This window comes from Saccharopolyspora galaxeae, assembly GCF_016526145.1.
Taxonomy (GTDB): domain Bacteria; phylum Actinomycetota; class Actinomycetes; order Mycobacteriales; family Pseudonocardiaceae; genus Saccharopolyspora_C; species Saccharopolyspora_C galaxeae.
In genome coordinates this window covers 55,914-170,139 of sequence record NZ_JADDUE010000011.1, presented here as the reverse complement: position 1 = coordinate 170,139, position 114,226 = coordinate 55,914, and the positions used below count along the sequence as shown (strand labels likewise).

Sequence of the window (114,226 nt, the reverse complement as noted above, 5' to 3'; positions counted from 1 at the left end):
CACTTGCGCTTCGGACTCCGGCAGCGTGATCGAGTCCGGACTGAGCGTCCCGTCCAGTACCGAGCCCAGCAGCACCCGGTTGTACGCAGGACGCGGCTCCTGACCCAGCACGGTGATCGGCCCGTGGTGCCCGTGGTGGCGCAGCCGCTCCACCAGTCGGTGCGCGGCCGGGCCGTTCCCGATGACCAGCACGTGGCTCACGCGGGCACCTCCTCGGCAGCCGTGGTTCCAGGCGGGTGCGGGCCGATCCGCACCGCGGCGACCTTGAACTCCGGCATCCGGCTGCGCGGGTCCAGCGCCGGGTTGGTGAGCAGGTTCGCGCGGCCATCGCCCGGGAAGTGGAACGGCAGGAACACGGTGTCGGTGCGCATCGACGCGACCAGCCGCACGCGCGCAACCACTTCGCCGCGCGCGGAGGTCACCACCGCCAGAGCGCCCGCGCGCAGCCCGGCGCGTTCTGCGGTGTCCGGATGGACCTCGACGAACGCCTCCGGTGCCGCTGCGTCGAGTTCGGCGACCCGGCGGGTTTGCGCACCGGATTGGTACTGCGCCAGCTCGCGGCCGGTGGTGGCGAGCAGCGGGAACTCCGCGCGCACGGACTCGGCCGCGGCGCGGTGCTCGACCGCTGCGAACCGCGCCCGCCCGTCCGGGTGGGCGAAGCCGTGCAGGAACAGCCGCGGAGTGCCGGGATGAGCGGTCCCGTCCGGGCCTTCCGCCGGGCACGGCCAGTGCAGCGCCTCGGCGTCGAGGCGTTCGTAGTCGATGCCGGAGTAGTCGGCCTTGCCGCCTGCGGAGGCGCGCCGCAGCTCCTCGAACACTTCGCGCGGTGCAGTGGGGTAGCGCTGCGCCGGTTCGCCCAGCCGCCGCGCCAGCCCGTGCAGCACTTCGAGGTCGGAGCGGACGTGCCCGGGCGGGTTCTGCAACCGGCGGCGGCGCAACACGCGGCCTTCGAGGTTGGTCATGGTGCCGTCCTCCTCGGCCCACTGCGTCACCGGCAGCACCACGTCGGCCATCCGCGCGGTCTCCGACGGCACGAAGTCCGCCACCACCAAGAAGTCCAAACTGGACAGACGTGCGGTGATGTGCGCGGCGTGCGGCGCGGAAACGGCCGGGTTCGAGCCGAAAACCAGCATCGCGCGGGGGCCGTGCGGGGTGCCGAGCCCGTTCAGCAGCTCGTAGGCGCTGCTGCCCGGTCCCGGCAGGGTCTCCGGCGGCACGCCCCAGATCCGGGAGACGTGTTCGCGAGCGGCCTCGTCGGTGATCATCCGGTAGCCGGGCAGCTGATCGGCCTTCTGCCCGTGTTCCCGGCCGCCCTGCCCGTTGCCCTGTCCGGTCAGGCAGCCGTAGCCGCTGCCTTCGCGGCCCGGCAGGCCCAGCGCCAGCGACAGGTTGATGAACGCGGCGACGGTGTCGGTGCCCTTGCTGTGCTGCTCGGCGCCGCGGCCGGTGAGCACGTAAGCCCGCTCGGCCTGCGCCAGCATCCGCACCGCCGCGCGTTGCGCGCCCACCGGCACCCCGGTGACCCGTTCGACCCGCTCCGGCCACCACGTCATCGCCCGTTGCCGAGCCGCGTCGAAACCGCTGGTGCGCTCGCGTACGTAGCCGTCGTCGTACCAGCCGTCGACGACCGCGACGTGCAGCAGACCCAGCGCCAGCGCGAGATCCGTGCCCGGTGCGGGTTGCAGGTGCAGCGCCGCGCGCTCGGCTGTGGCGGTGCGCCGCGGGTCGATCACGACCAGGTCCGGCCGGGCGAGGTGCTGCATCAGCGGCGGCATCGTCTCCGCCGGGTTCGCACCGGCCAGCAGCACCACGTCCGCCGCGCCCAGGTCGGTCACCGGGAACGGCAGCCCGCGGTCCAGCCCGAACGCGGCGTTGCCCGCAGCCGCGGCCGAGGACATGCAGAACCGCCCGTTGTAGTCGATCCGGCTGGTGCCCAGCGCCAGCCTGGCGAACTTCCCGAGCAGGTAAGCCTTCTCGTTGGTCAGCCCGCCGCCGCCGAACACGGCAACCGCGTCCGGGCCGTGTTCGGCGCGCAATCCCCGCAGCCGATCGGCGACGGTTCCCAGCGCTGTGTCCCAGTCCGCGGCCACGAGTTCCCCGCCGCGGCGGACCATCGGATGCACCAAGCGGTCCGGAACGTCCAACAGGGACGTCGCGGTCCAGCCCTTCTGGCACAACCCGCCCCGGTTCACCGGGAAGTCCGTCGGAACCACGGTCACGCCCGCGCGTTCGCAGGTGAGTCGGGTTCCGCACTGCAAGGCGCAATAGGGGCAGTGGGTGGCGACGGTGCGCGGCTCAGGCACTGGTGACCCCTTCGGCGACCGGTTCCCGGCGCGTCGCCACCCGGCCGGGCGCCGGGCGCAGGTACACCGCCCAGGTCACGACCAGGCACAGCACGTAGAACGCGAGGAACGTCAGCAGCGCGGCGTTCCCGTTCGCCGCGGACCCGCCGAACGAGGCGCGGAAGGTCAGGTTGATGAACACCCCGCCCAGCGCACCGACCGCACCGGCCACCCCCATCAACGCGCCCGAAAGCCGCCTGGCCTGCGCGAACGCGTCCGGGGTGGCGGACAGCGCCGCCCGCGCGGTGAAGATCCCCGGGATCATCTTGTACACCGATCCGTTGCCGACCCCGGTCAGCACGAACAGCGCGATGAACGCGGTCAGGTACAGCGGGAACGAACCCGACCCGGAAGCCACCAGCAGCACCCCGGTCGCGACCGCCATGGCCAGGAAGTTCCAGAACGTCACCAGCGCTCCACCGAAGCGGTCCGACATCCGCCCGCCCAGCGGTCGCGCCAGCGAACCCAGCAGCGGTCCCAGGAACGTCCAGGTCGCCGCCTGCAGCGGGCTGGAACCGAACTCGTTCTGCAGCACCAGCCCGAACGCGAAGCCGTAGCCGATGAACGACCCGAAGGTGCCGACGTACAGCAGCGAGATCCACCAGGCGTGCCGGTCTCGCACCACTTCCAGCTGCGCGCCGGGCGCGGCCACGACCGCGTCGATGTTGTCCATCCGCACTGCCGCCAGCAGCGCGGCCAGCACGATCAGCGGCAGGTACACCCCGGCCACCAGCGCGGGGGAGGTGTTCCCGGCCAGCGCGACCACCAGCAGCCCGACCAGTTGGACGACGGCGACGCCGATGTTGCCGCCGCCCGCGTTCAACCCCAGCGCCCAGCCCTGCGCGCGCTGCGGGAAGAACGCGGTGATGTTGGTCATCGACGAGGCGAAGTTCCCGCCGCCCACGCCGGTCAGCGCGCCCAGCACCAGGAACACCCACAGCTCGGTGCCCGGCTGCTGCACGAAGTAGGCCGTCGACGCCGTCGGCACCAGCAGCGCGGCGGTCGAGACGACCGTCCAATTGCGACCGCCGAACCGCGTCACCGCGTAGCTGTAGGGCAGCCGCAGCAGCGCTCCCACCAGCGTCGGCACCGTGGTCAGCAGGAACTTCTCGGAGGCGGTGAATCCCAGTCCGATGGCCGGCGACATGAACAGCACCATGACCGACCAGATGCTCCACACCGAGAATCCGATGTGCTCGGACAGGATCGACAGCCGCAGGTTCCGGCGCGCCACGCGCCTGCCGGTGCGCTCCCAGAAGACCGCGTCCTCGGGATCCCAGCCGTCGATCCACCGGCCGGGTCGGGTGTGCGGGGCGGCGGGCACATCGGCTCCTCTCGTCGGGCTGGCCAGACGTTAGGAAGCCGGTGTTTCACCGCTGCTCTTCGCGGGTTACCACCGGGAAAACGACTTTCGCAGGCCCGCGCGGCCGCAGTGCGCTGCGAATCCGCCCGGCATACGGGTGAGCTGGGACACGTGGCACGGTGGGGATGTGCCAGCACGCGGAAGTTCCGAAGCCCTCGAGCGCGCCCGCGCCCTGTTCGCCGGGGCGCGGCGGATCACCGCGTTGACCGGGGCCGGGCTTTCCACCGCCTCCGGCATCCCGGACTTCCGCGGTCCGAACGGGGTGTGGACGCGGGACCCGGAGGCGCAGCGGCTCAGCGACATCAACTGCTACGTCGCCGATCCCGAGGTGCGCAGGAAGGCGTGGCGCAGCCGCGCCGAGCATCCGGCGTGGAGCGCGGAGCCGAACGCCGCGCACCGCGCGTTCACCGACCTCGCCGCCCAGCAGCGGTTGCGCACGGTGCTGACCCAGAACATCGACGGGCTGCACCAGAGCGCCGGGCTGGACTCCGGTTCGGTGCTGGAACTGCACGGTTCGGTTTTCGGCGTGGTGTGCCTGGATTGCGGCTCGACCGGCACGATGCGCGCCGCGCTGCAACGGGTCGCCGCGGGCGAGCCGGACCCGCCGTGCAACTCCTGCGGCGGCATCCTGAAGTCCAGCACGATCTCCTTCGGGCAAGCCCTGGACGCGGACGTGATCCGGTCCGCGCAGCGGGCGGCGCTGGACTGCGACCTGTTCCTGACCGCGGGCACCTCGCTGACCGTGCAGCCCGCCGCTGGGCTCGCCGAACTGGCCGTGCGGGCCGGGGCGGACTTGGTGGTCTGCAACGCAGAGCCCACTCCCTATGACGAGCTGGCCGCGGCCGTGCTGCGCGAGCCGCTGGTCGAGGTGCTGCCGGAACTGGTCGCCGTCCCCGCCACCGGCTCCGACGAGCCGCTGAGCACTTGGGGCGACCCCGGCACCTGGAGCTGAGCCCGCTCCGCTGCCCGCCCGGGCGGCTCGCCCGCGAAATTTTTGTTGGCAAGTCACGTGCCGACGATCCGCGCTGCGCACAAGATCATTACCACCGCCGTGGTGTGCATGTTGTGCCGCAAGAGGTGCAAGTTACGAATTGCGAGCTTTGAGGTCGCATCGCAGAGTTGCTTCCGTCCTGTGCGCCGAATGGCGCAATGCCTGCAAGGCCGAACGGTCCAACGAGCCGTCGGCGACAGGAGGTGACGGCTCGTGCGGCGATCCCGACAGCTTTCCGGCGGGCTCCTGCTGGCTGCGCTGGTGGCGGTGAGCTGCCCGCCGGTCGCGGGCAGCACGCCGCCGCCACCGCGACCGGACGAAGGCGACCTGCAGGCGCAGCGCGAGCTCGCCGGGGACCGGGCCGGCCAGGTGGGTGCGCTGACCCAGCGGCTCGCCGAAGCCGAGACCCGCCTCGACGAACTCGGGGCCGGCGTCGAAGTCGCGATGGAAGAGGCCAACAAGGCCCGCGTCGACATGACCCGCGCCGAACGCGCGCACAGCCGCGCCGAGCAGCTGGCGCACGGCGCCGGGGATCAAGCCACCGCCGCTGCCACCGAGGTCGAGCGCCAGCGGGAGCGGCTCGACCGGTTCGCCGCGGGCAGCTACCGGCAGGGCAGCCGCATCGGCTCGCTGACCGCCTTCGCGGGCGCGCGCGGTCCGGAAGAGCTGCTCAACCGCGCCGAACTGCTGGACATCGTCAGCCGCGATCAGCTCGACGTCCTCGACGACCTCGAACGCGCCCGCATCGAGCGGGTCAACAAGGACTCGCTGGCCCGCCAGGCGTTGCAGGACGCCGCGGCCAAGCGCGCTGCGGCCGACGCCGCGCGCGGCCGGGCCGAAGCCGCGCAGAGCGCCGCCATCGCCGCGCGCGCTGGGCAGGCCGGTAGCGCACAACGGCTCGCAGCCGAACGCGACGGCGCGCAGGCCGAACTGCGGCAGGCCCGCTCCACGGTGCAGGGCATGGAGGGCCAGAAGGACCGCTACCAGGAATGGCTCGACGCCCGCGAGGCCGAGCAGCAGGCGCAGGCGCAAGCCGCACAGGCCGCGCAGGCGGCGTCCCGGCCGGCGCCCACCGGGGACTCCGGTGGCTCGGATGATTCCGACGACTCCGACGACGCGGCGCCAGCCGGGGTCGAGACCGTCGTGCAGCGGGCGATGTCCCAGCTCGGGATGCCGTACGCATGGGGCGGCGGCGACGAGGACGGACCGACGCAAGGCATCCGGGACGGGGGAGTGGCCGACTCCTACGGCGACTACCGCAAGACCGGCTTCGACTGCTCGGGCCTGATGGTCTACGCATTCGCCGCGGCCGGTGTGGAGCTCGACCACTACAGCGGCTACCAGTACAAGGCGGGCGAGCAGGTTCCGCTGTCGTCGATGCAGCGCGGCGACATGCTGTTCTGGCGCAGCAGCGGCAGCGTCCACCACGTGGCGCTGTACCTGGGCAACGGCAAGATGGTGGAAGCGCCGTACTCCGGCTCGCAGGTGCGTGTCGCGCCCGTGCGCTACGACGGGATCGCGCCTTACGCGGTGCGCATGTTCTGAATCCGGCCCGGCCCGGCGGCGGTGGAACCGGTGCGATAAGGATCGCTGCGTGACGAACGGATTCGCTGCGGTGGTGCTCGCGGGCGGCGAGGCCAAGCGGCTCGGCGGCGTGGACAAACTCGCTCTGCGGGTCGGCGGCCGCACGTTGCTGGATCGCACGCTGGCGGCGGTGGGCGGAGCCGAGCCGATCGTCATCGTCGGACCGGAACGGCCGGTGGCGGTGCCGGTCCGATGGGCTCGGGAGGACCCTCCGCGCAGCGGACCGCTGGCCGGTTTGCACGCGGGTCTGCGGGAAGTCCCGCGCGAGGTCGGGCTGGTGGCCGTCGTGGCCGCCGACCACCCCGGCCTGACCGCCTCGACGATCGACCGGCTGCGCGCGGCCGTGCGCGATGCGGGCGCGGTACTGATCGACTCGGACGATCGTCCACAGTGGCTGCTGGGGGTGTGGCGGGCCGAGGCGCTGCGCGAGCACATGCCGGCGGAAGTGGTGAACCGCCCGGTCCGCGACCTGCTGGCCCAGCTCGAACCGGCCCGCGTGCCCGCCACCGGCACCGAAGCATCCGATGTGGACACCCCGGACGACTACCGCCGCCTCACCTAGACCACCGGTGCGCAAGACCCACAGCGACGGCGGCCTGGCCGACTGCGATTCCTCGCAGAGGGGCCGTTCAACGTTGCTCGGCTCCGCGTCACGCGCGGGCAGTCGCGTCGACGACCGAGCAGGAGACGTTGTCCGGCGCCCCCGCCGAACGCACCAGCTCGACCAATCGGTCCGCGGCTTGCTGGGAAGTGCCGTTGCTGCCGAGTGCGCGGGAGATCTCCTGCTCGTCGAGCACGCTGGTGAGCCCGTCCGAGCAGAGCAGGTAGCGATCGCCCGCCCAGGCTTCGCGCAGGTGCATGTCCGGTTCCGCCGTGCCTTCGTGCTCCAACGCGCGCAGCAACATCGCACGTTGCGGATGTGCCGCGGCCTCTTCCACGGTCAGCTTCCCCTCGTCGACAAGCGACTGCACGAAGCTGTGGTCGTGGGTGAGCCGGGTCAGCTCCGCACCCCGCAGCAGGTACGCCCGCGAGTCCCCGACGTGCGCCAGCGCGAAGCGCACGCCTGACCACAGCATCGCCGTCAAGGTCGTACCCGCGCCCTGCGCGGCGATGTCGGACTTGGTGAACTCGCGCACCGCAGCGCGCGCATTGCGCACCGCGTCGCTGAGCGCGCCCAGAGGATCCTCGGCAGGGCCTTGCCGCTCGAGCCGTTCGAGTGCGTCGAGCGCGGCCGAGCTCGCGGCACGGCCCAAGCCCTGCGCGCCGAAACCATCGGCCACCGCGAACAGGCGGTCGCCCGCGAGCACCGCGTCCTGGTTGCTGTCGCGCACCAGTCCGATGTCGGTGCTCGCGGAGCCGCGCACCTCGAGTTCCCGCACTGCGTCCGTCATGGTCGCGTCCTTCCTGGACAGTTGGTCGATGAGGGATGCGGCTGCTTCGCGGCGGGCCGCAGTGTCGGCTTCGACCTGCCGCCAGTACGAAGCGACCTCCGCCGCGGCGGCTTCCGACGGCAGGGCCAGCACCACCCGGATCCGTTCCAGCGGCATCCCCAGCACGCGCAATCGGACGATGAGCTTCGCCGTGGCGAGCTGGCAGCGGTCGTAGGAGCGGTAGCCGGTCCGCGGATCGACGTCGGCCGGGGCCAGCAGGCCCAGGTCGTCGTAGAGCCGCAGCGCTTTCGGGCTCAAACCCGATTCCTGCGCGAACGCACCGATGCTCAACCTGCGCACGATTCCCCTCCGCATCGCGGGCGATCTGCCCGATGACCTCGACGGTGCTCCCTGCCCCGAGGTCAAGGTCAAACCCCTTTCCGGAGCCGCGCGCAGCATTTCGATGACTTTGTAACTTCAGTGCCGAGTGAAATTATGTCGAGCCGACGAAACCGCAACGACGCACCGAGCGCGGAGCGCTTCACAACGCTCACACCGGCTGCGAGGTTGACTGGTCGCCGGTGCGGCGCCCCCTCGCGCGGACGTGGCGGGCGCGTGCCAAGATCGGCCGGCGGGCGACGCGGAAACCGGGCTCCCGGTGCCGGTTGGGGAACCGGTGCGCTGCGCGGCCGGTGCGAGGACAAGCGCGAACGGAAGGTGCCGAAGTGACCGAGGCCGGCGAGGGCGGCGCAACCGAGGCAGGGACGCCCGCGGAGCAGGTGAACACCCCGGCCCGGGACGCGCAGCTGCTGGAACGCACCGTCTTCGAGGTCAAGCGGATCATCGTCGGGCAGGACCGGCTCGTGGAGCGGGTGCTGGTCGGCCTGCTCGCCAAGGGCCACATCCTGCTCGAAGGCGTGCCCGGTGTGGCCAAGACGCTCGCGGTGGAGACCTTCGCCAACGTCGTCGGCGGCTCGTTCTCCCGGTTGCAGTTCACCCCCGATCTGGTGCCCGCCGACATCCTCGGCACCCGGATCTACCGGCAGGGCAGCGAGCGGTTCGACGTCGAACTCGGCCCGGTGCTGGCCAACTTCGTGCTCGCCGACGAGATCAACCGCGCGCCCGCGAAGGTGCAGTCGGCGCTGCTGGAGGTCATGGCGGAGCGGCACGTCTCGATCGGTGGGCAGAGCTTCCCGATGCCGCAGCCGTTCCTGGTGCTGGCCACCCAGAACCCGATCGAGAACGAGGGCGTCTACCCGCTGCCGGAGGCGCAGCGCGACCGGTTCCTGTTCAAGCTCCAGGTCGAGTACCCGACCGCGGAGGAGGAACGCGAGATCGTCTACCGGATGGGCGTCGCTTCTCCGGAGCCGAACCCGGTGCTGGACCCGGCCGCGCTGACCCGGTTGCAGGAGGTCGCCGCGCAGGTGTTCGTGCACCACGCGCTGGTGGACTACGTGGTGCGGCTGGTGCTGGCCACGCGGCAGCCGAACGATCACGGGCTGTCCGACATCGCGGGCTGGGTGTCCTACGGAGCTTCGCCGCGCGCCAGCCTCGGCGTGGTGTCGGCGTCGCGGGCGTTGGCGCTGGTGCGCGGGCGGGATTACGTGCTGCCGCAGGATGTGGTGGACGTGGTACCGGACGTGTTCCGGCACCGGCTGGTGCTGTCCTACGACGCGCTGGCCGACGGCGTGCCGGTCGACCACATCATCAACCGGGTGCTGCAGACGGTGCCGCTGCCGCAAGTCTCGGCCCGTTCGCAGGCAGGCCAGCCGCAGCCGCAGGCGGGCGGCTACGGGCACGCCGCCGCCGGTTCGCCGCAGTACCCGTGACGGGGCAGGACCCGATGACCGAGCAGCCCGGCGGGCCGCAAGGCGAGCGCCCTTCGTGGGCTCCGCCCGCGCTGGACGGGCCGCGGATGCAATCCGCGCTGCGTTCGCTGGAGCTGACCGTGCGCGGCCGCCTGGACGGTCTGCTGCAGGGCAACCACCTCGGCCTGGTGCCCGGTCCGGGAACCGAGCCGGGCGAGGCCCGGACCTACCAGCCCGGCGACGACGTGCGGCGGATGGACTGGGCGGTGACCGCGCGGATGGCCGAGCCGCACATCCGCCAGACCGAGGCCGACCGCGAGCTGGAGACCTGGGTGGCACTGGACCTCTCGGCCAGCTTGGACTTCGGCTCCGCGGCTTGCGACAAGCGGGAGCTCGCGATCGCGGCGCTGGCCGCGGTCACCCATCTGACCAGCGGTGGCGGCAACCGGATCGGCACCGTGCTGGACAACGGTTCCGGGCACGTCCGGCTGCCCGCGCGCGGAGGTCTCGCGCATTCGCGGGCGATGCTGAAGAAGGTCGCCGAGACGCCGCGCGCGCAGGCGGGCACGCGTGGGGATCTGAACGCGTTGCTCGAGTCGTTGCGGCGGCCGCCGCGCAGGCGCGGGCTCGCCGTGGTGATCTCGGATTTCGTCGGTGGCCTCGATTGGCAGCGCGCGCTGCGCGGGTTGAGCGCGCGGCATTCGCTGCTGGCGATCGAGGTGCTGGATCCGCGCGACATCGAGTTGCCGGACGTGGGCACGGTGGTGCTGTCGGACCCGGAGACCGGCAAGCAGCGCGAGGTGCGTACGACTCCGGTGCTGCGCAAGGAATTCGCCGCGGCGGCCGCGGCGCATCGCGAGGAGGTGGCCGCGGCGCTGCGGCGCGCGGGTTGCGCGCACCTGGTGCTGCGGACGGATTCGGATTGGATCGCTGACATCGTTCGGTTCGTGATGGCCCGCAAACGCGGCTGGTCCGGGGGAGCGGCCTGATGAGCTTGTGGGGTTTCGCTTCGCCCTGGTGGTTCTTGCTGCTGCTGGTGCTGGCCGCACTGGTCGCCGGGTACGTGTGGGTGCAGCGGCGTGCGCGCAAGGAGACGTTGCGGTTCAGCAACCTGGAGCTGTTGGACCGGGTGGCGCCGAAGCGGCAGGGCTGGTTCAAGCACGCGCCGCCCGCGTTGCTGGGCGTGGCGGTGCTGGTGCTGACGATCGCGCTGGCGGGGCCGACTTCGGAGCAGCGCATTCCGCGCAATCGCGCGACGGTGATGCTGACCGTGGACGTGTCGCTGTCGATGATGGCCAAGGACGTCGAGCCGAGCCGCTTGGAGGCGGCGAAGATCGCGGCCAAGGAGTTCGCGGACAAGCTCACCCCCGGCATCAACCTGGGCTTGGTGTCGTTCGCGGGCACCGCGACGGTGATGACGATGCCCACGACCGACCGGACCAGCGTGAAGCAGGCGATCGACAACCTGACGCTGTCCGAGGCCACGGCCACCGGCGACGGGATCAACGCCTCGATGTCGGCGATCGACTCGTTCGGCAAGATGGTCGGCGGCCCGGAGGGTGCGCCGCCTGCGCGGATCGTGCTGATGGCCGATGGCGGGCAGACGATCCCGCGGGACCTGGACGCGCCGCGCGGGGCTTACACCAAGGCGGGCGAGGCGAAGAAGGCGAACATCCCGATCACCACGATCTCGTTCGGCACCCGGCACGGCACCATCGACATCGAGGGCCAGCCGCAGCCGGTGGACGTCGACGACGAGGCGATGGAGGAGATCGCGGGCCTGTCCGGCGGGGAGTTCCACAAGGCCGCCAGCGCCGAGCAGTTGCGCCGGGTCTACGCGACGCTGGGCGAGCAGATCGGCTACGAGATCAAGCACACAGACGCCAGCAAGCCGTGGTTGGTGCTGGGTACGCTCACCGCGATCGTCGCGGCCGCGTTGGCGCTGCTGTTCGGCAGGCGGTTGCCGTGAGCCGCGGCGTGCTCCGCAGGTTCGAGCACGGGAGTGGACGTGAGCGTTGCCGCAGGCGCGGGGGAGTTCCTGCGTGAGTTCGTGAAGTCTCCGACCACCACGGCCGCGGTGGGTCCGAGTTCGCGGTACCTGACCCGCGACATGGTTGCGCCGGTGCCTGCGTCGGGTGATCCGGTGGTGGTGGAGCTCGGGCCGGGCACGGGTGCGTTCACCGAGGCGATCCAGCAGCGGTTGGGCGGCCGGGGCAGGCACCTGGCGGTGGAGCTCAACCAGCGGTGGGCGGACTCGCTGGATGCCCGATTCGGCGATGTGGAGGTTGTGCGCGGGGACGCGCGACAGCTTCCGGAGTTGCTCTCGGAGCGGGGACTGCGGGCGGATGTGGTGGTCAGCGGCCTGCCGTGGGTGGCGCACACGCCGAAGGACGGGGTTCCGCTGATCCGGCTCGTGGCGGATTCGCTGACCGAGCAGGGCGCGTTCACGCAGTTCGCCTACACGTGGACGCAGTGGGCGGCACCGGCACGGCGCCAGCATGCGGATCTGCGGGCGGTGTTCGAGGAGACCGTGGTCAGCCGGACGGTGTGGCGCAACGTGCCGCCCGCGCTGGTGTACTTGGCGCGGCGGCCGAGGTGAGGTCGCGTGGTGTCGAGTTGAGTCGGTCGATTCGGGGTGTGTCGCGGTAGTCCGCTGTCGTCCCGAATGTCGCTGGGGTCTCGAGCACCACTGCGCTCTCAGCACTCGCTCCTCTCCCGGTCGCGGCCGTCTGCGCGGAAGTGCGCTGAGAACGGCATAACCGCTGGTAGTCGATCTCACCAGTGCCGGGACGGTCCACTGTGCGCTACGTTCGCGGGGTGGCGGACGAGGTGATCACGGGCTTGCGGGAGCTGCCGCTGCTGGTCGAGCTGGGCTCCGCGCTGGTGCTGTCCAGTTTGGTCGGACTCGAACGCGAGCTGCGCGCGAAAAGCGCCGGGCTGCGCACGCACACCCTGGTCGGGGTGGGGGCGGCGCTGTTCATGCTGGTGTCGAAGTACGGCTTCGGGGACGTGCTGGAGTTCGACAAGGTCTCGTTCGACCCGTCCCGGGTGGCCGCGCAGATCGTCTCCGGCATCGGGTTCATCGGTGCCGGTTTGATCTTCGTGCGCCGCGACGTGGTGCGCGGGCTGACCACGGCGGCGACGGTGTGGCTGGTCGCCGCGATCGGCACGGCCTGCGGCAGCGGGTTGCTGCTGCTGGGGACCGCGACGACGGCGGTGCATTTCCTGGTCGCGGTGGGCTATCCGCGGGTGTTGCGACTGATGCGCAGCGCGTTGCGCGAGCCCCAAGTGGTGCGCATCGGCTACCTGGACGGATACGGGGTGCTGCGCAACGTGCTGACGTTGTGCACCAGTCGCGGCTGGAAGGTGCTGGACCTGCAGGTGGAGCGGGAGGACACCGACGCCGACGAGCAGCGAACGGCGGTCGTGGCGGTGCACCTGCAGGGCAAGCAGCCGGTGGCGGACCTGGTCAACGACCTCACCGAACTGGACGGCGTGCTGCACGCCTCGGCCGCGGATTCGGCGGACAGCGGGATCTAGGCGTCGGTCGCGGCCGGAGGCCAGTCGCGGATGGGTGCGGAGATCAGCCGACGTTTTCGCCGTCGGAGGCGACGATCCGGCTCGGGTGGCGCTGGAACGGCCACCCGAGCCGCGAGATCCCGGGTCAGTCGAGCGCTCGGCGGACCAGGGTCGCCAGGTGGACCGGTTCGGTTTCGGTGGCTTGGCGGATCTGCAGGCGGCAGCTGAACCCGTCGGCGACGACCTCGGTCCCCGGTTCGGCCTGCCGCACGGCGGGCAGCAGTGCTTGTTCGGCGCAAGCCATCGACACGTCGTAGTGCCCGCGCTCGAAGCCGAAGTTGCCCGCGAGCCCGCAGCAGCCGGCGTCGAGCACCTGCGCATCGGTGCCGGTGGCGGCCAGCGCCGAGCGGTCGGCGTCGAAGCCGAGTTCGGAGTACTGGTGGCAGTGCTGCTGCACCAGTGCTTTGCCGTCACCGGAACGTTCCCACCGCGACCGCGTGGGTTCGACGTGCTCGGCGAAGGTTTCGGTGGCTTCCGCCAGCGCCCGCACGTCCGGATCCTCTGGTGCGAGTTCGAGCGCGTCGTTGCGCAGGAATGCGGTGCAGCTGGGTTCGAGGCCGACGACCGGCAGGCCGGAGCGGACCTGCGGGCGCAGCAGCCGCGCGGTGCGGCGCACCACGCGGCGGGCGATGTCGAGCTGGCCGGTGGATGCCCACGTCAGTCCACAGCAGACTTGCGAGCGCGGGATTTCCACGGACGATCCGAGTTTTTCCAGCGCCAGCACCGCATCCCGGCCGATGTGCGGGTCGAAGTGGTTGGTGAAGGTGTCGGGGAACAGCACGACCCGGTCACCGCCCGCGGGCCGGTGTTCGCGTTGCCGCCACCACGAGCGCAGGGTGCGCCCGGCCAGTGCGGGCATGTCGCGTTCGGCCGCGATGCCGCCGATCCGCTTGATCAGCGACGCGATCGGTCCACTGAGGACGCGGTTGGCCGCGCCGGGCGCGTACTGGCCGAGCGCGAGCCACAGCGGCAGGAAACCCATCGAGTAGTGCGCGGCCGGGCGCACGCGCCCGCGGTAGTGCTGGTGCAGGAACTCGGCCTTGTAGGTGGCCATGTCGACGCCGACGGGGCAGTCGGTCTTGCAGCCCTTGCAGGACAGGCACAGGTCGAGTGCGTCGTGCACTTCTTCGGAGCGCCAGCCGCCTTTGATCAGCGAGCCGTTGAGCATCTCGAACAGCAGGTGCGCGCGCCCGCGGGTGGAGTGCTTCTCCTCCTTGGTGGCCCGGTAGCTCGGGCACATCACCCCACCTGTGGTGTTGAGGCATTTGCCCATGCCGACGCAGCGCCGCGACGCCGGGGCGAGGTCGCCGTCGTCGGCGTGCAGCGCCAGCGTGGTGCGGGTGGGGATGTTCGGCGGCGCGACCAGCAGCCGCAGGTCGGAGTCCAGCGGCCGGGGCCGCACGATTTGGCCCGGGTTGAGCAGGTCGTCGGGGTCGAAGGCGAACTTGAACCGCTCGAACGCGCTGATCACCTCCGCCGGGTACATCCGCGCCAGCAACTCGGAGCGGGCCTGCCCGTCGCCGTGTTCGCCGGAGACCGAGCCGCCGTGGGAGACGACGAGGTCAGCGGCGGCCTCCATGAACTCCCGGTAGTTCTGCGCACCGCCGCCGGTGAGCAGATCGAAGTCGATGCGCACGTGGATGCAGCCGTCGCCGTAGTGGCCGTAGGTCACGCCCTTGCGCCCGTGGCGCTCCAGCAGCTGGTCGAACTCGCGCAGGTAGCTGCCGAGGTGTTCGGGCGGCACGGCGGCGTCCTCCCAGCCCGACCAGCGTTCGGACCCGTCGGACATGCGGGTGGAATAGCCCGAGCCCTCCTCGCGGATCTTCCACAGCGCGCCCATCCGGGCCGGGTCGGTGTGCACGACCGACTCGGCCCGCGAGCCCATGGCGCTGCGCACCTTCTCGGCGGCGGCTTCGGCTTCGCCGGGCTCGGCGCCGCCGACTTCGACCAGCAGCCAGCTTCGCCCGCCCGGCAGCAGCCGCAGCGCGGGGGATTCCGGGTTGCGGGCGCGGACCACGTCGACCAGCTCGGCGCTGAGCCCTTCGATCGCCAGCGCGCCCAGCCCGCGCAGCCGGGTCACCTGGTCGGCCGCGGCGTAGCTGTCGTCGAACCCGAGCACGATCATCGTGCGCACCGCGGGAGTTTCGGCGAGGTCGACGGTCGCGCCGAGCACCGTGGCGCAGGAGCCTTCGGTGCCGACCAGCGCGCGGGCGAGGTGGAAACCGTTCTCCGGCAGCAGCTGGTCCAGGTTGTAACCGGAGACCCGGCGGGTCAGGTCCGGGAACGAGCCGCGCACCAGCTCACCGGTTTCGTCGCGCAGGTTCCGCAGCTGCTGGTAGAGCCGCCCGACGCGGTCGCCGCGAGCGCAGAGCGCGTCCAGTTCGGCCGGTGCGGTAGGGCCGACTTGCAGCCGCGTCCCGTCGGAGAGCAGCACGTCCAGCGACCGCACGTTGTCGACGGTCTTGCCCCAGGCGACCGAGTGCGTGCCGCAGGAGTTGTTGCCGATCATCCCGCCGAGCGTGCAGCGGCTGTGCGTCGACGGGTCCGGGCCGAACGCCAGCCCGTGCGGTTTCGCCGCAGCCTGCAGGGTGTCGAGCACGACGCCGGGTTCGACCGTGGCGGTGCGGGCCTGCGGGTCGATCTCGGAGATCCGGTTCATGTGCCGGGCGAAGTCCAGCACCAGGCCGGAGCCGCAGGCGTTGCCCGCGATGCTGGTGCCCGCACCGCGGCCGGTGATCGGCACGCCGTGCTCGCGGGCGAGCGCGACCGTGGCGGCGACGTCGTCGGCGTGGCGCGGGTAGACCACGCCGACCGGCACGCGCCGGTAGTTGGAGGCGTCGGTGGAGTACAGCGCGCGGGTTCCGGGGTCGAACCGTGCCTGCCCGTCGAGCGCGCCGCGCAGTTCGGCGGCGAAGTCCTGCGGAAGGTGAGTGGTGGTGGGCTGGGCGGTCGCCCTGTCCGGGGTGGCGGTCATCGCGGGTGCTCCTGGCCGGCTCGGTGGGAACGCGGGTTCGGGATGTCTCCCACGCACCGTAGGTGTTCGCTGCGGCGTGCAGTGTCCGCTGGGCCGCGCGGCGCGCGGTGGCTATGGGCAGCGTCCCGCGCGGTGTCCGTCCGGCAGCGCTGCGCGCGGTGTCATCGGCGGCGCTGCGCGCGGTGTCCATTGTCGGCGCGGCACGAGGAGACGTTCCGTCTTCTGTGCGGAGTGGATGGAGGGGCGCCGGTGGTGAACCGATAATGTCGCGGCCGTTGAGGCGGGCCGCGGCGCCCGCCGGGCGAGGCTTTTCGGGAGGAGATCCACAGTGGGACGGTCCGTACTGGTGACCGGAGGCAACCGCGGCATCGGGCTGGCGATCGCCCGTGCGTTCCAGGCCGCGGGTGACGAGGTGGCGGTCACCCACCGCGGATCGGGTGCGCCGGAGGGGCTGCGCGGGGTGCAGTGCGACGTCACCGACGCCGAGCAGGTCGCGGCGGCCTTCGACGAGGTCGAGCAGGCCCAGGGCAAGGTCGAGGTGCTGGTTTCCAACGCCGGGATCACCGACGACGGGCTGCTGCTGCGGATGGGCGAGGACCAGTTCGGGCGGGTGCTCGACGCGAACCTCGCCGGCTCGTACCGGGTGGCCAAGCGGGCGGCGAGCAGCATGTTGCGGCTGCGCCGCGGCCGGATGATCTTCGTGTCCTCGGTGGTGGGCCTGTCCGGTGGCGCCGGGCAGGCGAACTACGCGGCGAGCAAAGCGGGCCTGGTGGGCCTGGCGCGGTCGGTGGCGCGCGAGCTCGGTTCGCGCTCGATCACCGCGAACGTGGTCGCTCCCGGGTTCGTGACCACCGACATGACCGACGAGCTCTCCGAGGAGCGCAAGAAGGAGATCTTCGCCCAGATCCCGCTGGCCCGGTTCGCCGCCCCGGAGGAGGTCGCCGGTGCGGTGACCTGGCTGGCTTCGGAGTCCGCGGCCTACGTGACCGGCGCGGTCATCCCGGTCGACGGCGGTGCCGGGATGGGGCACTGACCAACGGCGGATTCTTGCCGCCGCGCCCGGGGCTCGGCGGCCGGTTCCCACCCCGCGCCAGCGGGCCACAACCTTCACCGCCCGCGCCAGCGGGCCACAATCATCGCGGAGGAAGCACGTGAGCGGATTGCTCGAAGGCAAGCGGATCCTGATCACCGGCGTGATCACCGACGCGTCGATCGCGTTCCACGCCGCCAAGACCGCCCAGGAACAGGGCGCCGAGGTGGTGCTGACCGGTTTCGGCCGGTTGAGCCTGGTCGAGCGCATCGCGGGCAGGCTGCCGAAGCCCGCCCCGGTGCTGGAGCTCGACGTCACCAACGCCGAACACCTCGACACCCTGGCCGAGCGGGTGCGCGAGCACCTGCCCGCGTTGGACGGGGTGCTGCACTCGATCGCCTACGCGCCGCCGTCCTGCCTGGGCGGGGATTTCCTGGAGGCGCCGTGGGAGGACGTCGCCACCGGTGTGCAGATCTCGGCGTACTCGCTGAAGTCGCTGACCACCGCGACGCTGCCGCTGCTGACCGCGGGCTCCGGGATCGTGGGCATGGACTTCGACGCGCGCGTGGCGTGGCCCGGCTACGACTGGATGGGCGTGGCCAAGGCGGCGCTGGAGTCGACCAACCGCTACCTGGCCCGCGAGGTCGGTCCGCGCGGGGTGCGGGTGAACCTGGTTTCGGCCGGGCCGGTGCGCACGATGGCGGCCAAGTCCATTCCGGACTTCGCCACGCTGGAGGACAAGTGGGGCGAGCGCGCTCCGCTGGGCTGGGACATGACGGACCCGGAGCCGGTCGCGCGCACGATCTGCGCGGCGCTGTCGGACTGGCTGCCGACCACCACCGGCTCGATGATCATGGCCGACGGTGGTTACCACGCTCTCGGCGGCTGAGCCGGTGCCACGCGCGCGCACGCCCCACCCGCGTGCGCGCGCGTTCCGGCGCCGCGCCATCATGGTCGGGTGAGCTTTGATGCGCTGCTGTTCCTGTCGTTCGGCGGGCCGGAGGGCCCGGAAGAGGTCCGCCCGTTCCTCGAGAACGTCACCAGAGGCAGGGGAGTGCCGCCGGAACGGCTCGACGAGGTCGCCGAGCACTACCACCACTTCGGCGGGGTCTCGCCGATCAACCGGCTCAACCGCGAGATGATGGCCGCGCTGCAGGACGAGCTGCGCGCCGAGGGCCGGGACGTGCCGATCTACTGGGGCAACCGCAACTGGCATCCGATGATCGAGGACACCGTCGCGCAGCTGGCCGACGACGGAGTGCGCAGAGCGCTGGTGTTCGCGACCTCGGCGTGGGGCGGGTACTCGGGCTGCAAGCAGTACCACGAGGACATCGCGCGGGCCCGCGAGTCGGTCGGCCAGCGCGCACCCGATCTGGTCAAGATTCGGCAGTTCTTCGACCACCCGCTGTTCATCGAGGCCAACGCCGACGCGGTCCGCCGGGCGCTGGCCGAGCTGGCCGACCCGGACGCGCGGCTGGTGTTCACCGCGCACTCGATCCCGCTGCGCGCCGATCACGCGCCCGGCCCGGACGGGCGCCCGGAGTGGTACTCGCGGCAGGTGCACGAGGCCGCCCGGCTGGTCGCCGAGGCCGCGGAGGTGGACGCCTACGACGTGGTGTGGCAGTCGCGGTCGGGGCCGCCGCAGGTGCCGTGGCTGGAGCCGGACGTGGTCGATCACATCGAGGAGTTGCACGGCAAGGGCGTCGGCTCGGTGGTGCTCAGCCCCATCGGATTCGTCTCCGACCACCTCGAAGTGGTCTGGGATCTCGACAACGAGGCCGCGGAGAAGGCTGCCGAGCTGGGCATGGGTTTCCGCCGCGCTGCTACGGCCGGCGACGATCCGCGGTTCGCGAAGATGATCGTGGAGCTGCTGGCCGAGCACACCGACGAGGTGCGCCCGCGCAAGCTGTCGCTGATGCCCGCCGCGGGTTGCGGTGTCAACGGCGAAACGTGCGCGCCGGGCTGCTGCGTGCCGGAGTCGGCCTGAGCGTTCACGGCTGCTGGGAGCGCGTTCCCAGGGCGAGGAAGATCTCCGTGCAGTGCTCGACGAGTTCCTCGCGGCTCATCGCCAGGGTGCCGTCCAGCCACGTCGTCAGCGTCTGCGCTAGTCCGCCGACGACGAACTGCGTGGACAGTTCCAGGTCGGGGCTGTCGGCCAGCCCGTAGAAGTCCTTCGCCTGCCCGCCGAGCAGGCCGGCGAACAGCGCGGTGGAGTTCTTGCGCCGCTGGGCGAGCGTGGTGCTGGTCGTGGTGTCGAACAGCAGCCTGCCGCGGCGGGGGTCGTCGGCGATGGTGCGCACGATGGTGCTCAACCCGGCGTGCGTTTTGGCCCGCGCGTCCACCGGTGCCGCTGCGACGGCTTCCAGCGCGCTGTCCGCCAGGTCGCGGATGACCTGGTCGTAGACGGCCTCGGCCAGCGCGTCGCGGTCGCTGAAGCTCTCGTAGAAGTAGCGCGCGGCCAGTCCGGCTTGCTTGCACACGCCGCGCACGGTCAGCGCGCCCTCGGCTCCTGGCGTGCCGAGCAGCTCCAGGCCGGCGGCCATGATCTGCCCGCGGCGCTCGGCCTTGCGGTGGTCGCCTTCGACGCCGCCGTAGACCCGCAGGGGAGAGGGGTTCATGCCCGCCATCTTGGCATCGCGGGCGCAGCGGCGGCGCAACCCTTGACAGCGCGGCGGGAGATCGCTTCCATATCTGCTAACGGGCGTTAGCAGAGTTTGCCGCCCGGTCGTCAAGGAGGGACCGATGACAGCTCCCGTCGAATCCCGGGCGCGCGAGGACGAACTGATCCTCGGCGCCGGGCTGCTCGCAGGCGGCGCGAACGTGATCATGCAGCTCGCCCGTCCCGGTGTCGGCTACGGCGTGGTGGAGAGCAAGGTCGAAAGCGGCAACATCTTCAAGCACCCGGTCAAGCGCACCCGCACCACGCTGACCTACCTCGCCGTCGCCACCATGGGCACCGACGAGGAACGCAAGCAGTTCCGCCGCGCGACGAACCGCTCGCACGCGCAGGTGCGCTCCGGCCCGGACAGCCCGGTGAGCTACAACGCCTTCGACAAGAACCTGCAGCTGTGGGTCGCGGCCTGCCTGTACCGGGGCGTGGAGGACACCTACAACCTGCTCATCGGCGAGCTCGCCGACGACGAGATCGACGAGCTCTACCGGCGCGCCATCACGCTGGGCACCACGCTGCAAGTCACCGAGGACATGTGGCCGCCGAACCGGAAGGCGTTCGAGGAGTACTGGAACGACGCCTTGGACCAGGTGCACGTCGACGACACCGTGCGCGCGTACCTGCACCAGATCGCGGTGCTCGGGTTCATGCCGCGCTGGGTGAGCCTGCCGCTGGGCGGGTTCAACAAGTTCATCACCACCGGTTTCCTGCCGCCGCGGTTCCGGGAGGAGATGCGGCTGCCGTGGACCGACCGCGATCAGCGCCGCTTCGAGCGGATGATGCGCCGCCTCGGCGCGGTGGTGCGCAGGCTGCCGCCGGTGCTGCGGAAGTTCCCGTTCAACTACTACCTGTGGGACGTGCGTCGGCGGATCAAGGCCGGAAAACCCCTGGTGTGATCCGGGGAGGTGGTCTCAGTGCTTGTCCGCGCTCTCGGCCACGACCCGCACCATCTCGGCCACCGACGCGCGGCGCGCAGCCCGCACCGAATCGAACAGCGGCTTGAGCGCCTCGGTCCGGGCGCGCGTCGCCGATGCCGACAACGCTCCGCCGGGCGCGTCGTCGGTGGCCACCCACAGGATCGCCTCGACCTCGGACGCCCGCTGCAGGATCCGCAGCGGGCGTTGCGGGACGGTCTGCGGCCAGGGCGGGCTCGGGCGGTCGGCTACGGTCTCGGCGATCTCCTCGCGCACGCCGGGACGGTGCTTGGCGATGTCCAGGTCGACCAGCGTGCTGGCGGCCTCGCGCATCGCCGAGGACATGCCGTGCTCGGCCTCGCCGATCGGCAGGTGCTCGGCCGGGGGCAGCTCGCCGGTCGAGTGCACGCTCCAGCGCAGAATTCCTTCCGCGATCGTCTCCGGGACCAGCCCGAGCCCGACGTCCGGCAGCACCGCGGCTTCCCCGCGCCGTAACGCCTGCTTCGCGAACGCGCTCGCCCCGCCCAGGCCGCGCACGTCACCGGAGACCGGCAGCGCCAGTTCGCCGCCTGCCGCGCCCGCTCTGCGCAACGCCGCGAGCAGCATCGCCGGGCCTGCCGGGACGTCCTGCGGGCCGGGCAGTTCCAGCTGCGCGGCCAGCTCGTCGTCGGCGGCGCGCACTTCCTGCGACTCGCCCCAGATCTGCAAGGCGTCGAGCACGTCGTCCGAGGCGGCCGCACCGTGCAGCCAGGCGGAAGTCCAGACGACCATCGTTGCGCTTGGGCATGGCACGGTATTCAAGATACGAGACCGCGCGGGTTCTCGTGCGGCCCGGGGGAGGCGAATGTGGGCCGCGTCGCCGACATTCCCGGGCGAGTCCGCAGCACCTCGCAGGACCCGATCAGTACGGTGATCGTCGTGCGTTCGGTCAATTACGGCAAGGATGTGCTCGCCGGCGGGCGGAAGCGGCGCGAAGTCCCGCAGATTCCCGCCGAACCCGGCCTCGTGGTCGAGGACCCGGCCAGCGGGTTCTGCGGCGCGGTCATCCGGGCCGACAAGCGCGAGGTGCTGCTGGAGGACCGGCACGGCGCTCGCCGGGTCTTCCCGATGCGCCCGGCCGCTTTCCTGCACGAAGGCAAACCCGCCACGCTCGTACCGGCCCCTTCCGGGCCCGCCGAGGCCGCACCGGCTCGCTCGGCCTCCGGGTCCAGGCGGGTCGAAGGCCTGCGCGCCCGGCAGGCCCGCGGCAGCCGGATCTGGGTGGAAGGGCTGCACGACGCGGAGCTGGTCGAACGGGTATGGGGCCACGACCTGCGAGTCGAGGGCGTGGTGGTCGAACCGCTGCACGGCGTCGACGATCTGCCCGGGCTGCTGGCCGAGTTCGAGCCCGCCGCGGGCAGGCGGGTCGGGGTGCTGGTGGACCACCTGGTCCCGGGCAGCAAGGAATCCCGCCTCGTCGAAGGCATCACCGACCCGAACGTGCTGATCACCGGCCATCCGTACGTGGACGTGTGGGAGGCGGTGCAGCCCGCCGCGCTCGGCATCGCGCAGTGGCCGCAGGTGCCGCGCGGGCAGGACTGGAAGCAGGGCGTGTGCGACGCGCTCGGCTGGGGCGAACCCGCCGAAGGCTGGCGCCGGGTGCTCTCCGGTGTCTCCGGATTCCGGGACCTGCAGGCGCCGCTGCTGGGCGCGGTGGAACGGCTGATCGACTTCGTCACCACCGACTGAGGGCCGCGACGCGGCGGATCACGCGTTGATCACTTCGGAGTAATCCTGCCACCAGGGCGGTCCGGTTCTGCCACCATGAACGCATGGTCCCGGTGCTGTGGCTGATCGTCGGATTTCTGCTGATCGCCGCGGAAGTGCTGTCCGGGGACTTCGTCCTGGCGATGCTGGGCGCGGCCGCGCTGGGGACGGCGGGCGCCGCGGCGCTGGGAGCTCCGCTGTGGGTCGACGCGCTGGTGTTCGCCGCGCTGTCGGCCGGACTGGTCGCCGGTGTGCGACCGGCGCTGAAGCGCCGCTTCCAGGTCGAGCAGGAGCTGAAGACGAACGTCGAGGCATTGGTCGGCAAACGCGCCACCGTGCTCGAACCGGTCGATCACCAGGGCGGCCGGGTGCGCATCGACGGCGCCGTGTGGTCGGCCCGCACGGCCGAAGACGAGCAGGTGCTGCAGACCGGCGCGACGGTGCTGGTCGTGGAGATCTCCGGGGCCACCGCGGTGGTTTCGGCACAACCTTGAGCTGGAGGATTCAGGTGGGTCCTGGATTGATCGTGCTGGTGGTCGTCGTACTGCTGGTCATCGTGGTGCTGGTGAAGTCGGTGCTGGTGGTGCCGCAGGCGCAGGCGTCGGTGGTCGAGCGGCTCGGCCGGTTCCGGACCGTGGCCGCGCCGGGGCTGAACTTCCTGATGCCGTTCCTGGACCGGGTGCGGGCCCGGATCGATCTGCGCGAGCAGGTGGTGTCGTTCCCGCCGCAGCCGGTGATCACCCAGGACAACCTGACGGTGTCCATCGACACCGTCGTCTACTTCCAGGTCACCGATTCGCGCGCGGCGGTCTACGAGATCTCCAACTACATCGTCGGCGTGGAGCAGCTGACCACCACGACGCTGCGCAACGTCGTCGGCGGGATGAGCCTGGAGGAGACGCTGACCTCCCGCGACCAGATCAACACCCAGCTGCGCGGGGTGCTCGACGAGGAGACCGGGCGCTGGGGCATCCGGGTCGCGCGGGTGGAGCTCAAGGCGATCGACCCGCCGCCGTCGATCAAGGACTCGATGGAGAAGCAGATGCGCGCCGACCGGGAGAAGCGCGCGATGATCCTCAACGCCGAAGGCGAGCGGGAGTCGGCGATCAAGACCGCCGAAGGCCAGAAGCAGTCCCAGATCCTGGCCGCCGAGGGCGCCAAGCAGGCGTCCATCCTCGATGCCGAGGGGGAGCGGCAGTCCAGCATCCTGCGTGCGCAGGGCGATCGGGCGGGTCGCTACCTGCAGGCCCAGGGCCAGGCGAAGTCGATCGAGAAGGTCTTCGCCGCGGTCAAGCGCGGCAAGCCCACTCCGGAACTGCTGGCTTACCAGTACCTGCAGACCCTGCCGCAGATGGCGCAGGGCGACGCGAACAAGGTGTGGGTGGTGCCCAGCGACTTCAACAAGTCGCTGGAGGGCTTCGCGCGGATGCTCGGCGCGCCCGGCGAGGACGGTACCTTCCGCTACGAGCCGCCGGCCGAGGAACCGCCCGCAGGCGCTCCGGAGGACGAGGAGGAGTCGGTGGCCGGCTGGTTCGACACCTCCACGAATCCGGAGGTCGCCGAAGCGGTCCGGGCGGCCGAGGAAGTGGCCCGCAAGGAGGTGCCCAGCGCCTCGGCGCCGGGCAACACCGGGCAGGGCGGCGCGTTGTCCGGTCCGGAGGCCGCGCGGGCGCTGGGCAGGCCCGGTGGTCTCGACGAGCCGCCCGCGGGCGGCAATCCACCCGCCTGACCGGCGTCTCCGGGCTCGGTGCGCATCGGTGATCGAGGTGCGGTGAGCGGCTGAGCAGATCTCGTGGGGGCGGTGCTCGTTCGCGCACCGCCCCCACGCTTTGCACTTTCCAAGTCGAAACATATAGACGTTTCAGTGTACGCCGAAATTAACGCCAACAATCAGCTCACCTCGGCCACCTGGTCCAGACAAACCGCTGCAGACCAACGCGACCTGCTGGAGTCCGCCTAAAGGCCCTCGGGAAGGGGCGGAGGTGGGCCGATCAGTGCTGTCGGGTCACTGCGGCGGTTCGAGCATGGGTCCGCCCGCCACGCCGAGGACGCGCACGACGTCCAGCAGGTGCTCGCGCAGCCGGGTCTTCGCGGTCTCGGCGTCGCCGTCCCTGATCGCCTCGGCGACCCCGCTGTGCTGGTGCGTGATCAGCGGACGCCGGTCCTGGGTGCGGGCGGTGGCGGTGATCCGCAGCTGCCGGTCGCGCAGCGCGTTGTAGAGGTCGTCGACCACCGGGTTCGCCGCAGCGGCGACCAGCAGGGCGTGGAAGTCGCGGTCCGCCTCGTGCATCTCGGCATCGCTGAGCCCGCGGGCGTCGCAGGCCGGGTGCGTGGTGAGTTCGCGGCCGACCGTGGCCATCGCGTCGAGACCCTGTGCGGCGAGCTTGTCGATCGCGAAGGTCTCCATGGCCAGCCGGGCTTCCAGGAGTGCACGTGCTTCGGTCGGGGTCACCGGCACCACCAGCGCGCCGCGCTTCGGATACAACCGCAGGAACCCCTCGGTCTGCAAGCGCAGGAACGCCTCGCGCACGGGTGTGCGCGACATCGTCAGCGCGGTGGCCACTTCGCCTTCGGACAGCAGATGCCCGTCCGGATAGGAGCCGTCGAGCAGACCGGCTTTGACGTGCTGGTAGGCGCGATCGGCGGCCGGTGTTTCCGCGGCGCCCGCTGCGGCCTGGGTGGTATGGGGCACGGGCTCCTGTGGTGTTGCGCTCGACACGAGGACATCGTACTGATCCCAACTTGTATCTAACATGCATACGAGATTTGGGGAGGTGCGTTACCAGTGACGGCCGAGGTGGTCGAAGACCGAACCGAGCGCTCAGCCGCACCAGCCACGGCGCCGCGTGGCGCATGGCTGGTGTGGGGCGTGGGCGCTGCGTGCTACTTCGTGGCGTTGTTCCACCGGGCGAGCCTGGGGGTGGCCGCACCGGACGCGCTGGTGCGCTTCTCCGCGGGTCCTGCGGTGCTGGCACTGTTCACCGCGCTGCAGCTCGGGGTGTACCTGGTGCTGCAGGTGCCGTCGGGTCTGCTTGCCGACCGTCTCGGGCCGCGTCGAGTGATCACCGGCGGGGTGGTCGCGCTCGCGGTCGGGTCCGCCGTCTTCGCGATCAGCGGCTCGATCGTCGGCGGGATCGCCGGCCGGGTGCTCATCGGCATCGGCGACGCGTTCATGTTCACCAACGTGCTGCGGTTGGCCGCGCAGTGGTTCCCGGCCAACCGCTACGGGCGGATCGCGGCGCTGACCGGGTTGATCGGCGGGCTCGGCCAGGTGGTCTCCACAGTCCCGCTGACTTCGGCGTTGCACGGGCTGGGTTGGCTGACGACGTTCCTCGGTGCTGCGGGTTTGACCGCGGTGCTGGCGGTGGTGGCGGTCGCGGTTATCCGGGATCGGCCGCGTGGCCTGGTCGAGGAGGACGCCGCCAGGCACGAGCGGATCGCAGGCACGTTGCGCGCGGTCGTGGCCCAGCGCGGCACGCGGAACTCGTTCTTCGCGCACTTCGTGCTCATGGGCCAGTTCTTGACGGTGACCACGTTGTGGGGTGCGCCGTGGCTGACCTCGGCGCAGGGCTTTTCCGGCGGTGCGGCCGGACGTCTGCTGTTGCTGTGTGCGGTCGGGTTCATCGTCGGCTCGCTGGTGGCAGGGCAGTGGGTGGCCGGTCGTGATCAGCGCCGTGAGCGGTACACGCTGGCGGTGTCGCTGTTGGTGGCAGTCGCCTGGGCGCTGGTGATCGGGTGGCCCGGTGCGCTGCCGCTGCCGGTGTTGGTGTGCGTGCTGGCCGTGATGGGCTTCTGCGGTGGTGGGGCGATGCTCGCCTTCGACGGCGCGGGATCGGCCAACGCCGCGCATCGTTCGGGCGCTGCCTCCGGCGTGGTGAACATGGGCGGTTTCCTGGCCGCGGTGCTGACCCAGCTGGTGGTCGGCTGGGTGCTGGAGGCGGTCGGATCGCCTGCTGCGACGGCGTACCGCTGGGCGTTCGTGCCGGTGCTGGTGTTGTTGCTGTTGGGCGCTGCCGGGCAGTGGGTGTACCGCGGGCGGTTCGGCGCGATCTCCGGGCGTTGAACGCGCTGTCTCTGAGCTCGTTCTGCGTAGGCGGCCGCTCGCCGGGTTGCGGCGGAAGCGGCTGACACCGCTTGCAAAGCCGGCACCAGAGCCGTTCGTAGGTCCCGAGGCGGGCACTGACACCCCTGGGGCCGCCGGTGCCGGATAGGGTCGCTGGATCGGCCGGCATCGTCGCCCAGGGGGAGGTTTCGTGACCACGACGCTGGAACTGCAGAACTTCGTCGGCGGGGAGCGCGTCGGCACGGTTTCGGGTGCGACGTTGCCGCTGGTCGATCCGAGCTCGGGGGAGGAGTACGGCACTTCCCCGTTGACCCGCTGGACCGACGTCGACGAGGTGATGCGCACCGCTGGCGCGGCCGCGCGGAGCTGGACGCAGACCACGCCCGGGCAGCGGCAGCGGATGTTGCTGCGGATCGCGGAGGCCCTCGAGGAGCGGTCCGAGGAACTGGTGGTGGCCGAGTGCCGCAACACCGGCAAACCGTGGGCGGTGGTCCGCGAGCAGGAGTTGCCGCAGGCGATCGACCTGCTGCGGTTCTACGCGGCGGCCGCGCGGGTTCAGGAGGCCGGTGCGGCCGGGGAGTACGAGCCCGGGCACACCTCGTTCGCCAGGCGCGAGCCGATCGGGGTGTGCGCGCAGGTCACGTCGTGGACGCACCCGTTGCTGCTGGCGGTGGCGCGGATCGCTCCCGCGCTTGCTGCGGGTAACACGGTGGTGCTCAAGCCCGCCGAGACCACGCCGGTCAGCGCGTCGCTGCTGGCCGGGATTGCCGGGGAGGTGCTGCCGCCCGGCGTGTTGAACCTGATCTGCGGCGACCGCGACAGCGGCCGGGCGATGGTGGCCCACGAGGCGCCGGGGATGTTCTCGATCACCGGCACGGTCCGCTCCGGCATGGAGGTCGCGGCCTCCGCGGCCGCCGATCTCAAGCGCGCGCACCTGCAGCTGGGCGGCAAGGCCCCGGCGGTGGTGTTCGACGATGCCGATGTCGAGCGCGCGGCGCGGGGCATTGCGCGGGCCGCGTTCGGCGACGCGGGGCAGAGCTGCACCGCTGCGAGCCGGGTGCTGGCCGGGCCTGGTGTGCACGACGAGCTGGTGGCCGCGCTCGCGGAGCAGGCGGCCGCGTTGCGCCCGGGGCCGCCGCAGGACCTCGATGCCGCGTTCGGCCCGCTGAACAGTTCCGGACAGCTGGACCTGGTCGCCGAGCACGTCGAGCGGTTGCCGGAGCACGCCCGGGTGGTCGCAGGCGGCAGGCGCAAGGGCGGTCGCGGCTACTTCCACGAGGCCACCGTCGTGGCCGGGATGCAGCAGGAGGACGAGCTGGTGCAGCACGAGGTGCTGGGCCCGCTGCTGACGGTGCAGCGCTTCACCGATGAGGCCGAGGCGGTGGCGTTGGCCAACGGAGTGCGCTACGGGCTGGTCGCCAGCGTCTGGACGCGGGAGCACGCGCGGGCGATGCGGATGTCGCAGGCGTTGCAGGCGGGCACGGTGTGGATCAACGCGCACCGGCCGCTGGTCGCCGAGATGCCGCACAGCGGGTTCAAGCATTCCGCGTCGGCGCGCGATTTCGGCCGTTTCGGTCTGGAGGAGTACACCCGCATCAAGCACGTGATGTCCCAAGTGGACGAGTGAGGTCCGGGTCGCGGGCATTCCCCGTTCTGTCCGTGCCGCACCGACGCCGACACGTGGAAGTGCATTGCGGATGGTTCTGCTGGCGTCGCGGAATGGGCGCGGCGGGCTGTCGTGCGAGGCTTGCGGGCGGGTCGCGCGATGCGTGGTGGTGGCGATCGTTGCGGGCATGACTCCACCATGCCGCCGTCGAACGCGAGTTCGCATCACTGGATCGAGTGGATCTCGGTGCTCGTCAGCTCCGGTGCAGCGCGACCGACAGCAGGGCCGCCGCGGGGCCGGTGAGCCGCCGCCCGGCCTGCCAGACCGCGTGCAGCGGCCGCGTCAGATCCAGCCCGGTGACCGGTGCTTCCACGACCAGACCCGCGTCGAGGTCGGTGCCCACCGCCATCATGCTGAGCACGGCAGGCCCGGCTCCGGCCACCACGCTGTTGCGGACCGCGGTGGTCGAGTGCAGTTCCAGCAGCGGCTCGGCGGGTGTGACCGAGGCCGTCGCCAGTGCGCGGTCGAGCGTTTCGCGGGTGCCCGAGCCGGTCTCCCGGACGATCAGCGGCGTGCCCGCGAGCTCCGCGGCGTCCAGTGGCCGCCGCAGCCGCGCCCACGGGTGCGACGTCGGAACCACCACGGCCAGCCGGTCCTGGCTGAGGTAGCGCACCGAAACACCCTCGGGCACTTCGGGTGATTCGAGGAAACCGAGGTCGGCGCGCCCGTGCCGGACGGCGTCGGTGACCGCTGCGGAGTTGGCGCTGTCGAGTTCCATGCGCAGTCCGGTGAAGGCGTTGCGCAGTTCGCCGACCCAGCGCGGTGCGAGGTAGTCGGCGATGGTCATGCTCGCGGCGACCCGAAGCCGTTGCTCGTGCTTCGCGTGCAGGGTCCGCACGCCGGTCAGCAGCGCGTCGACGTCGGTGAGCACGTGCCGGGCCCATCCGGCGACGGTGGCTCCGGCGTGGGTGAGGGTGGCACCTCGTTTGGTGCGTTCCAGCAGGTGCAGGCCGAGGCCGCGTTCCAGGCCGCTGAGCCGTTTGCTCGCGGAAGGCTGGCTGATCCGCAATTCGGTGGCGGCGGCGCCGATGCTGCCGAGCTCGTCGACGAGCACCAGCAGCCGCAAGGACGGCAGGTCGGGTTCGGTCATGGTGCCTTCCTGGGTAGCACGGCGCCGAGTTCGCCTCGGTCATGCATTGCGGCTATGACGACCTCTCCTGCTCACGGCTACAGCTGGGGCGCCGCGGGCGCAAGGCTCGTGCCCATGCAGCTTGCGCGAGAAGATCGAACCGGCCGGCCCTGGCAGCAGTTGCTGCCGGGGCTGGCGTTGACCGCCGCGGCGACCGCGCTGTCCTGGATGCTGGCCTCGGCGGTGTCCTGGGTGAGTCCGCTGACCGCGGCGGTGGTGCTCGGTGTTCTGGTGGGGAACGTTCCGGTGCCTGCGTCGGTGCGTCCCGGTCTGCGCTGGGCTACGCGGGTTCTGCTGCGGGTGGGTGTGGTCCTGCTGGGCGTGCAGCTCGCGGTCGGTCAAGTGCTGCACCTGGGGGCGGCGACCTTGGTCGTTGTGGTGGTGGCCGTGGTCGTCACCTACGTGGGAACGGTGGCGTTCGGTCGGCTGCTCGGGGTCTCGCGCGGATTGTCGGTGCTGGTGGCGACCGGGTTTTCGATCTGCGGCGCTTCGGCGATCATGGCTGTGGAAGGAGTCGTGGACCGCGACGACGAGGACGTTGCCACCAGCGTCGCGATGGTGACCGTGTTCGGTGCGGCCGCGATGGCGCTGTTGCCGTCACTGGCGGCGATGCTCGGGTGGGCCCCGGCCGAGTACGGCCGGATCGCCGGCGGCAGCGTGCACGAGGTCGCGCAGGTCGTGGCCGCGGCGTCGCCGGTGGGCACGGCTGCGGTCGCGGTGGCGGTGGTGGTCAAGCTCAGCCGGGTGGTGCTGCTGGCGCCGCTGGTGGCGTTGCTGAGCCAGACCCGGCGAATCCGCGCCCGATCGGGCGAGCGCCCGCCGGTGCTGCCGTGGTTCGTGACCGGATTCCTGCTCGCGATGCTGGTGCGCAGCACCGGCCTGCTGCCCGCCGCTGCGCTCGCGGGAGCGCAGCAGGTCACGACCGTGTTGATGGCCGGTTCGCTGTTCGCGCTCGGCACTTCGATGCGGCTGGCCGCGCTGGCGCGCACCGGCCCGAAGGCGCTGGTGCTGGGCGCGGCCTCGACCGCACTGATCACCGGCGTGACCATCGCCGGGGTGTTGGTGACGGCCTGAGCTCAGCGTCGCGGGCGGCTCCACGGCCGGGCCTGCTCGAACGCCCGCGACGCGCGCAGCACGCGGGCGTCGCCGTGCCGCGGGCCGACGATCTGCAGCCCGATCGGCAGCCCGTGCGAGGTGAACCCGCACGGCACGCTCGAAGCCGGTTGCTGGGTCATGTTGAACGGGTAGGTGAACGGCGTCCACCCGGTCCAGCGCGGCGAGTCCGAACCTGCCGGTGCCTCCAGCCCGGCCTCGAACGGCGGGATTCCGACCGTGGGGGTCAGCAGCAGGTCGTAGGTCTCGTGGAAGGCGCCCATGCGCTGGCCGAGGGCCATGCGCGTGTTGGTGGCTTCCAGGTAGTCCTGGGCGGAGTAGGTGAGCCCTTGTTCGACGATCTCCCGCAGTCCGGGGTCGAGCAGCTGCCGCTGCCGCTCGTCGAGGTGCTCGACGGACTTGGCCGCACCGGCGAACCACAGCACGTGGAAGTCGGCGACCGGGTCGCTGAAGCCGGGGTCGGCACGTTCGACGGTGGCGCCGAGTTCGGTGAACACCTCGGCGGCCCGCGCGACCGCTTCGGCCACCTCCGGGTCGGCGTGGGCGAACCCCAGATCGGGGCTGAAAGCGATCCGCAGTCCCCGCACGCCGTCGTCGAGCCCGTCGAGGAACGACCCGGCCGGCTGCGCCAGCGCGGACCAGTCGCGGCTGTCCGGCCCGGTCAGCACGTCGAGCATCAGCGCGGTCTCGGTGACGGTGGTGGTCATCGGCCCGGCGTGCGCCAGGGTTCCGAACGGGCTGGCCGGGTAGTGCGGGATGAGCCCGTAGGTGGGTTTGATCGTGAAGATGCCGCAGAACGCCGCCGGGATGCGCACCGAGCCGCCGCCGTCGGTGCCGATCGCCAGCGGCGCCATGCCCAGCGCGACCGCCGCGGCCGCGCCGCCGCTGGAACCTCCCGGCGTGCGCGCGGTGTTCCACGGATTGCGGGTGATGCCGCTCAAGGTGTTGTCGGTGACGCCTTTCCAGGCCAGTTCGGGCGTGGTGGTCTTGCCGACGAACACCGCGTTGTGCTCGCGCAGCCGCGCGACGGTGGGCGCGTCGACGGTCCAGCTCTGCGCGGGCTCGACGGTGCGGGAGCCGCGCAGCGTGGGCCAGTCCTTGGTCAGGAAGATGTCCTTGATCGAGGTGGGCACGCCGTCGAGTGCGCCGTCGGGTTCGCCGCGTGCCCAGCGGGCTTCGGAGGCGCGGGCCTGCTGCAGCGCGCGCTCGCGGTCGACGAGGCAGAAGGCGTTGACGGCCTGGTCGGCTTCGGCGATGCGGGCCAGGGTGGCTTCGGTCGCTTCGACGGGGGACAGCTCGCCGGTGTGGAAGCGGGCGAGTAGCTCGGTGGCGGTCAGATCGGCCGCGGAAACCGGGGTGGCGGTTGTCGCTGCTGCCGCTGCTTCGGGGGTCGAGGTCATCGATCGCGCTCCGTTCCGCTGGTCTGGCCGCCGGCATCGCCGGGGCCGCTGACATAACCGCGTTGCTTGTCCACCACGTTGCGCAGCGGGCCACCTGCGGCGTAGCTGCGCAGGTTCTCCCGGAACAGCTGCACGAGTTCCTCGGTCCAGCCGGCGGTGTCACCGGACATGTGCGGTGAGACCAGCACGTTCGGCATCTCCCACAGCGGCGAGTCCTGCGGCAGCGGTTCGGTGTCGAACACGTCGAGCGCGGCGCCACCGAGTCGGCCTGCTTCGAGCGCTTCGACGAGGTCGGGTTGCACGACGAGTTCGCCGCGGCCGACGTTGATCAGCCGCGCGGTGGGTTTGCACCGGGCGAGGGCGTCGGCGTCGATGAGCCCGTGGGTCTGCTCGGTCAGCGGCGCGGCCAGCACCAGGTAGTCGACGTCGCCGAGGGCGAGGTCGGCGGAGGCTTGCACGGTGCCGAAGTCGGGGTCGTCGTCGCGGGCCACGCGGCCCGCTCCGGACACGCGCAGCCCCGCGGCGGAGAGCTGGGTGGCGATGGCGCGGCCGATCGGCCCGGTGCCCACGATCAGCGCGTGCTTGCCCGCGATGCGTTCGGTTTCGCGGTGCCGCCATTGCTTGCGGTCTTGCAGCCGGACGCTGGTGTGCAGGTCTTTGGCGAACGACAGCACGGCGGCCAGCACGTATTCGGCCATCGGCTGGTCGAACACGCCGCGGGAGTTGGTCACCGCGACCCCGGACTCCAGCAGCTGCGGGAACAGCAGCCGGTCCACTCCGGCACTGGCGGCGTGCACCCAGCGCAGCGCGTCGGCGCGGGCGAAGGATTCGGCGACCGCGTCGGAGCGGAAGTCCCACACGAACAGCACATCGGCACCCGGCAGGGCGGCGGGCAGTTCGGGTTCGGTGGCGTAGCGGACCGCGGCGATCTGTTCGATCCGGTCCATCACCGGGGGCGGGGTGCCCCCGTGCAGTACGACGACGGTCGGCGGGTGCTGGGTCATGAGCTGCCTTCGGAGTGGGCGGGGAGTGGGCGGCGCGTCGTCGCAGGCCGGGCCGTGCGGTACCGGGGATTGACACGCTAGAAAGCACTCGTAGGATTGTCAACAATCCGCAGGTACCCCGCCGGGCGGCGCCCGGCTGCGGTGGCACGTCTCCGGCCCGATGCAGGGCACGGCGTGGTCCCCATCGGCGGTGAGCCGAGTCAGGTGGGCGCGAGCCGAGACATGCGGAGACCCATGCACTCGCACCCTCACCGAAACGGAATTTCACCGATGCCCAGGTACCTGTCGATCACGCTGGAAAAGCGTGGCGTGTCCTGCGTCGCGGAGCTGCTGGACAAGGACGCACCCCGCACCTGCGAGGCCGTGTGGCAGGCGTTGCCGCAGGCCGGGCCGGTGCACCACGCGAAGTACGCGCGCAACGAGATCTACACGATGGTCCCGCGCTTCGCCGAGCGGGAGCCGGGCCAGGAGAACCCGACGGTCACGCCGATCCCTGGTGACCTGGTGTACTTCTCCTTCGACAGCGGGATGCTCGACCGCGAGTTCAAGCAGGAGAAGGACATCGACGAGCTGCCCGGCGTGATCGACCTGGCGATCTTCTACGGCCGCAACAACCTGCTGCTCAACGGCGATGTCGGCTGGGTGCCGGGCAACGTCTACGGCGCCATCGTGGAGAACCTGGGGCCGTTCGCGGAGGCGTGCAACGACGTGTGGCGTTCGGGCAGCGTCGGCGAGCGCCTGCGCTACGAACGCCACTCGGGCTGAGGCGGGCCGCCGCATGCCGGACGACTTCCTCGGGGCGGTGTCCGGTCCGGCGCCGCAGCGCGGTGTGGGCGTGGTCGCCCCGTTCGACCTGGCGATGGACCGCGAGCTGTGGCGATGGGTGCCGGACGAGGTCACGTTGTACCTGACCCGCACGGCGTTCGTGCCGGTGCCGATGACGGTGGAGATGGCCTCGCTGATCTCCGACGAGGCCGCGGTTCACTCGGCCACCCGCGACCTGCTCTCACCGGAGCCGGAGGTGGTGGCCTACGCGTGCGCTTCGGGCAGTTTCGTCGACGGCGCGGCCGGCGAGCGCAACCTGGTCACGGTGATGCGCGAGGCCGGTGCGCCCGCCGCGGTGACCACCTCCGGTGCGCTGGTGCAGGCGCTGCACGCGCTGGGCACGCGGCGCATCGCGATCGCCACGCCGTACGTGGAGAACGTGACCGAGCGGCTGGTGGGCTTCCTCGGCGAGCACGACATCGAAGTGGTCACCAGCGTGGGCCTGGGGTTGCTCGGTCAGATCTGGAAGGTCAACTACCGCCAGGTGGTCGACATCGTGCGCTCGGCGGATCGCCCGGAGGCCGATGCGATGTTCATCAGCTGCACGAACCTGCCGACCTACGACATCATCGGGCCGCTGGAGCAGGAACTGGGCAAGCCGGTGCTCACGGCCAACCAGGTCACGATGTGGGGCGCGTTGCACGCGATCGGGATGCCCGCGGTCGCGCCGCAGCAGCGCCTGGTGCAGGCCCTGGACGAGTCCGCGGCCTGAAACCGGTTACGAAAGCATTTCCGCTATTGGGAGCGGCATCGGACCGTGCGGTAACATTGTCGACAATCGACCGCAGGTCCGGTGCCGTTTCGGTGGGGACGGTGCTCGCCATCCCCACCGGACGAATCAAGGAGGGAGCTGCCGGTGCCGATCACCGCAGGGATTCTCTACCCCGGATACAGCGCCGAAGACGACTACCCCGCACTGGAGCGGATCTTCGGTGACCAGGTCCGGTTGCCGCTGGTGCACACGCTGATGCGGGAGGACGCTCACCGGGTGGACGCGCTGCTGGACGTCGGTTCGTCCGAGGTGCTCGCCGACGGAGCCCGGGAGCTGCTGGCGCACGGGGTGGACGCGGTCATCTGGGCCTGCACCAGCGGCAGTTTCGTCTTCGGCTGGGACGGTGCGCGCGACCAGGTCGAGAAGCTGCAGGCCGTGACCGGCTTGCCGACCTCCAGCACCTCGTTCGCGTTCGTGCACGCCGCGGCGCGGCTCGGGCTCGGCAGGGTGGCGGTCGCGGCGACCTACCCGTCGGAGGTGGCCGACCGGTTCGCCGACTTCCTGGCGCACGGCGGCGTCGAGGTGACCCGGCTGTCCAGCCGCGGCATCGTCACCGCCGCCGAGGTGGGCACGCTGGGCCGCGAGCAGGTGCTGGAGTTCGCCGCGGCCAACGACGACCCGACGGCGCAGGCGCTGCTGATGCCGGACACCGCGCTGCACACCGCGGCGTGGCTGGACGAGCTCGAGCAGCGCATCGGCAAACCGGTGCTGACCGCCAACCAGGTCAGCGCGTGGGAGGTCTTGCGGTTGGCCGGGGACAAGGGACCACACGAGGGCCTGGGCACCCTGTTCCGGCAGTCCGGGACGACGGCGCAGCAGTGGGGAGCCGGCCCGGTTTCGAGCTGATGCGAGGAGATGATGTGAGGTGCTCGGTGTCGACGAGCAGAACCAGCACGGCGAGTTAGAGCCGGTGCAGCGCAAATCCACTGCCGCGATCGTGGCCGACCAGCTGCGCTCGGCGATCATGTACGGCTCGCTGCCGCCGGGCACGCAGATGGGCGAAGCGGAGCTGTCCTCGCGGCTGGGCGTGAGCCGCGGCCCGCTGCGCGAGGCGATGCAGCGCTTGGTGCAGGAAGGTCTGCTGCACAGCGAGCCGCACCGGGGATTGTTCGTCACGACGTTGGACGCCGACGACGTGGCCGACATCTACCTGGGGCGGCTGGCCGTGGAGCGGGCGGCCTGCGAGCGGATCATCCGCAAGCACCGGGTGGAGGCGGTCGCGGAGCTGACCGCGGCGCAGGCGCGGATCGTCTCGGCCGCCGGGCGCGGCGACGCGATCGAGCTCAGCGACGCCGACCAGGAGTTCCACGAGACGCTGGTGCGCGTGTCCGGCAGCCCGCGGCTGCAGCGGATGGCGCAGACGCTGCTGGTGGAAAAGCGGATGTGCCTGACCGCGCTGCAGGACAAGTACACCGCCGACGCCCAGACCCTGGTCGACGAGCACAAGGGGCTCGTCGACGCGATCGAGGACGGGGACGAGGTGCTGCTGCTGCAGCGGCTGGAGGCGCACATGAACGACGCGCTGGAACGCCTCAACGCCTACACCCCGCACCTGTCCGACGCCGCGCACTGATCCCGCGCGGCCAGGGCCCGACGAGCGGTCGCCGCCCGTCGGCGACCGCTGGCCGCGCGCGGTCGGTCAGTGCTGGTGCGCGACCGGCTCGGGCAGTCCCTTGTCGGCGCGCACGGCGCGGCCGGTGACCTCGACGGCCTTGAGCGCGTCCACGACCTCGGTGACGGTGACCGGGAACGGCAGGTTGTGGATCGTCTCGGCCGGGTCGGTGGCGGCTTCCGCGACGGTGCGCAGCACCGAGTCCTCCGCACCCGCCAGGCCGACCTCGGTCAGCGTCGTCGGCAGGCCCACCCGGGTGGTGAACTCGACGAAGTCGTTGATCTCCGCGGTCGGGCGGCCTTCCAGGATCAGCTGGGTGATCGAGCCGATGTTGACCTTCTGGCCGTGCGCGAGGCCGTGGGTGTGCTCGACGGCGGTGAGCCCGTCGTGCACCGCGTGCGCCGCGGCCAGCCCGCCGGATTCGAACCCGAGCCCGGACAGCAGCGTGTTGGCTTCCACGACCGCCTCCACGGCCGGGGTGACGAGGTTGCTCTGCACCGCGTGCACCGCGGGCAGCGCCGATTCCCACAAGATGTCCCAGGACAGCTTCGCCAGTGCCCGCCCGGCGCCGGTGGCCTGCCCACCGGCCATCGTCGCGGCGTTGGACTGCTCGACCGCGCGCGCCTCGATCCAGGTGGCCAGCGCGTCGCCGATGCCTGCGACGAGGAACCGCGCTGGGGCGTTCGCGGCCAGCTGGGTGTCGACCAGCACCAGCGCGGGGTTGCGGTCGTAGAAGCGGTAGGCCTCGAATGCGCCCTCGGCGGTGTAGACGACCGACAGCGCCGAGCACGGAGCGTCGGTGGAGGCGACCGTGGGCACGCTGACCGTGGGCAGGCCGGTGTCGTCGCCCGCGGCCTTGGCGGTGTCGATCGGTGCGCCGCCGCCGACCCCGACGATCACGTCGGCGCCCTGCTCGTGCAGCACCTCGGCAACGCGGCGGCTCTCCGCGGCGGTGGGCACACCGTTGAAGCGCTCGAAGACCACCGGCAGCCCGGCCTCGCCGAAGGACTTGGTGATCGTGGTCTCGGTCAGCTCGCGGACGATGTCATCGGCCAGCACCACGGGCCGCTTGCCGAGCTTGGCCACGTTGGCTCCCAGCGATTGCAGTGCGCCGCGGCCTTGCACGTAGCGGCCGGGGGAGATCATCGTGCGCAGCGCCGCCGGTGTCTCGGTCATCGGATCGTCCCTCCTGCGTGGACGCCCCGGGCGGGACCGCGGGGTCCATCGCGGGGCGGGTGCGCGCCGGGCGGCGGACGAGCCGTCGCGGCCGGGCGCACCTGTATCGGTTGACCCGTCAATTTTGATCGCGCACGCCCATTCGGAGCAATCAGGACTCCACATGCTGACAACGACGGTTGCGCGCACCGCCGTTCGGCCCACACGACGGTGCCCCGCACGTCGCAACGTGCGGGGCACCGGTTTCTGCGCGGAAAGCGGCGGTCACAGACCGCCGATGGCGATGTATTTGGTCTCCAGGAACTCGTCGATGCCGACCTTGCCGCCTTCGCGGCCCAGCCCGGACGCCTTGACCCCGCCGAACGGCGCCGCCGGGTTGCTGACCATGCCCTGGTTGAGCCCGACCATGCCGGTCTCCAGCTGCTCCGACACGCGCAGCGCGCGCTGGATGTCGCGGGTGTAGAGGTAGGCGACCAGGCCGTACTCGGTGTTGTTGGCCTCGCGCAGCGCGGTCTGCTCGTCGGTGAAGGTGCTGATCGGCGCGACCGGGCCGAAGATCTCCTCGGAGGTCATCCGCGCCTGCAACGGCACGTTCTTGAGCACCGTGGGCTGGTAGAAGTAGCCCTCGCCGTCGCCGCGGGAGGCGCCGAGCTCGACCTGCGCACCGCGGCCGACCGCGTCGCTGACCAGCTCGTCGACCTTGTCCAGCTGGGCGGAGTCGATCAGCGGGCCGACCTCGACGTCGTCGGTGACCCCGCGCCCGATCCGCAGCGCGGCCATCCGGTCGGTGAGCTTGCGGGCGAACTCGTCGGCGACGTCGGCGTGCACGTAGAACCGGTTGGCCGCGGTGCACGCCTCGCCGATGTTGCGCATCTTCGCCAGCATCGCCCCGTCGACCGCCGCGTCGATGTCGGCGTCGTCGAACACCAGGAACGGGGCGTTGCCGCCGAGTTCCATGGACACCTTCAGCACCTGCTCGGCGGACTGCTCGATGAGCTTGCGGCCCACCGAGGTGGAGCCGGTGAACGAGAGCTTGCGGGCGCGGCCGTCGCGGATCATCGGCTCCATCACCGAGCCGGCGCCGCGGGCGGTGACCACGTTGAGCACGCCCTCGGGCAGCCCGGCCTCGTTGAGGATGTCGGCCAGCGCCAGCATCGACAGCGGCGTCTGGTGCGCGGGTTTGATCACCGAGGTGCAGCCGGCCGCGATCGCCGGGCCGATCTTGCGGGTGCCCATCGCCATCGGGAAGTTCCACGGGGTGATCAGCAGCGCCGGGCCGACCGGCTGGCGGGTGACCAGGAACCGGCCCTTGCCGTTCGGGGCCACCGCGTAGTCGCCGTCGATGCGCACGGCCTCTTCGGCGAACCAGCGGAAGAACTCCGCGGCGTAGGTGATCTCGGCGCGGGACTCGATCAGCGGCTTGCCCATCTCCAGGGTCATCAGCAGCGAGAGGTCCTCGTGCCGCTCGGTGATCAGTTCCCACGCGCGGCGCAGGATCTCGCCGCGTTCGCGCGGCGGGTGGGCGGCCCAGCCGGACTGGGCGTCGTGCGCGGCCGCGAGCGCGGCCAGCCCGTCCTCGGGGGTGGCGTCGGCGACCGAGCACAGCGCCCGGCCGGTGGAGGGATCTTCGACCTCGTAGCTGCGGTCACCGCTGGCCCCGCGCCACTTGCCGCCGATGAGCAGCTGTTTCGGAGCGGCCTCGACGACGCGGGCCTCTCGGGTCTCGGTGCTGGCAGGCGTGCTGCTGGTGGTGCTCATCGCTTCAGCGGACCTTCCATTTCGGCGGGTGGACAGGACGCAGCCGTGATGGTTGCATGTCGAGCTAGATTGTCAACAATCCTACAGTCGGGACATCACAGCCGACACGACAGCTTTGGAGTCGATCATGGCTGAGCTCTCGCCGGTGTTGCAGCAGGCGACACCCGTGCTGGCCGCCCGCGGGGAGGGCGTCTACCTCTACGACGAGGACGACCGCCGCTACCTCGACTTCACCGCGGGGATCGGGGTGACCAGCACCGGGCACTGCCACCCGCGCGTGGTGGAAGCTGCGCAGCGCCAGGTGGGAACCCTGATCCACGGCCAGTACACGACAGTCATGCATCGGCCGCTACTCCAGCTGACCGAGCGGCTCGGCGAGGTGCTGCCCGCCGGGCTGGACCGGATGTTCTACCTCAACTCCGGCAGCGAGGCCGTCGAAGCCTCGGTGCGGCTGGCCCGGCAGGCCACCGGGCGGCAGAACATCATCGCCTTCGAAGGCGGCTTCCACGGCCGCACCATGGGCGCGGGCTCGCTGACCAGCTCCGGGGTGAAGGTGCGCGCCGGGATCGGCCCGATGATGCCGGGCGTGGCGTTCACCCCGTTCCCGGAGACCTACCGGCACGGCTGGTCCGAGTCGGAGGCGGTGGCCTTCGCGCTGCGCGAGCTGGACCAGCTGCTGGTCACCGTGACCTCCCCGAAGGACACCGCCGCGATCATCATCGAGCCGGTGCTCGGCGAAGGCGGTTACATCCCGGCGCCCGCGGAATTCCTCGAAGGGCTGCGCGAACGCGCCGACCGGCACGGGATCCTGCTGATCGCCGACGAGGTGCAGACCGGGGTGGGCCGCACCGGGAAGTTCTGGGGACACCAGCACTCCACCATCGAACCCGACATCCTGATCACCGCCAAGGGGTTGGCCAGCGGCTTCCCGCTGTCGGGCATCGCGGCCTCCGCGGAGCTGATGAGCAAGGCGTGGCCGGGTTCGCAGGGCGGCACCTACGGCGGCAACGCGGTGGCCGCGGCCGCGGCGATCGCCACCCTCGACGTGGTGCGCGAGAACGACCTCGTCGGCAACGCCGCCGAGCAGGGCGCCCGGTTGCAGGAAGGGCTGCGCAAGGTCGCCGCCGAGCACCCGGTGATCGGCGAGGTGCGCGGGCGCGGGCTCATGGTCGGCAACGAGTTCACCACCTCCGACGGGGCCCCGGACACCGCGACCGCCACGCGGGCGCACGCCGCCGCGGCCGAGCGCGGGCTGCTGTTGCTGACCTGCGGCCCGCGCGGCAACGTCGTGCGGATGATCCCGCCGCTGATCGTCAACTCCGAACAGGTCGACGAGGCGGTGCGACTGTGGTCGGAGGCGGTCTCGGCGGCGGTTTCCGGCTGAACGGACCGGTTGCGAACGGGGTGCGGCAGTCTCGCCGCACCCCGTTTTCGCGTCCCGGTGCCGCTGTTGGAGCGGGAAAACCCGACCATCGGCTCGCCGCCGTGCGTGTCGGCTCGGTAACTGCGCCGGTGCGCAGCAGAGTGGTTTCCATACCGTTCCGATAGCGGTGTGCCACGCCCGTGCGGGCTTCTGGGATGCTGCACGGCGAAGGTCGGCACCGAGCGTGCCGGTGAGTCGACTCCGCAGGTGTGAAGGTCATGAGTGATTGGTCGGCGAATCCAGGCCGGCGGCCGCAGCAAGGCGGTTACGACTACTACCGGGGTGCCCGCAACCGGCAGGGCGGTGCCGCGCCTCCGCAGCCGCCGCGGCCTCCCGAAGGCGGGCGTCCGGCCGGTCCGCCACCGCCGCGGCGCAAACGGGCGAACTGGCCCCGGCGCATCGGCATCACGCTGCTGGTGCTGGTGCTGATCGTGGTCGGCTTCGGCATCTACGTCGACAGCGTGCTGCAGCGCACGCCCGCGCTGGACTATCCGAACCGGATCGCCGACACGCCCGGCACGAACTGGCTGCTGGTGGGCTCGGACAGCCGCGAAGGGCTCGACGAATCGCAGCGCGAGGAACTCTCGGCCGGTGACGCGGCCGGGCGCCGCACCGACTCGATGATGCTGGTGCACATCCCCTCCGGCGGCGGCAAACCGGCGCTGATCAGCCTGCCCCGCGACTCCTACGTGTCGATCCCCGGGCACGGCAAGGACAAGCTCAACGCCGCGTTCTCCGAGGGCGGGCCGAAGCTGCTGGCCCAGACCGTGGAGACGGCCACCGACGTGCACATCGACCACTACGCCGAGATCGGTTTCGGCGGGTTCTCCGAGCTGGTCGACGCCGTCGGCGGGGTCGACATGAACCTGGAAAAGCCGATGGACGACGAGAAGGCCAACGCGCACCTTCCCGCCGGGCCGCAGGAACTCAACGGTGCGCAGGCGCTGGCGTTCGTGCGGGCCCGCTACTCGCTGTCCGGTGGTGACCTGGAACGCGCGGAGAACCAGCGCAAGCTGCTCGGCGCGCTGGTGGACAAGGCGATGGGGCCGGGCACGCTGCTCAACCCGTTCCGGTTGGTGCCGCTGGCCAACGCCGCGGGCACCACGTTCCTGCTCGACGAGGGCGGCCACGTCTGGCACCTGTTCTGGCTGACCAAGGCACTCGGCGACGTCAGCAGCGGTGAGGGCATCACCACGAGCGTGCCCTTCGGTGACTTCGGCAGGTCCTCCAGCGGCCAGTCGGTGATCAAGTGGGACTCCGAGGACGCCTCGCGGATGTTCGAGGCCATCGCCAAGAGCGAACCGATCCCGCCGGACCTCATCGAGAAGTGAGCCGAACATGCGACGGGGGGACCGGTTTTCCGGTCCCCCCGTTCGTCGTTGCGCTGCTGTCAGAGGGTGAAGCGCTCCAGCTGGGCCGCGTCACCGTTGAACGAGTTCTGATCGCCGGGGAAGATCCCGGAGTTGGCGAACTGCCAGATCGCCTGGAAGTCCCAACCGGCCGGCAGCGGTCCCATCTCCGGGGCGAACCGCGCGAGCCACAGCGGGTTGTTCGCGCCGAAGTCCGGGTTCGCGCCGGTGCAGCGGTCCCACCAGCGGGTCGTGGTGTAGATCGCGGGATAGCGCCCGGTCCGCAGCTCGTAGGTGTTGCTGAACTCCGCGATCCAGTCCGACATCTGCTGCGGCGCCATGCCGTAGCACATCTCGCCGTAGGGGTTGTCCTCGATGTCCAGCGCCCCGGGCAGGGTGCGCCCGTCGGGCAGCCACCCGCCGCCGTGGTCGATGAAGTAGTTCGCCTGCGCCGCGCCGCTGGCGCGGTCGGGCAGCGCGAAGTGGTAGGCGCCGCGGTCCATGCCGACCGAGGCCGCCCCGTCGTACTGCTGACCGAAGGAGTCGCTGATGAACCCGGTTCCTTCGGTCGCTTTGACGTAGCTGAACCGGGCGCCGTCGGCCCACGCCTTCGCCCAGTCCACCGCGCCCTGGTGCCCGCTGACGTCCATCCCGGCCACGCCTCCGGCACGGGGCGCTGCGCTGCGCGGCACGCCTTCGGTGGCCGAGCGGCCGATGCTGTAGCCGGCCCACGCGCCTTCGCGGCCGGGGTCGGGGTGGTTCGCCGGGCGAGCCGCGGCGGTTCCGGGGACAGTGGTCAACACGGCTGCGCTGAGCAGAGTCACCAGGCCGTGGGAGAGCAGTGCCGTGGTTCGGGGCCGGCGGCTGCGGGGGACTGGCACGACGGTTCGCCTCCTTGACACTGGCGGCTTTGCACCTTCGGTGGTCGTGTGCACATAGCGTGCGAGATCATGCGCGCAGGGAGAATAACCGCGTGATCGGTTGCATGCCCGAGCGCGATTGCACATCGATATGCACGGCTCGCATCGCGGCCCCGAGTTGGATAATCCCGATGCCTTCGGGTACGTCTCGGGACATGGCACAACGAACGAGCGGACCGGGCGGGCCGCGGCGCCGCCCCGATCAAGCCCCGGGCAGGAGGGGCGAGCAAGGCCCGAAACGCGGCGGTCCCGCTGGGCACAAGGGACCGCGCGATGCCGGTGGGCTCCGCTCGGCGTTGCGGGACATGCACGGCGCCAGCTACGGGCGGTACAAGTCGCTGTCCGGGCAGTGGCGCTTCGACGGGTTCACCTTGGAGATCCAGAAGGTCCAGCCGGACCCGTACGCGCCGGCCAGCCGCTGCGAAGTGCGAGTGGACGCCGAGACCGCGGAGCTTCCCAAGGAGCTGTGGCGCACGCCGGTGCGCGCCCGCGCGCTGGCCGGTTTCCTGGTGCGCGCGGCGCACCGCAGGCTGCGCGACAGCGGCCTGCGCGTCGACGCCGGTCGCCAGCAGGTCCTCGATCGCAGCTCCTGCCAGGTCGTCGACGGTGCGGTGCGGCTGCGCCTGGGCATCGACCTGCCCGGCAAGGGCCGCAGCATCGACGGCCGCGCCGCGGAGAAGTCGCTGTGCGAGGACCTGCCGGACATGGTCGAGCACGCGCTGCGCCATGCCACCGCCGATCGGGCGCGGATGACCGAGTTCGTCGAGTCGGTCGAGGACACCGACGCGCTGCGGGAAGCACTGTCCGCGCGCGGACTGGTCGCCTTCGTCGCCGACGGCGCGATCCTGCCGCGGCGCAGCGGCGTCGACGAGCGCCCGCTGTCGGATGCCGTGGCCTTCGAGTCACCGGCGTCGATGCGGGTCGACATCGAGGTCCCCAACCGCGGTGTCGTGTCCGGCATGGGCATCCCGGACGGGATCACGCTTATCGTCGGCGGCGGGTTCCACGGCAAGTCGACGCTGTTGCGGGCGCTGGAGAACGGCATCTACGACCACGTGCCCGGTGACGGTCGCGAGCTCGTGGTCTGCCGGGAGGACACGGTCAAGGTCCGCGCCGAGGACGGTCGCCGGGTGCACCGGGTGGATGTGAGCCCGTTCGTCAGCCACCTGCCCACCGGCGCCGACACCACGGACTTCTCCACCGACAACGCCTCGGGATCGACCTCGCAGGCGGCGTCGATCGTGGAATCGGTGGAGGCCGGTGCCGGGGTGCTGCTGCTGGACGAGGACACGGCGGCGACGAACCTGATGATCCGCGATGCGCGGATGCAGGCGCTGGTGGCCAAGGAGTCCGAGCCGCTGACGCCGTTCCTGGATTTGATCCGGCCGCTCTCGCGCGAGCGGGGTGTGTCGACGGTGCTGGTCATGGGCGGTTCCGGGGACTACATGGACGTCGCCGACCAGGTGTTGATGATGGACGCCTACCGGGCTCGGGAGGTCACCGGCCAGGCCAAGGCGCTGGCGGCGAATCCGACCGGCCGCAACCGGGAGGCCGAGGGGTTCCCGGCGGTGCGCCGGCGCGTGCCGGATCCGCGGTCGATCCCGGTGGACCGGCCGAAGGTGCGCTCCCGCGGCACCGATGCGCTCACGCTGGGCGATTCCACTGTGGAGCTGCGCGCGGTGGAGCAGATCGTCGACCCCGCGCAGGTCACCGGGATCGGGTTGGCGCTGGTGACCTGCGCGCGTTCCGGATTGCTGGACGGCTCGCGCACGGTGGCCGAGGTGCTCGACGGTTACAGCGCCGAGGTCGTCGAGCGGGGCGTGGCCGCCGTCGACGAGCGCTACGTCGGCGACTTCGCGGTGCCGCGGCGCTTCGAACTCGCCGCGGCGTTGAACCGGCTGCGCGCGCTGCGGGTGGGCGCGTTCCGCGACTGATCCGCCAGGTTTGTCCCGGCCCGGCTCGGGGGCACCTTGTGGGTGAGCGGAGTCTCGTCGCGAGGAGGCCCACGATGCCGGGCATCGGCGCGCGGACCGAGAGCTACCGGGACCGCAGGCACGCCGGCCGGGTGCTGGCCGGGAAGGTGACCGAGCGGAACCTGGCCGATCCGGTGGTGCTGGGGCTGGCCCGCGGCGGCGTACCGGTCGCCGCTGAAGTGGCGCGTGCGCTGGCGGCACCGCTGCGGGTCACCGTGGCCCGCAAGATCGGCGCGCCGGGCCAGCCGGAGCTGGCGCTGGGCGCGGTGACCGCGCACGGCCCGGCCACCTACGACGAGCGGTTGCTGCGCACCTTCCACCTGGAGCAGGCCGAGCTGGCGCAGGACCGCGAGCGGGAGCGCGCCGAGGCCCGAAGCCGCGAGGAACGGTTCGGCCAAGGTGCGCCACCGCGGCTGACCGGCCGGGACGTGGTGCTGGTCGACGACGGTCTGGCCACCGGCGCGACCGCCCGTGCGGCGCTGCGCATGATCCGGGAGTCGGACCCGCGCAGCATCCTGCTGGCCGTGCCGGTCGGCGCCCCGGACGCGGTCAAGGCGTTGCGCCAGGAGGCCGACGAGGTGCTGTGCGTGCTGCAGCCGGTGGATTTCGCCGCGGTGGGGCAGTGGTACGGCACTTTCCGGGAGACCACTGACGAGGAGATCCTGCGGATCCTCGGCGAGGTGGATGCCGGGCGGGGAACGTCCGGCGGCTAGGCCGCTGAAGAACCCGAGGGACAAGTTCGTCGACTCGCGTTTCTAACTGTTAATTGCCTCGCTGATTTCAGTGTTGCCCGAAATCAAGCCTCCGGCATCACGCCCGACTTCGAACCTCACGAGAAAAAGCAACGAAGTGAGAGTGCGCAATGCGCAACGGGGTGGGGAGGTTGTGCGGGAATCGGGTGTTCTTGACCACCGCTCGGCGATCTTCTACCTCGATCGTGTGGCCCACACCGCCCGAGTCGGGTTGGCTGAGCGGTTATGAGCCGCTCCGATGACGCCGCTGCGCAGTCCGCTCCACCGCGGCCTTCCACGGCCGATCGATCACGCGGCACCGATGGCGGTGCCTACACCGCGGAGGTGGCCGAGCAAGTGGGGCAAGCGGCGCTGCAACTCGGCGCGCGGCTGCGCGATCCGGGCGTACCGCACTCCGTCGCCGAGATCGAACAGGTCACCCGCGGCTTCGCCACCACCGTCGACGGGATGGCCGAAGGACTGGCGGGCGTCAACGACTGGCTGCGAGCGGCCGGGCACGCGGGTGCGCTGACCGGGCACGCCGGCGCGGTCGGCGACCGCCTGGCGCACGTCGGCCGGGAACTGGCTCGGCTGGCCGAAGCGGTCGCCGCCGCTGAGCGGTGAGCCGGCGAAAAATCGATCGCGGCGCAGCGGCGGGTGCACTACACAGTGCCCGGTGCGCGAACCGTATCCGCTGCGCCCGGTGACCGAGGCCGAATTCGCCCCGTGGGCGCGCATGATCGCCGACACCTACGGCGCCGACCGCTGCGAGCAGGAGATCACCGGCCAGCGCGCCGCCACCGAACTGGACCGCACGCTGGCCGCGTTCGACTCCGGGACGCCGATCGCGGGTGCCTCGATCTACCGGCGCGCGCTGACCGGGCCCGGTGCGGTGCTGCCGGTGGCCGGGATCGCCTCGGTCGGTGTGGCACCCACTCATCGTCGTCGGGGCATTCTGACCTCGATCATGCGGAGGCAGTTCACTGAACTGCACGAGCAGCGGCGGGAGCCGGTCGCCGTGCTGCGGCCGTCCGAAGCCGGCATCTACGGGCGCTACGGCTACGGGCCCGCGACGCGCGGCGATCAGATCCGTTGCCTGCGGCGTTCGATGGTGTTCCGGGACGGGGTGGATTCCGGGTGCGGTCAGGTCCGGTTGTGCCATCGCGAGCAGGCCCGAGCCCGGATCGAAGAGGTCTACGAGCGGGCGAGCGCCGCTACGGTCGGCTGGCCGCGAAGGACCGGGGCGCATTGGGACGTCCGGCTCTTCGACCAGCCGCAGGCCCGCGCCGCTGCGAGCACCCTTCGGTTCGCGCTGCATCACGAGCCGGACGGCGAGGTCAGCGGATATGTCCTCTACCGGCACGCCGTTGATCCGGACGCATCCGCGGTGGTGCAGGTGGTGGAGCTCGCGGCGGTCTCGCGGCAGGCGCACGCCGCGTTGTGGCGATTCCTCGCCGGGATCGATCTGGTGCGCTGGATCGACTGCGAGGTCGCGGTGGACGACCCGCTGCCGCACCTGCTGGTGGATCCGCGGGCCGTGGTTTCCGCGCCGGTCGATCGGTTGTGGGTCCGGCTCGTCGACGTCGATCGCGCGCTCGGCGCGCGCCGGTATGCGGTGCCGCTGGATGTGGTGCTGGAGGTGACCGACCGGTTCTGCCCGTGGAACGAGGGGCGGTACCGGCTGCGGGCCGGGACGGACGGGGTCGCGTGCACGCGCACCGAAGATCCGGCCGACCTGCGGATGAGCAGCGCCGAGCTGGCCGCGGCGTTCCTTGGTGGCACCAGACTGGTTTCGCTCGGTGCCGCCGGACTGGTCGAAGAGTGCAGCCCTGGTGCGTTGCGGCTCACCTCGGCCGCTTTCGCCTGGGACCGGGAGCCGTTCTATCCGGGCGGTTGGGCCTTCCCGCTGTACTGAGGCCGTCTGCTGCGATCTCGTTCCGGAAAGGCACCGGGATCGCGCCCACCCGCGTGGATGGGCGGGCGCGATCCCGGCTCTCTCAGCCCGGTTCGTCGCCGGGTTCGGGTGGTTCGGGGCGCAGCGACTCCGGATCGTCGTCGGCGGGCGGTTCGGCGTCGAGCGCCTCTTCGGCACGAGTGGGGTGATCCCCCTGCAGCAGGCCCTGCATCTCCTTCTCCAAGGCGTCGTCCTGCCCGGGCCCGTGCTTGTCGCTGCCGCGTTGCATCGGTCCTCCTTTCCGGGGGTGTGCCCGGCCCCTACCCGCACGAGGCCGCGTTGAATCACGGGCGGCCGTGGTCCGCGATCCCGAGCGATTTTGAAGTTAGCGAATCTAACGAACTAGGCTGAGCGGATGTGACCTCCGTCCGCAGCTCCACCACCCAGCGCCTGCCCCGGGCGTTCGTGTTCACCATCGCGTTCGGTTCGGTGCTGCAGGCGCTCAATGCTTCCACGATGGCCGTGGCGATGGTCGACATCCGCGACGACTTCGACGCCGGAGCGGCGGCTTCCTGGCTGATCTCCGGGTTGTACCTGGCCACCGCGGTCGGCTCGCCCACGGCGGGCCGGCTGGCCGACCGGGCCGGGCCGCGGCGGGTTTTCCTGGTGTCGCTGGCGATCACCGTGCTCACCTCGCTGCTGGCGCCGCTGGCGCCGGACCTGGGCTGGCTGATCGCGTTCCGGATGCTGCTGGGGCTGGGCACGTGCGCGGCGTTCCCGTCCGGGGTGGCGATGCTGCGGGCCGAGGCGGATCGCCGCGGCATGGCGCTGCCCGCCGATGCGCTCAGCGCGCTGGCCATCGCCGGGCAGGTGATGATCGCGTTCGGACCGGTGTTCGGCGGGGTGCTGGTGTCGTGGTGGGGCTGGCAGGCGATCTTCCTGGTGAACGTGCCGCTGGGGCTCGCGGTGGCCGTGCTGGCGTGGATTCACCTGCCCGCCGACCCGCCGCGGCAGGCCACCGCGGAATCTCCGCGCGCGGTGCTGCGCAGCCTGGACCTGCCGGGGGCGGGGCTGTTCATCGGCTGCATCGCGGTGCTGATGGTGTTCTTGCTGTCGCTGGCCGGCAGTCCCACCTGGTGGTTGCTGGGAGTGCTGGCGGTGCTGACGACCGGGTTCGCGGTACTGGAATCGCGCGTGGCGCGGCCGTTCGTGGACGTGCGGATGCTGGCGCGGAATCGCCCGCTGACCCGCACCTATCTGCGCACGGCGCTGACCTATGTCGCGTTCTACGTGGTCTTCTACGGCTATCCGATGTGGTTGCAGGGCGCGCGGGGGTTCAGCGCGGATCAGGCCGGGCTGGTGGTGCTGCCGATCGCGCTGGTGGCGATGGCCTCGGTCGCACTGGCCGGACGGATGATCGGCGGCTCCGGCTATCGGCCGGTGCTGGTGATCGGTTCGGTGGCGCTGGCGGCAGGCGGGGCGGGCCTGGCCGTGACGCAGTCGAGCAGCGGTCTGGTGCTGCTGCTGGCGGTCGCGGCGGTGCTGGGGGTGCCGAACGGGTTCAACAACATCGGCAACCAGGCCGCGATGTACCGCCAGGCCGAGGCCGGGGACGCGGGCATGGCCTCCGGGCTGTATCGCACGTCGCAGTACGTGGGGGCGAACATCGCCGCGGCCGTGATCGAACTCGGCTTCGCCGGGCCTGCGGCTGATGCCGGGCTGCACCGGCTGGGTACGGTCGTGGTCGTGATCAGCGCGGCGCTGCTGGTGGGCGCGCTGCTGGAATGGGCGGCCGGTCGTCGCCGCGGCGGGCGCATGCCGCATGCTGGAGAGTGTTGATCACAATGACGGTGTGACGCGGGCACGGCCGATGCCCGCCGGTGTGGAGGTGAGCCGGTGGACCGGGGCAGTGTCGGTGATTCCTCCGCCGCCTTCGATTCGCTGCTCAACAGCCTGGTCGAGGGCGGTGGGGCGCAGCGGCAGGCCGGTGCGGGCTCGCCGGGGCTGGGCCTGTCGAACCTGCTGGATCCCGAGGCGCACGACGTGGTCTCGAAGGCGATCCGGGCGACGGTGGACTGGGGCAGCCGCGAGCTCGACAGCACGCACCTGCTGTGGGCGGTCACGCAGGTGCGCCCGACCGCGGAGATGCTGGCGGATTCGGGCGTGCGGGTCGAGGACCTGGCGACCGGGGTGCGCACGGTGGCGGGCACCGTCGACGCCGTCGCCGGCGGGTCGCGCCGGTCGCCGGTGCTGTCGTCGTCGGCGCGGCGGGCGCTGCTGGGGGCGCACCAGGCCGCGCTGGGGGAGGGCGTGGAGGTCGTCGGTGCCCGGCACGTGCTGCTGGGGCTGGCGAAGGAACCGGAGTCGGTGGCCGGGCGCGCGCTGGCGCGGGCGATGGAGCAGGGCGAGCGGCCGCGGGGCCGCGCGCCGGTGCTGGGCGCGACGCCGAAGCTCGACGAGTTCGGGCTGGACATGACCGAACTGGCCCGCGACGGCAGGCTCGACCCGGTCATCGGCCGCGGCGAGGAGATCGACCAGGCCGTGGAGGTGCTGGGGCGGCGCTCGAAGAACAATCCGGTGTTCGTCGGCGACCCGGGCGTGGGCAAGACGGCGCTGGTGGAGGGCCTGGCGCAGCGCATCGTGGATCGGCAAGTTCCGTGGCCGCTGGCGGGCAAGCGGCTGGTGTCGCTGGATCTGGCGGGCATGGTCGCGGGCGCGAAGTTCCGCGGGGAGTTCGAGCAGCGGTTCCGGGACGTGCTCACCGAGCTGCGCACGCACCGCGACGAGGTCGTGGTGTTCATCGACGAGCTGCACAGCATCGTCGGCGCCGGTGCCGGTGAGGGTTCGATGGACGCGGGCACCATGCTCAAGCCCGCGCTGGCCCGCGGTGAGCTGCACCTGATCGGTGCGACCACGGTGGAGGAGTACCGCAAGCACGTGGACAAGGACCCGGCGCTGGAGCGCCGGTTCCAGCCGATCGCGGTGCCGGAGCCGTCGGTGCCGGAGACGGTCGCGGTGCTGCGCGGTGTCTCGCGCAAGTACCAGCACCATCACCGGGTGCGGGTCGCCGAGGAGGCGCTGGAGGCGGCCGCGCAGCTTTCGGACCGCTACCTGACCGAGCGGTTCCTGCCGGACAAGGCGGTGGATCTGCTGGATCAGGCGTGCTCGCGGGTGCGGATGCAGCGTGGCACGCACAAGGGGGCGGACTCGCACAAAGGGGCGGGCGCAGGCAAGGCGACGGGCTGGTCGCCGGAGCCGCTGGTGGCTGCCGCCGACGTGGCCGAGGTGGTCGCGCGGCGCACCGGCATCCCGGTCGCGGACGTGTCGGTGGCCGACCGGCGCAGGCTGCTGGATCTGGAGCAGCGGCTGCGGGAGCGGGTCGTCGGCCAGGACGCGGCGGTGCGGTCGGTGGCCGAGGCGGTGCGCCGCGCCCGCGCGGGACTGGCCGACCCGGAGCGGCCGATCGGGAGCTTCCTGTTCCTGGGCCCGACCGGGGTGGGCAAGACCGAGTTGGCGCGGGCGCTGGCGCGGGCGTTGTTCGGCGATGCCGAGCGGATGGTGCGGTTCGACATGGGGGAGTTCCAGGACAAGCACACCGTCTCGCGGCTGATCGGCGCGCCGCCCGGTTATGTCGGCTACGGCGAGGCGGGGCAGTTGACCGAGCGGGTGCGGCGCCAGCCGTATTCGGTGGTGCTGCTCGACGAGGTGGAAAAGGCCCATCCGGACGTGTTCAACACGTTGCTGCAGGTGCTGGATGCGGGCCGGTTGACCGATTCGCAGGGCCGCGCGGTGGATTTCCGGCACACCGTGCTCATCATGACCTCGAACCTGGGTTCCGAGCGGGTGCTCGACGCGGGCGGGGACGCCGCGGAGGTCGCTGCTGCGTTGCAGGAGGAGTTGCGCGGGTTCTTCCGCCCGGAGTTCCTCAACCGGGTCGACGAGGTGACGGTGTTCCGCGGGCTGGGCGAGGCGGAGTTGTCCGAGATCGCCTCGTTGCTGCTGGAGCGCACTTCGGCGCAGCTGGCCGCGCAAGGGGTGCGGCTGGAGGTGAGCCCGTCGGCGGTGTCGTGGCTGTGCGAGCGCGGTTCGGCGCGGGAGTTCGGGGCGCGGCCGCTGCGGCGGGTGATCCAGCGCGAACTCGACACCCGGCTGGCCTCGCTGCTGCTGGAGGGCTCGCTCTCGGAGGGCAGCGAGGTGCTGGTGGAGGTCCTCGGCGGCGAGTTGTCGCTGCACGTGTCCTCGGCGCGGGACGGCGCGGCCGGCGGCCGCCACGCCGCACCTGCGCAGCGCACCCCGGGGTGACCGCCTGAACGGGTGAGAGGGGTGCTGCAACCCCTTGCAACCCTTCCTTCGCGACCGCCCGCGGCCGGACAGTGGTTCGCGTCACGCCGTGCGGTTCGAGGAGGAACGCGGTGGCCGACGCGGTCGCAGGCATCGTCGCCAACCCGCTGTCCGGGCGGGATGTTCGCCGGTTGGTGGCGCGCGCGTCGGTGTTCCCGACCGCGGAGAAGGCGAACATGGTGCAGCGCTTGCTCTCGGCGTTGCATTCGGCCGGGGTGGATCGTGCGCTGGTTTCGACCGATCTCGGCGGTATTTCCGCGGAGGTGCTGCGCGCGGGGCGCCGGTTGCGGCCGGGCCGGGACGCGCCGTGGCCGGATGTGCGGTTCTGCGAGCAGGATCGGCTCACCGAGACCGCCGCGGACACCGTCACCGCCGTGCGGGCGATGGTCGAGGCCGGTGCCGGGGTCGTGATCTGCCTGGGCGGGGACGGTACGGCGCGGGTCGCCGCCGGGGCGTGCGGGCAGGTTCCGCTGCTGGCGTTGTCGACCGGCACCAACAACGTGTTCCCGCAGTTGCGCGAGGCGACGGTCGCGGGCTTGGCGGCGGGACTGGTCGCCACCGGCGCGGTCGATGCCGAGGCGGTGACCCGACGGGCGAGTGTGCTGCGGGTGCGGGCCGGGAACCGTTGTGAGCCCGCGCTGGTGGATGTGGCGGTCTCGCAGGCCGGGCGGGTGGGGGCTCGTGCGGTGTGGGATCCCGCGGAGCTCTCGGAGTTGTTCTGCACCTTCGCCGAACCGGACGCGGTGGGTCTGTCCAGTGTGGCCGGGTTGCTGGCGCCGAGCGCCCGCTCGGATCCGGACGGGGTGGCGTTGCGGCTGGATCCCGCGGCCGAGTGCGTGGTGCGGGCGCCGCTGGCGCCGGGCCTGGTGCGCGAGGTCGGCGTGGCCTCCTGCCGTCGGCTGGCCGAGGGCGAGACGGTGCCGATCACCGCCTCGCGCGGGGTGATCGCGGTGGACGGGGAACGGGAAGTGGAGTTCGGCCCGCGCACCGCGCCGACGGTGACGTTGAGCGCGGACGGGCCGCGGTGCGTGGACGTGCGCGCGGTGCTGGCGCGCGCGTCGGCCGAGGGGTTGCTGCGCGGTGGCGCGGCCAAGGATTCCGGGACGCGCCCGGTCGCGGGCGCGCACGAGTTGTGAAGGAGATGCGGCGATGACCGACACCATGGCCGAACCCGCTCCGGACGCGTTGGACGAAGCGGGGCTGCTGCGGGCGTATCGCACGATGCGCACCATCCGCGCGTTCGAGGATCGGGTGCACGACGAGTTCGCGACCGGCGACATCCCGGGTTTCGTGCACCTCTACGCCGGTGAGGAGGCTTCGGCGACCGGGGTGTGCAGCCACCTCGACGACCGGGACTCGATCGCCAGCACGCACCGCGGGCACGGGCACTGCATCGCCAAGGGCGTGGACCCGAAGTCGATGATGGCCGAGATCTTCGGCCGCTCCACCGGCACGTGCAACGGCAAGGGCGGCTCGATGCACATCGCGGACCTGAGCAAGGGAATGCTCGGGGCCAACGGCATCGTCGGCGGCGGCCCGCCGCTGATCTGCGGCACCGCGCTGGCGGGCAAGCTGGCCGGCAACGGCGCGGTCAGCGTCGCGTTCTTCGGTGACGGCGCCAGCAACCAGGGCACCACGCTGGAGGCGATGAACCTCGCGTCGGTGTGGAACCTGCCCGCGCTGTTCGTGGCCGAGAACAACGGCTACGCCGAGGCGACCGCCAGCGGCTGGTCGGTGTCCTCGGACAACATCGCCGATCGCGCCGCCGGGTTCGGGATGCCCGGGGTGATCGTGGACGGGTTCGACTTCTTCGCGGTGCACGAGGCCGCCGCCGAGGCCGTGGCGCGGGCGCGCGAGGGCGGCGGGCCGACGCTGCTGGAAGTGAAGTTCACCCGCTACTACGGGCACTTCGAAGGCGACGGGCAGGCGTACCGGGCCGATGAGGTCGCCGAGGCGAAGAAGCACTCCGACTGCCTGCTGCGGTTCCGCGAGCACGTGCTCGGCCAGGCCCTGCTGGCCGGATCGGAACTTGACGCGGTGGATTCCGAGGTGGCGGCCCTGATCGAGGACTCGGTCACCGCGGCCCGCTCGGCGCCGAAACCGACCGCGGCGGAGCTGACCACCGACGTCTACGTCTCGTACTGAAGGAGGCCCGGGCATGGCACGCACGATCAACTACCGCGAAGCGATCAGCGAGGCGTTGCTGCAGGAGATGCGCCGCGACGAGCGGGTCGTGGTGATGGGCGAGGACAACGCAGGTGGCGCGGGCGCGCCGGGCGCCGACGACGCCTGGGGCGGAGTGATGGGGGTGACCAAGGGGCTGTTCGACCAGTTCCCCGGCCGGGTGCTGGACACCCCGATCACCGAGTCGGCGTTCGTCGGTGCCGCGATCGGCGCGGCCACCCGCGGGCTGCGGCCGGTGGCGGAGCTGATGTTCATCGACTTCCTGGGCGTGTGCTTCGACCAGATCTACAACCAGGCGGCGAAGTTCCGCTACATGTTCGGCGGCAAGGCGGTCACGCCGGTGACCATCCGCACCATGTACGGCGCCGGGCTGCGCGCGGCGGCGCAGCACTCCCAGGCGCTGTACTCGATCTTCACCCACATCCCGGGGTTGAAGGTGGCGGTGCCGTCCTCGCCGTACGACGCCAAGGGGTTGATGACCGCGGCGATCCGCGACGACGACCCGGTGATCTTCTGCGAGCACAAGGCCATGTACGAGGTCTCCGGTGAGGTGCCGGAGGACAGCTACGCGCTGCCGTTCGGCGAAGCGAACGTCGTGCGCGAGGGCGAGGACGTCACGGTGGTGGCGATCGGGCGGATGGTGCAGGTCGCCGAGCAGGCCGCCGACCAGCTCGCGGGCGACGGCATCTCCTGCGACGTGCTGGATCCGCGCACGATCAGCCCGCTGGACACCGACACGATCTTGGAGAGCGTGGAGTCCACCGGCCGGCTGGTGGTGGTCGACGAGGCCACGCCGCGCTGCAGCGTGGCCGCCGACATCTCCGCGACGGTGGCCAAGGAGGCGTTCGGGGCGTTGCGGGCGCCGATCGAGATGGTCACCGCCCCGCACACGCCGGTGCCGTTCAGCGACGCGCTGGAAGACCTCTACGTCCCGGACGCGCAACGGGTCGCCAACGCCGTCAAAACCACCGCGAGCTACGAGGGGAGCCGTGCATGAGCGAGATCCAGCGGGTGGTCATGCCCAAGTGGGGCCTGTCGATGAGCCAGGGCAAGATCACCGAGTGGCTGGTGGCCGAGGGCGATTCGGTCCGCGACGGCATGGACCTCGCCGAGATCGAAACCGACAAGATCGCAGGCACTCTGGAGTCTACTCAGGACGGTGTGCTGCGCGCGATCGTGGCCGAGGCCGGCCAGGACGTGCCGGTCAGCGGCACGATCGCGATCGTGGCCCCGGCCGAGGTCGGCGCCGAGGAGATCGACGCGGCGGTCACCGAGGCGCGCGAGCAGCTGGCGTCCGGGGAGGTCGCCGAGGAGACCGGGCCGCGCATCGACACCGTCGAGGTCGGCGGCCGCAAGATCGCCGCGGCCGTGCTCGGGGACGCACCCGAGCCGGTGGTGCTGGTGCACGGCTACGGCGGCGACAAGAACTCGTGGCTGTTCGTGCAGGAGCCGCTCTCGGCGCGGGCCACGGTGCACGCGATCGACCTGCCCGGGCACGGCGAGTCGGTCAAGGACGTCGGCGACGCCGGGCTGTCCACGCTGGCCGATGTGGTGCTGGGCTACCTGGACGCGCGCGGCATCGGCAGCGCGCACGTGGTCGGGCATTCGCTCGGCGGGGCGGTGGCCGCGCAGCTCGCGGCCACCGCGGGGCAGCGGGTCAGTTCGCTGACACTGGTCGCCCCGGCCGGGTTCACCGCCGGCATCGACGCGGAGTTCCTGCGCTCGTTCGCAGCGGCCAACTCGCGGCGCGAGCTCAAACCGCAGGTGGCGAAGCTGTTCGCGGACCCGGAGCAGGTCACCCGGCGGCTGGTCGACGACCTGCTGAAGTACAAGCGCCTCGACGGGGTCACCGCGGCGCTGGAGGCGCTGCAGGCCACGCTGCTCGACGGTGACAGCCAGGCCATCGACACCGCCGGGCTGCTGGCTTCGGTGCAGGCACCGGTCACGGTGCTGTGGGGCCGCGACGACGCGATCCTGCCGGTGCCGCAACAGGATTCGGTGCGGGTGGTCGACGCGGCCGGGCACATGCTGCACATGGAAAACCCGGGCGAAGTCCGCGACGCCGTGCTGGCGCACCTGCCGGGCTGAGCAATACGCACTCGGGGCCCGGCCGCTTCGCTGCGGCCGGGCCCCGCTGCTGCGCGGCCGGGCACGCGTCGACAACGCGAAACACCCGCCGACGCGCTCGAGGCCACGCCCACCGGCTGGTTCGGTGCGTAGCCGGGCGACCGGGCACCGAAGTGAAAGCCCGCGCACGGTTTACCGCCGCGGTGTGGCGCAGCACACTGGGGCGAATGCGTGAGGAGCGAACCCGTGCGCACTGACGAGAGCACCGACGCCTTGGAAACCGCCGTCCCGGCAGGTGCCGACCCCCGGGGCTATGCCCGCGAACTAGCTCGGATGCACGCCGACGCGTTCTCCGGCAGCCGCCCGCGACGCCGCCCCCGCCGGGTGATCGGCAATTCCTGGAAGCGGCTGCTGGGCGCGGGCATGGACCCCGACCGTGCGCGGCAGGTGCGGCTGCTCGACGAAGGCGAGCTGACCCTGCGCCGCGAACGGTTCCGGCTGCCGGAGCTGCTGGAAACGCTGCGGGCGAGTCTGGCCGCGATCGCCGAGCAGTCGGCCACGATCATGGTGCTGGCCGACGGCGACGGGCGGGTGCTGTGGCGCGAGGGCAGCCCGCAGGTGCGCAAGCAGGCCGACCGGCTCGGCTTCGTGCCCGGCTCGGACTGGGCCGAGCGCACCGTGGGCACCAACGCGATCGGCACCGCGCTGGTGGTGCGCCACCCGGTGCAGGTGTATTCGGCCGAGCACTTCCTGCGCAGCCACCACCCGTGGACGTGTGCGGCCGCGCCGGTGCGCGATCCGCGCGACGGCGGTGTGCTGGGGGTGGTGGACCTGAGCGGCCCGATCCGCACGGTGCACCCGAGCACGCTGGCGCTGGCCACGACGGCGGCGAAGCTGGCCGAGTCCGAACTCGGCCGGGCCCACCGCGCCGAGCTGGAGCGGTTGCGCGCGGTGGCGGTGCCCGCGCTGGCCGGGGCGGGCGGTAAAGCTCTGGTCACCGACCCGCACGGGTGGGTCGCGGCCGCCGGCGGCGTCGCCCCGGTGGAGCGGGTGCTGCTGCCGAACGACCCGGGGCAGCGCACCTGGCTGCCCGCGTTCGGCGCGTGCGCGTGCGAACCGGTGCCCGGTGGCTGGCTGATCCGCCTGGAACCGGACGCCGCGGCCGGCCCCGCGGAGGCGAAGCTTGATCTGCGCGCGCCGCACCGGCCGCTGCTGCGGCTCGACGGCCCGAGCGGCAGCTGGGACCAGCCGCTGACGCCGCGCCACGCCGAGATCCTCTACCTGCTGGCGCGGCATCCGCGGGGCCGATCGGCGGCCGAGCTGGCCGCGGACCTGTTCGGCGACGCCGAGCGCACCGTGACGATCCGCGCGGAGATGTCCCGGCTGCGGCGGCACTTCGCGGGCGTGCTGGCGCACCGGCCGTACCGGTTCACCGTCGAGGTGCAGGTGCTGCTGCCCGATGACGGGGTGGCGCTGCCTGGGTCGGTGGCACCGGGATTGCGCTGAGGCGCTCTGCGGCAGGATCCGGGCCACATGACTCGGGGGCGCAAGGGCTCGGCGGTAGTGGGGTGGGCGCTGCAAATCCGTTCTGCGGGGAACTCGGTCGCGCGCCGGTTCGTTGTCGCCCAGTCCGGCCGTCCACGGAGGTGTGCCCAGTGCCCGAAGTGTACCCAGTGCCCGAGCTGCCCGATCTCGCCCGCCAAGCCGACCGGTTGATCGACTTCGGCGTGCACGAACTCGCCGGCGTGTCCGCAACACGACTACGCGCAGCCGCCGCACCCGAAGTGCCCGGTTCGCTGCTGGTGCTGCCCGCCGCACCGATCTCCAAGCTGGCGCCGCTGGTGGAACTCGGCGGCAAGCACGGCTTCGTGGTCACCGACATGTCCGATGTGGACGAATTCGCCCCGATCCCCTCGGTGCGGCTGCCCGACTCGCCCGCCTACCGCATCGAAACCCCCGACCGCGGCGACGACCTGGCCGAATGCAGCCCGAACGAGGCGCTGTCGATGATCGAAGCCGCGGGCCGCACACCACTCACGCTGACGGAAGGCCTGCACTGGCTGCTGCAGTGCCCGGACGTGCTCGAACGCAACCACTGCTTCATGACCATCGCCTCGCGCAAGCACCGACTCCGCGGTTCGCCGGACGCGCGGACCCCGGCGATCTGGATCAGCAACGGCACTGGCCGCGACGGTGCGGCCAACCGCGACGCGCCGAAGGTCGGGTGGTGCTGGGCGGGCAACCGGCACACCTGGCTCGGCTTCGCCAGCGCCGCGGGCCGCAGCGGCTGACCCGCCGCCGCGGCACAGATCGTTTCGAGCCACCACGGCCGGGGTAGGCCGCAGGCGACCGCCGGTTAGGGAAACGCACCCGGTCGTGAAGGAGGTCCGGCGATGCCGCGGACGCTGGCGCACAAGCTGATCGCCTCGCACCTGCTCGACGGCGAGATGACCCCGGGTTCGGAGATCGCGCTGCGCATCGATCAGACGCTGACCCAGGACGCCACGGGCACGCTGGTGATGCAGGAGCTGGAGTCGCTCGGGCTCACGCGGGCGCGAACCGAGGTCAGCGTCCAGTACGTCGATCACAACCTGCTCCAAGCCGACGAGAAGAACGCCGAGGACCACGAGTTCCTGCGCTCGGCTTGCCGCCGCTACGGGTTGTGGTTCTCGAAACCGGGCAACGGGGTGTCGCACCCGACGCACATGCAGCGCTTCGGCGAACCCGGCAAGACGATGGTCGGGTCCGATTCGCATACGTGCGCGGCCGGGTCGCTGGGGATGCTGGCGATCGGTGTGGGCGGTCTGGAGGTGGCGATGGCCATCGCGGGTGAGCCGCTGCGGATGCGGATGCCCGAGGTCTGGGGCGTGCGGCTGACCGGCGAGCTGCCGCCGTGGGTTTCGGCCAAGGACGTGGTGCTGGAGATGCTGCGGCGGCACTCGGTCTCCGGTGGCGCGGGCCGCATCATCGAGTACCACGGTCCCGGCCTCGCGGATCTTTCGGCGATGGACCGGCACGTCATCGCGAACATGGGCGCCGAGCTGGGTGCCACGACCACGGTGTTCCCGGCCGATGAGGCGGTGCGGGAGTTCCTGCGCGGCGAGGACCGCGAGCACGCCTTCACCGAGTGGCGGGCCGACGAGGGCGCGGACTACGACGTCACCGACGAGATCGACCTCTCGGCGCTGGAACCGCTGATCGCGCGCCCGTCCGCGCCGGACAACGTGGTGCCGGTGCGCGAGGTCGCGGGCACCGACGTGCGCCAGGTGGTGATCGGCTCGTCGGCGAATCCGGGGCTGCGGGACTTCGCGATCGCCGCGCGCATGGTGCAGGGGCGCCAGACCCGCCCGGAGGTCAGCTTCGACGTGAATCCGACTTCGCGGGAGATCCTGGAGGATCTGACCCGCATCGGCGGCACCTTCGAGTTGATCTCCTCGGGCGCGCGGATCCACCAGTCCGGGTGCATGGGTTGCATCGGCATGGGCCAGGCCCCGGCGGTGGGGCAGAACTCGCTGCGCACGTTCCCGCGCAACTTCCCCGGCCGGTCCGGCACGCGGGAGGATTCGGTGTGGTTGTGCTCGCCGGAGACCGCGGCCGCGGCCGCGCTGGAGGGGGCGATCACCGATCCGCGGGAGCTGGCCGCGCGGCTCGGGCTGGACCCGAAGGTCGAGTTGCCCGAGCACGCCTCGGTGAACACCTCGATGCTGGTGGAACCGCCGCCGCAGCAGGAGGCCGAGCAGGTCGAGCCGGTGAAGGGCCCGAACATCTCCGCGCTGCCGCAACTGGATCCGCTGCCGCAGCGGATCGCGGCGCCGGTGCTGCTGGTGGCCGGGGACAACGTCTCCACCGACGAGATCTCCCCGGCCGGGGCGCGGGCGCTGCCGTTGCGCTCGAACATCCCGGCGCTTTCGGAGTTCACCTTCACCCGCCTCGACGAGACCTATCCGCAGCGGGCCGCCGAGACGGGCACGCACGTGGTGGTCGGCGGCGACAACTACGGGCAGGGTTCTTCGCGCGAGCACGCCGCGATCACGCCGCGCCATCTCGGGCTGCGGGTGGTGCTGGCGAAGTCGTTCGCGCGGATCCACTGGCAGAACCTGATCAATTTCGGGATCTTGCCGCTGCGGTTCGCCGACCCCGGCGACTACGACTCGATCTGCGCAGGCGACGTGCTGGTGCTCGAGGACCTGCCGGGGCAGCTGCGCGGCGGCGGCGACATCACCATCGGTAACGACACTCGCGGTAACACGATCACCGCACGTCATAGCCTGTCCGAGCGACAAGTGCAGGCCGTACTTGCCGGGGGAGTCATCTCCATGCTCGCCGACTCGCCCTCCGTCGTCACACGTTAGTGGCAACGCTTGTAGCGCTCGGACTAGCGCTCCTACGGTAGGTACCGCGGCCGGCAGCCGGCCGCGGATGCACCCGTGACCAGCATCGACGGTCTCGAGCAGGGTGGCTTCCGCGCCCACGGCCGACCGCCCTCACGGCTTCGTCCAGGCCCATCCGGCCCGGTCACCCGGTGCTGCCCGGGTGAGCGCGCCGCGACGGCACAAGCGCCCAGGGAGGCAACGTTGATGCGCACTGACAGCGGCAACAGCGAGCTTGCCGGCGACCAGCGGCGCGTTCGGTCCACGGCCGCCCAGCGAGGCGCCATCGTCGCACCGCGGGAAGCGAGCGAGCCGATCACCGGGTCTCCCGCGCACACCCGGGCGCTGCGGCTGAGCGTGCTGCGCCCCGACCCGGGAGTGGTGGTCGTGCGGATGCGCGGGGAGATCGACCTGGCCGCCGTGCCGCGCCTGACCGAGCTGATCCGGCAACGGCTGACCGCGGCGGTGCTGCGGGCGATCGTGCTGGACCTCTCGGAGGTGACCTTCTTCAACACCGCCGGGCTGGACATGCTGCTGCATGCCCAGCGCCGCACCGAATGCAAGCAGATCCCGATGTTCGTGGTCCTGGGCACCGGCCCGGTGGCGCGGATGATGCGCCTGACCGGCCTGACCGACCGGTTCATCTCCCGCGAGACCACCGCCGAAGCCGTCACCGAACTCCGCCGCAGGTGCTGAACCAGCCCTCGCGGCTGAACCTGACCTTTCGGTTCGATCGTGCACGCGGCGTGGCCGAGTTCACGATGACCGCGCCGGGTTCCCGAGTAGGTTCGTCAGCATGGACGACGACGGGCCCAGCCGGACAGCGCTCGCGACCGCTTACGCCCGTGCTTTTCACCAGATCGCCGACCGGCCCCGCATCCTCACCGACCCGCTCGCGGCGCGTCTGCTCGGCGTGACCGCCGATGAGCTGGCCGAGCTGCCCGAGCCCACCGAGGATCGCCCCGGTAGCGGCGCGATCTACCGGCCGCGCCGCTTGTTCTTCGCCGCTCGCGCCCGCTTCGCCGAAGACCGGGTGGCCGCGGCCGTGGCTGCGGGCGTGCGGCAGGTCGTGATCCTCGGCGCCGGCCTGGACACCTTCGCCTACCGCAATCCGCACCCGGGCCTGCGCGTGTTCGAGGTGGACCACCCGGCCACCCAAGCGTGGAAACGCCAACGCCTCGCGGCGGCCGGCATCGACTGCCCCGGGACGTTGACCTTCGCGCCGGTCGACTTCGAAACCCAAGCGCTGGCAACGGAATTGGACGCCGCCGGATTCAGCCGGTCCGATGCGGCCGTGTTCGTGTGGCTCGGTGTGGTCTTCTACCTGACCCCGGAGACCGCTCGCGCCACCCTCGAATACATCGCCGGGCAGGCCCGTCCGGCCGAGGTGGTTTTCGATTACCTGCAGCCGGCAAGCACCGACGAGGACGGTGCGCAGCTGCGGGAGCGGGCGAATCGATCGGCCGCTGCCGGCGAACCCTGGTTCAGCTACTTCACACCCGGCGGCATCGCCGCGCAGTTGCATTCCCTCGGCCTCACCGACGTCCATGATCACTCCGCCGCAGAACTCATCACCGGTTACCTCGATGGCTCCGCGGAATTCGTGGGCGAACCGCCCCAGGCGCTGCGCGCCAGCCGCATACTGCGGGCGAGCCGCTGAGACTTCCCCAGCGGCACACCTGGGTTGGGCAGCGCGCTGGCCTTCGCATCGCCGCGGAGGCGCGAACGATTCCGCCGTGCTGCTTTCCGGTCGGCGCATCAGTGCAACGCACGACGCATCGCCACCCGCCGCTCCGCGGCGAGTCCGCGCCACGCCTCCTCCCGCGTCAGCTCGGCGAGACCGGCGGTGCACCGCGATGCGGGCAGCTCCCGGAATCCCAGCCGTGCGTAGTACGGCGCGTTCCACGGGACGTCGCCGAACGTCGTCAAGGTCAGCGCGGCTGCGCCTTGGGCGCGGGCTGCCTCGGCGACGTGCTCGATCAGCGCCGCGCCGATGCGCCGCCGCGCGTGCGCGGGGTGCACGCTGATCTGCTCGATGTGCACGGCGTCGTCGAGCGGCGCGGTCACCACGAACGCCACCGGTGCCGCGGCGGCGGCCACCCGCACATCGCCGCGGTGGTGTGCGGCCGTCAACCGGGGCAGCGGCAGCGGGTCGTCGTCGGCGACCCAGGCCATGCCGATCTCGCGGAAGCACTCCCCGGAAGCGATCTCGATACCCGGCAGCAGCGCCAGCTCGTCGGCGTGTGCCCGGCGGATGTCGATGTCCACGGAACCAGTGTGGAACCAGTGTCGCTGATCGCGCCGGGCAGGTCTTCAGGATTTCTCGCAGGCACCGCGAAGTTCGCGGTCACCCGCGGGAGCAGCTGGGCTCGCGCACCGGCGGTGGCGATCTTCGCTGCGCGTGCGGATACGGTGCTGCGGGAAACGACCGGCGCGGGTGTCCGCGCCAGCTTGGGAGGTGCCGTGAACCCGCCAGCATCCACCGGCGACCCCGCCGGCGAGGTCCGCATCGTCGCCATGGAGGGCCATCGGCCCGAGATCGCCGAGGACGCCTGGGCCGCGCCGGGCAGCACGCTGATCGGCCGCGTGCGGCTGCACGCCGGAGCGAACGTCTGGTACGGCGCGGTGCTGCGCGGTGACAACGAGGACATCACCGTCGGCGAGGGCAGCAACGTCCAGGACGGCTGCGTCGTGCACGCCGATCCGGGCTTTCCGGCCACGGTCGGTGCGGGCGTGACGGTCGGGCATCGCGCGGTGCTGCACGGCTGCACGGTCGGTGATCACAGCCTGGTCGGCATGGGTTCGGTGGTGCTCAACGGCGCCGTGATCGGCGAGAACAGCCTGATCGCGGCGGGTGCGGTGGTGCTGGAAGGCACCGAGGTTCCGCCGGGCTCGCTGGTGGCGGGCACGCCGGGCAAGGTGCGCCGGGAGCTGACCGATGACGAGAAGGCGGGGCTGCGCCTGTCGGCCGAGCACTACCTCGGCAACGCCGCGCGACATCGCGAGGCGCTGGACGGCTGACCGCGCCGGGCCTGTGCGGCAAGGCCCCGTGAAAACCGAAGTGCCGTGGCCCCGCTGCGGGGACCACGGCACATTCAGCAAGCCCGTTGTAATGGAGCCCGGGTCTTACTTGGGGTGGCGTCAGACCGTGCTCGCCGGCGCTCGAACCGCCGCAAGCGGTCGGTGGCCGGTCCGCGACCCGGTTTGTTGCGCCACGTTCAGTCGTTGTGGACTGACGAACAGAGCCTTCAGCTCTGACCGCGACGGGCGGCCGAGCTCATGCTCGCGGAGTGCGGGTGCCGCATCACGGTGCGGGCCCGACCCATCTCGCGATTCATGCCACCCAGCCAACGAACCAGACCTGCCATTTCGGCATCCCTTCACTACGTAGTGGTCCAGCCGCCACACCTGCCGATCCCCTTGCGGACCGGCGTGTCCAAGGGGTCAACGAGGTGTGCCACTTGGGTAATCGCCACTGGTCGGGGCGTTATTTCACCGACTACGTCACACCTCGATAACGAACACGGTCTGCGGTTTGATCCGGCGGCGAAACCACGGGTGAAACGATGCAATCTAGACAGCGGGTAGTTCCGTCATGACACTGGGTGCGCACCGACGGCGTCCCGGATTTCGCTGACCATCGACATGCCCGACTCCCGCGCGCAGTGCGCGCAGCAGAAGAACCGGCCGTTGACCTCCGCACCGTGTCCGAGGATCCGGCACCCGCAGTGCTCGCATTGCGGCGCCAACCGCTGCGCGGCGCACTCGAACGAGTCGAAGGTGTGCACCCCGCCGCCGACGGTGTGCACCTCGAAGCTCATCCAGTAGTCGTTGCCGCAGGTCTCGCAGGTCGCCATTGCTTCCTCCGCATGTCGTTCACCTCTGGGGAAGGCACCAGGATGCGGGCGCGACCATCCCCCGGCAACCCGGCGCAGAACGTCGTGACCTGCACTGACGGGCCGGTTGCGCGATCGGTGGATCCCGCGAGCACCGGCGCTGTGCGAGGCTGATCGACACTGCCGACCGGAGGGGATCGCATGTACGACGATCGCGCCGTGGTGCAACGACGCTTCGAGCGGGTGCTGGCCGAGCGGCTGCGCCCGGCGATCCACCGCCGTTCGGTGCCGCTGGATGTCGCGGTCTGGCACGTGCCGGGGGAGCCGGTGGCGGTCGAGGAGGCGTTGCGCGCCGATTACGCTCCCGCCGCGGTCGGCGAGCCGTGGGGGCCGCCGTGGAGCACGACGTGGTTCCGGTTGTCCGGCACCGTCCCGCAGGCCTGGGCCGGTGCCGCGGTCGAGGCGGTGGTCGACCTCGGTTTCGACATCGACCGGCCCGGTTTCCAGTGCGAAGGGCTCGTGCACACCGCCGAGGGCGTGCCGATCAAGGGTCTCAACCCGCGCAACGCCCACATCCCGCTGCGCGGCGAGCAGGCCGGGCACCGGCAGGTGTGGTTCGTCGAGGCCGCCGCGAACCCGCTGATCCTCGGCGATCACGACTTCCGCCCGACCGGGCTCGGTGATCCGCCGCCGTGGCTGGGCGGGCGCGCGGACGGTGCCGCGCTGTACCGGCTGGCGCGGGCGGACCTGGCGGTGCGCGACGAGGCGGTGGCCGGGCTGGTGGCCGATGCGGAAGTGCTCGATCAGCTCATGCGGCAGTTGCCCGCGGATTCCCCGCGGCGCGGCGAGATACTGCGCGCCTTGGAGCGGATGCTCGACCGGCTCGACCTGCACGACGTCGCCGCTACCGCACCGGCCGCGCGCGGCGAGCTCGCCGAGGTGCTGGCCCGGCCCGCGCACGCCAGCGCGCACGTGATCTCCGCGGTCGGGCACGCCCACATCGACTCGGCGTGGCTGTGGCCGTTGCGGGAAACGGTCCGCAAGATCGCCCGCACCGTCGCCAACGTCACCGACCTGATGCGCGAGCACCCGCAGTTGCGCTTCGCCATGTCGCAGGCCCAGCAGCTGGCGTGGCTGGAAACCCATCAGCCCGCGCTGTTCGAGCGGGTGCGCGAGCAGGTGCGGGCCGGACGGTTCGTGCCGGTCGGCGGCATGTGGGTGGAGTCGGACACCAACATGCCCGGTGGGGAGGCGCTGGCGCGGCAGTTCGCCCACGGCAAGCGGTTCTTCCTGGAGAAGTTCGGGGTGGAGACCGAGGAGGTGTGGCTGCCGGATTCGTTCGGCTACAGCGCGGCGCTGCCGCAGCTGGTGCGGCTGTCGGGCTCGCGGTGGTTTCTGACCCAGAAGATCTCCTGGAACCAGACCAACAAGTTCCCGCACCACACCTTCTGGTGGGAAGGCATCGACGGCACGCGGGTGTTCACCCACTTCCCGCCCGCCGACACCTACAACGCCGAGCTTTCCGGCGCCGAACTCGCCCACGCCAGCAGCAACTTCGCCGAGCACGGTTTCGCCACCCGCTCGCTGGTGCCGTTCGGGCACGGTGACGGCGGGGGCGGGCCGACCCGGGAGATGATCGAGCGCGCCTACCGCACCGCCGAGCTGGAAGGTTCCCCGAAGGTGCGGCTGGAATCCCCTGCGGAGTTCTTCACCGCCGCCGAAGCCGACCACCGCGGCCCCGCGGTGTGGTCCGGCGAGCTGTACCTGGAGCTGCACCGCGGCACCTACACCTCGCAGGCCCGCACCAAGCAGGGCAACCGGCGCTGCGAGCACCTGCTGCGCGAGGCCGAGCTGTGGTGCGCGACCGCGGCGATCCGCCTGGGCAGCGACTACCCGTACGAACGGCTCGACGAGTTGTGGAAGACGGTGCTGCTGCACCAGTTCCACGACATCCTGCCGGGCTCGTCGATCGCGTGGGTGCACCGCGAGGCCGAGGCGACCTATCAGCGGGTGATCGGCGAGCTGACCGAGCTGATCACCGCCGCACAGCGGGAACTGGCCGCGGGCGGCGGGGGAGAAGTGGTGTTCAACGCCGCCCCGCACGAACGCGACGGGGTGCCCGCGCTCGGCGCAGGCCCGGTCGACGGGCGCGCGGCCAGCACCGCCACCGAACGACCGGACGGGGCGCTGGTGCTGGACAACGGTCTGCTGCGGGTCACGCTCGACGAGCGCGGACTGCTGAGCTCGGTGCTGGACCTGGAGTCCGGCCGGGAGGCGCTGGCCGCGGGCGCGGCAGGCAACCTGCTGCAGCTGCACCCGGATCACCCCAATGCCTGGGACGCGTGGGACGTCGACGAGTTCTACCGGCACCGGGTTCGCGACCTCACCGAGACCGACCGCGTCGAACTCGACGGCACCACGGCAGTGGTGGCCCGCAGTTTCGGGGACTCCGCGGTGATCCAGCGGGTGAGCCTGCGCGCCCGCACCGTCGAGGTGGACACCGACGTGGACTGGCACGAATCCGAGAAGCTGCTCAAAGCGGCCTTCCCGCTGGACGTGCACGCCGATCGCTCGGCCGCCGAGACGCAGTTCGGGCACGTGCACCGGCCCACGCACGCCAACACCTCGTGGGACGCGGCGAAGTTCGAGATCTGCGCGCACCGGTGGCTGCACGTCGGCGAAACCGGCTACGGGCACGCCGTGGTCAACGACTCCACCTACGGCCACGAAGCCACCCGATCGACCGGGCCGGAGGCAGCCACGACGACCACGGTGCGGCTGTCACTGCTGCGGGCGCCGCGGTTCCCGGACCCGGAAACCGACCACGGACGGCATCGGCTGCGCTACGGGCTCGTGGTGGGCGCGGACATCGCCGAGGCGGTGCGGGAGGGATACCGCATCAACCTGCCCGCGCGGGCCGTGGCGGGCGGGAACAGCGTGCCACCGCTGGTGACGGTGGACTCCGCGGCAGTGGTGATCGAATCGGTGAAGCTGGCCGATGACCGCTCCGGCGACGTGCTGGTGCGGATGTACGAGTCCCTGGGCGGGCGCGCGGCGGCCACGGTGCGCCCGTCGTTCCCGGTGGCCTCGGCAACGCGCACCGACCTGCTGGAACGACCGCTGCAGGACGCCGGCCCGGAAGACCTGCGGTCCGGCCCGCTGCGGCTGCGGCCGTTCGAGATCGTCACCGTGCGGCTCACCCCGGCCGCCGACCGGCGAGAACGCTAGCCGCGCACGAGCACCCCGTGCTGCACGACGGTGCGGATGTTGTCCGGGTCGGCCAGCACCCCGATGTCGGCCAATGGGTCACCGTCGAGCACCACCAGATCGGCCAGCGCTCCCGCGCGCAGCGTCCCGAGCCGCCCGGTCATGCCGATCAGCTCGGCGGCGGTGCTGGTGGCCGAACGGATGATCTCCAGCGGCGGCTGGACCTCGCCGCGAATCCGGAATTCCTGGTTCTGGTGCCGGTGCATCCCGCCGAGCAGATCGGTCCCGTAGGCGATCCGCACGCCACCGCGGTGCGCCAGCTCCAGCGCCGCCAGACCGGCGTCGAGGACCTCGTCGACTTTCCGCCAGCTCTGCTGCGGCAGGCCGAAATCGCGGCCTTCGGCCTGCAACGCCCAGTAGGTCACCAGGGTCGGCACCAGGAACGCCTCGTGCTCGAGGAATTCGGCGATGTTGTCCGCACCGATGAGGTTGCCGTGCTCGATGGAACGGATGCCCGCTTGCAGGGCGCGGCTGACCGACCGGTCGGTGTAGGCGTGCGCTGCGACGTAGCGGTTCGCGGCCGCGGCTTCCTCGGCGATGGCGCGCAGCTCGCCGGTCGAATACTGGGTGGAGTCGATGCGGTCGGTCGGCGAGGCCACTCCGCCGCCCGCCATCACTTTGATGTGGTGCGCGCCCTTGCGCAGCTCGTCGCGGGCCGCGGCGCGCACCGCGTCCACGCCGTCGGCGATCCGCCCGAGCCCGGCGCAGCACGAGTGCCCGTCGTGCACCCGGGTGCCGCGCGGGCGGGTGTCGCCGTGCCCGCCGGTCTGGCTCAGCGCCTTGCCGCAGAACATCAGCCGCGGCCCGCGGACCAGACCTTCTGCCTGCGCATCGGCCAGCCCGAAATCGGCGCCCGAAGCGTCCCGGACGGTGGTGAAGCCGCGGTCGAGCATCCGCCCCATGATCTGCGCGGCGTGCGCGGCGGCGTAGGACGGCGACCATGACGGCAGCGCACCGAGATCGGCGGTGGCGGCGGTGACGTGCACGTGTGCGTCGATCAGCCCGGGCAGGACGGTCGCGCCGGCCAGGTCCACGACCCGCGCGCCCTCCGGCGCGGTCAGGGCGCGGCCGGTTTCGGCGATGCGGCCGTCCGCGCACAGCAGGTCGCCTTCGGTGTAGTCGCCGGATTCGACGTCGAGCAGGTTGCCGCAGCGCAGGAGCAGGTCGGTCACGGGTTCGCATCCCTCCGGAGGTCTCGAGATGCCGGGGGAGTCCGGCCCGGTGCGTCCGCATCGTGGTGCGACGCCGTCCGACCATGCCCGATCGCGCCCTGCCGCGTCCAAGCAGCCGCATAGCTGATCGGGCAGCGCCGCGAGAACGGAATGCGCAATTCCGCCTTTCCGGCTTTTCGCGGTCGCCCCGGTTTCACCCCGAAGAGCTATTGTCGCGGTCCGATTCCGGAATGAATGATGGGTCCCGTTCTTGGGGGGCGCTGAAACACCTGGGGATGCGGTTCAAGGACACCCACTACGGATTCGTCCGCGACGACCTGCTCTCGGATCGGGGGAGCTACACCCTCTGCTGAGGCGCTGGAACGCACCGCGCGGTGCCGTCCGGGCCGACTCGCCCGGGCGGCACCGCCGCGTGCGATCACTGCAACAACCGCAGCCACGTCGCCTCATCGAGCACTCCATCGGCCGGGAGCTCGTGCGCGGCCTGCACATCCCGCACCGTTGCGCGCGTGCGAGCACCGAACCGCGTTTCCTGCCCGGTGTGGTGACCTTGCGCGGTCAGCAGCACCTGCGCGGCACGCACCGCCTGCCCGGAACTGTCGACCGCCAACACCGGCGCCAGCGCCGCCCAAGCCGTGCCACCGAACACACCGTGCTCGGCCACACGGGTGCCCGAGCACGCAGCACCGGTCAAACCGCGGTCGCGCAGGAACCGCGCGGCGGCCTGCTGAGTCGCAGCGCCGAACACCCCGTCCACCGGAACGTCCCCGGCACCGCGGGCGCGCAGCAGCAGTTGCGCGGCGGTGACTCGCGGCCCGGCCGCGCCAGGTTGCAGCAACGGCCACACCAGCGGCGCCACCGCGGGACGCCCCGTGCGCGCGGCCACGGCGCTGCGCAGCTCGGGCAGTTTGGCGTAGAGCTCGTCACCGGGGCAGTCGGTGGACATGAAGTCCCGGTGCCCGTAGATCTCACCGGCCTCGATGCCGTACTGCGCGACCATGTAGGCGCACAGCTCGGTCAACGATTCGAACAACGCACCCGGCACCGACGCGCTGGTGTAGGTGCCCTCGTTCTCGATGCCCAGCGCCACCGAATTCTGCTCACCGGCGTGCGCACCCACCACGTGCTGATCACCGGCCTGCAGCGCCGCGAGGCTCTTGTGCCTGCCCTCGAGCCGATGACCGCCGCGGGTGTTGGTGAAGTTCTGCCCGGTGTCGCTCCACCCGTTGGAATCCATGTGGAAGTCCTGGATCTGGCGGGCCAGCTCGAAAGCGTGCGACTGCGAGGTGTCGGAACTGTTGGCGGTCGCGGTGTGATGCACGATGATCTTGTTCGGCTTGCTGTCGAGGACCTCGATGCTCCCGTCGGCGGAGCGGGCGTCCCAATCCGACGTTCCCGAGATCGACGGAGCCGCCACCGGCAACCCCGCCCCAGCAGCAGGCGGCTCGTTAGCGGACAGCGCGGTAGCGGGCAGGGCAGTGCTAGCGGTAACGGCCAACGTCCCGGTCAGCAGGGTGCGCCGGGGCACAGCGGGGATGCGTGGCATGGTGTTCCCTCCCAGTGGACGCCGCGATCGGCGAAGATCGCGGCTGAACCTAGGAAGCAGAGCCTGCCCGCCAGAACCCCGCCCACGTGAATTCCTGGCTAAAACCCGCCAGCTCCAAATTGCGACATCACCGGGGAAGCACCTGCGGAGGAACCCATGCTCATCGCGATCACCGGAGCGAACGGAGTGGTGGGCCGCGCGGTCACCCGCGAACTCGCCCACGCCGGCCACCACGTGCGCGCCATCGACAAAACCCCCGGCACCGCCACCGTGCTCGCCGACGCCTGCGACCACGACGACCTGTCCGCGGCCGTGGACGGCGCCGACGCCATCGTGCACCTGGCCGGCCTGCGCTCCCCGCACGTCGCCGACCCGGCCACCGTGCACCACACCAACGTCGTGGCCAGCTACAACGCCCTGACCGTCGCGGCCGAACACGGCATCACCAAGATCTGCACCGCCTCCAGCATCAACGCCGTCGGTGGCGCCTACAGCCGCCGCGCCCACTACGACTACTTCCCGGTCGACGAGCGGCACCCGACCTACAACGAAGACCCCTACAGCCTGTCGAAATGGATCGCCGAAGCCCAAGCCGACAGCCTCGCCCGCCGCCACCCCGAACTGAGCATCGCCAGCCTGCGCCTGCACGGCGTGACCACCGACCGCCGCAGCGCCATCGCCGACCGCCCCGGCCCCGACGTGGTCATCAACCACCTCTGGGGCTACGTGCGCGGCGACGCCGTCGGACAAGCCGTCCTGGCCGCACTGCACCCCGACTGGCACGGCCACGAGATCATCAACATCGTCGCCGCCGACACCATCTCCGAAACACCCTCGGCACAACTGGCCGCCCAGCACTGGCCACACGTACCGCTGCGCACCGACCTGCCCGGCAACCGCGGCTTCTACGACTGCCGCAAAGCCCACCGGCTGCTCGGCTGGACCCACCCCGAACCGTGAACCCGAACCGTGCGCACCGCGTCACGAACCGACCACACAGCGGTCCCAGCCAGGACAGGCCGCAACACCGCGGCACCGGCGAAAAGCACCGTGGCGGGGGGCAGGATGAACCGCTTCGCCGAATTCCTCCGGCGACAGATCAACATCGATCTGGAACTGCTGCGCTGGAAGCGGGAACACGAGGAATCCGGAACCGCGAAACGCTGCGATCTCAGCGTCCACCGCGGCTTCCGCGAATGCGAACTCAAAACCCGCCTGCTGCGGGTGCACCAGCAATGCGGCTCCGGCGACGGACCTTGCGACGAACTCGGACAGGTCTATCCCCCCGAAGACGAACGCGGCTGCGCCACCCGCGCCCTGCTCGGCCTGCCCTACGCCGACCGCCCCGGATACCGCCCCCGCTGGCGCCCGTGAACCGCACTCACGCCACCAACCGCCACCCGCGCAAACTCAGCAACAACGCCGCCAACACCCCGGTGAGCAGGAAACCCGCCACCTCACCGAGCAACATGCACAACACCGCGAGCACCGCCGAAGCGACCCCCAGCACCAGCCGAACCCGCGACCGCCCAGGCAGCTCCGCCTGCCGCAACCGATCCGCGAATTCGGGGTCCTGCATGCTCAACCCCTTCTCGATCTGCTCGATGCGGCGACGCTCGTCCCTGGGCAGCATCGCTTACCTCCTCACCTCGTTTCGGCCGCACCACGGCTACCCGGCCGCCGCAGATCCCTACACCGCAAAAACCACTCGCGCCGCCGGATAGCGTGCAGCCATGAGCGACGAATCCGTGCTCGTCAACTTCGTCTACTGCCACCCGGTCGGCCACGCCGTCGAAGCACTCCAGTACTGCCTCGGCTACCGCCGGGCCGACCCGCAACGCCGCATCGGCCTCGTACTCAGCGCCGACACCGCCGTCGACCTCGCACACCGGTGCAGCCACATCGACGAGCTGTACACAGTGGACCTCGACGTGTTCACCCCACCCGCAGCCGGAATCGCCGCACACATCCCGCGCGACTGGGACTGGGTCATCGACGACCCCCGCGGACACCAAACCTGGCAGCACGAACTGTTCCCCGGCCTGCGCGAGTACTACCGGCAAAGCAGCGAGCACTTCCGCGCCCGCAACGCGCACACCGTCATCGGCGCACCACAACCGGCCTACCAACCCGGAAACCGGCTGCACCTCAACCCGTCCGCCGACGCGCACGACTGGGCCCGCCACCAACTCCCCGAAATCGACGAACCCACCATCGCCGTACTGCCCGGCGGCAGCGCCCAACGCTGGCGCTACCCAACGACGACCGCATGGCGACGCATCCTGCGCACCCTCACCGACAGGTGGCCACACGCCCGCATCTGCCTACTGGGCAAACACACCGAAGACGGCCGCAGCACCACCGGATTCAGCACCGCCGAATACGACGCCCTCGCCGCCGAAGCACCCAGCACCACCTGGGCCGTCGACGTCGGACTCGACCGGCAACTGGCCGCACTGCAACGCTGCGACCTACTGCTGTCGCCGCACACCGGATTCGGATTCGCCGCCATGGCCGCCGGAACACCCTGGCTCGTCCTGGCAGGCAACGACTGGGCCGAGTACTACTTCAACCCCGGCGTCCCGTTCTACTCCGTACTACCCGACATCGACCGCTACCCCTGCTACCTCATGCTCGGCAACCAGCCCGACCCCGTCGACGACGAAGGACCCCGCGCACCGTCGATGTGCGCCGACCGCATCACCGAAGACCTACCCGAACTGCTCCGCGGCGCCGAATGGCTCTGCAGCGGCCACGCCGACTTCGACACCGCCATGCGCCACCACGTCACCCGCGCCGCCGAACTGTTCGGACACCGCCACGAACTCATGTTCTCCGTCGACGACCTGCACGCGCCCTACCTGCCCTGAACACCCACCGCACACAAAAGGGGCCGCGTCCCCGCAAGGACGCGGCCCCTCCTGGAGCGAAAACCGCGAACTCAGACCAAACCGAGACCGCGCACCGTCTCGCGCTCCTCGGACAGCTCCGCCACCGAAGCGTCGATCCGCTCGCGGGAGAACTCGTCGATCTCCAAGCCCTGCACGATCTCGAACCGGCCACCCCGCGCGGTCACCGGGAACGACGAGATCAACCCCTCCGGCACGCCATAAGACCCGTCGGAGACCACACCCGCCGACGTCCAGTCACCCTCGGCGGTCCCGTTGACCCACGTGTGCACGTGATCGATCGCCGCGTTCGCCGCCGACGCCGCCGACGACGCACCCCGCGCCTCGATGATCGCCGCACCCCGCTTGGCCACCGTCGGAATGAACTCGTCCGCCAACCACGCGCGCTCCACCTGCTCAGCGGCGATCTTGCCGCCCACCTCGGCGTGGAACAGATCCGGGTACTGCGTCGCGGAGTGGTTGCCCCACACCGCCAGCCTGCGAATGTCGGTCACCGACGTGCCCAGCTTCTTCGCCAGCTGCGTCAACGCCCGGTTGTGATCCAGCCGCATCATCGCCGTGAACCGCTCGGCGGGCACGTCCGGCGCGTGCGACTGCGCGATCAGCGCATTGGTGTTGGCCGGGTTGCCCACCACCAGCACCTTCACGTCATCAGCGGCACCCGCGTTGATCGCCTCGCCCTGCGGCTTGAAGATGCCGCCGTTGGCCTCCAGCAGGTCACCGCGCTCCATGCCCTTCGTGCGCGGCCGCGCACCGACCAGCAGGCCCACGTTCGTGCCCTGGAACGCGGCCTTGGCGTCATCGAAGACGTCCACGCTCTGCAGCAGCGGGAACGCGCAGTCGTCGAGTTCCATCGCGGTGCCCTCGGCGGCCTGCACCGCCTGCGGGATCTCCAGCAAGCGCAGCTTGATCGGGGTGTCGGACCCGATGAGCTGCCCCGAAGCAATCCGGAACAGCAGCGCGTAGCCGATCTGGCCAGCGGCACCGGTGACGGTGACGGTGACGGGCGCGTTGGTCATAGGAGGTGTCTTTCCTGCTCGCCGGACGATTACCGACCGCGATGCTATCCGCCCGGCGAACCACCGCACGCGAGGCCGCCACGGATCACAACCCGCACCCCGCCGGACCGATTCAGCCCCGCCGACGAGAACACCGCGCTCACGAACCGTCCAGCGCGAACCGCCACACCACCAACGCCGGCACACCACGATTCGCGGCCTGCACCGCCTCCGGCACCATCGCGGCCAACGACCACGGCCACGTCTCCCACGGCCCAGGACCGGCGCTCGCCACCCCGCCGGCGCTCGTCCACCGCGGCTCCTCGCACCCGCGCAGCTCGAACCCGCTCCCGCGCACGCGCCAACATCTCCGGCGAGTCATCCACCCCGAGCACCCGATGCCCCGCCCCGTGCAAGAACTCCGCGTGCCGACCGGTACCGCACGCCGCGTCCAGCACGGTCCCCACCGGCAGATCATCGAAGACGCGCCGCACCACCGGCTCTTCAAGGTCGATCAACGCATTGCCCGGCTCGTCATACGCCGACGCCCACGCCGCATACCCGGCGACCGCATCGACCTGATCCACCACGGTCGCCGCACCCACCAACGACTCGTCGTCGAGAAGGCGGCGCAGAACAGACCCGCGCCATCGAATTTCGACGGTGCCGGGCAACGACGAAAAACGGCTACTGCGGACGAGCCGACGCGCTCTACCTTGAACCTCCATCGCAACAGCGCACCCGATCCGGGAAGGAAGCGACGATGCCCGACACGCTGCAAGAACGCTCCGGTGCCCAGGTACTCGTCTGCGACCCGAGCGGACCGCCCGTGACCACCGAACAAGACGCACTCGACCTCATCAGCGCGACCTACTTCGGCGGCGACACCGTGGCCGTACCCGCCCAGCGCCTCGACGAACGCTTCTTCACCCTGGAAACCGGCCTCGCCGGCGCCATCATGCAGAAGTTCACCAGCTACGGAGTGCGCCTGGCGATCATCGGCGACATCACACCGCACCTGGCGGCCAGCTCCGCCCTGCGCGCCCTCGTCCGCGAATCCAACCGCGCCAGGCACGTGTGGTTCCTCCCGGACCTGGACGCGCTCGACGAGCGCCTGCAGGCGAGCCGCTGAAACCGTCCCGGCCAGGGGAGTGCGGCCCGCTTCCGGCGAAAACGCCTTCGCCCAACTCAACCGTGGAAGTCCACTTCGGACAGATCGAACCCGCAGCGACCGAAACCGCCCCGGATCCAGCAAAGCGCCCGCGGACTCGAGCAAGCCCGCAGCCGACCCGCCCGCGGCGACTCAACGCTCCCGCCCCGCCAAATACGCCGCGCCCTGCTCGGACAACCGATACGACTGCCCCGAGCGCAGCACCAAACCGAGCTCCGCCAACCGCCACGCCTGCGACTTCACCCGCGACACCGGACGCCCCGCCTCCCGCGCCAACTCCGCGGCCCGCACCCCAGGACGATCCCGCACCGACTCCAGCAGCCACCGCGTCCACGGCCCACGCGCCGAATCCACGTCCCAACTCGCCAACTGCCGGTCGATCCGCACCCGTTCCCGCTGCTGCACACGCCCACGCTAACCCCGCCCGCAGCGCCCGAGGACGGCCATCACCGCTCGGCGCCACGACGCACCGAGGCCGCGGAATGCGGCCAAGAACCGAGCAGCCTGCAACGCGGTCACACCTCCGCCGCCCTGCCGACCTCGATCCACGCGGCGAACACCCTTTCACCGCAAGGGGAGCAAGAGTCCACTCGGACCGCGCGCAGCGAAAGAAGCAAGCCACCGATCGACACCGTTGATCACGACACGCCACCGGCAAGGCAACGACCCGGCGCACCGAATACCCCGCACCGCCCGATCACGCCACAATCGGGACATGCTGCAGGCTTGCCTCAACGGCGCCCGATCCCCGCGCGAGCACCACCACCTGCCGGTGCGCCCCGAACAACTCGCCACCGCCGCCGCGGCCGCCGTCGGCGCCGGCGCCACCGACCTGCACCTGCATCCCAAACACCCGGACGGCACCGACACCCTCGAACCGCACATCGTGGCTGCAGCCCTGCGCGCCGTCCGCGCCGCCGTGCCCGGCACACCGCTGGGCGTGCCCACCGGTGCCTGGACCGCGCCGGATCCGCAGGACCGCATCACCGCCATCAACGGCTGGACCTTGCTGCCCGACCACGCCTCGGTCAACTGGCACGAAACCGGAGCCGACGACATCGCCCGCGCCCTGCTCGACCGCGGAATCGCCGTCGAAGCGGGCATCTTCTCCGGCACCGACGCACACGAGAACTTCAACCGCTCACCACTGCGCGATCGCGTGCTGCGCGTGCTGGCCATCGTCACCGACCCCACCCACCGCGGCGCCCGCACCACCGCCACCGCACTGCTCGAACGCATCGGAGACCCGCCGGCACCGGTCCTGCTGCACGGCTCGGCGGCGGGAACCTGGCCCGTGCTCAACCTCGCCCTGGAGCGCGGCCTCGACACCCGCATCGGACTCGAGGACACGCTCCAACTGCCCGACGGCGAGATCACCTCCGACAACGCAGGCCTCGTCACCGCCGCCATCGCACTGCGCGAGGCGAGCCGCGGCTGAGCCAGGGGAGCGGGACGGCGTTCAGCCCGGTCACCTGCTGCCTGATTCACCCGACCGACGGTTCGCGGGCAGGGGACAGGGCGCCGAACACGCGTGCGTGGAGGAGTTCGTACTGCCCGTTCATGCGCTTCAACGGACCACGGAGAATCACCGCGCCGGGACCGACGACCTCACGAGGGGCGAACTGCTCGCGAGTCAGGTCGAGCTCGACACCGCCGGGCAGCAAGTTCCACCAGTGGTAGTCGACCCATTCGCCATCGACGCGCACCTCACCACGCATGAGATCGCCGCCGAACAGGTCGTGCAGCACCAGCGCGGTCACGCCGCATTGGCCGCGAGCGGGGTTGTCAGGGGACCACTGCGGGAGATCTTCGGGAGCGCAGGTGTCCGCGCCCCATGCCGCTCGGGTCACCCGTTCCACTTCGGCCAAGGTCCATGCCATGAGCGATGTGTACTCCAACGCTCCGACAGCGAGCGGTAACGGGCGGGCGGGGAAGCGGCGTGGCAGTCCGCGACAACTCTTACTTAACATAATGTAGATTATCGGCGTTTTGCCGACCTGCGAGAACATGGCGAGAGGGGCTGCGAACGGCCGTTCGGGACGGGCTGAACGTTCGCGTGCGCGGCGGGCCGGTGCACCGAGCGGCGCGCGAGCACGAGCGCTCGTGCGGATGGGCTCGGTCGGCGCAGCGGCCGCACGCCGTGCGGCGGCCGGTGAGCATGTCCGCGGCAGGCCCGCTCCATGCGGCCTGCGACGCTTCCGGCGTTCGAGCGGTCGGCGCTCTCCTTGCGGCGAGGCCGCGCCACCTCTCCCTAATAACGTCACCGTGACGGTATTACGAAGACGGAGACTCGCAGCTCAACGAGGCGATGGACACCCACAGCTCGAAGTCGATCTTGCCGACCGGACGATGTCGGCTTCGAGCACGAGCTGCGCACCGGGGCGCAACTGCCGCGGGACGAGCGCCGACGAGCCGATCCGGGCGAACCAAGGTCGCCGACGCGCCATCCCCTGGCGCTGAGGTGCCGGCAACCGGAACCGTTTCCCCATTTGATGGATAATGAACGTTATCCATCAAACTGAGCTCTTCCGCGCGCCCGCGGCGATCAGCGGCACTGCCCGGAACGTCGCTACGACGGACCGAGGCCGAGGCCGCTCAACCGCGCACCTATACCTCGCACTGCCAGGCGCCCGGCGTGGCTTCGACCACTACCCCGCTACCAGCGTCGACACCCCGGCTCGACGATGACAAATTTGCCGAATGAGTCAGGACGACCCGGTCGCCGAGTTCTCCGCGCACCGCGCACGCCTGTTCGGCCTGGCGTACCGGTTGCTCGGTTCGGCGGCCGATGCCGAGGACATCGTGCAGGAGGCGTTCCTGCGCTGGTCAGGCGCCGATCGCGCGGTGATCGCGGCACCTGGCGCGTGGCTGGCCAAGGCGGTGACGAACCTGTGCCTGAACCAGCTGAGCTCGGCGCGGGTCCGGCGCGAGCAGTACGTGGGCCCGTGGTTGCCGGAGCCGGTGAGCGTCGCCGATGGTTCGCTCGGCCCGATGGAGTCGGTGCAGCAGCGCGAGTCCGTGTCGATGGCGTTCTTGGCGCCGCTCGAACAGCTCACGCCGATGGAGCGGGCGGTGTTCGTGCTGCGCGAAGCGTTCGGTTACGACCACCGCTCGATCGCGGAGACGTTGGAGTGTTCGCAGGCCAATTCGCGGCAGGTGCACCGCAGAGCCGCGCTGCGGCTGCAGGACTCACCTGCGCGTTTCGAGCCAGACCGCGCCGCGCAGCAGCGGTTGGTCGAACGGTTCTTGGCGGCGGCGCGGGACGGTGACCTCGCGAGGTTGGAGCGGTTGCTCGCCGCGGACGTGGTGTCCTGGTCCGATGGTGGCGGCAAGGCCAGTGCCGCGCGGCATCCGGTCGCCGGTGGCGCGCGGGTCGCGAGGCTGATTGCCGGGCTGTTGCGGAAAGCGCCCGACGAGGTCGCGGTCCGGGTGCGCGAGGTCAACGGCGGGCCCGCGTTGGTGGTGTGCTCCGGCGCCGATCTGCTGCTGGTGATGCTGCCGCAGGTGACCGGTGGGCGGATCAGCGCGCTGCGGAGCATCACCAATCCCGACAAGCTCCGGTTCCTCGACCGCCAGCTCGCGGCCGCGGTGTCACACCACGGCGGCCTGTCCGGTCTGAGCGGGTGAGGACCCCATCGACCGGGAAGGAGCACCATGAGCGCGAAGGTGGTCATCATCGGAGCCGGCTACGCGGGGGTGAGCGCGGCCAAGCGGCTGGCTCGCAGCAGTGCGCAGGTCACGATCGTCAATCCCCGCGCGGAGTTCGTCGAGCGGATCCGCCTGCACCAGCTGCTGGCGGGTAACCGGGCCGCGACGCTGCCGTTGGCGCGGTTGCTGCCCGGTTCGACGACGTTCGTGCGGGATTCGGCGGAGTCGATCGACGCCGAGCAGCGCACGGTGACGCTCGGCAGCGGGCGGGTGCTCGATTTCGACTACCTCGTCCACGCGGTCGGCAGCCGCAGTCCGCTCGAGGTCATTCCCGGGGCGGCGGAGCACGCGGTGGGCGTGGGCGAGCTGGAGGACGTGGTCGACGCGCGGCGGCGGTTGCAGGCGTTGTCCGGCGGTTCGTCGATCAGCGTCGTCGGTGGCGGGTTGACCGGTGTCGAGGTGGCGGCCGAGCTCGCCGAGTCCGGTGCGCACGCGGTGCGGCTGATCACTGACGAACCGCTCGCGGCGAGCGTCAGCGGCAAGGGGCGCGATTACCTCCGCGCGCACCTCGGGCGGCTCGGCGTCGAGGTCGTGGAGAACACGGCGGTGAACGCGGTTCGCGCGTCGGAGGTGGAGCTGGCGGGAGGTCGCGTCCTCGGCAGCGATCTGACGGTGGTCGCGGCGATGTTCGTTGCTCCCCCGCTTGCTCGGGACAGCGGCCTGGACACCGATCACGACGGCGCGCTGCGGGTGGACCGGTCGTTGGTCAGCACCGGCAGCCGCGCTGTGGTGGGTGCCGGTGACGCATCCCGGATCACTGCTGCGCCGCTGCGGATGAGCTGCCAGGCGGCGATTCCGCTCGGCGTACATGCCGCGGAAACGGTGCTGCACTCGATCCACGGGACGGTGCCGAGGCCGGTGCGCCCCAAGTTCACCGGGCAGTGCATCAGCTTGGGGCGGCACGCGGCGTTGTGGCAGCAGGCGAGCCTGTCGGACGTTCCGGTGCCGACGATCGTGACGGGGAAGGCGGCTGCGGTCGTCAAGGAGAGGATTTGCGCGTCCACGGTGCGGCTCGGGTTGAATCCGCGGATCAAGCCCACCTACAGCTGGTCGTGGTGAGGATCGGGGTTTCCGGTCGTTACGGCCGGCCGCGACGTGCGGGGCTGTGATCGAGGGTTCCGGTCATCGCCGAGTCCGAGTTTGGGGCTGGGTTACCGAGTTTGGGGCTGGGTTACGAAGCCTGCGGTCGCGGCCAGTTCACGATCGGGGTGCGGTCGCGGTGGCTGCTTCGGAGCGCTTCGACGAACCGGTCCCGGCTGACCGGTCCGTCGAAGCCGGAGCGGATGTCGGTGACCTGGACCTGGTGGCGGTCGGCTTCGGTCGCGCCGAGCACGGCCATGACGCTGTCGCGGCGTTGCCTGCTGGCGCGGATGCGCGCTCCTAGTGATCCTTCGGGTTCCAGGCGGGGGCGGAGTCCGGCCGCGGTGAGGGCGTCGACCAGTTCTCGGGCGGCGCTGTCCTGGGCGGGTCCTACCGGCATGACGCATGCCTGCACCGGAGCCAGCCACAGCGGCAGCCGGCCCTGGTGGCGTTCCAGCAGTGCGGCGACCACGCGTTCCATGGAGCCGACGGTGCCGCGGTGGATCATCAGGACTGGTTGTCGCGATCCGTCTGCGGCGTCGTAGGTGAGGTCGAAGCGGCCGGGCTGGTTGAAGTCGAGCTGCACGGTGGCGATGGTGTCGTCGTGTCCGTGTCCGTTGCGGACTTGCAGGTCGAGTTTCGGGCCGTAGAAGGCCGCTTCGCCTTCGACCTCGATCAGGTCGAGGCCGTGGCTGGGGAGGTCGACCGCGTGGGCGGCTTCGCGCAGCGATTGCTCGGCGTGCTGCCATTGCTCGGTTTCGCCGAGGAACGCCGGGCTCGCGTCTCGCCGGGACAGGCGCACGTAGTCGACTCGCAGTCCCATGATTTCTTGGGCGCGCAGCGCGGATCGCAGCGCGCGGGCTGCTTCGGCCGCGACTTGGTCGGGGCGGCAGAAGACGTGGGTGTCGTCGAGGTTGATCTGTCGTACTCGGCCGAGTCCGGACAGCACGCCGGTTCGTTCGGCGCGGAACATCGGGGCGAGTTCGTTGTACCGGATCGGTAGCTGCCGGTAGGAGTGCCGGGAGGCGGCGTAGATGAGCGCGTGGTGGGGGCAGTTCGCCGGTCGCAGCACGAGTTCGTCGCCCCCGACGCGCATCGGCGGGAACATGTCGTCGGCGAACTTTCCCCAGTGTCCGGACCTCTCGAACAGGGATCGTTTGGCCAGGACCGGTGAGTGCACGCCTTGGCATCCGTCCGCTTGTGCGATGTCGCGGGCGAGGCGTTCGAGTTCGTCCCGGATGGCCGAGCCGTTGGGAAGCCACAACGGGAGTCCGGCGCCGATTTCCGGGTCGGTGGTGAAGATGTCCAGGTGCCGGTTGAGGTCGCGGTGATCCGGTGCGGCGTCTTGCTGGTTCACGGAGGTCTCCTGGTTCGGAGTACCCGGAGTCGTGAACCGGGATATGACGGAGCCCCGGAGCACAGCTCCGGGGCTCGTTGTCGTTGTCGATGCGACTCGTCAGCGCCGGAGTGGATCCGGCGTGGTCGTGTGCTGGGCAAGTCGCATGTGGGCAGTGTAGAGCATGTTGTGCGCGGGCTGGTGGCGCTCGGCAGTGCGCGGAGGGTCGGTGATCAGTGATTCCGGCCTGTTACCGGCCAAGGGCCGTTCTTGCTCAGGCGCCCACGCTCCCGTCTACGCCCTCGCGCAGAAGATCCGCGTGGCCGTTGTGGCGGCCGTACTCCAGGAGCACGTGCACCAGCACCATCCGCAGCGAGACGTTCTCGCCCCATCTCGGCTGATATCCGGCATCGTCCAGGGACGCCGCCTCGCGCTCGATGCGGCGTGAGTCCTCGACCTCGGCTGCCCAGGCCGAGAACGCCTCGTGCCTGGTCGACTCACTGGCGTCGTAGGCCGCCTGGAAGTCGATCTCGGTGCTCCAAACCATCGGCGCGTTGTTGTCGTCGAACACTCGGCGGAACCACGCGCGCTCGACCTCCGCCATGTGGCGCACCAAGCTGAGCAGCGAAAGCGTCGATGGTGGCATCGACTGCTGCCGCAGTTCCTCATCGGTGAGCCCGTCGCACTTCATCCCGAGGGTGGCACGGTGGTAGTCGAGGAACGCCCGCAGCGTGTCGCGTTCACTGCCAGTCTTGGGCGGCCCGATGCGGTTGTCGCTGGTCACTTGCCCGTGCTCCTCGTCCGTGCCTGTGTGGGCGGTCAGCGTCGGTGGCGAAGATTTCCAGGTGCCGGTTGAGGTCGCGGTGATCCGGTGCGGCGTCTTGCTGGTTCACGGAGGTCTCCTGGTTCGGAGTCCCCGGAGAGTCTGCACCGAGGTATGACGAAGCCCCGGAGCACAGCTCCGGGGCTCGTTATCGGGCCGGTAGCAAGCAGAACTCGTTGCCAGACGGGTCGGTGTGGATGCGCCACGGTAGTTCTCCCCGAGCGGGGCGGAATTCGCGGCCGCCGCGTTCGGCGATTTCTGCCGCGAGTTCGTCGGGGTCGTCTGCGGTTTCGAGTCGGATGTCGAGGTGCAGCCGGTTCTTGGCGGTTCCCTTGGGAGCCGGTTCCGGGCGAAGTTCGAGCAGGGGCCCTCGCAGCGAGGGGTGGCGCAGCGTTGCGGCCGCGGTCCCGGGTGCGTGGGTCCATCCGGTCAGCCAGGCCCAGAATTCGCCGTCGCGGCCGGGATCCGCGGAGTCGAGTGGGAGCGCTGCGATCGGTCCGGTGTGCACGTGCGTTGCCCGGTGCTCCAGCACGCAGCAGGGGTTGCCTTCCGGGTCGGTGAGCATCGTCCAGGGGGCTTCGCCCTGGACGATGTCGAGGTGTCGTGCGCCCAGCCCGAGCAGCCTGTCGATCTCGTCGGCCCGGGCGGTGCCGCCGAAGATGTCGATGTGCAGCCGGGGCGGCTCGCATGGCGGTTCGGGGACGCGCTGGAAGCACAGGTCGAGCACCGGCCCGTCCTCGACGGCGAGCTGGGTTTCGAAGCAGTCGGGCTCGTCGGTGAGCCGCTGACCGCCGATCACCGCCTCCCAGAACCGGCCGAGCCGCTGCGGATCGACGGCGTCGGTGACCAGGTTTTCCAGGTACATGGCCACACCGTAGGTCTCGGCAGAGGGCAGTCACACTTCCTTTTTGTTGCTTTGCGGCCGGTCGTGGCGAATCGCGGTCGCCGGTTCGGTTCAGCGGTTGAGGCGGGGTATGCGCTGTTGGGCGGCGTGCACGGCGGCCGGGTAGCGCGGGTCGGGCCGCAGTGCGTGTTCGCGGGCGGCGGCTTCGGTGAACTTGATGACGTGGTCGTCGCCGTGCTCGACGGCGCGGGCGATGAGTTCGTCGAAGGGTGGTGGGTCGCTGTCGATGGCGGTGTTCAGCGCGGTGTCCTCGCCGCGCCGGTCGATGGTGAAGGCGAGGAGCATGGCGACGTTGGCCTGCCACAGCGCTTCGACGGTGGCCGGGTGGTGGTCGGCGGGAAGGTGCGGCAGGACGAGCCGCACGGCGGCGGGCGCGGTCACGGCGTGCACCAGCGGGATGGGCATGACTTCTGGGTGGGCTTGGTAGATCCCGGCGAATTCGGTGGTCATTTCGGTGATCAGCCGGTGCGGGTCGCCGGTGTGCAGTGCGCTCAGCGCGGGCAGGTAGCCGGGTAGTGCGTCGGGGTGTTGCAGCCGGTCGCGGGTGGCGTCGGTCCAGGGTGTCCGGTCGTCGGGTTCGAGCCAGGTGCGCGGTAGTGCGGCGACGGCGGTGGCGACGTCGGAGTTGCCGGTCAGCTGGGCGGTGCCGGGTAGTGCGGTGAACCGGGAGGCCCACATGGCCAGTGCGCGGGCCAGTTCGGTCAGCTGGGTCTGGCCGGTTCCGGTGGTGCTGGCCAGGCTGCGCACTGCGTGGGCGGTGCGGATGAGTCCGTGGGTGACGCGGGTGAACAGGCCGGGCAGGAGTCGGGGCCACCAGCGTGCGAGCACGTCCTGCCAGGGTGCTTCGGTGAGTTCGCGGTGGAACAGTCCTTCCCAGTCCCCCAGTTTGTTGCGGTCGCCGAGTGCGGGGCGCCAGGAGGTTTCGTCGTCGCCGTCGAGGTCGAAGGTGACCGGGGGTGCTTGGTGGAAGGGTCGCGATGCGCGCCAGGTCTGCACCCAGGTGCCGACTTCGGCGCCGTGGCCGAGTGCGGCCAGGGCTTCGGCGGCCATCGGGCCGTGGTTGACGAAGTCGGCTTCGCCGATCTCGGGGCCGAGGCCGTCGAGGCGGTCGAGCGCTTCGTGCATCGCGTCGGTGTAGGGGATCATTTGCGCACCTCGTGGCGGGATCGGGAAGCTGGTCTCGCCTCATGTTCGGATTTCGAGTGCGCTTGAAGTCAAAGTCCGGGCGGTCGCCCCGTGCGGTCGGCGTGATCGCGGGGCTGGCAAGATCGCCGGGTGCGTTTTCATGCCGACCTGCACATCCATTCCAAGTATTCCCGCGCGTGCAGCAAGGACTGCGACATCGAGCAGTTGACGTGGTGGGCCAGGCGCAAGGGCATCACGTTGGTGGGGACCGGGGATTTCACGCACCCTGCGTGGTTCGCGCATCTGCGGGAGGTGCTCGAGGAGGCCGAGCCGGGGTTGTTGCGGTTGCGTCCGGAGCGGGATCGGGAGATGTCGGCTGGGATGCCGCCGAACTGCACCGGTGCGGTGCGGTTCATGCTGTCGGTGGAGATCTCGACGATCTACAAGTACGGCGAGCGCACGCGCAAGGTGCATCACCTGTGCTACGTGCCGGATTTCGCGGCGGCGGAGGAGTTCACGCGCCGGTTGGGCAAGATCGGGAACTTGGCTTCGGACGGGCGGCCGATCCTGGGGTTGGATTCGCGGGACCTGCTGGAGATCACGCTGGAAAGCGGTGGTTATCTGGTGCCTGCGCACGTGTGGACGCCGTGGTTCGCGGTGCTGGGGTCGAAGGCGGGGTTCGATTCGGTCGAGGAGGCTTACCGGGATCTGTCGGGGCACATCTTCGCGTTGGAGACGGGGCTTTCCAGCGATCCGGAGATGAACTGGCGGGTGTCCGGTTTGGACGGTTACACGCTGGTGAGCCATTCGGATGCGCATTCGCCGCCGATGCTGGGGCGGGAGGCGACGGTCTTCGACACCGAGCTGGACTACTTCGCGGTCAAGCGCGCGCTGGAGACGCGTCGTGGTTTCGAGGGCACGGTGGAGTTCTTCCCGGAGGAGGGCAAGTACCACCTGGACGGGCATCGGAAGTGTTCGGTGCGGATGGATCCGTCCGACACCCGTGCTCATGACGGCCGGTGCCCGGGGTGCGGGAAGCCGTTGACGGTCGGGGTGTTGCACCGGGTGGATGCGCTGGCGGATCGGGATGCGGGTGTGCGCCCGGACGGTGCTGCGGGTTTTCGCAGTTTGATTCCGCTGCCGGAGATCGTGGGCGAGGTGCGCGGTGTTGGGCCGAAGAGCAAGAAGGTCTTCGAGTCGGTGAGTGCGTTGACGGCCGCGCACGGCCCGGAGTTGTCGATCTTGCAGGAGGTGCCGGTCGAGGAGCTGCGGCGCAGTGATCCCGCGGTTGCCGAGGCGGTCGAGCGGTTGCGGCGCGGCGCGGTGCTGCGCGAGGCGGGTTTCGACGGCGAGTACGGCACGATTCGGGTGTTCGATCCGGCGGAGTTGTCGCGGGTGCGGAATGCGGGTGCGTTCGCGTTGTTCGACGACGAGTCGCTCTCCCCTGCCCCGCCGGCTGATTCCGAACGTTCCGCGGTGCCGGGGCCTGCTGCGGTGCCGGAGTCTCCGGCTCGTGATGCCGCGGTTGAGCGGGTTTCGCCGCGCGAGGTGTCGGTGCCGGTCGAGGATGTCGCGGATTCGGGTGTGCTGGCCGGGCTGGATCCGGATCAGCGGGCGGCTGCGGCGGTGCCGTCGGGTCCGTTGTTGATCGTGGCGGGGCCGGGTACGGGCAAGACGCGCACGGTGACGCACCGGCTGGCGCACTTGGTGCTGGAGCGGGAGGTGCCTGCCAGGGAGTGCTTGGCGATCACGTTCACGCGGCGCGCGGCGCAGGAGCTGAGTGAGCGGCTGCACGGCCTGATCGGTGCCGCTGCGGGTGAGATGACCGTGGGCACGTTCCATTCGTTCGGTTTGCAGGTGTTGCGGGAGCAGTACGAGCGGGTCGGGTTGTCGGCGGAGTTCTCGGTGGCCGATGCCGATCGGCGGGTGGCGGTGCTGGCCGAGGTCACCGGTGATGAGCGTGGCGCGCGGGCGAAGTTGGCGAAGTTGTCGCGGCTGCGCCGCTGCGGCGAGGCGGACTCGGCGCAGGCTGGAGACTCGGCGCAGGCTGGGGATTCCGAGCAGGTCGGGAGCTCCGAACTCGTCGCGGTCGCCGAGCGGTATCGGCGGCGGCTGCGGGAGCTGGACCTGGTGGATTTCGACGATCTGGTGGCGCTTCCGGTGTGGCTGCTGGAGCAGGACCCGGACCTGGCCGAGTCGTACCGCGAGCGGTTCCGCTGGATCACGGTCGACGAGTACCAGGACGTCGACGATGCGCAGTACCGGTTGTTGCAGGCGTTGGCCCCGGCGGAGGCGAATCTGACCGCGATCGGTGATCCGGATCAGGCGATCTATTCGTTCCGGGGCGCGGACGTGGGGTTCTTCCTGCGTTTCGAGCAGGATCATCCGGCCGCTCCGGTGTTGTCGTTGACGCGGAATTACCGCTCCGGGGCGCACATCGTGGATGCGGCGTTGCGCGGTATCGGGCCTTCGACGCTGGTTCCGGGCCGCGAGTTGCACGCGGCCGGGCAGCGGGCGGCGCATCGGGTGGTGCGGCACGAGGCTGCGGATGAGCGTGCGGAGGCGGCGTTCGTGGCGCGCGCGGTCGATGAGTTGCTGGGTGGTTCGTCGTTCCATTCGCTCGACAGCGGCCGGGTCGCCGGTGATGGGCATGGTGGTGTGGGCTTCGGTGACATCGCGGTGCTGTATCGCACGGATGCGCAGTCGCGGGTGTTGATCGAGGAGTTCGCGCGCTGCGGGTTGCCGGTGCAGAAGCGTTCGCACGATCTGCTTTCGGCGCGTCCGGGCGTGGAGTTGCTGATGCGGGAGCTGGCGCACGTCGCCGACCGGGAGGGGTCGGTGCTGGAGCGGTTGCGCGCGGCGGCGACGGCGGTGGTGTTCAGCGTTCCGGACGATGTGCAGGACGAGGTGCACAGCGGTCTGGAGGTGCTCACGCCGCTGGCGCTGCGCTGCGGCGATGATCTGGAGCGGTTCCGCTCGGAGGTGCGGCTCGGTGCGGAGGTCGACACGTTGGATCCGCGCGCGGAGGCGGTGTCGCTGTTGTCGTTGCACGCGGCGAAGGGCTTGGAGTTCCCGGTGGTGTTCCTGGTCGGCTGCGAGGACGGGTTGTTGCCGTTGCGTTGGCCGGGTTCGGAGTCCGCACGGGACGAGGTGGCCGAGGAGCGGCGGTTGTTCTTCGTGGGGATGACTCGCGCGCAGGATCAGTTGTGGTTGACCCACGCCGCGCGGCGCAGCAGGCACGGTCAGGTGCGGGAGCGGGTGGCCTCGCCGTTCTTGTCCGGGCTCGGCGATGGTGTGGTGCGCAGTGAACCGGCTGCGCCGCGCAAACCTCGGGCGACGCAGTTGAGTTTGCTGTGAGCGGTCCCGACTCGTGCGTCCGGTTCGGGGCGGTGTGTCGGTCGGGGCGCTGACTCGAGCTCGTTCGACACTCGCATCGAACCGGACGCTCCCCTCGTCCCGCTGCGGAAGGACTCATGATGATCGACGTGACCCGGCCGGGTCACCCTCGGCTGCAAGAAGTCGCCGACGGCGTGTACGCCTACATCCAGCCCGACGGCACGTGGTGGATCAACAACACCGGCTTCGCGGTCGGACCGCAGGGCGTCGTCGCGATCGACTCCTGTTCCACCGAGCAGCGCACCCGCGCGTTCCTCGACGCGATCGCCTCGGTGACCGCGGCGCCGGTGCGCACGCTGGTGAACACCCACCACCACGGCGACCACACCTTCGGCAACGCCCTGTTCCCCGGCGCGACGATCGTGGCGCACGAGCGGACCCGCACCGAGGCGATCGCGTTCGGTCCCGCGCGCGAGCTGCCGTGGTGGCAGAACCCGCAGTGGGGCGAGTTGCCGCTGGACCCGCCGTTTCTGACCTTCACCGACCGCGTCGGGCTGTGGGTCGGCGAGCAGCGCGCCGAGGTGCGCCACGTCGGCTCCCCCGCGCACACCACGAACGATTCGCTGGTGTGGTTCCCGGACTCGGCGACGGTGTTCTGCGGCGACCTGGTCTTCAACGGCGGCACGCCGTTCTTGCTGATGGGTTCGGTGACCGGCTGCGCCGGGGTGCTGGCGAACGTGCTGCGCCCGCTGCAGGCGGCGACCGTGGTTCCCGGGCACGGTCCGGTTTTCCACGACGATGAACCGGTGGCCGCGAACCTGGACTACCTGCGGTTCGTGGCCGAGCTCGCCGAACGCGGCCACGCCGAGGGAATCACTCCGCTGCAGGCGGCACGGGACACCGACCTCGGGCGCTTCGCCGACTGGCCCGACGCCGAACGGATCGTCGGGAACCTGCACCGCGCCTACGCCGAACTCGACGGCACCCCGCCCGGTGGCCCCATCGACACCGCTGCCGCGCTCGCCGACATGGTCACCTACAACGGCGGCGAACCACTGACCTGCCTGGCCTGAACGGTCGGATCCGGTAGGCGGGGCGAACCGCGCCCAACCTCGCGCGACGCAGCGGAGTTCGCTGTGCGGATCAGCGTGCTTGTGCCGCGCGGTAGCGCCCCGGGGTGGTGCCGAGCAGGCGCCGGTAGTGGCGGGTGAGGTGGGGCTGGTCGTGGAACCCGGCCGCGGACGCGGCTTCGGCGATGGGCATACCGTCGAGCAGCAGGTGGCGTGCCCGTTCGACGCGCCGTCCGGTCAGGTACCGGTGCGGCGGCAGCCCGTAGGCGCGGGTGAACGCGCGCACCAGGTGGGCCGGGTGCGTCGAGAGCAGCGCTGCGGCGTGCTCGAGGGTGATTCCCTCGACCAGGTGCGCATCGAGCAGATCGCGGAGTCGGCGAGCGGGCGCGGGATCGGTCCGCTCGGTGCCGGCCCGCCCGGCGAGGTGGGTGCGGAGCCGCTGGGTCACCAGGACGAGCCGGGTCTCGGCGGCCAGTTCTTCTCCTGGCTGGGCGAGCAGATCGTGCAGTCCCGCGATGCTGGAGCACAAGGCGGGATCGTTCAGGCCGGGGTGGTCGACCGCTTTGTCCGCCAGCTGCGAACCGACGGTGTGCTCGTCGAGGTAGAGCACCCTTTTGCGGAACCCACCGGAGGTGGCGGGGCGCCCGTCGTGCGGGATCCGCGGCGGCAGGAGCGTGACCTGGCCGCTCAGCGCGTGCCTGGCGTGGCGGTCGATCTCGTAGGCCACCGCGCCTTCGTCGAGGATCAGCAGGGTCCACGTCTGGTGCGTGTGCAGCGGGTAGGCGTGGGTGGTGAAGCGCGCGTGGAACACCTCGGAGACCCCCGGTACCCGCGGCCGCCACGCCGCGACGCCGGTGCGCTCCGCGGCCTGGCCCGTCATGCGAAAAACGTACAAGACCGTGCGGGGATCAGCGGTGAGGGTGGTGGTCATGCGCTTCGACACGAAAATCGCCGTACTGCTGCGGGAGGATCTGGCGACCTGGCAGCGGCTCAACGTGACCGCGTTCCTGACCAGCGGTATCACCGCCGGTGATCCGGAGTTGGTCGGCGAGCCCTACCTCGACGCCGACGACACCCGGTATCTGCCGATGCTGCGCCAGCCGGTGCTGGTGTTCGAAGCGGGCAAAGAGCTGCTGACCACTGCGCACGCCAAGGCCGTCGCGCGCGAGCTGCCCACGGCGATCTTCACCGCCGATCTGTTCTCCACCGGCCATGACGAAGCCAACCGCGCCGCGGTCCGCGCCGTGCCCCGCGATGCTCTCGACCTCGTGGGCCTGGCGCTGCGCGGCCCGCGAAACGCCGTCGACAAGATCGTCAAGGGTGCGCACATGCATCCCTGATCGGTTCACCGTCCGCCTGCGATCAGGTGTCGTGCGGCGACCGTGGTGCCGTCGGTGCGGATCGCGGGGGCGAGCGCGCGGGCGCGGGTGGTGACCGCGGAGGTCGTGGCCTTGTCGAGCGCGGCGGTCAGCGAGTCGGCGCTGGGCATTCCCGGCGGGTGCGCGACTCCGATCCCGAGGTGGTCGACGCGTTCGGCCCAGTAGTGCTGATCGTAGACCTGCGGGATCAGCACTTGGGGCGTTCCTGCCCGCGCCGCGGTAGTGGTGGTTCCCGCGCCGCCGTGGTGCACGACGGCGGCGACCCGCTCGAACAGCGCTTGGTGGTTGGTCTCGCCGATCACGAGGCACTCCGAGTCGCTGTCGGCGGCCGTCAAGCCCGCCCATCCGGCGGTGATGATCGTCCGCCGCCCGAGTGCGCGGGCGGCCGTGGTCAGGACCTGGCCGAGGTCGTGCCCGGGTGCGGGCATGCTGCCCAGACCGAAATGGACCGGGGCTGCGCCGGCGGCCAGGAACGATTCCAGCTCGTCCGGCAGCGGTCGCTGATCGGGCAGCATCCACGCGCCGGTCTGGAACACGGTGGGGTCCGCCGCATCGAGCCAGGGGCCGAGCGCGGGGTCGGCGCCCAGCCACGACCGGTCGGTGACGACGTGGCTGCGCACGTTCTCGACCGGGGCGAGTCCGGCGGTGGTGCGGTGCTCGTTGAGCGGGCTCGCCCAGGTGTCGTTCCAGCGCTGCGTTTCCCGTTGCCACAGCTGGTCGTTGGTGCCGGTGTCGTGCTGCGGCCAGCCCGGCCAGGGTGCCGGCGGGTGGTGCGCGGAAGCCAGGGTGGCCGGGCAGTAGTGGGCGTGCAGGTAGTCGATGCCCACCATTTCGGCAGCTGACCGGGCCGCGACCATGACGGTCCCGGTCGCTAGCAGGACGTCGCATCCTTCGGCGGCTTCCGGGAGCGTGGCGAACTGCGCGGCCACGGCGTCCTTGGCCGCTCGCCGCCGGCCTTCGGGTGTGGACAGGTCCCACGTCGCGGAGCCGGGCGCGGGGCGCATCGACGGCCCGAGGGGCGACACCGGGATCCCGAGTTCCTCGATCCAGGTGGCGAAGTCCGGGGGCGCGCACACCCGGACTTCCTGCGCGAGCTCCTTCAATCGCCGAGCCAGGGCGACCACCGGTTGCACTTCGCCGCGCGATCCGATGGTCGCCAGCAGTGCCCGCATTCCACCCTCCACAGTGGTTTCGTCTTCGGACTGGCCCTATGGCCGTTCAGCTGAGGTGGTCTTCGAGTGCGTCGGCTCCGCGGGCCGGGCCGTCGCAGCGTTGCAGTGCCGTGCTGCAGGTGGCGGCGCTTGCGCGGATGTCGTCGTCGGCGGCGACCGCCTCCACGGTCTCGCGCAGCAGCTTCGGGGGCAGGTCGGTCCGCGCCAGTCGACGCCCGGCGCCGAGTTGTTCGACTCTGCGGCGTTGGCTTCCTGCTCGGGATCTTGAGCGACGGTCACCAGGGGATTGACGTGGCCGTCGGCGCCGACGTCGACGAACGCGAAGTGTCGGTCCATGACTCCTCGATCAGCAGGCTCGGAGACGCGGTCGGCGGATCATCGCATTCCCGGGCTCCGAACTTGCGCTGATCGTCGGGCTTTCCCACCTGTGCTGGACGAAGCAGCCGAGGGTGTCAGATCCGGTAGGCGCGGAGTTTCGCGTACAGGGTCGGCCGGGACAGTCCCAGCCGGCGCGCCGCTGCGGCCTTGTTGCCGCCGGAGGCGGCGAGCACCTCGGTGATGACGTCGGCCTCGGCTTGCTCGAGCAGGCTCAGCCGCCGGTCGCCCGCGGCGGCGCGCACCGAGCCGGGCAGGTGCTCGAGGCCGATGACGCTGCCGGTGGCCGACGCGGCGGCGGTGCGCACCGCGAGTTTCAGCTCGGCGATGTTGCCCGGCCAGGTGTGCTCGTGCAAGGCGGCCGTGGCCCGCTCCGACCAGCGGATACCGGCCGGTGTCACAGCGGTGACCAGCTGGTCGAGTTCGTCGCCGCGCAGTTGCAGCGGCGGCAGTTCCAGCACCGTGGCTTCGAGCGCGTCGAGCAGGCGGGTCAGGTGTGCGGTGTCGTCGGCGCGTTCGGCGGTGATGGTGCCGAGCACCGGCGCGGGCGGGCCGGTCAGCGCCGTGGTGAGCGCGTCGGCGTGTTCCGGTGAGAGCGCTTGCAGGTGGGTGAGCACCAGTGCACGTCCGGTGTCGGCCGCCCGGCGCACACCGGCGGGCAGTTCCCGGAAGGTGGCGGTTGCGCAGTCGAGCACGTCGTACGGGTGCCCGGCGGCGATCAACCGGTCGGTGAGCACGTACTGCTTGCCGGTCCCGGCCGCGCCGCGCACGACCACGGCGCCGGGTTCACAGAGCAGCCGTCCTACCGCGGCGGCAACGCGCTGCTGCGCGGTCGCGGCGGCCGATGGCCGGTGCTTGTGCTGGTCGAGCACCAGCACCGCACCGGAGATCCGCGAGCCTTCGGCGATCGTTTTGAGCTGGGCGGTGCGGGCGTCGAGTTCGGGGATGTGCAGCGGGCCGCCCTGCTCGGCCGCGTCCAGGACGCGCTGCCACAGCCGGTGGTGGTCGACGTCGATGCCGGCTGCGGCGTCGTTCTTGATGAGCACCTCCGGGCCGAGGGTGATCACCGGTGTGGTTGCCCGGGCGTGCTGCAGGAACGCGTCGAACAGTGCGCGCTCGCGGTTGCCCGCGGCGTGCAGGAGCGCTTGCTGCACTTCGCGGGCGAGTGCGAGCAGCGCCGGTTGCAGCCGGTCGTTCGCGTCGGCGGCGCGGCAGGTGATGTTGACCCCGCCGACCACGCGGCGGGTCAGCGGGTGCGTGACCGGTGCGGCGACGCAGGTGAAGCGGTGGAACGGTGCCTTGAAGTGCTCCCCGCCGCGCACGGTGGTGACCCGGCGGCTTTCCAGCGAGGTGCCCAGGCCGTTGGTGCCGGCGTGCTCCTCGCCGAAGCTGAAACCTTCGACGATGGCCATCTCGTCGAGTTCGCGCCGCAACGCGCGGTCGGAGACGCAGCGCCACAGCACTCGGCCACCCGAGTCGGTGATCACCAGTCCGGTGCCGGTGCCGACGAGCAGATCGGCCAGGCGGGTCAGCACCGGGATGGCCGACCGGGCGAAGCGGGTGTCCACGGCCGGCTGCTGCCACGGCAGATCCACGTGCTCGGGGTCGACGCCGGACAGTTGTGATCGTCGCCAGGAGGTGAGGATCTCCGGGCGGACCCCTGCCGACTCCTCCCCCTGCTGGAACTGTTCCCAAGCGGTGCGCATCGGGCGATGTCCTTCCGTGCGGCGCCGTTGCCGACCGGCCCGCGCACCGGCCACACCAGGTAGCCGTCAAATTTTTGAACACCGGGGCCGGGCGTGACGCAGCTTACGTTCGCAGGTGGCTCGGACACCACAGCCTGAATGAGGAGGCACGACATGGACCGGCTGCGCTTCGGCACTTTCCTGGCCCCGTTCCACCCGGCCGGGCAGAACCCGACGCTGGCGCTGCAGCGGGATCTGGAACTCATCGAGCACCTCGACCGGTGCGGCTACGACGAGGCGTGGATCGGTGAGCACCATTCTGCGGGCACCGAGCTGATCGCCTCGCCGGAGATCTTCATCGCCGCGGCGGCCGAACGCACCCGGCGGATCAAGCTCGGCACCGGCGTCACGTCGATCTCGTACCACAACCCGCTGTGGGTGGCCGAGCGGATGGTGCTGCTGGACCACCTCACCCGGGGTCGCACGATGCTCGGCTGCGGGCCGGGATCGCTGCCGACCGACTCGATGATGCTCGGGCTGACCCCGACCGACACGCGCGAACTGCTCGAAGTCGACCTGGACATCATCATGCGGCTGCTGCGCGGCGAGACGGTCACCGAACGCACCCGCACCCACGAGCTGGTCGACGCGAAGCTGCACCTGCGGCCCTACACCGAACCGTGCTTCGACGTGGCCGTGGCCGGAGTCGCCTCCCCGACCGGGCCGCGCATGGCGGGCAGCCACGGTGTGGGGCTGCTCTCGATCGGGGCGACGCTGAGCAAGGACGGGTTCGACGCGCTGGCGCACCACTGGAACGTCGTCGAAGAACGCGCCGCGCACCACGGGCAGCAGGTCTCGCGGCAGGACTGGCGGCTGGTCGGGCTGATGCACATCGCCGAAACCCGCGAGCAGGCGTACAAGGACGTCGAATACGGCATCGAGAGCTGGTTCCACTACTTCCAGAAAACCGCCGCGTTCCCGCAGATGGCCGCGGAAGGCGGCGACCTGCGGGAGATGATCGACTTCATCAACGAGGCCGGTGTCGGCGCCATCGGCACCGTCGAAGACGCCCGCGCGCAGGTGCAGCGGTTGTGGGACCAGTCCGGCGGTTTCGGCTGCATGCTGCTGCTCGGGCACGAGTGGGCCAACCCCGAGGCCACCAAGCGTTCCTGGGAGCTGATCGCGCAGCACGTCATGCCGCACTTCCAAGGCGGAGCGCGCTCGCACGCGCAGCAGACGCTCGACGCGAAGGAACGCGCCCGCGACAAGCGCGAGGACTACGCGGCCGCGCAGATGCAGGCGGTGGCGACCATGACCGAACGCTACGAGCAGGAGAAGACCGGCCAGCAGTGACCGGGCCCGCCCGGCCGGGAAGGAGACCGCCATGCGTGCCGCCGTGTACCGCGGAAGCCACGACATCGCCGTGCTCGACGTGCCCGAACCGCCCTGCCCGCCGGGGCAGGTGAAGATCCAGGTCGCGCACAACGGCATCTGCGGCAGCGACCTGCACGAGTACTTCGCCGGGCCGATCTTCTGCCCGGTCGAGCCGCACCCGCTGACCGGGGCGCAGCTGCCGCTCACGCTCGGCCACGAGTTCGCGGGCCGCGTCGTCGAGGTCGGCGACGGCGTGCGGGCGGCGTCGGTGGGCGACCGGGTCGCGGTCGAAGCGCTCTACCGCTGCGACGAGTGCCCCGCCTGCCGGATGGGCAACTACAACACCTGCCGGCAGATCGGTTTCCACGGGCTGATGTCCGATGGCGGCATGGCCGAGCGCACCGTGGTGCCCGAGCGGATGGTGCACGTGCTGCCCGATTCGGTCAGCGACGAGCTGGGCGCGCTGGTCGAGCCGATGGCGGTGGCGTACCACGCGGCCAAGCTCGGCGAGGTCCCGCCGGGTGGCTCCGCGGTCGTGTTCGGCGCGGGCCCGGTCGGCATCGGATTGTGGTTCGCGCTGCGCGGACTCGGCATCGACGACATCACCGTCGTGGAACCGGCACCGGCGCGGCGTGCGGCGCTGCGCGGACTCGGCGCGCAGCACGTGATCGACCCGGCCGCGACCGACCCCGCCGAGCACGTCCAGCAACACACCGGCGGCCGCGGCGCCGACGCCGTCTACGACGCGGCGGGCGCGCAAGCCGCGGTCGAGGCCGGATTGTCGTGCTTAGGCACGCGCAAGCCGATGGTGTCGGTGGCGATCTACGAGCACCCGTTCCCCGTCACGCTGCTCAAACTCGTCATGTGCGAGGCTCTCGTGCGCGGATCGCTGGCCTACACCGCCGAGGACTACCGCGCGGTGATCGACCTGATGGCCCGCGGGCACTACGACACCACCGGCTGGGTCTCGCACATCCCGATCGGGCAAGTCGTGGAAGAGGGCTTCGACACGCTGCGGGCGGGCCGGAAGATGAAGGTACTGGTGGACCCGGCGGGCTAGCAGCGGCCTGAACCAGGTGACGAGCTCCCGGCGGCCGAAAACCAGGCCCCGGGCCGCGTGTCGCACCGGATTCCGCATCGGCCGGGACCGGTCGTGGCGATGCGGTTTCACCGGCTCGTCGGCTCCCGGTGCGTTGAACCGCGAGCGGGCGACCACGAGGATCGTCGTTGATGAGCGATGACGTGATCCGCAGCGACCGCCTCGACCTGACCGTGCTCACCCCGAAGCTGCTGCAGCTGGTCCTGCGCGGCGATGCCGCCGAGCTGCAGCGCGCGCTGGGCGTGCACGTGCCTGCCGGGTGGTGCTCGGGAGTTCCGGCGCGGCGGCGGCTGGCGCAACTGGCCGACGACCGGAATGAACAACCATGGCTGGTGCGGGCCGTGGTGCACCGCGACCAGCAGGAAGTCGTCGGCCACATCGGATTCCACGCGCCACCGCGCGGCGGGCGGGTGGAGATCGGCTACGAGATCATGCCCGGTCATCGCCGCAAGGGCTATGCCATCGAAGCAGCGCGAGCATTGACCGGCTGGGCGCACGGCACAGGCCTGGCCGCGATCTGCGTGGCCTGCATCCGCCCCGACAACACCGCCTCGCTCGCGCTGGCCGGCACGCTCGGTTTCCACCGGGTCGGCACCCGCAACGACGCCGCCGACGGACTCGAGCTGGTGCACGAACGCACGCTGCCGGTGGCCTGAAAACCGGCCGCCGCGCCTTGGCGGATCACCACTGCGGCGATCGCGCGATGCCGAGCACGCTCACCACCACATCATCGCTCCGGTCGGCCAGGCAGGCGGGTGGTGAAGTAGTCGCTGTGGGCAGCGAACCAGTCGGCGGCTTCCGCAGGCAGCGCGCGCTGGTGCCGCTCGGCGAGTTCGCGGCCGGTGACCAGCGAGGGAGTCTGCCAGCCATGGGCGGGAAACCAGGTCGCCACCTGCGGGCGAGCGGACTCGACGTGCCGCAGCGCGCTCGGGTCGATCCCGAACTGCGCGAAGAATCGCCGCAACTGCGGATGCCACGACTCGTCCCGAGTCTCGTTCACGCCCAGCAGACTTCCGGGCGCGGACAGTTCGGTGATTCGGGCGAACAGTTCCCGTACAGCCGCCCCGGGCAGGTACCGCAGGAGACCTTCGGCCAGCCACGCCGTCGGCACGGCCGGGTCGAACCCGGCCTCGCGCAGGGCGGCGGGCCAGTCTTCGCGCAGATCGACCGGCACGGTGATCCGCTCGCAGCCGGACTGCGCCGACAGCACGTGATCCTTGAACTCGAGCACGCGGGGCTGGTCGAGTTCGAACACGGTCGTACCGCAGGGCCAGTCGAGCCGGTGGGCGCGGGTGTCGAGCCCGGCGGCCAGGATCACCACCTGCCGGATTCCGGCCGCTGCGGCGGCGGTGACATAGTCATCGAAGAACCGGGTGCGCAGTCCCAAGTGACCGGCCATCGTGTCCCAGATGCCGGCCAGCTCGGCGTCCCAGCCCGATTCCTTCCCGGACAACGGGCGAGTCGGCAGCGGCGCATCGGCCGCGGCCACGAGCGCTTCGGCGTAGGGATCGGAGCAGATCGGATCGGTCCGCACGGTTTCGCTCGCGCGGGCTGCCGCCACCGCCAGCGCGGTGAAACCCACCCCGCCGGTGACGCCTCCCTCGTGGTCACCCTTCTTGGAGGCGCTGTCGTGTCGAGCCGATTCGTCCGCCGCGGAGGCAGGCGCGGTTCCGGCTCGTTCGGGTTCGGTCATACTCGCTACCTCCCGTTCCTCGACTGCGCGGCTGCGCGGTGATTCACCTCGCGCCACCACTCCTACCCCGCTCGCGGGTCGCGGCGACGATCGAGCGTTGCCACAGTAGAAGGAGGTTCCCGCCGACGATGCTCAGCCGGCGTCGATGTTCTGCAGGCGGACCTGGCCGCGGGCGACGAGCTTGCCGTCGTCCTGCCGCCGCATCTCGACCTGCCAGAGCTGCTGGCTGCGCCCCTGGTTGATCGCGGTGGCCACCACGTCGAGCCGCCCGCTGCGGTGCGGGCGCAGGAAATCGGTCATGTTCGACACGCCGACCGCTCGCCGGCCCTGGTCCTTGACCGCCTCGTAGGCACCGGTCGTCGCGAACGACTCGATCACCGTCGTGTAGAGCCCGCCGTGCACGAGCCCCCAAGGCTGGTGGTGACGCTCGTCGGCGGCCACCGATCCGCGCACCGTGCTGGCGGTGGTCTCGTCGAACGAGATGCCCAGCAGTTCCATGAACGCGGACGGGGCGGCGAGTTCCGGCATCGAATGCTCCTCGGACGGAGGGAGTTCCAAGACGGAACCGACACTATGCAGATTGCGTTCCATGATGCAACTGACTACGGTCGCCCGGGATGCAGCACAAAAGCTTCTCCGAGATGCACTGCTCGATCGCGCAGTGCCTGGAGATCGTGGGGGAACGCTGGTCGCTGCTGATCGTGCGCGACGTGTTCCTCGGCACCACCCGCTTCGACGAGATCCAGCAGCGCCTCGGGATCTCCCGCAACATCCTCAACCAGCGCCTCGCCCGCCTCGTCGAGCACGGCGTCGTCGAAAAGATCGCCTACTCGCAGCACCCGCCGCGGTTCGACTACAAGCTCACCGCCAAAGGCCGCGATCTGTGGCCGGTCATCACCGCCATGCGGCAATGGGGCGACGAGCACGCCGCACCCGACGGGCCACCGATGCAACTGATCCACCGCGACTGCGGCGAAATCGCCGACGCCCACCTGATCTGCTCGGCCTGCGGCGAAGCGATCGGCGCGGGCAACGTCAAGTCGGTTCCCGGCCCCGGGACGGGCTGACGCACGGCGTGAATGCCGGCTCTGCCTGCGCCTCCAGCTACATTCCTGGTCAGGGAACAATGCCGGACCAAGATGGGGGTCTGGGCAAGAACCGTGCGAAATTGAACGCTAAGCCCTTGATCGCAGGTCAGTGCGCTTGCTCGTTCTACTCGCGCTGCAGGGTGCGGTAGATCGTGGTCCGGGAGACGGTGAAGACCTCGGCGAGGTCGGCGATGGTGTACTCGCCGGTGCGGTACATCCGCACGAGTTCGCGCTGTTGCTTAGCCGAGAGCTTGGGCTGCTTGCCGCGCAGCCTGCCCTTGGCCTTGGCTACGGCCATGCCTTCCTTCGTCCTGGCCCGCAGCAGGTCGACTTCGAACTCGGCGAAGGTGGCCAGGATGTTGAAGAACATCTTGCTTGCTCGTCGGTGGAGCAGCGGCATAGCCGATGATCGTGACGCTCATGGTCGGCGAGCGTACGTTTAGCCCCCGACGACCGGAATTTTCACCGTACGGGGCAACTGCAACACCGCAGGTCCAGGCCACGGCCTGCCGGCCGCTACAGCGACGCGTGTACGCGAGGGGTTCCTCTTGTACGCCGGTGATCATGCCCTTTCGAACTGTCGATGGTGTTCGTCTCCTCATGCCTGTACGGTCGACCTGTACGTCCGTATAGGAGTGAGGCGAGATGCGGAACCATCTGATGTCGATCGGGACGGGCGCGATCCTGGGGATCGTGGGCCTGGTGTTGTGGCGGACAACCGAGGGTATTGAGACGCCCGTCATCGGGCTTTCTCAACTTGGGTTAGTGCTGCTGGTGGTGGGAGTGATCGAAATCGTGGTCTCGGGGATCGCGCTTGCGAATCCGTCAACGCGGTACAAGAAGCACGACGTGTGATGAGCGATGCCGCCACGCAGCGGTGGGGTGGGCACATCCTGGAGGCTGCCCTGCAGGTCATCGCCGAGGAGGGCTTTGCCGCAGTGAGCATGCGCGGCGTGGCCGCTGCCGCGGGAGTCTCCCTGGCCCAGGTGCAGTACTACTTCCGCAGCAAAGACGAACTCTTGGCGGCCGCGTTCGAACACGTCAGCCACGAGGTGGTCGCCCAGGCCAGCACGATCGACACCTCCGGGCCACCGCAGGAAGTGCTGCGAGCATTGCTGCACCTGTGGCTTCCCATGGACGAACCACGGGTACGGACGGCGCGGGTGTGGCTGGCCTTCACTGCCGCCGCCGTCACCTCGCCCGACCTCGGGGCGCGCAACGCGGCGGTGGATCAGGACCTACGCGCCCATTTCGCCGCCTTGCTGACAGAGGCGCGCACGCGCGGCGAGCTGCGGACCGACCTCGACATCGACGGGGAAGCCACATTGCTGCTGGCCGTCGTTGACGGCCTGGTCGTGCAAGCCTTGACTCGCCCACCCGCCGAGCGAGCCGACCTACTCGTGGCCGGGCTCGACACACACCTGAATCGACTCTTCGCCACCCACCCGTGACAGCGTCTCACGCAACACCGAGGACCATCTGGCGTGGTACTCCAGCCACCCGGAACCTCTTGATGATCACCGGCGCGGCAGGACCGATGAGGCCATCCGCAAGGGCCCCCCACTGAGACAGCCCCGACGGATCGCGAACCGTTCTCCGTGTCGAGACCCACCGTCTACCGCACCCCTGCGACGCGGCGGCGACTCAGCCAGCACTTCCAGCTGAGCTACTTTGCGGCTGGCCGCGGCAACCGGAGAACTGGACCTTCGCGGCTCGCTCCGCCTCACCGGCTCCGCGCGGCTGATCTGCGGCGGAGTTTGAGGGTGGTGTCCTGCCGCGCCCCGATGTAGCCGTCAGGTCCGTGCTGGGTGCGTTCGTGCTCGCCGCAGAACAGCACCTCCCACTCCTCGCCGAGGCCCAAGGTCTCCAGCAGTTCCCGCGAACTCGGCAGGTGCACATCATGATCGTGGTACTGCTGCGGGGCCCAGTCGGGAATGTTGGCGTGGCCCTCGATCAGCAGCACTCCGCCCGCTGCGACCGCGGCCGCGGCGGTGCGCAGGATCTCCTCGCGCGGCAGCTCGACCTCGGAATGCAGGAACTGCGCGGAGATCAGGTCGAATTCGCCGCCCGGGAACTCGGTTGCCAGATCCAGCTGGCGCCAGTCGATGCGTCCGGCCGCTCCCGTGTCCTCGGCGGCCCGCTGCGCCCGCCGCAGCGCCTCACCGGAGACGTCCACGGCGGTGACCTGCCAGCCCCGCTCGGCCAGCCAGATCGCATCGGCGCCCTTGCCGCAGCCGAGGTCGAGCGCGCGCCCCGGGGCGAGCTGCGCGACGTGTTCGACCAGGGCCGCGTTCGGGTTCCCGCTCCAGAACTGCTCGTACTCGCCGTAGCGGGCGTCCCAGTGCTCGGCGGTGCCGTTCGCGTCGGTCATCGTGGTCCTTTCCTCGCCGATTCCCATACACACGACACCGTCCACTCCCGGCGCCGACAACGACAAACATCGTTGCCGATTCCGCAAAAACCTTCGCCAGCGAGGACCGGCGGCGCGGACTTCGGGCTCCCGCGGCTCGCCGATCGTGCGCCACAGGACGAGATCGTCGCGGCCGCACCGGAGGCGTGCGGTACGCGGTGAGCATTCGCTGTGCGGGCACAAGGAACATCCACGGCCGGTCAGTATCCTGCGGTAGTGGATTTCGACGTGCAGGTACGGTCGGCCGGACCCGAGGAACACGCCGTTCTCCTGGGCATCTGGCGGCGTTCCGTTGCAGCGACGCACCATTTCCTGACCGGGGACGACATCGACTTCTACGAGTCGGCCGTCTCCGGATACCTGCCCGCCATGCAGGACTTGCGCGTGGCCGACCAGCCGGGACACGGGCCGCTGGGGTTCATCGCGCAAAAAGACGGCGAGATTCACATGCTGTTCGTCGATCCATCGGCGCAGGGCCGCGGAATCGGAACTCGACTGCTCGACGACATCGGGCGGCGATTCGACGTGCTTCATGTCGATGTCAACGAGGACAACGACAGCGGGCGCCATTTCTACGAAGCAAAAGGCTTCGAGCGAATCGGCCGATCGGAACTCGACGGCGAGGGCAGGCCGTTCCCGCTGCTGCACCTGCGGCGGACCGGTTAGCGCTAGCCGCTGCCGCGGAGCCGGTTTCGGTGATCGCGCTCGGGCCTGCGGGCGAAGCGGTGGTGTTACGGTCAGCGCCGCTCGCAACCCCAACCGGAGGACGACCGCGGTCATGGCCGGACTTTCCACACCTGTGCTGGTGCTGCTGGGCCTGTTCGGCTTGGTCGGCGGTGTCGGCATCACCGCCCTCGGGCCTGGCGGCGTGCTGCCGACCATCGGGCTGTTCGCGCTGACCGGGCTGAGCTCGGCCGAGGTCGCAGGCACCGCGATCGTCACGCACGTGGCCACGGGCGCGCTGGCCACCGCCGCCTACACCCGCTCCGGGCAGCTGCGCGATCCCGAGACGCGGCGCAGCGCGCTGATCCTGTGCGCGACCGCGCTGGCCGGGACCCCGCTGGGCGTGCTGATCAACACGGTGGTGTCCAAGCGGGTGTTCGGGCTGGTGCTGGCGGTGTTCGTGACGCTGGTGGCGGTGCTGGTGTGGCTGCGCGAGCACCGCGAACCCGCCGGAACCGCCGCGCACCCTCTGATGGCGCTGGTCGGTGGCACCGGGTTCGCGGTGGCCGTGGCCTCGGGCATCGTCGGCATCGGCGGTCCGATGCTGACCGTGCCGCTGCTGATCGCCTTCGGCGTGCCGGTGCTGGAGTCGCTGGCGGCCGCGCAAGCGCAGTCCATCGTGATCGCCGCGGTCGGCACCGTCGGCTACCTCGCCCACGGCGCGATCAACTGGCCGCTGGCCGCGCTGGTGGGCATCCCCGAACTCGCCGGGGTGCTGCTGGGCTGGAAGATCGCGCACGCCGTGCCGACCCGCGGGCTCAAGTACGCGCTGGTGGCGGCATTGCTGGCCGTGGCGCCCTACCTGGCGCTGCACGGCTGACGAAATCGTCACCGTGACCGAAACCGCTGCCGTTCCCGGACGCGGCTGATCATCCGTTTCGGGTCGACAGCCAGCCCCGGTGCAGCGCCGGGGCGAGCTCGTGGGCGGCGGACTGGGCCAGCTCCTCGGCGTCGTGCAGATAGCCCTCGGTCGTCGACAACGCGGCATGACCGAGGTCGTGCTGAACCTGCCGGGGCTCGGCGCCGCGCGTGATCGCGTGCGTGGCGTAGGAATGCCGCGCCGAGTGCGGATGGATGGTCTCCCGCAACGGACCCAGGTGCTGCGCGATCACCGCGGCCTGCTCGGTGGCCAGCAGGTCCCTGAGCCACCGCGCCCGCGGCGCAGGCGCGTCCGGTGCGGGCGCGAACGTCGCGCACAACCTCCGCAGCACCGCCTGCACGTGCGTGACGTGCACCCGGGCTCCGGTGCGGGTCACGAACAACGGCTGCGCGACCCGGTTGCCGACCTGCCCGGCAACGGCGGGCACCGCCGGAGTGCTGCGCACCGCCAGGTAGTCCTCGATCGCATCGGCCACCGGCGCGGCCAACGCCACCCGGCGATCTTTCCCGCCTTTGCCGTGCACCCGCAGCGCGGCAGGCCCGCCCGGTGCGGGCCGCTGATAGCCGTCCAGATCGACCCCGACCAGTTCCTCCGCGCGGACTCCGGTGCCGATGAGCACCTCGACCATCGCCCGGTCGCGAAGTCCGTCCCGGCGACCGGGCGCGAGCAGGTGCGCGGCGTGCAGCAGCGCCCGGCACGCCTCGAACGACCACATCGCCGTGGTCGACGGGGTTGCTGCGGAGCGGTTGAGGTGCTGGTTTGAGCGGTCGACCAGCGCGGCCGGGTTGTGCTCGGCCAAGCCCTCCCGCAGCAGGTACTTGCGGTAGAACGCCGAGACCGCCGAGAGCATCCGCGCCCGCGTGGCGTCGCGGTAACCGGCGTCGGCGAGTTCTTCCAGCCACTGCTCGACGTGCTGCACCCGCACGTCGGCGAAAGAGCCGAACCCGCTGCGCACACACCAGTTGAGCCATTCCAGCCCGGTCGGCTCGGTCCGCCGCGCCCGGCCGCGGCGGCGCTGCGGATCCGGCGGTTGGTAGCCGGGCACCCATTCCAGCGGGATGCCCAGGTCGGTGGCGTAGGCGATGCGGGTGTTCAACGAGGTGTAGATCCGCAGGAACTCCGCGAATCGCTCCCGGCTGGTCTTGCCGCCCGGCTCCTCGATCGCGGCCACGGCGTGGGTCATCGCTGTGCGGCCCTCCCCTTCTCGCCTCGCGGTGGCCCCCGCTCGCCGCGGCGGGCCGCCTCCGAACCTCACCACGAGATCATATCCATAATCCTGGTTATCCATATGACTCCGGTCCGACGTCTTCGCTGTAGTAGTTATCGAACAGAACTGGATCAACGATGTTAGAGTTCTTGAACTAGAACTTGATGATGACCTTTCATGCAGGCAAGCGGGCTACTCGGAGGACACAAGAACCGTGGCGGGCCAGGACACGACCCAGGACGAGCAGGACGACAGGACGCACCGAAAGCCGCCCGCTCCGGCGCGGCGGGCGAGCCGCGAGCAGCGCCGCGAAACCACGCTGCAGAAGCTGACCGCGGGCGAGCAGGCCCACTGCGCCTACTGCGGTGAGCCGCTACCGCCACTGCCCTCGCGTGGCGGACGGCCCACCCCGTACTGCCCGGCCGACGCGGACCGCTACGGCCAGTGGGGCGCGAAGACGATCAGCTGCGCGATGCTCGACGAGCACCGCGAGATCTGGGTCCAGGTCTACGGCGAACAGCAGCCCATGACCCCGTTCGACCTCACAGCGCTGCAACAGCACCTCGACCGGCTCAACGCGGCGGTCGATCCCGTGCGCACCGAGGTCGCCGCGCTGCACTCGCACGCCTCCGATCAGCTCGAAGCCGCGCTCGCCGCGCGTGAGACCGCCGAACGCGAACGCGACGAGGCGCTGGAAGCGGCCCGCACCGCCACCGCCGAACGCGACCAGGCCACCGACGACGCCGAGCAGGCCCGCGAACAGGCCCAAGCCGCACGTGCCGGGCAACAGGACGCCGAGCGGACCGCGGCCCGAGCCACCGAGGACGCCGAAAGCGCCCGGGACGAGGCAGCGAAGGCCACCGACGACCGGGCGCACGCCCTCGAACAACTCAACACCGCCAACCAGCGGCTGACCGAAACCCAGCAGACCCTCGCCGACGAACGCGCCGCGGCGCTGGAACAGCTCGACCAGGCGCGGCACAGCCTGCGGGCGACGCTGCGCGAGGAGCACGAGCAGCAGATCAGCGCGCAGCGCGAGGATTTCGAGGCCCGCCTCAAAGCCGCCCAAGACCACGCCGACCAACGCATCGCCGCGCTGACCCAGCAGCTCACCGACGCCACCCGCGGCTACGCCGACAACCTCGCCCCGCTGCACGACAAGATCGACCAGTTGCGCGGGCAACTGGCCGAGCAGACCACCGCGGCTGCGGCCGAACGGGCACGTTTCGAGCAGCTGCACGAGACACTCGCCCGATCCCTCGACCGCGTCCCCGCCGACGGGCAGCCCGACCACGACCTGCGGCGGGACCTGCGCACCGCGCTGAACGGCGCGAGCCCGCACGGCCCGGACTCGACCGCGGCAGCCGATGCCTCGCGGTCAAGCTCTGCAGACGGGGCGGCCTCAACAGGGCCGCAGGAGTCCGGGTTCGAGTAGCAGCGGTCAGCGCTGAACCGGTGGAGCGGTTCAGCACGGGGCAACGCCGCTGGTCGAGATCGGCCGCTCGGCGCCTCGGGTTGATCATGTGCGGTCGGGGTTCCCCGGAGCCACGGCGGGCCGGGAGTCGTGCAGAACCGGCACCGCGGCGACGGCCGGGACGGCGGCATTGCCCGCCCCGACCGCGAGCCGGCCGAGGTTTCGCATCCGGACTGCCGTCACAGACGCCGGGCGAGTGCCCAGGTGCGTGCGCGTGCTCGTTCGCCGAGCAGCTCGGTATGGCTGATCATGATCTCGGTGGCCCCGGCGTCGACGTAGCGGCGCAGGCCGGCGGCGACGGTGTCCTCGTCTCCGGCGAGCAGCAGGTCGGCCGCGCTCGACAGGCCCTCAGCCGCGATGACCTTCCGGTAAGAGGGGATGTCGTCGTAGAAGCCGAGGACCTCCGCCGCGTGGGCGCGGGCGGCGGCGACGTCGTCGGTGACCACCGCGGGCACGCCGGCCACGATCTGCGGTGCCCGCCGCCCGGCCGCGGCAGCGGCTTCGGTGATGCCCGGGACGATCCGCTCGGCGAGCGTGCGCGGCCCCGCGAGGTACGTCGCCGTTCCGTCGGTGAGCTCACCGGCAGCCGCGAGCGCGCGAGGTCCCATCGCGGCGGCCAGGATCGGGATCGCCGGTGCGGCTCCGGCCACCGCGGTCGGCGTGACCGGGCGCGACGCGAGGGTCGCGCCCTCGAACGCGGAGTCGTCCCCGTCGAGCAGCGGACGCAGCGCAGCGAGGTACTCGCGCAGGTGCCGGATCTGCGGCGGGTACGGCAGGCCGAACTGCGGCTCGAGCAGGTTGCGCGCGCCGAGCCCGACGCCGAGCCGGAACCGCCCGCTGGTGGCGGCCTGCGCGGTCTTCGCCGCCGCGGCGACGAGCAGGGGATGACGCGGGTACATCGGCACCGTCGACGTGCCGACGTGGATCCCGGGCTCGGCCCGGCCCACGTGCGCGGCCAACTGGATCGCATCGAAGTCCACCGCCTGCCCGAACCAGAGCGTGTGCACACCCGCGTCCGCCGCCTCGCGGGCCAGTTCGACGGCCCGGTCGACGATGTTGCCCATGCCCGGCTCTTGCGCGAACGTTCCGCCCAGGAACACTCCGATCCGGGTTCCCGCGTAGGTCATCTCGGACCCCTTCAGCTGATTGCAGAGACTGCACTCAGCCTACGCGTTGATTGCAGTCTCTGTAATCGCCTAGGCTGGTGTGATGGGACGATGGCCGGGCGGGGCGCAGGAACGGCTGCAGAGCGCTGCGATCGAGTTGTTCTCCGAACGCGGCTACGAGCGCACCACTGTCGCCGAGATCGCGAAAAACGCCGGACTGACCGAGCGCACCTTCTACAACCACTTCGCCGACAAGCGCGACGTGCTCTTCCCCGCTCAGGACCGGTTCATCGCCGAGGTCGTCGAAGCGGTGGGCGCCGCACCCGCGGACCGGTCGCCGCTCGACGCGGTCGCCGCGGCCCTCACCGTCGACACCGAGTGGTTCGACCAGCGCCGGGACGCCGCACAGCGCCGCAAGCGGATTCTCGACACGCGTGCCGAACTGCGAGAGCGCGAACTGGCCAAGATGGCCGCGCTCGACACGGCGATCAGCGCAGCTCTGCGCGCGCGGGGAGGCTCCGCCACCTCGGCCGCCGTGACCGCTGCCGCCGCGGTGGCCGCCTACCGGCTCGGCACCGACAACTGGCTGGCCGACTCCCGCCGACGCACGTTGCGGCACCACCTGCGCTCGACCTTCGGAGAGCTGCGCAGGACGGCGGAGGACTGGTGACGCGCCAGGCGGCGTAGCGGGTGAACCACCGATTCAGGTCCGCGCCGCGCAGCGGCCGCCGTGGGCATGGGCGGGCGATACCGCGCACACGGCCCCGGTGAACGGCCGCGCTCGCCGCGGCTTCACCGACGCAGGCCGCTACAGCCGCAGGCCGCTGTCGGCGTAGTAGCCCTTGATGTGTTCGGTGACGCGAGTGCGGGCGAGCTCGGCCGCGCCGTCCCGAACCGCCTGCACCAGCGCCCGGTGCTCGGCGCGGAGTCGTTGCGCGGTGCCGCTCCAGGACTCCAGCCGCGGGACGGCTTCGCGGGTGTAGGTCTCGATGGAGTCCCGCAGGCCGGACATCATCGCGGCGACCACCTCGTTGCCCGCGGCTTGGGCCAGGCCCAGGTGCAGCTGGGCGTCCAGGGCCAGGAACGTCTCCGGGTCGAGATCGGGCGCGTCCATCGCGTCGAGCAGCTCGTCGGTCTCGGTCAGGTCGACCGCTCCCGGGCGCGCGGCGAGTTCGGCGACCGCGGAGCCTTCCAGCACCAGGCGGGTGCGCACCACGTCGGCGACCGGGAAACCCTGCCCGGCGACCTGCAGCCGCATCAGCGCGCTCATCCCGCCGGTCGGCCGGGCGAGGATCACCGCCCCGGCGTCCGGGCCGGAGCCGGTCTGCGCGCGCAGCAGGCCGAGGGCTTCGAGCACGCGCATCGCCTCGCGCACCGACGAGCGCCCGACGTTGAGTTCGACCGCCAGCGCGCGTTCGCCCGGCAGCCGCTGACCCGGGACGAGCCTGCCGCCCAACAACTCGGCTTCGACGTGCGAGAGCACCCGTTCCCAAGCGCGGACAGCAGGATTCGCCATGCGCCCGAGCCTATCGGCGCCGCACCGGGCGCGGTTGCGCTGCTGCCGCACGTGCGGCGGGGGCACGATGCTCGTGGCCACCGGGGCGGGTTCATGCCTGCGCACCGATGACCTACGGTGTGGTCTGACCACAGTTGGGAGGGGTTGGTATGCGGGTCGCGCTGTTCGCCACCTGCCTCGGGGACACCTTGTTCCCCGACGCCGTCAAAGCCACCGCGATCCTGCTGAGCAGGCTCGGCGTGGACGTGGTGTTCCCGCCGGGGCAGACCTGCTGCGGGCAGATGCACGTCAACACCGGCTACCAGCCCGATTCGCTGCCGCTGGTGGGCAACTACGCGGAAGAGTTCGCCGACGAGTCCATCGACGCCGTGGTCGCACCGTCGGGTTCGTGCGTGGGCTCGATCCGCCACCAGCACGAGATCGTCGCCGAGCGCTACGGCACGCCCGCGCAGCGCGAGCAGGTCGCCCGCAGCAGCGCGAAGACCTACGAACTCGCCGAATTCCTCGTCGACGTGCTCGGCGTCGTCGACGTCGGCGCGTACTTCCCGCACCGGGTGACCTACCACCCCACCTGCCATTCGCTGCGGATGCTGCGGGTCGGTGACAAGCCGCTGCGGTTGCTGCGCGCGGTGCGCGCGATCGACCTCGCCGAGCTGCCCGAAGCCGAGCAATGTTGCGGGTTCGGCGGCACGTTCGCGCTGAAGAACGCCGAGACCTCCACCGCGATGCTCGCCGACAAGATGCGCAACATCACCGGCACCGACGCCGAGTTCTGCAGCGCAGGCGACTCCTCGTGCCTGATGCACATCGGCGGCGGGCTCTCGCGGCTGCGCACCGGCATCGGCACCGTGCACCTGGCCGAGATCCTGGCCTCCACCGAGAAGTCCGTCCGACCCAAGCAGGGGGCACCGGCATGAGCCGCACGTTCCTGGGCCTGCCCGCGGCACCGCCGCGCGCGCCGCGCAGCACCGGCAACCTGCGCGGCAGCGAACCGTTCCCGGCCGCCGCGCACACCGAGCTGGGCAACACCCAGCTGCGGCGCAACGTCGGCAAGGCCACTCGCACGATCCGCGACAAACGCCTAGCGGTGACCGGCGAACTGCCCGACTGGGAGGAGCTGCGCTCGGCCGGAGCCGCGGTCAAAGCCGACGTGCTGGCCCGGCTGCCCGAGCTGCTGGAGCAGTTCGAAGCAGCCGTGACCGCCCGCGGCGGCACCGTGCACTGGGCCCGCGATGCCGCCGAGGCCAACGAGATCGTCACCGGGCTGGTGCGCGCGACCGGCTCCGACGAGGCGTTGAAGGTCAAGTCGATGGCCACCCAGGAGATCGGGCTCAACGAGCACCTGGAGTCCGAGGGCATCGCCGCGGTCGAGACCGACCTCGCCGAGCTGATCGTCCAATTGGGACACGACCGGCCCTCGCACATCCTGGTGCCCGCGATCCACCGCAACCGCGCCGAGATCCGCGAGATCTTCCAGCGCGAGATGCCCGGCGTCGACCCGGACCTCGACGACGATCCCGAGCACCTCGCCGCCGCGGCGCGCACGTTCCTGCGCGAGAAGTTCATGCGCTGCCCGGTGGCGATCTCGGGTGCGAACTTCGGCGTCGCCGAGACCGGCACGCTCTCGGTCGTCGAATCCGAAGGCAACGGCCGGATGTGCCTGACCATGCCGGAGACGCTGATCAGCGTGATGGGCATCGAGAAGCTCATCCCCGCCTTCGCCGACCTGGAGGTGTTCCTGCAGCTGCTGCCGCGCTCGTCCACCGGGGAGCGGATGAACCCCTACACCTCGATGTGGACCGGGGTCACCGACGGCGACGGGCCGCAGGAGTTCCACCTGGTTCTGCTGGACAACGGCCGCACCGCCGCGCTGGCCGACGAGGTCGGCCGCGAGGCGCTGCACTGCATCCGCTGCTCGGCTTGCCTGAACGTGTGCCCGGTCTACGAGCGCACCGGCGGGCACGCCTACGGCTCGACCTATCCCGGGCCGATCGGGGCGGTGCTAACCCCGCAGCTGGCCGGGATGCACGAGCAGTCGCACGACCCGAACGCTTCCCTGCCGTACGCCTCGAGCCTGTGCGGGGCGTGCTACGACGCCTGCCCGGTCAAGATCGATATCCCGTCGCTGCTGGTGGAGCTGCGTCATCAGCACGTCGAGCAGGCCCCGCCGCGCGGGGAGGCTGCGGTGATGAAGGCCGCGTCGCTGGCGATGTCCTCGGCGAAGCGGTTCACCACCGCGCAACGCGCCGCCCGGCTGGGACGGGTGCTCGGCGGTGCGGACGGGCGGATCAGCAGCCTGCCGCCGCCGTTGAACGCCTGGACCGGTTCGCGCGATCTGCCCGCCCCGCCGCGGCAGACCTTCCGCGAGTGGTGGGACTCCGCCGAGGGCCGCGGCACGATCGACGAGGCCCGCCGCGAGTCGCGGGGAGGTGCCCAGTGAATTCCCGCGAAACCGTGCTCAGCCGGATCCGCGGCGCGCTCGAGCTGGCGCCGGCCGAACCGGTCGAGGTCCCCCGCGACTACCGGCGCGGCCGCAGCTTGCCCGTCGAGCAGCGGCTGGAGCTGCTCGAGGACCGGCTCGTCGACTACAAGGCCGCGGTGCACCGCTGCACCGCGGACGAGACAGCCGCGACCATCGCGGCCGCACTGCACGCGCGCGGTGCCGGTCGCGTCGGAATCCCGGCCGGGCTGGCGCGTTCGTGGCTGGCCGAGTTCGCCGGCGAGGTCGAAGTCGACACCTCCGGGCCTGCGGCGCAGCTCAACCGGTTCGACGGGGTCGTGACGTCCTCGGCGGTGACCTGCGCGGAAACCGGCACGATCTTCCTGGACGGCACGGCCGAGCAGGGGCGCCGCGCGCTGAGCCTGGTGCCGGACCTGCACGTGTGCGTCGTGGACGCGTCCTCGGTGGTGGCCGGGGTGCCCGAAGCGGTCGCGCTGCTGGTGCCGGAACGTCCGACGACGCTGATCAGCGGCCCGTCGGCCACCTCGGACATCGAGCTCGACCGGGTCGAAGGCGTGCACGGCCCGCGCACCCTGGAGGTCGTGATCCGCACCGACGTCTGAGGAGTTCTCCCGCTCGACCTGCCTCTCGCGGACCGCCTGGCGCGAGCCCACCGGCGGTGCGGAAAATCGGCTCGGCCGGTCGGCTCCGGCCGAGCCGACTCCGGGTCCACCGGTTTCGACGTCGATCATCGAGTGGCGAACTTCGCCGGGTCGAATGCGAACACCCGGTAGTCGCTGCCGCGGTGGTCGAACCGCCCGATCTCGCTCATGCCGTAGTGGCGGTGCACCGCGAGCGACTTCTCGTTCGCCGCCTGTACGAACGCCACACCTCGATCGAACCGGCCGGAGAGTTCCCGGCTGAGCCCGGCCAGCAGCATCGTCAGCACCCCGCGCCCCTGGAAACGCCGGTCCACCGCGGCCGGACCGTACAGGAAGAACCGCGTCGAGGCCGCCAGGTTCTGCCGGGCCGTGGCCACGGTCGGCACCGGCGGGCCACCGGTGACCACGTCCGGTTCGGTGGTCATGGCGAAACCGGCGAGCACGCCGCCGTCCTCGGCGACGAACACGCCGAGATCGGCCTGGAACCGGGCGAGCAGCTGCTCGTCCAAGGTGCCCTGCACGAAACCGCGCTCGGCCCGCTGCGCTGCAGACAGCTCGTCGCCGCGGGCGGCGTCCAGCAGCGAAAGGATCGCCGGGCGGTCGGCAGGGCCGGATCGGCGGACCGTGATCGTCATGGCGTTGCCCCTCCCGACGCTGATTCTGGACTTGTCCGGTGGAGCCGACCGGAAAGGGGTGGGTGCTCAGGTCGCACGCTGACGCATCCACCGCCGGACGGTCACCACGTGTCCACGCACGACCGGGTGCCGCCGTGTCCGCGCTCGGCGGTCAGCAGCGCGGTGATCCAGCGGCGCGACTCGGCCGGGTCGATGACGTCGTCGATCTCGAACGCGGACGCCACGTTGGTGGCCTTGCCGCGCTCGTACTCGGCGGCGACCATCTCGGCGAACCGCTGCCTGCGCGCCTCGGGATCGGTGATCGAGTCCAGTTCCTTGCGGTAGCCGAGCCGGACCGCGCCTTCCAGCCCCATCGGGCCGAACTCGCCGGTCGGCCACGCCACGATGAACCGCGGCCGCCCGAACCCGCCCGCGGCGATCGCCTGCGCACCGAGCCCGTAGCCCTTGCGCAGCACGATGGTCCCGAACGGCACCGCCAGGTTCGCGGCGTTGACGAAGATCCGGCTGACGTGGCGCACCGCGGCGGTCTTCTCGACTTCCGGGCCGACCATGAACCCCGGCGTGTCGCACAGCGACAGCACCGGCAACCCGTAGGCGTCGCACAGCTGCAGGAACCGGGCGATCTTGTCCGCGGCCGGGGAGTCGATCGCGCCGCCGAGGTGGGCGGGGTTGCTGGCGATCACGCCCAGCGGGCGCCCCTCGACCCGGGCCAGCGCGGTGATCGCGCCGTGGCCGAAGTCGCCGCGCAGCTCCAGCACCGAGTCCACATCGGCCAGCCCGTGCACGACCTGACGCATGTCGTAGACCCGCAGCCGGTTCTGCGGTATCGCGTGGCGCAGCGCGCGCTGGTCCGGCGCCTCCCAGTCGGCGAGGTCGCCTTGGAAGTAGGACAGGTATGTGCGTGCCAGCGCGACCGCGTCCGCGTCGTCGGCGGCCGCAACGTCGATCACTCCGTTGGCGCGCTGCACCTCGGCCGGGCCGACCTCGTCCGGGGAGAACTCGCCGAGCCCGCCGCCTTCGATCATCGCCGGGCCGCCCATCCCGATCGAGGATTCCGGTGTCGCGATCACCACGTCGCAGCAGCCCAGCAGCGCGGCGTTGCCCGCGAAGCAGCGGCCCGAGGCGATGCCCACCAGCGGAACCGTGCCGCTGAGCTGCGCGTACAGCGCGAACGCCGAGCTGTCGAGCCCGGTCACCCCGGCGCCGTCGGTGTCGCCGGGACGGCCACCGCCGCCTTCGGCGAACAGCACCACCGGCAGCCGCGAGCGCTCGGCCAGCTCGAACAGCCGGTCCTTCTTGGCGTGCCCGCGCTGGCCCTGGGTTCCGGCCAGCACCAGGTAGTCGTAGGACATCGCCACGACGCGGGAGCTCTCGCCGAACTCGTTGCCGCCGACCCTGCCCACTCCGGCGATCAGCCCGTCGGCCGGGGTGCGCTGCACCAGGTCCTCAACCGGGCGGCGAGTGCGTTGCGCGGCGATCGCCAACGCGCCGTACTCGACGAAACTGCCTTCGTCGCAGAGGTCGTCGATGTTCTCGCGGGCGGTGCGGCGCCCGGCCGCGTGCCGCCGCGCGACGGCTTCCGGGCGCGCGGCGTCCGCGGTGAACGCGCGGCGCTGCTGCAGTTCGGCGAGGTCCGGGCGCGGCCGGTCGAGATCCACCTCCGGCCCGGCGGAGTCCGGCCCGGTTTCCACCGCGCCCGGTGACAGCAGTGCCACCAATCGGCCCGCAGCGACCACGTCGCCGACCGCGACCAGCACGTCGGCCACGGTCCCGTCGGCGGTCGCGGGCACCGGGTGCTGCATCTTCATCGCTTCCAGTACCAAAAGCACCGTTCCTTCGGTGACCTGCTCGCCGGGTGCGCGGGTGAGCTCGGCGACCGTGCCCGAGATCGGCGCCGCCACCTCGAGTCCTTGCGCGGCAACGGTTGCCGGGTCCCGCCGCACACCGTCCAATTCGGACAGGACTTCGTCGACGAACGTGGTGTGCACCGGTCCCGCCAGGACCTCCTCGCGGGAGAGCAGGCTGCGCAGCAGCGCCCGGTTGGTGGCCACGCCGTCGATGTGGAACTCCCCCAGCGCCCGGTGCGCCTTGCGCATCGCCGCGGCCGGGTCGGTGTCGGAGGCGATGACCTTGGCCAGCGTCGAGTCGTAGCGCGGACCGATGCGGGCACCGGTGCAGCCGCAGCCGTCCACCCGCAAGCCCGGCCCGCCGGGCGGCTCGTAAGCGGTGAGCGTGCCGGTCGCGGGCAAGGCCTCGCCTCCCGCGGTGAGTTCTTCGGTGTTGACCCGCGCCTGCACGGCGCAGCCCCGCGGTTCGGGAGTGCGCACCAGCCCGACCTCGGCCAGCCGCGCACCGGCCGCGATGCGCAGCGCCACCTTGACCAGGTCGGTGCCGGTGACCTGCTCGGTGACGGTGTGCTCGACCTGCAGCCGCGGGTTGGCCTCCATGAAGTGCCAAGACCCGTCCGCGGCGATGAGGAACTCGAAGGTGCCCAGCCCGCGGTATCCGGCCTCGGCGGCCAGCGTCGCGGCGGCCTCGGAGAGTTCGTCGCGGACCCGTTCGGGCAGGTCGGGCGCCGGAGCGATCTCCACGAGCTTCTGCCTGCGCCGCTGCAGGCTGCAGTCGCGGTCACCGAGCACCACGACCGCACCGTCGCAGTCGGCGAGCACCTGCACCTCGACGTGCCGGGCGCGCGGCAGCAGCCGCTCGACGAACACCTCGCCGTCGCCGAACGCGGCGAGGGCCTCCGCACCGGCCTGCTCGAGCGCCGCGGCAAGGTCCTCGCCCGGTTCGACGACCCGCATCCCGCGCCCGCCACCACCGGCGACGGCCTTGACCAGGACCGCCGAACCGGCGGGCAGGCCCGCGCGGAACCGCTCGGCTTC

Annotated in this window: 104 protein-coding genes (2 of these 104 only partly in view); 64 read left to right on the top strand and 40 right to left on the bottom strand. The window is 71.0% G+C overall.

The genetic code is table 11. From position 1 onward, the window contains the following. The 3 genes in view from INP57_RS23785 to INP57_RS23775 are tightly spaced (each overlapping or abutting the next) and all read right to left on the bottom strand, a layout consistent with a single transcriptional unit that may run on beyond the window. A protein-coding gene (locus INP57_RS23785; RefSeq protein WP_200072543.1) for an FAD-dependent oxidoreductase crosses the window boundary here: on the bottom strand, window positions 1–201 show its 5' portion. The gene continues 1,206 nt to the left of window position 1, outside the view; only the first 201 of its 1,407 coding nucleotides appear in the window; its start codon is at window positions 199–201; the stop codon falls past the left edge of the window. Further along, window positions 198–2,303 carry a molybdopterin oxidoreductase family protein gene (locus INP57_RS23780; protein ID WP_200072542.1) on the bottom strand — a complete coding sequence of 702 codons (2,106 nt, stop codon included), beginning with the start codon at window positions 2,301–2,303 and terminating at the stop codon, window positions 198–200. Before INP57_RS23780 ends, INP57_RS23785 begins: the two co-directional genes overlap by 4 nt. Next, window positions 2,296–3,666 (bottom strand): MFS transporter, encoded by a 1,371-nt coding sequence (locus INP57_RS23775; protein ID WP_200072541.1) that lies wholly within the window; start codon window positions 3,664–3,666, stop codon window positions 2,296–2,298. Before INP57_RS23775 ends, INP57_RS23780 begins: the two co-directional genes overlap by 8 nt. Before the next feature lie 166 nt (window positions 3,667–3,832). On the opposite strand from INP57_RS23775, the gene INP57_RS23770 reads away from it, so the two are divergent. The 3 genes from INP57_RS23770 (at window position 3,833) to mobA (ending at window position 6,842) form a co-directional block, all read left to right on the top strand. Further along, on the top strand, window positions 3,833–4,657 hold the full coding sequence (locus INP57_RS23770; RefSeq protein WP_307850245.1) for an SIR2 family NAD-dependent protein deacylase: 825 nt from the start codon (window positions 3,833–3,835) through the stop codon (window positions 4,655–4,657). A gap of 252 nt (window positions 4,658–4,909) precedes the next feature. Next, window positions 4,910–6,241 carry an NlpC/P60 family protein gene (locus tag INP57_RS23765; RefSeq protein ID WP_200072540.1) on the top strand — a complete coding sequence of 444 codons (1,332 nt, stop codon included), beginning with the start codon at window positions 4,910–4,912 and terminating at the stop codon, window positions 6,239–6,241. A 49-nt stretch (window positions 6,242–6,290) separates the two neighbouring features. Further along, on the top strand, window positions 6,291–6,842 hold the full coding sequence (gene mobA, locus INP57_RS23760) for a molybdenum cofactor guanylyltransferase (RefSeq protein ID WP_200072539.1): 552 nt from the start codon (window positions 6,291–6,293) through the stop codon (window positions 6,840–6,842). An 88-nt stretch (window positions 6,843–6,930) separates the two neighbouring features. Here the strand turns inward: mobA and INP57_RS23755 are convergent, their stop codons facing one another. Then, window positions 6,931–8,010 carry a MerR family transcriptional regulator gene (locus INP57_RS23755; protein ID WP_200072538.1) on the bottom strand — a complete coding sequence of 360 codons (1,080 nt, stop codon included), beginning with the start codon at window positions 8,008–8,010 and terminating at the stop codon, window positions 6,931–6,933. Between the two features lie 365 nt (window positions 8,011–8,375). On the opposite strand from INP57_RS23755, the gene INP57_RS23750 reads away from it, so the two are divergent. The 5 genes from INP57_RS23750 (at window position 8,376) to INP57_RS23730 (ending at window position 12,998) form a co-directional block, all read left to right on the top strand. Next, a complete protein-coding gene (locus INP57_RS23750) occupies window positions 8,376–9,479 on the top strand; it encodes an AAA family ATPase (RefSeq protein WP_200072537.1) in 1,104 nt (367 codons plus the stop codon). 14 nt (window positions 9,480–9,493) lie between these two features. Continuing rightward, window positions 9,494–10,447 (top strand): DUF58 domain-containing protein, encoded by a 954-nt coding sequence (locus INP57_RS23745; RefSeq protein WP_200072536.1) that lies wholly within the window; start codon window positions 9,494–9,496, stop codon window positions 10,445–10,447. Beyond that, window positions 10,447–11,427 carry a VWA domain-containing protein gene (locus INP57_RS23740; RefSeq protein WP_200072535.1) on the top strand — a complete coding sequence of 327 codons (981 nt, stop codon included), beginning with the start codon at window positions 10,447–10,449 and terminating at the stop codon, window positions 11,425–11,427. Before INP57_RS23745 ends, INP57_RS23740 begins: the two co-directional genes overlap by 1 nt. 39 nt (window positions 11,428–11,466) lie before the next feature. Further along, a complete protein-coding gene (locus INP57_RS23735; protein ID WP_200072534.1) occupies window positions 11,467–12,057 on the top strand; it encodes a class I SAM-dependent methyltransferase in 591 nt (196 codons plus the stop codon). A gap of 218 nt (window positions 12,058–12,275) precedes the next feature. Then, the gene (locus INP57_RS23730; protein WP_200072533.1) at window positions 12,276–12,998 is read left to right on the top strand and encodes an MgtC/SapB family protein; all 723 of its coding nucleotides are present in this window, start codon (window positions 12,276–12,278) and stop codon (window positions 12,996–12,998) included. 124 nt (window positions 12,999–13,122) lie between these two features. On the opposite strand, the gene INP57_RS23725 is transcribed toward INP57_RS23730, so the two are convergent. Next, window positions 13,123–16,011: an FAD-binding and (Fe-S)-binding domain-containing protein gene (locus INP57_RS23725; protein WP_200072532.1), complete on the bottom strand. Its 2,889-nt coding sequence runs from the start codon at window positions 16,009–16,011 to the stop codon at window positions 13,123–13,125. Window positions 16,012–16,339: 328 nt separating this feature from the next. Between INP57_RS23725 and fabG the strand changes: the two genes are divergently transcribed. From fabG to INP57_RS23710, 3 genes are all read left to right on the top strand, one after another. Beyond that, the gene (fabG, locus tag INP57_RS23720; protein WP_200072531.1) at window positions 16,340–17,044 is read left to right on the top strand and encodes a 3-oxoacyl-ACP reductase FabG; all 705 of its coding nucleotides are present in this window, start codon (window positions 16,340–16,342) and stop codon (window positions 17,042–17,044) included. A 118-nt stretch (window positions 17,045–17,162) separates the two neighbouring features. Further along, a complete protein-coding gene (gene fabI / locus INP57_RS23715; protein ID WP_200072530.1) occupies window positions 17,163–17,930 on the top strand; it encodes an enoyl-ACP reductase FabI in 768 nt (255 codons plus the stop codon). Window positions 17,931–17,999: 69 nt separating this feature from the next. Beyond that, a complete protein-coding gene (locus INP57_RS23710; protein WP_200072529.1) occupies window positions 18,000–19,028 on the top strand; it encodes a ferrochelatase in 1,029 nt (342 codons plus the stop codon). Between the two features lie 4 nt (window positions 19,029–19,032). Here the strand turns inward: INP57_RS23710 and INP57_RS23705 are convergent, their stop codons facing one another. Beyond that, a complete protein-coding gene (locus INP57_RS23705; protein WP_200072528.1) occupies window positions 19,033–19,659 on the bottom strand; it encodes a TetR/AcrR family transcriptional regulator in 627 nt (208 codons plus the stop codon). Between the two features lie 124 nt (window positions 19,660–19,783). Between INP57_RS23705 and INP57_RS23700 the strand changes: the two genes are divergently transcribed. Next, entirely contained in the window at window positions 19,784–20,608 is an 825-nt protein-coding gene (locus INP57_RS23700; protein WP_200072527.1) for an oxygenase MpaB family protein, read from the top strand. A 15-nt stretch (window positions 20,609–20,623) separates the two neighbouring features. Here the strand turns inward: INP57_RS23700 and INP57_RS23695 are convergent, their stop codons facing one another. After that, window positions 20,624–21,397 carry an Rv1486c family protein gene (locus INP57_RS23695; protein ID WP_200072619.1) on the bottom strand — a complete coding sequence of 258 codons (774 nt, stop codon included), beginning with the start codon at window positions 21,395–21,397 and terminating at the stop codon, window positions 20,624–20,626. 147 nt (window positions 21,398–21,544) lie between these two features. On the opposite strand from INP57_RS23695, the gene INP57_RS23690 reads away from it, so the two are divergent. From INP57_RS23690 to INP57_RS23680, 3 genes are all read left to right on the top strand, one after another. Beyond that, window positions 21,545–22,354, top strand: a complete 810-nt coding sequence (locus INP57_RS23690; protein ID WP_200072618.1) for a DUF3097 domain-containing protein — start codon at window positions 21,545–21,547, stop codon at window positions 22,352–22,354. A gap of 83 nt (window positions 22,355–22,437) precedes the next feature. Continuing rightward, window positions 22,438–22,866, top strand: coding sequence for an NfeD family protein (locus INP57_RS23685; RefSeq protein WP_200072526.1), 429 nt, complete (start codon window positions 22,438–22,440; stop codon window positions 22,864–22,866). 14 nt (window positions 22,867–22,880) lie between these two features. Continuing rightward, window positions 22,881–24,101, top strand: a complete 1,221-nt coding sequence (locus INP57_RS23680; protein ID WP_200072525.1) for an SPFH domain-containing protein — start codon at window positions 22,881–22,883, stop codon at window positions 24,099–24,101. A 276-nt stretch (window positions 24,102–24,377) separates the two neighbouring features. On the opposite strand, the gene INP57_RS23675 is transcribed toward INP57_RS23680, so the two are convergent. Continuing rightward, window positions 24,378–25,064, bottom strand: a complete 687-nt coding sequence (locus INP57_RS23675) for a GntR family transcriptional regulator (RefSeq protein ID WP_295149781.1) — start codon at window positions 25,062–25,064, stop codon at window positions 24,378–24,380. A gap of 93 nt (window positions 25,065–25,157) precedes the next feature. On the opposite strand from INP57_RS23675, the gene INP57_RS23670 reads away from it, so the two are divergent. Beyond that, window positions 25,158–26,435, top strand: coding sequence for an MFS transporter (locus tag INP57_RS23670; RefSeq protein WP_200072523.1), 1,278 nt, complete (start codon window positions 25,158–25,160; stop codon window positions 26,433–26,435). A 190-nt stretch (window positions 26,436–26,625) separates the two neighbouring features. Further along, window positions 26,626–28,062: an aldehyde dehydrogenase family protein gene (locus INP57_RS23665; protein WP_200072522.1), complete on the top strand. Its 1,437-nt coding sequence runs from the start codon at window positions 26,626–26,628 to the stop codon at window positions 28,060–28,062. Window positions 28,063–28,294: 232 nt separating this feature from the next. Here the strand turns inward: INP57_RS23665 and INP57_RS23660 are convergent, their stop codons facing one another. Further along, entirely contained in the window at window positions 28,295–29,191 is an 897-nt protein-coding gene (locus INP57_RS23660) for a LysR family transcriptional regulator (RefSeq protein ID WP_200072521.1), read from the bottom strand. Between the two features lie 114 nt (window positions 29,192–29,305). On the opposite strand from INP57_RS23660, the gene INP57_RS23655 reads away from it, so the two are divergent. Then, window positions 29,306–30,304, top strand: a complete 999-nt coding sequence (locus INP57_RS23655) for a YeiH family protein (protein WP_200072520.1) — start codon at window positions 29,306–29,308, stop codon at window positions 30,302–30,304. A 2-nt stretch (window positions 30,305–30,306) separates the two neighbouring features. Here the strand turns inward: INP57_RS23655 and INP57_RS23650 are convergent, their stop codons facing one another. Both INP57_RS23650 and INP57_RS23645 read right to left on the bottom strand, forming a co-directional pair. Further along, a complete protein-coding gene (locus INP57_RS23650; RefSeq protein WP_200072519.1) occupies window positions 30,307–31,743 on the bottom strand; it encodes an amidase in 1,437 nt (478 codons plus the stop codon). Continuing rightward, complete coding sequence (locus tag INP57_RS23645) at window positions 31,740–32,747, bottom strand: D-2-hydroxyacid dehydrogenase (protein WP_200072518.1); 1,008 nt, start codon at window positions 32,745–32,747, stop codon at window positions 31,740–31,742. Before INP57_RS23645 ends, INP57_RS23650 begins: the two co-directional genes overlap by 4 nt. 270 nt (window positions 32,748–33,017) lie before the next feature. On the opposite strand from INP57_RS23645, the gene INP57_RS23640 reads away from it, so the two are divergent. From INP57_RS23640 to INP57_RS23625, 4 genes are all read left to right on the top strand, one after another. Next, on the top strand, window positions 33,018–33,512 hold the full coding sequence (locus INP57_RS23640) for a DUF3830 family protein (protein WP_200072517.1): 495 nt from the start codon (window positions 33,018–33,020) through the stop codon (window positions 33,510–33,512). Between the two features lie 13 nt (window positions 33,513–33,525). Beyond that, window positions 33,526–34,284 (top strand): maleate cis-trans isomerase family protein, encoded by a 759-nt coding sequence (locus tag INP57_RS23635; RefSeq protein ID WP_200072516.1) that lies wholly within the window; start codon window positions 33,526–33,528, stop codon window positions 34,282–34,284. Between the two features lie 144 nt (window positions 34,285–34,428). Next, window positions 34,429–35,190 carry a maleate cis-trans isomerase family protein gene (locus tag INP57_RS23630; RefSeq protein WP_200072515.1) on the top strand — a complete coding sequence of 254 codons (762 nt, stop codon included), beginning with the start codon at window positions 34,429–34,431 and terminating at the stop codon, window positions 35,188–35,190. 19 nt (window positions 35,191–35,209) lie between these two features. Next, window positions 35,210–35,917, top strand: a complete 708-nt coding sequence (locus tag INP57_RS23625; RefSeq protein WP_307850244.1) for a GntR family transcriptional regulator — start codon at window positions 35,210–35,212, stop codon at window positions 35,915–35,917. A gap of 66 nt (window positions 35,918–35,983) precedes the next feature. On the opposite strand, the gene INP57_RS23620 is transcribed toward INP57_RS23625, so the two are convergent. Then, on the bottom strand, window positions 35,984–37,132 hold the full coding sequence (locus tag INP57_RS23620; protein WP_200072514.1) for a glycerol dehydrogenase: 1,149 nt from the start codon (window positions 37,130–37,132) through the stop codon (window positions 35,984–35,986). Window positions 37,133–37,396: 264 nt separating this feature from the next. After that, complete coding sequence (locus INP57_RS23615; protein ID WP_200072513.1) at window positions 37,397–38,890, bottom strand: NAD-dependent succinate-semialdehyde dehydrogenase; 1,494 nt, start codon at window positions 38,888–38,890, stop codon at window positions 37,397–37,399. Between the two features lie 127 nt (window positions 38,891–39,017). Here INP57_RS23615 and INP57_RS23610 point away from each other — a divergent pair, with 127 nt between their 5' ends. Together INP57_RS23610 and INP57_RS23605 are read left to right on the top strand one after the other, a co-directional pair. Next, window positions 39,018–40,274 (top strand): aspartate aminotransferase family protein, encoded by a 1,257-nt coding sequence (locus tag INP57_RS23610; RefSeq protein ID WP_200072512.1) that lies wholly within the window; start codon window positions 39,018–39,020, stop codon window positions 40,272–40,274. Between the two features lie 257 nt (window positions 40,275–40,531). Continuing rightward, window positions 40,532–41,644: an LCP family protein gene (locus tag INP57_RS23605; RefSeq protein ID WP_200072511.1), complete on the top strand. Its 1,113-nt coding sequence runs from the start codon at window positions 40,532–40,534 to the stop codon at window positions 41,642–41,644. Between the two features lie 59 nt (window positions 41,645–41,703). Here INP57_RS23605 and INP57_RS23600 read toward each other — a convergent pair whose 3' ends face one another. Next, window positions 41,704–42,504: a lysozyme gene (locus INP57_RS23600; RefSeq protein WP_374220964.1), complete on the bottom strand. Its 801-nt coding sequence runs from the start codon at window positions 42,502–42,504 to the stop codon at window positions 41,704–41,706. Between the two features lie 233 nt (window positions 42,505–42,737). On the opposite strand from INP57_RS23600, the gene INP57_RS23595 reads away from it, so the two are divergent. From INP57_RS23595 to INP57_RS23580, 4 genes are all read left to right on the top strand, one after another. Next, window positions 42,738–44,516: an ABC-ATPase domain-containing protein gene (locus tag INP57_RS23595; protein ID WP_200072509.1), complete on the top strand. Its 1,779-nt coding sequence runs from the start codon at window positions 42,738–42,740 to the stop codon at window positions 44,514–44,516. A 74-nt stretch (window positions 44,517–44,590) separates the two neighbouring features. After that, complete coding sequence (locus INP57_RS23590; protein ID WP_200072508.1) at window positions 44,591–45,268, top strand: phosphoribosyltransferase; 678 nt, start codon at window positions 44,591–44,593, stop codon at window positions 45,266–45,268. 363 nt (window positions 45,269–45,631) lie between these two features. Beyond that, window positions 45,632–45,910, top strand: a complete 279-nt coding sequence (locus tag INP57_RS23585) for a hypothetical protein (RefSeq protein WP_200072507.1) — start codon at window positions 45,632–45,634, stop codon at window positions 45,908–45,910. Window positions 45,911–45,962: 52 nt separating this feature from the next. Beyond that, entirely contained in the window at window positions 45,963–47,201 is a 1,239-nt protein-coding gene (locus INP57_RS23580) for a GNAT family N-acetyltransferase (RefSeq protein WP_200072506.1), read from the top strand. An 82-nt stretch (window positions 47,202–47,283) separates the two neighbouring features. Here INP57_RS23580 and INP57_RS23575 read toward each other — a convergent pair whose 3' ends face one another. Next, window positions 47,284–47,469, bottom strand: coding sequence for a hypothetical protein (locus INP57_RS23575; RefSeq protein WP_200072505.1), 186 nt, complete (start codon window positions 47,467–47,469; stop codon window positions 47,284–47,286). Window positions 47,470–47,597: 128 nt separating this feature from the next. Between INP57_RS23575 and INP57_RS23570 the strand changes: the two genes are divergently transcribed. The 11 genes from INP57_RS23570 to INP57_RS23520 all read left to right on the top strand — a co-directional run bounded on the left by INP57_RS23570 (window position 47,598) and on the right by INP57_RS23520 (window position 61,802). Further along, window positions 47,598–49,019 carry an MFS transporter gene (locus INP57_RS23570; protein ID WP_307850243.1) on the top strand — a complete coding sequence of 474 codons (1,422 nt, stop codon included), beginning with the start codon at window positions 47,598–47,600 and terminating at the stop codon, window positions 49,017–49,019. Window positions 49,020–49,076: 57 nt separating this feature from the next. Further along, the gene (locus INP57_RS23565) at window positions 49,077–51,482 is read left to right on the top strand and encodes an ATP-dependent Clp protease ATP-binding subunit (RefSeq protein ID WP_200072504.1); all 2,406 of its coding nucleotides are present in this window, start codon (window positions 49,077–49,079) and stop codon (window positions 51,480–51,482) included. A 110-nt stretch (window positions 51,483–51,592) separates the two neighbouring features. Then, on the top strand, window positions 51,593–52,657 hold the full coding sequence (locus INP57_RS23560; protein WP_200072503.1) for an ATP-NAD kinase family protein: 1,065 nt from the start codon (window positions 51,593–51,595) through the stop codon (window positions 52,655–52,657). 13 nt (window positions 52,658–52,670) lie between these two features. Next, complete coding sequence (locus INP57_RS23555) at window positions 52,671–53,666, top strand: thiamine pyrophosphate-dependent dehydrogenase E1 component subunit alpha (protein ID WP_200072502.1); 996 nt, start codon at window positions 52,671–52,673, stop codon at window positions 53,664–53,666. A 13-nt stretch (window positions 53,667–53,679) separates the two neighbouring features. Beyond that, complete coding sequence (locus INP57_RS23550; protein ID WP_200072501.1) at window positions 53,680–54,702, top strand: alpha-ketoacid dehydrogenase subunit beta; 1,023 nt, start codon at window positions 53,680–53,682, stop codon at window positions 54,700–54,702. Beyond that, window positions 54,699–55,793 carry an acetoin dehydrogenase dihydrolipoyllysine-residue acetyltransferase subunit gene (locus INP57_RS23545; protein WP_200072500.1) on the top strand — a complete coding sequence of 365 codons (1,095 nt, stop codon included), beginning with the start codon at window positions 54,699–54,701 and terminating at the stop codon, window positions 55,791–55,793. Before INP57_RS23550 ends, INP57_RS23545 begins: the two co-directional genes overlap by 4 nt. A 225-nt stretch (window positions 55,794–56,018) precedes the next feature. After that, the gene (locus INP57_RS23540; RefSeq protein ID WP_307850242.1) at window positions 56,019–57,278 is read left to right on the top strand and encodes a helix-turn-helix domain-containing protein; all 1,260 of its coding nucleotides are present in this window, start codon (window positions 56,019–56,021) and stop codon (window positions 57,276–57,278) included. Window positions 57,279–57,427: 149 nt separating this feature from the next. Then, on the top strand, window positions 57,428–58,063 hold the full coding sequence (locus INP57_RS23535) for a DUF5701 family protein (protein ID WP_307850241.1): 636 nt from the start codon (window positions 57,428–57,430) through the stop codon (window positions 58,061–58,063). 102 nt (window positions 58,064–58,165) lie between these two features. Beyond that, window positions 58,166–60,124: an aconitate hydratase gene (locus INP57_RS23530; protein ID WP_200072499.1), complete on the top strand. Its 1,959-nt coding sequence runs from the start codon at window positions 58,166–58,168 to the stop codon at window positions 60,122–60,124. A gap of 225 nt (window positions 60,125–60,349) precedes the next feature. Beyond that, window positions 60,350–60,838, top strand: a complete 489-nt coding sequence (locus tag INP57_RS23525) for an STAS domain-containing protein (RefSeq protein ID WP_200072498.1) — start codon at window positions 60,350–60,352, stop codon at window positions 60,836–60,838. Window positions 60,839–60,938: 100 nt separating this feature from the next. Then, the gene (locus INP57_RS23520) at window positions 60,939–61,802 is read left to right on the top strand and encodes a class I SAM-dependent methyltransferase (RefSeq protein WP_200072497.1); all 864 of its coding nucleotides are present in this window, start codon (window positions 60,939–60,941) and stop codon (window positions 61,800–61,802) included. Window positions 61,803–61,900: 98 nt separating this feature from the next. On the opposite strand, the gene INP57_RS23515 is transcribed toward INP57_RS23520, so the two are convergent. Further along, on the bottom strand, window positions 61,901–62,410 hold the full coding sequence (locus INP57_RS23515) for a GNAT family N-acetyltransferase (protein WP_307850240.1): 510 nt from the start codon (window positions 62,408–62,410) through the stop codon (window positions 61,901–61,903). A 249-nt stretch (window positions 62,411–62,659) separates the two neighbouring features. Here INP57_RS23515 and INP57_RS23510 point away from each other — a divergent pair, with 249 nt between their 5' ends. After that, on the top strand, window positions 62,660–63,163 hold the full coding sequence (locus INP57_RS23510; RefSeq protein ID WP_200072612.1) for a gamma carbonic anhydrase family protein: 504 nt from the start codon (window positions 62,660–62,662) through the stop codon (window positions 63,161–63,163). A 572-nt stretch (window positions 63,164–63,735) separates the two neighbouring features. Here INP57_RS23510 and INP57_RS23505 read toward each other — a convergent pair. Further along, on the bottom strand, window positions 63,736–63,999 hold the full coding sequence (locus INP57_RS23505) for a metallothionein (RefSeq protein ID WP_200072496.1): 264 nt from the start codon (window positions 63,997–63,999) through the stop codon (window positions 63,736–63,738). A 180-nt stretch (window positions 64,000–64,179) separates the two neighbouring features. Between INP57_RS23505 and INP57_RS23500 the strand changes: the two genes are divergently transcribed. Next, complete coding sequence (locus INP57_RS23500) at window positions 64,180–67,206, top strand: glycoside hydrolase family 38 N-terminal domain-containing protein (RefSeq protein WP_200072495.1); 3,027 nt, start codon at window positions 64,180–64,182, stop codon at window positions 67,204–67,206. Here the strand turns inward: INP57_RS23500 and INP57_RS23495 are convergent. Both INP57_RS23495 and INP57_RS23490 read right to left on the bottom strand, forming a co-directional pair. Then, a complete protein-coding gene (locus tag INP57_RS23495; RefSeq protein ID WP_200072494.1) occupies window positions 67,203–68,417 on the bottom strand; it encodes a metal-dependent hydrolase family protein in 1,215 nt (404 codons plus the stop codon). The two genes, INP57_RS23500 and INP57_RS23495, sit on opposite strands and share 4 nt — an antisense overlap. A 418-nt stretch (window positions 68,418–68,835) precedes the next feature. Then, the gene (locus INP57_RS23490) at window positions 68,836–69,963 is read right to left on the bottom strand and encodes a peptidoglycan recognition protein family protein (protein WP_200072493.1); all 1,128 of its coding nucleotides are present in this window, start codon (window positions 69,961–69,963) and stop codon (window positions 68,836–68,838) included. A 156-nt stretch (window positions 69,964–70,119) separates the two neighbouring features. Between INP57_RS23490 and INP57_RS23485 the strand changes: the two genes are divergently transcribed. Both INP57_RS23485 and INP57_RS23480 read left to right on the top strand, forming a co-directional pair. After that, window positions 70,120–70,923 carry an NAD-dependent epimerase/dehydratase family protein gene (locus INP57_RS23485; protein ID WP_233628145.1) on the top strand — a complete coding sequence of 268 codons (804 nt, stop codon included), beginning with the start codon at window positions 70,120–70,122 and terminating at the stop codon, window positions 70,921–70,923. A 105-nt stretch (window positions 70,924–71,028) separates the two neighbouring features. Next, window positions 71,029–71,337, top strand: coding sequence for a DUF6221 family protein (locus INP57_RS23480; RefSeq protein ID WP_200072492.1), 309 nt, complete (start codon window positions 71,029–71,031; stop codon window positions 71,335–71,337). A 7-nt stretch (window positions 71,338–71,344) separates the two neighbouring features. Here INP57_RS23480 and INP57_RS23475 read toward each other — a convergent pair whose 3' ends face one another. Beyond that, the gene (locus INP57_RS23475; protein ID WP_200072491.1) at window positions 71,345–71,596 is read right to left on the bottom strand and encodes a DUF3040 domain-containing protein; all 252 of its coding nucleotides are present in this window, start codon (window positions 71,594–71,596) and stop codon (window positions 71,345–71,347) included. A gap of 100 nt (window positions 71,597–71,696) precedes the next feature. On the opposite strand from INP57_RS23475, the gene INP57_RS23470 reads away from it, so the two are divergent. Further along, on the top strand, window positions 71,697–72,833 hold the full coding sequence (locus INP57_RS23470) for a glycosyltransferase family 9 protein (RefSeq protein ID WP_200072490.1): 1,137 nt from the start codon (window positions 71,697–71,699) through the stop codon (window positions 72,831–72,833). Window positions 72,834–72,904: 71 nt separating this feature from the next. On the opposite strand, the gene INP57_RS23465 is transcribed toward INP57_RS23470, so the two are convergent. Beyond that, on the bottom strand, window positions 72,905–73,891 hold the full coding sequence (locus INP57_RS23465; protein WP_200072489.1) for a malate dehydrogenase: 987 nt from the start codon (window positions 73,889–73,891) through the stop codon (window positions 72,905–72,907). Between the two features lie 44 nt (window positions 73,892–73,935). Next, a complete protein-coding gene (locus tag INP57_RS23460; RefSeq protein WP_233628144.1) occupies window positions 73,936–74,598 on the bottom strand; it encodes a methyltransferase domain-containing protein in 663 nt (220 codons plus the stop codon). Between the two features lie 35 nt (window positions 74,599–74,633). Here INP57_RS23460 and INP57_RS23455 point away from each other — a divergent pair, with 35 nt between their 5' ends. Continuing rightward, entirely contained in the window at window positions 74,634–75,002 is a 369-nt protein-coding gene (locus INP57_RS23455; protein ID WP_200072488.1) for a DUF4180 domain-containing protein, read from the top strand. A 171-nt stretch (window positions 75,003–75,173) separates the two neighbouring features. Here the strand turns inward: INP57_RS23455 and INP57_RS23450 are convergent, their stop codons facing one another. Beyond that, entirely contained in the window at window positions 75,174–75,446 is a 273-nt protein-coding gene (locus INP57_RS23450) for a hypothetical protein (RefSeq protein WP_200072487.1), read from the bottom strand. A 310-nt stretch (window positions 75,447–75,756) separates the two neighbouring features. Here INP57_RS23450 and INP57_RS23445 point away from each other — a divergent pair, with 310 nt between their 5' ends. After that, entirely contained in the window at window positions 75,757–76,479 is a 723-nt protein-coding gene (locus INP57_RS23445; RefSeq protein ID WP_200072486.1) for a 3-keto-5-aminohexanoate cleavage protein, read from the top strand. Between the two features lie 46 nt (window positions 76,480–76,525). Here the strand turns inward: INP57_RS23445 and INP57_RS23440 are convergent, their stop codons facing one another. After that, entirely contained in the window at window positions 76,526–76,921 is a 396-nt protein-coding gene (locus INP57_RS23440) for a YunG family protein (RefSeq protein ID WP_200072485.1), read from the bottom strand. Window positions 76,922–77,741: 820 nt separating this feature from the next. On the opposite strand from INP57_RS23440, the gene INP57_RS23435 reads away from it, so the two are divergent. Together INP57_RS23435 and INP57_RS23430 are read left to right on the top strand one after the other, a co-directional pair. After that, entirely contained in the window at window positions 77,742–78,668 is a 927-nt protein-coding gene (locus INP57_RS23435; protein ID WP_200072484.1) for an RNA polymerase sigma-70 factor, read from the top strand. Between the two features lie 27 nt (window positions 78,669–78,695). After that, on the top strand, window positions 78,696–79,808 hold the full coding sequence (locus tag INP57_RS23430; protein WP_200072483.1) for an NAD(P)/FAD-dependent oxidoreductase: 1,113 nt from the start codon (window positions 78,696–78,698) through the stop codon (window positions 79,806–79,808). Between the two features lie 112 nt (window positions 79,809–79,920). Here the strand turns inward: INP57_RS23430 and thrS are convergent, their stop codons facing one another. The 4 genes from thrS to INP57_RS23410 form a co-directional block, all read right to left on the bottom strand. Then, entirely contained in the window at window positions 79,921–81,186 is a 1,266-nt protein-coding gene (thrS, locus tag INP57_RS23425; RefSeq protein WP_200072482.1) for a threonine--tRNA ligase, read from the bottom strand. A gap of 253 nt (window positions 81,187–81,439) precedes the next feature. Next, window positions 81,440–81,949, bottom strand: a complete 510-nt coding sequence (locus INP57_RS23420) for a DinB family protein (protein WP_200072481.1) — start codon at window positions 81,947–81,949, stop codon at window positions 81,440–81,442. A 187-nt stretch (window positions 81,950–82,136) separates the two neighbouring features. Next, a complete protein-coding gene (locus INP57_RS23415) occupies window positions 82,137–82,853 on the bottom strand; it encodes a VOC family protein (protein ID WP_200072480.1) in 717 nt (238 codons plus the stop codon). Window positions 82,854–82,943: 90 nt separating this feature from the next. After that, complete coding sequence (locus tag INP57_RS23410) at window positions 82,944–84,038, bottom strand: questin oxidase family protein (protein ID WP_200072479.1); 1,095 nt, start codon at window positions 84,036–84,038, stop codon at window positions 82,944–82,946. Between the two features lie 129 nt (window positions 84,039–84,167). On the opposite strand from INP57_RS23410, the gene INP57_RS23405 reads away from it, so the two are divergent. Together INP57_RS23405 and INP57_RS23400 are read left to right on the top strand one after the other, a co-directional pair. Beyond that, complete coding sequence (locus tag INP57_RS23405; protein ID WP_200072478.1) at window positions 84,168–87,374, top strand: UvrD-helicase domain-containing protein; 3,207 nt, start codon at window positions 84,168–84,170, stop codon at window positions 87,372–87,374. 119 nt (window positions 87,375–87,493) lie between these two features. Beyond that, on the top strand, window positions 87,494–88,426 hold the full coding sequence (locus INP57_RS23400) for an MBL fold metallo-hydrolase (RefSeq protein ID WP_200072477.1): 933 nt from the start codon (window positions 87,494–87,496) through the stop codon (window positions 88,424–88,426). Window positions 88,427–88,496: 70 nt separating this feature from the next. On the opposite strand, the gene INP57_RS23395 is transcribed toward INP57_RS23400, so the two are convergent. Next, complete coding sequence (locus tag INP57_RS23395; protein ID WP_200072476.1) at window positions 88,497–89,303, bottom strand: helix-turn-helix transcriptional regulator; 807 nt, start codon at window positions 89,301–89,303, stop codon at window positions 88,497–88,499. Window positions 89,304–89,352: 49 nt separating this feature from the next. On the opposite strand from INP57_RS23395, the gene INP57_RS23390 reads away from it, so the two are divergent. Beyond that, the gene (locus tag INP57_RS23390) at window positions 89,353–89,763 is read left to right on the top strand and encodes a DUF2000 domain-containing protein (RefSeq protein ID WP_233628143.1); all 411 of its coding nucleotides are present in this window, start codon (window positions 89,353–89,355) and stop codon (window positions 89,761–89,763) included. A gap of 5 nt (window positions 89,764–89,768) precedes the next feature. On the opposite strand, the gene INP57_RS23385 is transcribed toward INP57_RS23390, so the two are convergent. Together INP57_RS23385 and INP57_RS23380 are read right to left on the bottom strand one after the other, a co-directional pair. Continuing rightward, a complete protein-coding gene (locus INP57_RS23385; RefSeq protein WP_200072474.1) occupies window positions 89,769–90,974 on the bottom strand; it encodes a glycosyltransferase in 1,206 nt (401 codons plus the stop codon). 452 nt (window positions 90,975–91,426) lie between these two features. Next, window positions 91,427–93,055: a sigma-54-dependent Fis family transcriptional regulator gene (locus INP57_RS23380; RefSeq protein WP_200072473.1), complete on the bottom strand. Its 1,629-nt coding sequence runs from the start codon at window positions 93,053–93,055 to the stop codon at window positions 91,427–91,429. 153 nt (window positions 93,056–93,208) lie between these two features. Between INP57_RS23380 and INP57_RS23375 the strand changes: the two genes are divergently transcribed. The 3 genes from INP57_RS23375 to INP57_RS23365 all read left to right on the top strand — a co-directional run bounded on the left by INP57_RS23375 (window position 93,209) and on the right by INP57_RS23365 (window position 96,163). Then, window positions 93,209–94,387, top strand: coding sequence for an LLM class flavin-dependent oxidoreductase (locus INP57_RS23375; RefSeq protein ID WP_200072472.1), 1,179 nt, complete (start codon window positions 93,209–93,211; stop codon window positions 94,385–94,387). Window positions 94,388–94,418: 31 nt separating this feature from the next. Beyond that, window positions 94,419–95,468 carry a 2,3-butanediol dehydrogenase gene (locus INP57_RS23370; RefSeq protein WP_200072471.1) on the top strand — a complete coding sequence of 350 codons (1,050 nt, stop codon included), beginning with the start codon at window positions 94,419–94,421 and terminating at the stop codon, window positions 95,466–95,468. Window positions 95,469–95,638: 170 nt separating this feature from the next. Then, window positions 95,639–96,163 carry a GNAT family N-acetyltransferase gene (locus tag INP57_RS23365; protein WP_200072470.1) on the top strand — a complete coding sequence of 175 codons (525 nt, stop codon included), beginning with the start codon at window positions 95,639–95,641 and terminating at the stop codon, window positions 96,161–96,163. 71 nt (window positions 96,164–96,234) lie between these two features. Here the strand turns inward: INP57_RS23365 and INP57_RS23360 are convergent, their stop codons facing one another. Together INP57_RS23360 and INP57_RS23355 are read right to left on the bottom strand one after the other, a co-directional pair. Beyond that, the gene (locus INP57_RS23360; protein WP_200072469.1) at window positions 96,235–97,200 is read right to left on the bottom strand and encodes an SAM-dependent methyltransferase; all 966 of its coding nucleotides are present in this window, start codon (window positions 97,198–97,200) and stop codon (window positions 96,235–96,237) included. A 132-nt stretch (window positions 97,201–97,332) separates the two neighbouring features. After that, window positions 97,333–97,728: a PaaI family thioesterase gene (locus INP57_RS23355; RefSeq protein WP_200072468.1), complete on the bottom strand. Its 396-nt coding sequence runs from the start codon at window positions 97,726–97,728 to the stop codon at window positions 97,333–97,335. Window positions 97,729–97,817: 89 nt separating this feature from the next. On the opposite strand from INP57_RS23355, the gene INP57_RS23350 reads away from it, so the two are divergent. Then, window positions 97,818–98,267, top strand: coding sequence for a winged helix-turn-helix transcriptional regulator (locus INP57_RS23350; RefSeq protein WP_200072467.1), 450 nt, complete (start codon window positions 97,818–97,820; stop codon window positions 98,265–98,267). 145 nt (window positions 98,268–98,412) lie between these two features. Here INP57_RS23350 and INP57_RS23345 read toward each other — a convergent pair whose 3' ends face one another. Next, window positions 98,413–98,658 carry a helix-turn-helix domain-containing protein gene (locus INP57_RS23345; protein WP_233628142.1) on the bottom strand — a complete coding sequence of 82 codons (246 nt, stop codon included), beginning with the start codon at window positions 98,656–98,658 and terminating at the stop codon, window positions 98,413–98,415. 275 nt (window positions 98,659–98,933) lie between these two features. Between INP57_RS23345 and INP57_RS23340 the strand changes: the two genes are divergently transcribed. Together INP57_RS23340 and INP57_RS23335 are read left to right on the top strand one after the other, a co-directional pair. Then, complete coding sequence (locus INP57_RS23340; protein ID WP_200072466.1) at window positions 98,934–99,143, top strand: DUF5708 family protein; 210 nt, start codon at window positions 98,934–98,936, stop codon at window positions 99,141–99,143. Next, window positions 99,143–99,739, top strand: a complete 597-nt coding sequence (locus tag INP57_RS23335; RefSeq protein WP_200072465.1) for a TetR/AcrR family transcriptional regulator — start codon at window positions 99,143–99,145, stop codon at window positions 99,737–99,739. Before INP57_RS23340 ends, INP57_RS23335 begins: the two co-directional genes overlap by 1 nt. Window positions 99,740–100,011: 272 nt before the next feature. Here the strand turns inward: INP57_RS23335 and INP57_RS23330 are convergent, their stop codons facing one another. Continuing rightward, window positions 100,012–100,659: a class I SAM-dependent methyltransferase gene (locus INP57_RS23330; RefSeq protein ID WP_200072464.1), complete on the bottom strand. Its 648-nt coding sequence runs from the start codon at window positions 100,657–100,659 to the stop codon at window positions 100,012–100,014. A gap of 255 nt (window positions 100,660–100,914) precedes the next feature. On the opposite strand from INP57_RS23330, the gene INP57_RS23325 reads away from it, so the two are divergent. Then, window positions 100,915–101,364 (top strand): GNAT family N-acetyltransferase, encoded by a 450-nt coding sequence (locus INP57_RS23325; RefSeq protein ID WP_307850238.1) that lies wholly within the window; start codon window positions 100,915–100,917, stop codon window positions 101,362–101,364. Window positions 101,365–101,476: 112 nt separating this feature from the next. Beyond that, window positions 101,477–102,241, top strand: coding sequence for a sulfite exporter TauE/SafE family protein (locus INP57_RS23320; RefSeq protein ID WP_200072463.1), 765 nt, complete (start codon window positions 101,477–101,479; stop codon window positions 102,239–102,241). Window positions 102,242–102,290: 49 nt separating this feature from the next. Here the strand turns inward: INP57_RS23320 and INP57_RS23315 are convergent, their stop codons facing one another. Further along, on the bottom strand, window positions 102,291–103,484 hold the full coding sequence (locus INP57_RS23315) for a tyrosine-type recombinase/integrase (protein WP_200072462.1): 1,194 nt from the start codon (window positions 103,482–103,484) through the stop codon (window positions 102,291–102,293). A gap of 238 nt (window positions 103,485–103,722) precedes the next feature. Between INP57_RS23315 and INP57_RS23310 the strand changes: the two genes are divergently transcribed. Next, window positions 103,723–104,943, top strand: coding sequence for a coiled-coil domain-containing protein (locus tag INP57_RS23310; protein WP_200072461.1), 1,221 nt, complete (start codon window positions 103,723–103,725; stop codon window positions 104,941–104,943). Between the two features lie 218 nt (window positions 104,944–105,161). Here the strand turns inward: INP57_RS23310 and INP57_RS23305 are convergent, their stop codons facing one another. Then, entirely contained in the window at window positions 105,162–106,109 is a 948-nt protein-coding gene (locus INP57_RS23305) for a TIGR03564 family F420-dependent LLM class oxidoreductase (RefSeq protein ID WP_233628141.1), read from the bottom strand. An 82-nt stretch (window positions 106,110–106,191) separates the two neighbouring features. Between INP57_RS23305 and INP57_RS23300 the strand changes: the two genes are divergently transcribed. Next, window positions 106,192–106,758, top strand: coding sequence for a TetR/AcrR family transcriptional regulator (locus INP57_RS23300; RefSeq protein ID WP_200072460.1), 567 nt, complete (start codon window positions 106,192–106,194; stop codon window positions 106,756–106,758). Between the two features lie 138 nt (window positions 106,759–106,896). Here INP57_RS23300 and INP57_RS23295 read toward each other — a convergent pair whose 3' ends face one another. After that, window positions 106,897–107,604 carry a FadR/GntR family transcriptional regulator gene (locus INP57_RS23295; RefSeq protein ID WP_200072459.1) on the bottom strand — a complete coding sequence of 236 codons (708 nt, stop codon included), beginning with the start codon at window positions 107,602–107,604 and terminating at the stop codon, window positions 106,897–106,899. A 149-nt stretch (window positions 107,605–107,753) separates the two neighbouring features. On the opposite strand from INP57_RS23295, the gene INP57_RS23290 reads away from it, so the two are divergent. The 3 genes from INP57_RS23290 to INP57_RS23280 are packed head-to-tail and all read left to right on the top strand — an operon-like array spanning window position 107,754 to window position 110,667. Continuing rightward, on the top strand, window positions 107,754–108,521 hold the full coding sequence (locus tag INP57_RS23290; RefSeq protein ID WP_200072458.1) for a (Fe-S)-binding protein: 768 nt from the start codon (window positions 107,754–107,756) through the stop codon (window positions 108,519–108,521). Then, complete coding sequence (locus INP57_RS23285; RefSeq protein ID WP_200072457.1) at window positions 108,518–110,044, top strand: LutB/LldF family L-lactate oxidation iron-sulfur protein; 1,527 nt, start codon at window positions 108,518–108,520, stop codon at window positions 110,042–110,044. The genes INP57_RS23290 and INP57_RS23285 overlap by 4 nt, the downstream gene beginning before the upstream one ends. After that, window positions 110,041–110,667 (top strand): LutC/YkgG family protein, encoded by a 627-nt coding sequence (locus INP57_RS23280; protein ID WP_200072456.1) that lies wholly within the window; start codon window positions 110,041–110,043, stop codon window positions 110,665–110,667. Before INP57_RS23285 ends, INP57_RS23280 begins: the two co-directional genes overlap by 4 nt. 125 nt (window positions 110,668–110,792) lie before the next feature. Here INP57_RS23280 and INP57_RS23275 read toward each other — a convergent pair whose 3' ends face one another. Beyond that, a complete protein-coding gene (locus tag INP57_RS23275; protein WP_200072455.1) occupies window positions 110,793–111,341 on the bottom strand; it encodes a GNAT family N-acetyltransferase in 549 nt (182 codons plus the stop codon). Between the two features lie 101 nt (window positions 111,342–111,442). Beyond that, window positions 111,443–114,226: the 3' portion of an acetyl-CoA carboxylase family protein gene (locus INP57_RS23270; protein WP_200072454.1), read on the bottom strand. 405 nt of this gene lie beyond the right edge of the window; only the last 2,784 of its 3,189 coding nucleotides appear in the window; the start codon falls outside the window, past its right edge; it ends in the stop codon at window positions 111,443–111,445.

Coding starts and splice junctions, on each gene's coding strand:
- INP57_RS23745 (WP_200072536.1), top strand. CDS start 9,494: ATGACCGAGCAGCCCGGCGGGCCGCAAGGCGAGCGCCCTTCGTGGGCT.
- INP57_RS23740 (WP_200072535.1), top strand. CDS start 10,447: ATGAGCTTGTGGGGTTTCGCTTCGCCCTGGTGGTTCTTGCTGCTGCTG.
- INP57_RS23725 (WP_200072532.1), bottom strand. CDS start 16,011: ATGACCGCCACCCCGGACAGGGCGACCGCCCAGCCCACCACCACTCAC.
- INP57_RS23705 (WP_200072528.1), bottom strand. CDS start 19,659: ATGAACCCCTCTCCCCTGCGGGTCTACGGCGGCGTCGAAGGCGACCAC.
- INP57_RS23700 (WP_200072527.1), top strand. CDS start 19,784: ATGACAGCTCCCGTCGAATCCCGGGCGCGCGAGGACGAACTGATCCTC.
- INP57_RS23695 (WP_200072619.1), bottom strand. CDS start 21,397: ATGGTCGTCTGGACTTCCGCCTGGCTGCACGGTGCGGCCGCCTCGGAC.
- INP57_RS23685 (WP_200072526.1), top strand. CDS start 22,438: ATGGTCCCGGTGCTGTGGCTGATCGTCGGATTTCTGCTGATCGCCGCG.
- INP57_RS23660 (WP_200072521.1), bottom strand. CDS start 29,191: ATGACCGAACCCGACCTGCCGTCCTTGCGGCTGCTGGTGCTCGTCGAC.
- INP57_RS23655 (WP_200072520.1), top strand. CDS start 29,306: ATGCAGCTTGCGCGAGAAGATCGAACCGGCCGGCCCTGGCAGCAGTTG.
- INP57_RS23650 (WP_200072519.1), bottom strand. CDS start 31,743: ATGACCTCGACCCCCGAAGCAGCGGCAGCAGCGACAACCGCCACCCCG.
- INP57_RS23645 (WP_200072518.1), bottom strand. CDS start 32,747: ATGACCCAGCACCCGCCGACCGTCGTCGTACTGCACGGGGGCACCCCG.
- INP57_RS23640 (WP_200072517.1), top strand. CDS start 33,018: ATGCCCAGGTACCTGTCGATCACGCTGGAAAAGCGTGGCGTGTCCTGC.
- INP57_RS23635 (WP_200072516.1), top strand. CDS start 33,526: ATGCCGGACGACTTCCTCGGGGCGGTGTCCGGTCCGGCGCCGCAGCGC.
- INP57_RS23620 (WP_200072514.1), bottom strand. CDS start 37,132: ATGACCGAGACACCGGCGGCGCTGCGCACGATGATCTCCCCCGGCCGC.
- INP57_RS23615 (WP_200072513.1), bottom strand. CDS start 38,890: ATGAGCACCACCAGCAGCACGCCTGCCAGCACCGAGACCCGAGAGGCC.
- INP57_RS23610 (WP_200072512.1), top strand. CDS start 39,018: ATGGCTGAGCTCTCGCCGGTGTTGCAGCAGGCGACACCCGTGCTGGCC.
- INP57_RS23605 (WP_200072511.1), top strand. CDS start 40,532: ATGAGTGATTGGTCGGCGAATCCAGGCCGGCGGCCGCAGCAAGGCGGT.
- INP57_RS23595 (WP_200072509.1), top strand. CDS start 42,738: ATGGCACAACGAACGAGCGGACCGGGCGGGCCGCGGCGCCGCCCCGAT.
- INP57_RS23590 (WP_200072508.1), top strand. CDS start 44,591: ATGCCGGGCATCGGCGCGCGGACCGAGAGCTACCGGGACCGCAGGCAC.
- INP57_RS23575 (WP_200072505.1), bottom strand. CDS start 47,469: ATGCAACGCGGCAGCGACAAGCACGGGCCCGGGCAGGACGACGCCTTG.
- INP57_RS23555 (WP_200072502.1), top strand. CDS start 52,671: ATGACCGACACCATGGCCGAACCCGCTCCGGACGCGTTGGACGAAGCG.
- INP57_RS23550 (WP_200072501.1), top strand. CDS start 53,680: ATGGCACGCACGATCAACTACCGCGAAGCGATCAGCGAGGCGTTGCTG.
- INP57_RS23545 (WP_200072500.1), top strand. CDS start 54,699: ATGAGCGAGATCCAGCGGGTGGTCATGCCCAAGTGGGGCCTGTCGATG.
- INP57_RS23530 (WP_200072499.1), top strand. CDS start 58,166: ATGCCGCGGACGCTGGCGCACAAGCTGATCGCCTCGCACCTGCTCGAC.
- INP57_RS23525 (WP_200072498.1), top strand. CDS start 60,350: ATGCGCACTGACAGCGGCAACAGCGAGCTTGCCGGCGACCAGCGGCGC.
- INP57_RS23520 (WP_200072497.1), top strand. CDS start 60,939: ATGGACGACGACGGGCCCAGCCGGACAGCGCTCGCGACCGCTTACGCC.
- INP57_RS23510 (WP_200072612.1), top strand. CDS start 62,660: ATGGAGGGCCATCGGCCCGAGATCGCCGAGGACGCCTGGGCCGCGCCG.
- INP57_RS23505 (WP_200072496.1), bottom strand. CDS start 63,999: ATGGCGACCTGCGAGACCTGCGGCAACGACTACTGGATGAGCTTCGAG.
- INP57_RS23500 (WP_200072495.1), top strand. CDS start 64,180: ATGTACGACGATCGCGCCGTGGTGCAACGACGCTTCGAGCGGGTGCTG.
- INP57_RS23490 (WP_200072493.1), bottom strand. CDS start 69,963: ATGCCACGCATCCCCGCTGTGCCCCGGCGCACCCTGCTGACCGGGACG.
- INP57_RS23485 (WP_233628145.1), top strand. CDS start 70,120: ATGCTCATCGCGATCACCGGAGCGAACGGAGTGGTGGGCCGCGCGGTC.
- INP57_RS23480 (WP_200072492.1), top strand. CDS start 71,029: ATGAACCGCTTCGCCGAATTCCTCCGGCGACAGATCAACATCGATCTG.
- INP57_RS23475 (WP_200072491.1), bottom strand. CDS start 71,596: ATGCTGCCCAGGGACGAGCGTCGCCGCATCGAGCAGATCGAGAAGGGG.
- INP57_RS23470 (WP_200072490.1), top strand. CDS start 71,697: ATGAGCGACGAATCCGTGCTCGTCAACTTCGTCTACTGCCACCCGGTC.
- INP57_RS23465 (WP_200072489.1), bottom strand. CDS start 73,891: ATGACCAACGCGCCCGTCACCGTCACCGTCACCGGTGCCGCTGGCCAG.
- INP57_RS23460 (WP_233628144.1), bottom strand. CDS start 74,598: ATGGAGGTTCAAGGTAGAGCGCGTCGGCTCGTCCGCAGTAGCCGTTTT.
- INP57_RS23455 (WP_200072488.1), top strand. CDS start 74,634: ATGCCCGACACGCTGCAAGAACGCTCCGGTGCCCAGGTACTCGTCTGC.
- INP57_RS23445 (WP_200072486.1), top strand. CDS start 75,757: ATGCTGCAGGCTTGCCTCAACGGCGCCCGATCCCCGCGCGAGCACCAC.
- INP57_RS23440 (WP_200072485.1), bottom strand. CDS start 76,921: ATGGCATGGACCTTGGCCGAAGTGGAACGGGTGACCCGAGCGGCATGG.
- INP57_RS23435 (WP_200072484.1), top strand. CDS start 77,742: ATGAGTCAGGACGACCCGGTCGCCGAGTTCTCCGCGCACCGCGCACGC.
- INP57_RS23430 (WP_200072483.1), top strand. CDS start 78,696: ATGAGCGCGAAGGTGGTCATCATCGGAGCCGGCTACGCGGGGGTGAGC.
- INP57_RS23415 (WP_200072480.1), bottom strand. CDS start 82,853: ATGTACCTGGAAAACCTGGTCACCGACGCCGTCGATCCGCAGCGGCTC.
- INP57_RS23410 (WP_200072479.1), bottom strand. CDS start 84,038: ATGATCCCCTACACCGACGCGATGCACGAAGCGCTCGACCGCCTCGAC.
- INP57_RS23400 (WP_200072477.1), top strand. CDS start 87,494: ATGATCGACGTGACCCGGCCGGGTCACCCTCGGCTGCAAGAAGTCGCC.
- INP57_RS23395 (WP_200072476.1), bottom strand. CDS start 89,303: ATGACGGGCCAGGCCGCGGAGCGCACCGGCGTCGCGGCGTGGCGGCCG.
- INP57_RS23390 (WP_233628143.1), top strand. CDS start 89,353: ATGCGCTTCGACACGAAAATCGCCGTACTGCTGCGGGAGGATCTGGCG.
- INP57_RS23385 (WP_200072474.1), bottom strand. CDS start 90,974: ATGCGGGCACTGCTGGCGACCATCGGATCGCGCGGCGAAGTGCAACCG.
- INP57_RS23380 (WP_200072473.1), bottom strand. CDS start 93,055: ATGCGCACCGCTTGGGAACAGTTCCAGCAGGGGGAGGAGTCGGCAGGG.
- INP57_RS23375 (WP_200072472.1), top strand. CDS start 93,209: ATGGACCGGCTGCGCTTCGGCACTTTCCTGGCCCCGTTCCACCCGGCC.
- INP57_RS23370 (WP_200072471.1), top strand. CDS start 94,419: ATGCGTGCCGCCGTGTACCGCGGAAGCCACGACATCGCCGTGCTCGAC.
- INP57_RS23365 (WP_200072470.1), top strand. CDS start 95,639: ATGAGCGATGACGTGATCCGCAGCGACCGCCTCGACCTGACCGTGCTC.
- INP57_RS23360 (WP_200072469.1), bottom strand. CDS start 97,200: ATGACCGAACCCGAACGAGCCGGAACCGCGCCTGCCTCCGCGGCGGAC.
- INP57_RS23355 (WP_200072468.1), bottom strand. CDS start 97,728: ATGCCGGAACTCGCCGCCCCGTCCGCGTTCATGGAACTGCTGGGCATC.
- INP57_RS23350 (WP_200072467.1), top strand. CDS start 97,818: ATGCAGCACAAAAGCTTCTCCGAGATGCACTGCTCGATCGCGCAGTGC.
- INP57_RS23345 (WP_233628142.1), bottom strand. CDS start 98,658: ATGTTCTTCAACATCCTGGCCACCTTCGCCGAGTTCGAAGTCGACCTG.
- INP57_RS23340 (WP_200072466.1), top strand. CDS start 98,934: ATGCGGAACCATCTGATGTCGATCGGGACGGGCGCGATCCTGGGGATC.
- INP57_RS23335 (WP_200072465.1), top strand. CDS start 99,143: ATGAGCGATGCCGCCACGCAGCGGTGGGGTGGGCACATCCTGGAGGCT.
- INP57_RS23330 (WP_200072464.1), bottom strand. CDS start 100,659: ATGACCGACGCGAACGGCACCGCCGAGCACTGGGACGCCCGCTACGGC.
- INP57_RS23320 (WP_200072463.1), top strand. CDS start 101,477: ATGGCCGGACTTTCCACACCTGTGCTGGTGCTGCTGGGCCTGTTCGGC.
- INP57_RS23315 (WP_200072462.1), bottom strand. CDS start 103,484: ATGACCCACGCCGTGGCCGCGATCGAGGAGCCGGGCGGCAAGACCAGC.
- INP57_RS23305 (WP_233628141.1), bottom strand. CDS start 106,109: ATGACCTACGCGGGAACCCGGATCGGAGTGTTCCTGGGCGGAACGTTC.
- INP57_RS23300 (WP_200072460.1), top strand. CDS start 106,192: ATGGGACGATGGCCGGGCGGGGCGCAGGAACGGCTGCAGAGCGCTGCG.
- INP57_RS23295 (WP_200072459.1), bottom strand. CDS start 107,604: ATGGCGAATCCTGCTGTCCGCGCTTGGGAACGGGTGCTCTCGCACGTC.
- INP57_RS23290 (WP_200072458.1), top strand. CDS start 107,754: ATGCGGGTCGCGCTGTTCGCCACCTGCCTCGGGGACACCTTGTTCCCC.
- INP57_RS23285 (WP_200072457.1), top strand. CDS start 108,518: ATGAGCCGCACGTTCCTGGGCCTGCCCGCGGCACCGCCGCGCGCGCCG.
- INP57_RS23275 (WP_200072455.1), bottom strand. CDS start 111,341: ATGACGATCACGGTCCGCCGATCCGGCCCTGCCGACCGCCCGGCGATC.